The organism is Nocardia sp. NPDC019395, assembly GCF_040632335.1.
GTDB lineage: Bacteria > Actinomycetota > Actinomycetes > Mycobacteriales > Mycobacteriaceae > Nocardia.
Genome location: NZ_JBEYBT010000001.1, coordinates 230,687 through 346,029, shown reverse-complemented (window position 1 = coordinate 346,029; position 115,343 = coordinate 230,687). Strand labels below are relative to the sequence as shown.

102 protein-coding genes, 2 pseudogenes and 1 riboswitch (2 of these 105 running past the window's edge) are annotated in these 115,343 nt (G+C 67.1%); of the genes and pseudogenes, 33 read left to right on the top strand and 71 right to left on the bottom strand.

The genetic code is table 11. The annotated features are described in order from the left end of the window. The 6 genes from ABZ827_RS01595 to ABZ827_RS01570 form a co-directional block, all read left to right on the top strand. A protein-coding gene (locus tag ABZ827_RS01595; RefSeq protein WP_357231243.1) for a glycogen debranching N-terminal domain-containing protein crosses the window boundary here: on the top strand, nt 1-1,819 show its 3' portion. 293 nt of this gene lie to the left of the window's left edge; the window shows 1,819 of its 2,112 coding nt (coding positions 294-2,112); its start codon lies beyond the left edge, outside the window; the stop codon is at nt 1,817-1,819. A gap of 119 nt (nt 1,820-1,938) precedes the next feature. Further along, complete coding sequence (locus ABZ827_RS01590; RefSeq protein WP_357231240.1) at nt 1,939-2,691, top strand: L,D-transpeptidase; 753 nt, start codon at nt 1,939-1,941, stop codon at nt 2,689-2,691. A gap of 92 nt (nt 2,692-2,783) precedes the next feature. Continuing rightward, complete coding sequence (locus tag ABZ827_RS01585) at nt 2,784-3,806, top strand: hypothetical protein (protein ID WP_357231237.1); 1,023 nt, start codon at nt 2,784-2,786, stop codon at nt 3,804-3,806. Between the two features lie 69 nt (nt 3,807-3,875). Further along, nucleotides 3,876-4,868 carry a hypothetical protein gene (locus ABZ827_RS01580; RefSeq protein WP_357231235.1) on the top strand — a complete coding sequence of 331 codons (993 nt, stop codon included), beginning with the start codon at nt 3,876-3,878 and terminating at the stop codon, nt 4,866-4,868. Between the two features lie 71 nt (nt 4,869-4,939). After that, complete coding sequence (locus ABZ827_RS01575) at nt 4,940-5,851, top strand: ABC transporter ATP-binding protein (RefSeq protein ID WP_357231232.1); 912 nt, start codon at nt 4,940-4,942, stop codon at nt 5,849-5,851. Then, entirely contained in the window at nt 5,848-7,458 is a 1,611-nt protein-coding gene (locus tag ABZ827_RS01570) for an ABC transporter permease (RefSeq protein ID WP_357231229.1), read from the top strand. Before ABZ827_RS01575 ends, ABZ827_RS01570 begins: the two co-directional genes overlap by 4 nt. Nucleotides 7,459-7,475: 17 nt before the next feature. Here the strand turns inward: ABZ827_RS01570 and ABZ827_RS01565 are convergent, their stop codons facing one another. The 12 genes from ABZ827_RS01565 to ABZ827_RS01510 all read right to left on the bottom strand — a co-directional run bounded on the left by ABZ827_RS01565 (nt 7,476) and on the right by ABZ827_RS01510 (nt 19,314). Continuing rightward, entirely contained in the window at nt 7,476-8,747 is a 1,272-nt protein-coding gene (locus ABZ827_RS01565; RefSeq protein WP_357231226.1) for a cytochrome P450, read from the bottom strand. 261 nt (nt 8,748-9,008) lie between these two features. Next, on the bottom strand, nt 9,009-9,632 hold the full coding sequence (locus ABZ827_RS01560; protein ID WP_357231223.1) for an ATP/GTP-binding protein: 624 nt from the start codon (nt 9,630-9,632) through the stop codon (nt 9,009-9,011). Then, nucleotides 9,607-9,954, bottom strand: a complete 348-nt coding sequence (locus tag ABZ827_RS01555; RefSeq protein ID WP_357231220.1) for a DUF742 domain-containing protein — start codon at nt 9,952-9,954, stop codon at nt 9,607-9,609. Before ABZ827_RS01555 ends, ABZ827_RS01560 begins: the two co-directional genes overlap by 26 nt. Further along, entirely contained in the window at nt 9,951-10,385 is a 435-nt protein-coding gene (locus ABZ827_RS01550; RefSeq protein ID WP_062973903.1) for a roadblock/LC7 domain-containing protein, read from the bottom strand. The genes ABZ827_RS01555 and ABZ827_RS01550 overlap by 4 nt, the downstream gene beginning before the upstream one ends. Next, entirely contained in the window at nt 10,385-11,959 is a 1,575-nt protein-coding gene (locus ABZ827_RS01545; RefSeq protein WP_357231216.1) for a sensor histidine kinase, read from the bottom strand. Before ABZ827_RS01545 ends, ABZ827_RS01550 begins: the two co-directional genes overlap by 1 nt. A gap of 825 nt (nt 11,960-12,784) precedes the next feature. Then, a complete protein-coding gene (locus ABZ827_RS01540) occupies nt 12,785-13,168 on the bottom strand; it encodes a metal-sulfur cluster assembly factor (protein WP_357231213.1) in 384 nt (127 codons plus the stop codon). Beyond that, nucleotides 13,165-13,671, bottom strand: a complete 507-nt coding sequence (gene sufU, locus ABZ827_RS01535; protein ID WP_357231210.1) for a Fe-S cluster assembly sulfur transfer protein SufU — start codon at nt 13,669-13,671, stop codon at nt 13,165-13,167. Before sufU ends, ABZ827_RS01540 begins: the two co-directional genes overlap by 4 nt. Nucleotides 13,672-13,674: 3 nt before the next feature. Beyond that, the gene (locus ABZ827_RS01530; RefSeq protein ID WP_357231207.1) at nt 13,675-14,928 is read right to left on the bottom strand and encodes a cysteine desulfurase; all 1,254 of its coding nucleotides are present in this window, start codon (nt 14,926-14,928) and stop codon (nt 13,675-13,677) included. Nucleotide 14,929: 1 nt separating this feature from the next. Then, nucleotides 14,930-15,700 (bottom strand): Fe-S cluster assembly ATPase SufC, encoded by a 771-nt coding sequence (sufC, locus tag ABZ827_RS01525; RefSeq protein ID WP_357231204.1) that lies wholly within the window; start codon nt 15,698-15,700, stop codon nt 14,930-14,932. Nucleotides 15,701-15,737: 37 nt separating this feature from the next. Next, a complete protein-coding gene (sufD, locus tag ABZ827_RS01520) occupies nt 15,738-16,901 on the bottom strand; it encodes a Fe-S cluster assembly protein SufD (protein ID WP_357234363.1) in 1,164 nt (387 codons plus the stop codon). Between the two features lie 50 nt (nt 16,902-16,951). Continuing rightward, nucleotides 16,952-18,388 carry a Fe-S cluster assembly protein SufB gene (gene sufB / locus ABZ827_RS01515; RefSeq protein WP_357231201.1) on the bottom strand — a complete coding sequence of 479 codons (1,437 nt, stop codon included), beginning with the start codon at nt 18,386-18,388 and terminating at the stop codon, nt 16,952-16,954. Beyond that, complete coding sequence (locus tag ABZ827_RS01510) at nt 18,385-19,314, bottom strand: metalloregulator ArsR/SmtB family transcription factor (protein WP_357231198.1); 930 nt, start codon at nt 19,312-19,314, stop codon at nt 18,385-18,387. Before ABZ827_RS01510 ends, sufB begins: the two co-directional genes overlap by 4 nt. Before the next feature lie 448 nt (nt 19,315-19,762). Here ABZ827_RS01510 and mptB point away from each other — a divergent pair, with 448 nt between their 5' ends. The 4 genes from mptB (at nt 19,763) to ABZ827_RS01490 (ending at nt 24,297) form a co-directional block, all read left to right on the top strand. Beyond that, nucleotides 19,763-21,421, top strand: coding sequence for a polyprenol phosphomannose-dependent alpha 1,6 mannosyltransferase MptB (mptB, locus tag ABZ827_RS01505; RefSeq protein ID WP_357234360.1), 1,659 nt, complete (start codon nt 19,763-19,765; stop codon nt 21,419-21,421). Next, nucleotides 21,418-22,350, top strand: coding sequence for an ABC transporter ATP-binding protein (locus ABZ827_RS01500; RefSeq protein WP_357231195.1), 933 nt, complete (start codon nt 21,418-21,420; stop codon nt 22,348-22,350). The genes mptB and ABZ827_RS01500 overlap by 4 nt, the downstream gene beginning before the upstream one ends. A gap of 55 nt (nt 22,351-22,405) precedes the next feature. After that, complete coding sequence (locus ABZ827_RS01495) at nt 22,406-23,197, top strand: ABC transporter permease (RefSeq protein WP_357231192.1); 792 nt, start codon at nt 22,406-22,408, stop codon at nt 23,195-23,197. A gap of 125 nt (nt 23,198-23,322) precedes the next feature. Next, nucleotides 23,323-24,297 (top strand): heme A synthase, encoded by a 975-nt coding sequence (locus ABZ827_RS01490; RefSeq protein ID WP_357231189.1) that lies wholly within the window; start codon nt 23,323-23,325, stop codon nt 24,295-24,297. Between the two features lie 158 nt (nt 24,298-24,455). Here the strand turns inward: ABZ827_RS01490 and ABZ827_RS01485 are convergent, their stop codons facing one another. Beyond that, the gene (locus tag ABZ827_RS01485) at nt 24,456-25,709 is read right to left on the bottom strand and encodes a helix-turn-helix domain-containing protein (RefSeq protein ID WP_357231186.1); all 1,254 of its coding nucleotides are present in this window, start codon (nt 25,707-25,709) and stop codon (nt 24,456-24,458) included. Nucleotides 25,710-25,864: 155 nt separating this feature from the next. After that, complete coding sequence (locus ABZ827_RS01480; RefSeq protein ID WP_357231183.1) at nt 25,865-26,215, bottom strand: hypothetical protein; 351 nt, start codon at nt 26,213-26,215, stop codon at nt 25,865-25,867. 126 nt (nt 26,216-26,341) lie between these two features. On the opposite strand from ABZ827_RS01480, the gene ABZ827_RS01475 reads away from it, so the two are divergent. Beyond that, on the top strand, nt 26,342-27,307 hold the full coding sequence (locus ABZ827_RS01475; protein ID WP_357231180.1) for a quinone oxidoreductase: 966 nt from the start codon (nt 26,342-26,344) through the stop codon (nt 27,305-27,307). Between the two features lie 21 nt (nt 27,308-27,328). On the opposite strand, the gene ABZ827_RS01470 is transcribed toward ABZ827_RS01475, so the two are convergent. After that, nucleotides 27,329-27,931: a TetR/AcrR family transcriptional regulator gene (locus ABZ827_RS01470; RefSeq protein ID WP_357231177.1), complete on the bottom strand. Its 603-nt coding sequence runs from the start codon at nt 27,929-27,931 to the stop codon at nt 27,329-27,331. Nucleotides 27,932-28,031: 100 nt separating this feature from the next. Here ABZ827_RS01470 and ABZ827_RS01465 point away from each other — a divergent pair, with 100 nt between their 5' ends. Continuing rightward, on the top strand, nt 28,032-29,459 hold the full coding sequence (locus ABZ827_RS01465; protein WP_357231174.1) for an FAD-dependent monooxygenase: 1,428 nt from the start codon (nt 28,032-28,034) through the stop codon (nt 29,457-29,459). A gap of 116 nt (nt 29,460-29,575) precedes the next feature. On the opposite strand, the gene ABZ827_RS01460 is transcribed toward ABZ827_RS01465, so the two are convergent. Beyond that, nucleotides 29,576-30,565: a heme o synthase gene (locus ABZ827_RS01460; RefSeq protein ID WP_357231171.1), complete on the bottom strand. Its 990-nt coding sequence runs from the start codon at nt 30,563-30,565 to the stop codon at nt 29,576-29,578. 415 nt (nt 30,566-30,980) lie between these two features. On the opposite strand from ABZ827_RS01460, the gene tkt reads away from it, so the two are divergent. The 6 genes from tkt (at nt 30,981) to ABZ827_RS01430 (ending at nt 39,914) form a co-directional block, all read left to right on the top strand. Next, nucleotides 30,981-33,122 carry a transketolase gene (gene tkt / locus ABZ827_RS01455; protein ID WP_357231167.1) on the top strand — a complete coding sequence of 714 codons (2,142 nt, stop codon included), beginning with the start codon at nt 30,981-30,983 and terminating at the stop codon, nt 33,120-33,122. Nucleotides 33,123-33,128: 6 nt separating this feature from the next. Next, nucleotides 33,129-34,262 (top strand): transaldolase, encoded by a 1,134-nt coding sequence (gene tal, locus ABZ827_RS01450; RefSeq protein WP_357231164.1) that lies wholly within the window; start codon nt 33,129-33,131, stop codon nt 34,260-34,262. Nucleotides 34,263-34,294: 32 nt separating this feature from the next. After that, on the top strand, nt 34,295-35,842 hold the full coding sequence (gene zwf, locus ABZ827_RS01445; protein WP_357231161.1) for a glucose-6-phosphate dehydrogenase: 1,548 nt from the start codon (nt 34,295-34,297) through the stop codon (nt 35,840-35,842). Then, nucleotides 35,839-36,756, top strand: a complete 918-nt coding sequence (opcA, locus tag ABZ827_RS01440) for a glucose-6-phosphate dehydrogenase assembly protein OpcA (RefSeq protein WP_357231158.1) — start codon at nt 35,839-35,841, stop codon at nt 36,754-36,756. Before zwf ends, opcA begins: the two co-directional genes overlap by 4 nt. Next, nucleotides 36,740-37,498 carry a 6-phosphogluconolactonase gene (gene pgl / locus ABZ827_RS01435; RefSeq protein ID WP_357231155.1) on the top strand — a complete coding sequence of 253 codons (759 nt, stop codon included), beginning with the start codon at nt 36,740-36,742 and terminating at the stop codon, nt 37,496-37,498. Before opcA ends, pgl begins: the two co-directional genes overlap by 17 nt. A gap of 187 nt (nt 37,499-37,685) precedes the next feature. Then, nucleotides 37,686-39,914: a transketolase C-terminal domain-containing protein gene (locus ABZ827_RS01430; protein WP_357234358.1), complete on the top strand. Its 2,229-nt coding sequence runs from the start codon at nt 37,686-37,688 to the stop codon at nt 39,912-39,914. Here the strand turns inward: ABZ827_RS01430 and ABZ827_RS01425 are convergent. The 3 genes from ABZ827_RS01425 to ABZ827_RS01415 all read right to left on the bottom strand — a co-directional run bounded on the left by ABZ827_RS01425 (nt 39,892) and on the right by ABZ827_RS01415 (nt 41,598). Then, a complete protein-coding gene (locus ABZ827_RS01425) occupies nt 39,892-40,116 on the bottom strand; it encodes a hypothetical protein (RefSeq protein WP_357231152.1) in 225 nt (74 codons plus the stop codon). The two genes, ABZ827_RS01430 and ABZ827_RS01425, sit on opposite strands and share 23 nt — an antisense overlap. Before the next feature lie 101 nt (nt 40,117-40,217). Further along, complete coding sequence (locus ABZ827_RS01420; protein ID WP_357231150.1) at nt 40,218-40,652, bottom strand: carboxymuconolactone decarboxylase family protein; 435 nt, start codon at nt 40,650-40,652, stop codon at nt 40,218-40,220. 43 nt (nt 40,653-40,695) lie between these two features. Next, nucleotides 40,696-41,598, bottom strand: coding sequence for an MBL fold metallo-hydrolase (locus ABZ827_RS01415; protein ID WP_357231147.1), 903 nt, complete (start codon nt 41,596-41,598; stop codon nt 40,696-40,698). On the opposite strand from ABZ827_RS01415, the gene ABZ827_RS01410 reads away from it, so the two are divergent. Continuing rightward, nucleotides 41,536-42,705 carry a LysR family transcriptional regulator gene (locus ABZ827_RS01410; RefSeq protein ID WP_357231144.1) on the top strand — a complete coding sequence of 390 codons (1,170 nt, stop codon included), beginning with the start codon at nt 41,536-41,538 and terminating at the stop codon, nt 42,703-42,705. The two genes, ABZ827_RS01415 and ABZ827_RS01410, sit on opposite strands and share 63 nt — an antisense overlap. On the opposite strand, the pseudogene ABZ827_RS01405 reads toward ABZ827_RS01410, so the two are convergent. Together ABZ827_RS01405 and ABZ827_RS01400 are read right to left on the bottom strand one after the other, a co-directional pair. Further along, nucleotides 42,619-42,813, bottom strand: a pseudogene (locus ABZ827_RS01405) (hypothetical protein); the annotation flags it as partial. The gene ABZ827_RS01410 and the pseudogene ABZ827_RS01405 overlap by 87 nt on opposite strands. 41 nt (nt 42,814-42,854) lie before the next feature. Next, a complete protein-coding gene (locus tag ABZ827_RS01400) occupies nt 42,855-44,912 on the bottom strand; it encodes a glycosyltransferase family 39 protein (protein ID WP_357231142.1) in 2,058 nt (685 codons plus the stop codon). 367 nt (nt 44,913-45,279) lie between these two features. On the opposite strand from ABZ827_RS01400, the gene ABZ827_RS01395 reads away from it, so the two are divergent. Continuing rightward, on the top strand, nt 45,280-45,528 hold the full coding sequence (locus ABZ827_RS01395) for a hypothetical protein (RefSeq protein WP_357231139.1): 249 nt from the start codon (nt 45,280-45,282) through the stop codon (nt 45,526-45,528). A gap of 323 nt (nt 45,529-45,851) precedes the next feature. Here ABZ827_RS01395 and ABZ827_RS01390 read toward each other — a convergent pair whose 3' ends face one another. Together ABZ827_RS01390 and ABZ827_RS01385 are read right to left on the bottom strand one after the other, a co-directional pair. Next, a complete protein-coding gene (locus ABZ827_RS01390; RefSeq protein WP_357231136.1) occupies nt 45,852-46,526 on the bottom strand; it encodes an HAD-IA family hydrolase in 675 nt (224 codons plus the stop codon). Between the two features lie 79 nt (nt 46,527-46,605). Continuing rightward, nucleotides 46,606-47,214, bottom strand: a complete 609-nt coding sequence (locus ABZ827_RS01385; protein ID WP_357231133.1) for a TetR family transcriptional regulator — start codon at nt 47,212-47,214, stop codon at nt 46,606-46,608. Nucleotides 47,215-47,273: 59 nt separating this feature from the next. On the opposite strand from ABZ827_RS01385, the gene ABZ827_RS01380 reads away from it, so the two are divergent. Further along, nucleotides 47,274-48,107: a class I SAM-dependent methyltransferase gene (locus tag ABZ827_RS01380; protein WP_357231130.1), complete on the top strand. Its 834-nt coding sequence runs from the start codon at nt 47,274-47,276 to the stop codon at nt 48,105-48,107. Between the two features lie 119 nt (nt 48,108-48,226). Here the strand turns inward: ABZ827_RS01380 and ABZ827_RS01375 are convergent, their stop codons facing one another. Continuing rightward, nucleotides 48,227-49,192, bottom strand: a complete 966-nt coding sequence (locus tag ABZ827_RS01375; protein WP_357231127.1) for an alpha/beta hydrolase — start codon at nt 49,190-49,192, stop codon at nt 48,227-48,229. A 54-nt stretch (nt 49,193-49,246) separates the two neighbouring features. Between ABZ827_RS01375 and ABZ827_RS01370 the strand changes: the two genes are divergently transcribed. Then, nucleotides 49,247-50,095, top strand: a complete 849-nt coding sequence (locus tag ABZ827_RS01370; RefSeq protein WP_357231124.1) for an SDR family NAD(P)-dependent oxidoreductase — start codon at nt 49,247-49,249, stop codon at nt 50,093-50,095. A gap of 3 nt (nt 50,096-50,098) precedes the next feature. On the opposite strand, the gene secG is transcribed toward ABZ827_RS01370, so the two are convergent. From secG to ABZ827_RS01355, 3 genes and pseudogenes are all read right to left on the bottom strand, one after another. Next, nucleotides 50,099-50,332: a preprotein translocase subunit SecG gene (gene secG / locus ABZ827_RS01365; RefSeq protein WP_357231121.1), complete on the bottom strand. Its 234-nt coding sequence runs from the start codon at nt 50,330-50,332 to the stop codon at nt 50,099-50,101. 14 nt (nt 50,333-50,346) lie between these two features. Beyond that, on the bottom strand, nt 50,347-51,954 hold the full coding sequence (locus ABZ827_RS01360; protein ID WP_357231118.1) for an MFS transporter: 1,608 nt from the start codon (nt 51,952-51,954) through the stop codon (nt 50,347-50,349). A gap of 46 nt (nt 51,955-52,000) precedes the next feature. Further along, nucleotides 52,001-53,349, bottom strand: a pseudogene (locus ABZ827_RS01355) (MFS transporter). Between the two features lie 151 nt (nt 53,350-53,500). Between ABZ827_RS01355 and ABZ827_RS01350 the strand changes: the two are divergent. Beyond that, entirely contained in the window at nt 53,501-54,298 is a 798-nt protein-coding gene (locus tag ABZ827_RS01350) for an META domain-containing protein (protein ID WP_357231115.1), read from the top strand. Between the two features lie 63 nt (nt 54,299-54,361). On the opposite strand, the gene ABZ827_RS01345 is transcribed toward ABZ827_RS01350, so the two are convergent. Continuing rightward, nucleotides 54,362-54,655, bottom strand: coding sequence for a hypothetical protein (locus tag ABZ827_RS01345; protein WP_357231112.1), 294 nt, complete (start codon nt 54,653-54,655; stop codon nt 54,362-54,364). 140 nt (nt 54,656-54,795) lie between these two features. Beyond that, nucleotides 54,796-55,389, bottom strand: coding sequence for a TetR/AcrR family transcriptional regulator (locus ABZ827_RS01340; RefSeq protein WP_357231109.1), 594 nt, complete (start codon nt 55,387-55,389; stop codon nt 54,796-54,798). Between the two features lie 286 nt (nt 55,390-55,675). Here ABZ827_RS01340 and ABZ827_RS01335 point away from each other — a divergent pair, with 286 nt between their 5' ends. Then, nucleotides 55,676-57,304, top strand: a complete 1,629-nt coding sequence (locus ABZ827_RS01335; RefSeq protein ID WP_357231106.1) for an MFS transporter — start codon at nt 55,676-55,678, stop codon at nt 57,302-57,304. On the opposite strand, the gene tpiA is transcribed toward ABZ827_RS01335, so the two are convergent. From tpiA to uvrC, 7 genes are all read right to left on the bottom strand, one after another. Next, nucleotides 57,246-58,031: a triose-phosphate isomerase gene (gene tpiA, locus ABZ827_RS01330; RefSeq protein ID WP_357231103.1), complete on the bottom strand. Its 786-nt coding sequence runs from the start codon at nt 58,029-58,031 to the stop codon at nt 57,246-57,248. The two genes, ABZ827_RS01335 and tpiA, sit on opposite strands and share 59 nt — an antisense overlap. Next, nucleotides 58,032-59,255, bottom strand: a complete 1,224-nt coding sequence (locus ABZ827_RS01325; RefSeq protein ID WP_357231100.1) for a phosphoglycerate kinase — start codon at nt 59,253-59,255, stop codon at nt 58,032-58,034. It abuts the gene before it with no gap. Between the two features lie 7 nt (nt 59,256-59,262). After that, on the bottom strand, nt 59,263-60,282 hold the full coding sequence (gene gap, locus ABZ827_RS01320) for a type I glyceraldehyde-3-phosphate dehydrogenase (protein ID WP_357231097.1): 1,020 nt from the start codon (nt 60,280-60,282) through the stop codon (nt 59,263-59,265). Between the two features lie 964 nt (nt 60,283-61,246). Beyond that, nucleotides 61,247-62,224, bottom strand: a complete 978-nt coding sequence (whiA, locus tag ABZ827_RS01315) for a DNA-binding protein WhiA (protein WP_174375588.1) — start codon at nt 62,222-62,224, stop codon at nt 61,247-61,249. Next, nucleotides 62,221-63,279 carry a uridine diphosphate-N-acetylglucosamine-binding protein YvcK gene (yvcK, locus tag ABZ827_RS01310; RefSeq protein WP_357231094.1) on the bottom strand — a complete coding sequence of 353 codons (1,059 nt, stop codon included), beginning with the start codon at nt 63,277-63,279 and terminating at the stop codon, nt 62,221-62,223. The genes whiA and yvcK overlap by 4 nt, the downstream gene beginning before the upstream one ends. Continuing rightward, on the bottom strand, nt 63,276-64,154 hold the full coding sequence (gene rapZ, locus ABZ827_RS01305) for an RNase adapter RapZ (protein ID WP_357234355.1): 879 nt from the start codon (nt 64,152-64,154) through the stop codon (nt 63,276-63,278). The genes yvcK and rapZ overlap by 4 nt, the downstream gene beginning before the upstream one ends. A gap of 231 nt (nt 64,155-64,385) precedes the next feature. Further along, nucleotides 64,386-66,428 (bottom strand): excinuclease ABC subunit UvrC, encoded by a 2,043-nt coding sequence (gene uvrC, locus ABZ827_RS01300; protein ID WP_357231091.1) that lies wholly within the window; start codon nt 66,426-66,428, stop codon nt 64,386-64,388. 173 nt (nt 66,429-66,601) lie between these two features. Here uvrC and ABZ827_RS01295 point away from each other — a divergent pair, with 173 nt between their 5' ends. Both ABZ827_RS01295 and ABZ827_RS01290 read left to right on the top strand, forming a co-directional pair. After that, nucleotides 66,602-68,554: a gamma-glutamyltransferase family protein gene (locus ABZ827_RS01295; RefSeq protein WP_357231088.1), complete on the top strand. Its 1,953-nt coding sequence runs from the start codon at nt 66,602-66,604 to the stop codon at nt 68,552-68,554. Nucleotides 68,555-68,658: 104 nt separating this feature from the next. Then, a riboswitch (guanidine-III (ykkC-III) riboswitch) is annotated at nt 68,659-68,727 on the top strand. A gap of 9 nt (nt 68,728-68,736) precedes the next feature. Next, a complete protein-coding gene (locus ABZ827_RS01290; RefSeq protein WP_357231085.1) occupies nt 68,737-69,057 on the top strand; it encodes a multidrug efflux SMR transporter in 321 nt (106 codons plus the stop codon). Nucleotides 69,058-69,076: 19 nt separating this feature from the next. Here ABZ827_RS01290 and ABZ827_RS01285 read toward each other — a convergent pair whose 3' ends face one another. From ABZ827_RS01285 to ABZ827_RS01270, 4 genes are all read right to left on the bottom strand, one after another. After that, complete coding sequence (locus tag ABZ827_RS01285; protein ID WP_357231082.1) at nt 69,077-69,571, bottom strand: PH domain-containing protein; 495 nt, start codon at nt 69,569-69,571, stop codon at nt 69,077-69,079. Nucleotides 69,572-69,589: 18 nt separating this feature from the next. Then, nucleotides 69,590-70,069: a 6,7-dimethyl-8-ribityllumazine synthase gene (gene ribH, locus ABZ827_RS01280; protein ID WP_357231080.1), complete on the bottom strand. Its 480-nt coding sequence runs from the start codon at nt 70,067-70,069 to the stop codon at nt 69,590-69,592. Nucleotides 70,070-70,097: 28 nt separating this feature from the next. Continuing rightward, nucleotides 70,098-71,342 carry a bifunctional 3,4-dihydroxy-2-butanone-4-phosphate synthase/GTP cyclohydrolase II gene (locus ABZ827_RS01275; protein WP_357231077.1) on the bottom strand — a complete coding sequence of 415 codons (1,245 nt, stop codon included), beginning with the start codon at nt 71,340-71,342 and terminating at the stop codon, nt 70,098-70,100. Between the two features lie 77 nt (nt 71,343-71,419). Beyond that, nucleotides 71,420-72,040 (bottom strand): riboflavin synthase, encoded by a 621-nt coding sequence (locus tag ABZ827_RS01270; protein WP_357231074.1) that lies wholly within the window; start codon nt 72,038-72,040, stop codon nt 71,420-71,422. 863 nt (nt 72,041-72,903) lie between these two features. Between ABZ827_RS01270 and ABZ827_RS01265 the strand changes: the two genes are divergently transcribed. After that, nucleotides 72,904-73,365 carry a hypothetical protein gene (locus tag ABZ827_RS01265; RefSeq protein ID WP_357231071.1) on the top strand — a complete coding sequence of 154 codons (462 nt, stop codon included), beginning with the start codon at nt 72,904-72,906 and terminating at the stop codon, nt 73,363-73,365. Here the strand turns inward: ABZ827_RS01265 and ABZ827_RS01260 are convergent. The 7 genes from ABZ827_RS01260 to rpe form a co-directional block, all read right to left on the bottom strand. After that, nucleotides 73,359-74,450 carry an MsnO8 family LLM class oxidoreductase gene (locus tag ABZ827_RS01260; RefSeq protein WP_357231068.1) on the bottom strand — a complete coding sequence of 364 codons (1,092 nt, stop codon included), beginning with the start codon at nt 74,448-74,450 and terminating at the stop codon, nt 73,359-73,361. The two genes, ABZ827_RS01265 and ABZ827_RS01260, sit on opposite strands and share 7 nt — an antisense overlap. A 93-nt stretch (nt 74,451-74,543) precedes the next feature. Beyond that, the gene (locus tag ABZ827_RS01255) at nt 74,544-76,364 is read right to left on the bottom strand and encodes an ABC transporter ATP-binding protein (RefSeq protein ID WP_357231065.1); all 1,821 of its coding nucleotides are present in this window, start codon (nt 76,362-76,364) and stop codon (nt 74,544-74,546) included. Continuing rightward, nucleotides 76,361-79,567 (bottom strand): lantibiotic dehydratase, encoded by a 3,207-nt coding sequence (locus ABZ827_RS01250; protein ID WP_357231062.1) that lies wholly within the window; start codon nt 79,565-79,567, stop codon nt 76,361-76,363. The genes ABZ827_RS01255 and ABZ827_RS01250 overlap by 4 nt, the downstream gene beginning before the upstream one ends. Nucleotides 79,568-79,620: 53 nt before the next feature. Continuing rightward, the gene (locus tag ABZ827_RS01245; protein WP_357231059.1) at nt 79,621-81,018 is read right to left on the bottom strand and encodes a lanthionine synthetase C family protein; all 1,398 of its coding nucleotides are present in this window, start codon (nt 81,016-81,018) and stop codon (nt 79,621-79,623) included. Between the two features lie 627 nt (nt 81,019-81,645). After that, on the bottom strand, nt 81,646-81,918 hold the full coding sequence (locus tag ABZ827_RS01240; RefSeq protein WP_357231056.1) for a hypothetical protein: 273 nt from the start codon (nt 81,916-81,918) through the stop codon (nt 81,646-81,648). 223 nt (nt 81,919-82,141) lie between these two features. After that, a complete protein-coding gene (lepB, locus tag ABZ827_RS01235) occupies nt 82,142-82,933 on the bottom strand; it encodes a signal peptidase I (protein WP_357231053.1) in 792 nt (263 codons plus the stop codon). Nucleotides 82,934-83,070: 137 nt separating this feature from the next. Next, nucleotides 83,071-83,742, bottom strand: coding sequence for a ribulose-phosphate 3-epimerase (rpe, locus tag ABZ827_RS01230; RefSeq protein WP_357234352.1), 672 nt, complete (start codon nt 83,740-83,742; stop codon nt 83,071-83,073). Nucleotides 83,743-83,849: 107 nt separating this feature from the next. Between rpe and ABZ827_RS01225 the strand changes: the two genes are divergently transcribed. From ABZ827_RS01225 to ABZ827_RS01215, 3 genes are all read left to right on the top strand, one after another. Next, nucleotides 83,850-84,272 carry an anti-sigma factor gene (locus tag ABZ827_RS01225; protein ID WP_357231050.1) on the top strand — a complete coding sequence of 141 codons (423 nt, stop codon included), beginning with the start codon at nt 83,850-83,852 and terminating at the stop codon, nt 84,270-84,272. Further along, nucleotides 84,269-85,186 (top strand): SigB/SigF/SigG family RNA polymerase sigma factor, encoded by a 918-nt coding sequence (locus tag ABZ827_RS01220; protein WP_357231047.1) that lies wholly within the window; start codon nt 84,269-84,271, stop codon nt 85,184-85,186. Before ABZ827_RS01225 ends, ABZ827_RS01220 begins: the two co-directional genes overlap by 4 nt. Before the next feature lie 236 nt (nt 85,187-85,422). Then, nucleotides 85,423-87,585, top strand: a complete 2,163-nt coding sequence (locus ABZ827_RS01215; protein ID WP_357231043.1) for a molybdopterin oxidoreductase family protein — start codon at nt 85,423-85,425, stop codon at nt 87,583-87,585. 17 nt (nt 87,586-87,602) lie between these two features. Here ABZ827_RS01215 and ABZ827_RS01210 read toward each other — a convergent pair whose 3' ends face one another. From ABZ827_RS01210 to ABZ827_RS01115, 20 genes are all read right to left on the bottom strand, one after another. After that, entirely contained in the window at nt 87,603-87,956 is a 354-nt protein-coding gene (locus ABZ827_RS01210; protein ID WP_357231040.1) for an MmcQ/YjbR family DNA-binding protein, read from the bottom strand. Nucleotides 87,957-88,022: 66 nt separating this feature from the next. Beyond that, nucleotides 88,023-89,357 (bottom strand): RsmB/NOP family class I SAM-dependent RNA methyltransferase, encoded by a 1,335-nt coding sequence (locus tag ABZ827_RS01205; RefSeq protein WP_357231037.1) that lies wholly within the window; start codon nt 89,355-89,357, stop codon nt 88,023-88,025. A 698-nt stretch (nt 89,358-90,055) separates the two neighbouring features. Beyond that, a complete protein-coding gene (gene fmt, locus ABZ827_RS01200) occupies nt 90,056-90,976 on the bottom strand; it encodes a methionyl-tRNA formyltransferase (RefSeq protein WP_357231034.1) in 921 nt (306 codons plus the stop codon). Next, nucleotides 90,976-91,518: a peptide deformylase gene (gene def, locus ABZ827_RS01195; RefSeq protein WP_357231031.1), complete on the bottom strand. Its 543-nt coding sequence runs from the start codon at nt 91,516-91,518 to the stop codon at nt 90,976-90,978. Before def ends, fmt begins: the two co-directional genes overlap by 1 nt. Nucleotides 91,519-91,720: 202 nt before the next feature. Continuing rightward, nucleotides 91,721-92,548, bottom strand: a complete 828-nt coding sequence (locus tag ABZ827_RS01190) for an alpha/beta fold hydrolase (RefSeq protein WP_357234349.1) — start codon at nt 92,546-92,548, stop codon at nt 91,721-91,723. A 260-nt stretch (nt 92,549-92,808) separates the two neighbouring features. Then, nucleotides 92,809-93,468 carry a PadR family transcriptional regulator gene (locus ABZ827_RS01185; protein ID WP_357231028.1) on the bottom strand — a complete coding sequence of 220 codons (660 nt, stop codon included), beginning with the start codon at nt 93,466-93,468 and terminating at the stop codon, nt 92,809-92,811. A 707-nt stretch (nt 93,469-94,175) separates the two neighbouring features. Further along, nucleotides 94,176-96,377, bottom strand: a complete 2,202-nt coding sequence (locus ABZ827_RS01180) for a primosomal protein N' (protein WP_357234346.1) — start codon at nt 96,375-96,377, stop codon at nt 94,176-94,178. Between the two features lie 154 nt (nt 96,378-96,531). Then, nucleotides 96,532-97,743 carry a methionine adenosyltransferase gene (gene metK / locus ABZ827_RS01175; RefSeq protein WP_357231025.1) on the bottom strand — a complete coding sequence of 404 codons (1,212 nt, stop codon included), beginning with the start codon at nt 97,741-97,743 and terminating at the stop codon, nt 96,532-96,534. Between the two features lie 313 nt (nt 97,744-98,056). Next, nucleotides 98,057-99,310 carry a bifunctional phosphopantothenoylcysteine decarboxylase/phosphopantothenate--cysteine ligase CoaBC gene (gene coaBC, locus ABZ827_RS01170; protein WP_357231022.1) on the bottom strand — a complete coding sequence of 418 codons (1,254 nt, stop codon included), beginning with the start codon at nt 99,308-99,310 and terminating at the stop codon, nt 98,057-98,059. 42 nt (nt 99,311-99,352) lie between these two features. Further along, the gene (rpoZ, locus tag ABZ827_RS01165) at nt 99,353-99,631 is read right to left on the bottom strand and encodes a DNA-directed RNA polymerase subunit omega (RefSeq protein WP_068037227.1); all 279 of its coding nucleotides are present in this window, start codon (nt 99,629-99,631) and stop codon (nt 99,353-99,355) included. Between the two features lie 60 nt (nt 99,632-99,691). Next, a complete protein-coding gene (gene gmk / locus ABZ827_RS01160; RefSeq protein WP_357231018.1) occupies nt 99,692-100,264 on the bottom strand; it encodes a guanylate kinase in 573 nt (190 codons plus the stop codon). A gap of 21 nt (nt 100,265-100,285) precedes the next feature. Further along, nucleotides 100,286-100,606, bottom strand: coding sequence for an integration host factor, actinobacterial type (mihF, locus tag ABZ827_RS01155; protein ID WP_357231015.1), 321 nt, complete (start codon nt 100,604-100,606; stop codon nt 100,286-100,288). Between the two features lie 581 nt (nt 100,607-101,187). Then, on the bottom strand, nt 101,188-102,009 hold the full coding sequence (gene pyrF, locus ABZ827_RS01150) for an orotidine-5'-phosphate decarboxylase (protein WP_357231012.1): 822 nt from the start codon (nt 102,007-102,009) through the stop codon (nt 101,188-101,190). A gap of 49 nt (nt 102,010-102,058) precedes the next feature. Then, on the bottom strand, nt 102,059-105,415 hold the full coding sequence (gene carB, locus ABZ827_RS01145; protein WP_357231009.1) for a carbamoyl-phosphate synthase large subunit: 3,357 nt from the start codon (nt 105,413-105,415) through the stop codon (nt 102,059-102,061). Continuing rightward, a complete protein-coding gene (gene carA, locus ABZ827_RS01140; RefSeq protein ID WP_357231006.1) occupies nt 105,415-106,536 on the bottom strand; it encodes a glutamine-hydrolyzing carbamoyl-phosphate synthase small subunit in 1,122 nt (373 codons plus the stop codon). Before carA ends, carB begins: the two co-directional genes overlap by 1 nt. Continuing rightward, nucleotides 106,533-107,030, bottom strand: a complete 498-nt coding sequence (locus ABZ827_RS01135; RefSeq protein ID WP_357231003.1) for a transporter — start codon at nt 107,028-107,030, stop codon at nt 106,533-106,535. The genes carA and ABZ827_RS01135 overlap by 4 nt, the downstream gene beginning before the upstream one ends. Continuing rightward, the gene (locus ABZ827_RS01130) at nt 107,030-108,361 is read right to left on the bottom strand and encodes a dihydroorotase (protein ID WP_357231000.1); all 1,332 of its coding nucleotides are present in this window, start codon (nt 108,359-108,361) and stop codon (nt 107,030-107,032) included. The genes ABZ827_RS01135 and ABZ827_RS01130 overlap by 1 nt, the downstream gene beginning before the upstream one ends. Beyond that, nucleotides 108,358-109,314 carry an aspartate carbamoyltransferase catalytic subunit gene (locus ABZ827_RS01125; RefSeq protein ID WP_357230998.1) on the bottom strand — a complete coding sequence of 319 codons (957 nt, stop codon included), beginning with the start codon at nt 109,312-109,314 and terminating at the stop codon, nt 108,358-108,360. Before ABZ827_RS01125 ends, ABZ827_RS01130 begins: the two co-directional genes overlap by 4 nt. Next, nucleotides 109,311-109,955 carry a bifunctional pyr operon transcriptional regulator/uracil phosphoribosyltransferase PyrR gene (gene pyrR, locus ABZ827_RS01120; RefSeq protein ID WP_357230995.1) on the bottom strand — a complete coding sequence of 215 codons (645 nt, stop codon included), beginning with the start codon at nt 109,953-109,955 and terminating at the stop codon, nt 109,311-109,313. Before pyrR ends, ABZ827_RS01125 begins: the two co-directional genes overlap by 4 nt. Nucleotides 109,956-110,134: 179 nt before the next feature. Then, a complete protein-coding gene (locus ABZ827_RS01115; RefSeq protein ID WP_357230992.1) occupies nt 110,135-110,980 on the bottom strand; it encodes an SAM-dependent methyltransferase in 846 nt (281 codons plus the stop codon). Nucleotides 110,981-111,034: 54 nt separating this feature from the next. On the opposite strand from ABZ827_RS01115, the gene ABZ827_RS01110 reads away from it, so the two are divergent. Next, complete coding sequence (locus ABZ827_RS01110) at nt 111,035-111,631, top strand: helix-turn-helix domain-containing protein (protein ID WP_357230989.1); 597 nt, start codon at nt 111,035-111,037, stop codon at nt 111,629-111,631. 83 nt (nt 111,632-111,714) lie between these two features. Beyond that, on the top strand, nt 111,715-112,341 hold the full coding sequence (locus ABZ827_RS01105; RefSeq protein ID WP_357230986.1) for an alpha-ketoglutarate-dependent dioxygenase AlkB: 627 nt from the start codon (nt 111,715-111,717) through the stop codon (nt 112,339-112,341). A gap of 55 nt (nt 112,342-112,396) precedes the next feature. Here the strand turns inward: ABZ827_RS01105 and ABZ827_RS01100 are convergent, their stop codons facing one another. After that, nucleotides 112,397-112,966: a helix-turn-helix domain-containing protein gene (locus tag ABZ827_RS01100; protein WP_357230983.1), complete on the bottom strand. Its 570-nt coding sequence runs from the start codon at nt 112,964-112,966 to the stop codon at nt 112,397-112,399. An 85-nt stretch (nt 112,967-113,051) separates the two neighbouring features. Between ABZ827_RS01100 and ABZ827_RS01095 the strand changes: the two genes are divergently transcribed. Next, nucleotides 113,052-114,023 carry a zinc-binding dehydrogenase gene (locus tag ABZ827_RS01095; RefSeq protein WP_357230979.1) on the top strand — a complete coding sequence of 324 codons (972 nt, stop codon included), beginning with the start codon at nt 113,052-113,054 and terminating at the stop codon, nt 114,021-114,023. Between the two features lie 29 nt (nt 114,024-114,052). Here ABZ827_RS01095 and ABZ827_RS01090 read toward each other — a convergent pair whose 3' ends face one another. The 3 genes from ABZ827_RS01090 to nusB all read right to left on the bottom strand — a co-directional run. After that, nucleotides 114,053-114,586 carry a DUF4334 domain-containing protein gene (locus tag ABZ827_RS01090; RefSeq protein WP_357230977.1) on the bottom strand — a complete coding sequence of 178 codons (534 nt, stop codon included), beginning with the start codon at nt 114,584-114,586 and terminating at the stop codon, nt 114,053-114,055. Between the two features lie 115 nt (nt 114,587-114,701). Beyond that, complete coding sequence (locus ABZ827_RS01085) at nt 114,702-114,959, bottom strand: YciI family protein (protein WP_357230974.1); 258 nt, start codon at nt 114,957-114,959, stop codon at nt 114,702-114,704. Nucleotide 114,960: 1 nt separating this feature from the next. Then, nucleotides 114,961-115,343 carry the 3' portion of a transcription antitermination factor NusB gene (gene nusB / locus ABZ827_RS01080; RefSeq protein ID WP_357230971.1) on the bottom strand. The gene runs 133 nt beyond the window's last position, so 383 of the gene's 516 nt are visible here — the last part of the coding sequence; the start codon falls outside the window, past its right edge; its stop codon occupies nt 114,961-114,963.

The following is a 115,343-nucleotide window of genomic DNA, read 5'->3' as shown; positions in this document are numbered from 1 at the left end:
GCTCGTGGTGCGCCGGCGGCTCATCGGCAACGGCCTCAAGGAGGCCATCTCCGTGCACAACCTCGGCCACGAGGACACGGCGATGACCATAACCTTGTTCGTCGACTCCGATTTCGCGGATCTCTTCGCGGTCAAGGAGGGCCGCAATCACGGCGGCGGTGCCGAGCACAACGCCAGCGACGGTGATCTGCACCTGACCGACCACAACGAACCCGGTCGTGGCCTGACCATCAGCGCGACGGCCGGGGCGGTCATGCTGCCCGGCACCATCACCTGGCAGGTGGTGGTGCCGGCCCGGGGCCGGTGGGATACCGAGATCCTGGCCCAGCCGGTGATATCGCACCGCAGGGTGCAGATGGCTTTCGGTGACGACGAGGACAGCCCGATCAGCCGGCTCAAGGCGTGGCGGGCCACCGCCACCGATCTGACGGCCACCGATCCGGCGTTGTCGGAGGTCCTGCAGCGCACCGAGAGTGATCTGGGCGCCCTGCGTATCGACGGCAGTACCGACGGCGCCCCGGCCTACGTCGCCGCGGGCGCGCCCTGGTTCATGGCTCTTTTCGGCCGGGACAGCCTGATCACCTCGTGGATGGCACTCCCGCTGGATTCGGCCCTGGCCGTCGGCACGCTGCGGCGGCTGGCGGATCTGCAGGGGACGAAGGTCAATCCGATCACCGAGGAGGAGCCGGGCCGCATCATGCACGAAATGCGGCACGGCCCGGCCAGCGGACAGGTACTCGGCGGCACCGTGTACTACGGGTCGGTCGACGCGACCCCCTTGTTCGTCATGCTGCTGGCCGAATGCTGGCGCTGGGGCGCCGGTGACGCCGTGGTGCGGGAACTGCTCCCGGCCGCCGACGCGGCCCTCGCCTGGATCGACGAATACGGCGACGCCGACGGAGACGGTTTCGTCGAATACCGCCGGAAAACCGATCGCGGCCTGAGCAACCAGGGCTGGAAGGACAGCTTCGACTCCATCAACGACGCGACCGGGCATCTGGCGGAACCGTCCATCGCCCTCTGCGAGGTGCAGGGGTATGTGTACGCGGCCCGGCTGGCCCGCGCCCAGCTCGCCGAGCACTTCGGCGATACCGGTACCGCCACCCGCCTGCGCGAACAGGCCGAGAACCTCAAGGACCGGTTCGACGAGGCCTTCTGGGTCGCCAAGAACGGCTGGTACGCGATCGCCTTGGACGGCCAGAAGAACCAGGTCGACGCATTGACCAGTAATGCCGCGCAATGCCTGTGGACCGGCATCGTCTCCGACGAACGCGCCGCCGAACTCGTCGAGCGGCTCGCCGATGTAGCCATGGACAGCGGTTTCGGGTTGCGTACGCTGGCGTCCTCCATGGGCGCCTTCAACCCGATGAGCTATCACAACGGATCCGTATGGCCGCACGACACCGCCATCGCCGTGGCCGGACTGTTGCGATATCGCCATATCCCGGGCGCGAGCGAACTGGCCGAACGGCTCACCACCGGACTGCTCGACGCGGCCGGTGAGTTCGGCGGGCGGCTACCCGAGCTGTTCTGCGGGTTCGCCCGAACCGAGTTCCGGTCACCGGTCCCCTACCCGACCTCCTGCTCCCCCCAGGCCTGGGCCAGCGCCGCACCGCTGCTGCTGGTGCGCTCGTTCCTCGGCCTGTCGCCCTGCGCGCCGCATCGGACCCTGCGGGTGACACCGCAGCTCCCGCGGGAATGGGGCAAAGTGGGCCTGACCGATCTACGGCTGGGCCCGGCGACGGTCAGTATTCACGCCGAGGGGACAACGATGCATGTCCACGGGTTGCCCGATGATTGGAAACTTGTCACCGAATAGCAATCGCCCGGTGTGTCAACATCGCAAACGGGTGCCAGGACGGTATCCTGGCTGGTTCAGTTGATCATGGCCCCTTAGGATGGACGTCTGTCCACCAGTCCTCCGTAAGGGGTGGAACCATGAATATTGTTGTCCGGCACGTTTTTCTGGCACTCGCGATCGCACTGTCGGTGATCGTCGTCCCAGCCGGGGCGAACGCCATGACCGGCGACGTACCCAGCCCCGCACCCACTGCCTCGGTCGTTCCGGCCGACGGCGCCGTCGTGGGGATCGCCCATCCAGTTACCGTCCGGTTCCCGGACGCGGTCGCCGATCGCGCCCGGGCCGAGAAAACGCTGTCGGTCACCGCCGGTGCACCGCTGCCCGGTACCTACGCCTGGCGCGGTGACCGGGAACTGACCTGGACCCCCAGCGGATACCTGCCGGCGAATACGACGTTCACCGTGAATTTCGGTGATCAGCGCACCCAGTTCCAGACGAACGGCGGTTTGATCGCCGACGCGAACATGTCCACGCACACCTTCACCGTCAGCATCGGCGGCCAGGTGGTACGGACCATGCCTGCCTCCATGGGTAAACCCGGCTACGAGACCCCGACCGGGGTATATCCGGTCCTGGAGAAGGCCCGCAACATCATCTTCGATTCGCGCACGATCGGGATTCCGCTGGATTCGCCGGAGGGTTATCTGATCGACGGCGAATGGGCCGAACGCCTCACCTGGGGCGGTGTCTACGTCCATTCCGCGCCCTGGTCGGTGGATCAACAGGGGAATTCCAATGTCAGCCACGGCTGTATCAATCTGGCTCCCGCCGACGCCTCCTGGTACTACGAGAACGTCGGAATCGGCGATCCTGTGAATGTTCACTGGTGAGTTGTCGCGGCCCCTGGGCTGCGCGGCACCCGGTGCATCCACTAGAACAGTGGAAGCATCGCGCGCAGTGAATCGCCGAAGGGGGCCGCGCCATGGATCGACCACCGCCGGGGCACGGCGCCGGTGAGGAGTACTTCTCCACCCATCCCGGTCGTGCCGCCGGCCATCCGGGCGGCGCCGGCTACCCGAACCGGTCCGACTTCTCCGGATTCGAGGACCCGGACCCGCGACCCGGGCACGGGGACCCGGCCGATCCCGGCCCCGTGCCCGCGGGTCCCGCCGATCACCACTACGTCGGCGATTGGTCGGACTGGATGATGACCTCCGATGGGTATCCACCCAGACCCGGAGGCGAACCCGCGGATCCGGTGTCTCCTGAGCCCAGGCCGGGGTACCCGGCCACACCTGGCGACCACGTCCCCGCCGCCGGAAACGCGGAGTCGGCCGGCGATGGAATACCGGGTCCTGACGCCACGGGTCCGTCCTCCGCGCGGCAACGGCTGCGGGAGCGTCTGGCACCCCGCGAAGCGACCCCACCGGTACCGGCCCGACCCAGCGCCCCACCGGGACGAACCCGGCTGGTTCCGGTGCTGCTGGGTGCCGCCGCGGTCGCGGCGCTCGCCGCCGCCGCATACGTTCAGTTCGCGGTGGTCGGCGCCGACGAACCGGCCACCGCCACGCCCGCGGCGACCGAACCGGGTGTGTTCGGTACCCCGGGGGCCGGAGTACCGGCCTCCGACCCGAACTGCCCGGCCCAGCGGACCGGCAATACGGTGCAGGGCAACGGTCCCGGCGGTACCGGATCCGGGCCCGAGGCGATCTTCGGTTTCCAGCACGCGTACTACGTGGCGCGGTCCGGTGAGCAGGCCCGAACCCTGGTGGCTCCGGAGTCCGCGATACCGCCCGCCGCCGATATCCAGCACGGTATCGACAGCATCCCGCCCGGAACCACGCACTGTATCCAGATCACCCCGGGTGCGTTCGTCGGCCAGTACACAGTGGCCATCACCGAATACCGGCCCGGGTCCGCTCCCCTCGGCTACAACCCGCAACTGGTCACGACGATGCGAATCGGTGACCGAACCTTGATCACCGGTATCGGCCCGATGCCCTGAGTACCACGATTCGGTCCGGATCCCGCCCACCAGCTGGTTAGCGGCGCCGACGGCGGGCAGACTCGGAAGATGGACGCTATCGGCACGGCTCGGGTCCCCGATCATCCGACGGTGCAGGCTGCCCTTTCGCTCGCCCGCCGGGCGCCCTCGGTGCACAACACACAACCGTGGCGGATGTCCTTCGACGGCCACCGGCTGCAGTTGTACGGCGATACCTACCGGCGGCTGTCGTCGGCGGATCCGCAGGGCCGCCAGTTGATCATCAGCTGCGGCGCCCTGCTCGATCACATCCGCACCGCTTTCGCGGCCGCGGGCTGGGCCACCGAGGTGACCCGCCTGCCCGATACCGCGTCCGACCATCTCGCCGAGATCGAGTTCGCGCCGGCGCGCGATGTCTCCGACAGGATCCGGGCCCATGCGGCGGCTATCGATCGCCGCTATACCGACCGGTTGCCGATGTTGCCGCCTCGCGACTGGGAACGCGTGGAACCCGCACTGCGCGCGGTGGCCACAGCGCACGAGGTCACCGTGGACGTGTTGGAGGCGTCCGCCCGGCTACGACTGGCCGCCGCCTCCGCGCAGTCGGCGGCGCTGCGGGAATACGATCCGCAATATCTGAACGAACTGCACTGGTGGGCCGGGAACGACTCCCCCGCCGACGGCGTGCCGATCTCGGCACTCGTCTCGGCCGCGGAGCTCGCCCAGGTGGGAGTGGGCCGGGCCTTCCCGACGGCACCGCCGTCGCTGCGGCGCGGCGAACTCACCGATGCGTCCCGATTGCTGGTGATCGGTTCGGCCGCGGACAGCCCCGGCCACTGGCTCCGATCCGGTGAAGCCCTCTCCTCGCTACTGCTCGAATGCACTGCGGCGGGTCTGACCACGTGCCCCCTGACCCATATCACCGAGGTTCCGGTGAGCCGTCGCGCGATCGCGGCGCTGCTACCGAAACACGCCGTACCGCAGGTGGTCGTCCGCGTCGGCACCGCGCCCACCACCGCCGCTGCGCCCCCGACACCACGCCGCCCGGTCGGCGATTTCCTCGATCTGCACCGCGCCGGCTGACCGTCCGGCACGTACCGCAACCCTGCCGGGAAAGCCCGCGAATACCAGCGGATTCGGAATAGGCTGCTGTCATGACTGCCGCGATCGATATCACCGGTCTGGTGAAGACATTCGGCCGCACCCGGGCCTTGGACGGTCTCGACCTGCGGGTCTCCCCCGGTGAGGTGCACGGCTTCCTCGGCCCCAACGGGGCCGGGAAATCCACCACCATCCGCGTTCTGCTGGGGCTTTTACGCGCCGACGGCGGATCGGTCCGGCTACTCGGCGGTGACCCGTGGTCGCAGACCGCTGAACTCCACCGCCGGCTGGCCTACGTACCGGGCGATGTGAACCTGTGGCCCAACCTCACCGGCGGCGAGGTGATCGATCTGCTCGGCCGGTTACGCGGCGGCCTGGACGAGAGCAGGCGCGCCGATCTACTGGAACGGTTCGATCTGGATCCGACGAAGAAGGGACGGACCTACTCCAAGGGCAACCGGCAGAAGGTCGCGCTGGTCGCGGCGCTGGCCTCCGATGTGGAACTGCTGTTGCTCGACGAACCCACCTCTGGTCTGGATCCGTTGATGGAGGCGGTGTTCCAGGAATGTGTGGAGGAGGTGCGCCGCGCCGGACGCACGGTTCTGCTGTCCAGCCATATCCTTGCCCAGGTCGAGGCTTTATGCGACCGGCTGACGATCATCCGGCACGGCCGGGCGGTCGAATCCGGCACCCTCGCCGACCTCCGCCACCTCACCCGCACCTCCGTCGATGTCGAAACTCAGCGCCCGGCAACCGGTTTGGACGAACTGCGAGGCGTACACGATCTGATCGCCGACGGTACACGGGTCCGCTTCCAGGTGGACACCGTCGATCTGGGCGCGGCCATGGAACATCTCACGCCGTTCGGAATCCGCACCCTGACAAGCCAGCCGCCGACATTGGAAGAACTGTTCCTCCGGCATTACGGGGACGAACTCGCGGCGGCGGGGGTACCGGAATCATGACGGTGCGAAGCGCGTCCCGATATGCGGGGACCTTCACCGGGACCGGTGTCCTCACCCGGTTCGCGTTGCGCCGCGAACGTTGGCCCATGGTGGCCTGGATCGTAGGCGATACGCTGATCTACTGGTCGCAGGCGGTCGCACTCGACGCCGCCTATCCGGACCAGGCCGAACTGGACGCGCTGGCCGACAGTATGTCCGGTAACGCCGCCATGATCGCCATGGCCGGGCCGCCGCGGGTACTGGACACGGTGGAAGGTCAGGTCGCGTTCCAGTCCAGCGCGTTCGGCATGCTGGTAGCGGGGCTGATGAGTATGTTCCTCATCGGCCGGCACACCCGATCCAACGAGGAGTCCGGCCGGGACGAACTCATCCGGTCCGGGGTCGTAGGCCGCTACGCACCGGCCAGTGCCGCATCGATCCTGACTGTGGCCGCGAATATCGTCCTGGGGGCGGCGATCGCGCTCAGCTTGATCAGCTACGGACTACCGGTACCGGGGTCGATCGCGCTGGGTGCCGGAGCGACCTGCGCCGGACTGGTGTTCGGTGCGGTCGCATTGCTGGCTGCCCAGCTCAGTGCGAGCACCCGCACCGCTTACGCGATCACCGGTGCGGTCCTCGCGGTCTCCTACTTGTTACGGGCTGTCGGTGACGTCGGCAACGGGGTACTGTCCTGGTTCTCGCCGCTGGGCTGGGGCCAGGCGATGCGGCCCTACGACGGCGAGATCTGGTGGCCCGCCGCCCTGTCGGTCGCCGTGGCGGCCGGAACAGGGGTGGCCGCGGCACGGGTGCTGGACCGGCGCGATTTCGGTGCCGGACTGATCCCGCCGAAGCCGGGTCCGCCCCGGGCAACCGAATCCCTGCACGGAATTCTCGGCCTGGCCTGGCGGCTGCAACGGGGTGCCTTCATCGGCTGGTCGCTCGGCATGTTCTTCGCCGGCCTGGCCTTCGGCACGATCGGCGACGACGTCGACGATCTGCTGGGCGAGATAGACCTGAACCAGATCCTCGGCCAGGACATGGGCAGTATGGTCGACGCCTTCTACGCGATGGCCGTGGCAATTCTGGCGATCATCGGTTCGGCGTACACGATCTCGTCCGGCCTGCGCCCACGGTCGGAGGAAGCGGCGGGACAGGCCGAACCACTGCTGTCCACAGAACTCTCCCGGCTGCGCTGGCTTGCCGGCCATGCGGTGATCATGCTGGCCGGATCCGTGGTTGTGGTCGCGCTGAGCGGTTTCGGGATGGGTCTCACCTACGGTCTGCTGGCCGGCGACCTCTCTCGTGCGGTGACGCTGACGGGGGCCGCACTGGTATATCTGCCGGCCGTTTGGGTGCTCGGTGGGATCACGCTGTTCCTCTTCGGTTTCGCGCCGAGAGCTACCGCCGCGGCCTGGTTGGCCATGGCTTATTGCGTTGTGGTGCTGATGTTCGGCGCGACGTTGAAGTTCCCCGGCTGGTTGATGAGCCTTTCCCCGTTCGACAACATTCCGCTGGTACCGGCCCAGTCGTTCGACGCCGTTCCGGTACTGATCACCCTGGCGGTAGCGTTGCTGCTCAGCGCGGCAGGAGCATTCGGCTTCCGCCGCCGCGACCTCGAAACCAACTGAGCACCACGCCGGCCGACTCAGCTACCACCACCCGATACGATCGGCGCACTCGCGGGAAATACCACCGGTAGCGAGACCAGCGCCCGATGGAACGGGCCGGGACGCCAGCACAGTTCCGCGCGGGGTACCGCGAGCCGCATTTCCGGGATCGCGTCCAGCAACTGGTCGATGGCGTCCTGTACGACCAGCAGTGCCACCGAGCGGGCGGGACAGCTGTGCGGGCCGACACTGAACGCCAGATGCGAGCGGTTCTGGGCCAGGGTCCCGGTATTGACCGCGGGATCGTTGTTGCAGGCGCTCATACTGATCATCACGGGCTGGTGGGCCGGCAGCCAGATACCGTCGATCAGCATGGGCTGACGCGGATAGCTGATGCAGTAGTTCGCCAGCGGCGGATCGTTGAACAGCACCTCGTCCAGCGCATCGTGCGTGGACAGGCTGCCGTCGAGGACATTCGCCGCGAACCGCTCATCGGTGAGCATCAGCAGCAGCGTATTGGTGATCAGATTCTGCGGCGGTTCGGTTCCCGCGCCGTACAGCAGCGCCAGCTGCTGCCTGACCTCTTCATCGCTGAGATGAACCCCGTGCTGCACCAGCCGGCTGGTGATGTCATCGCCCGGATGCACTCGTTTGAGCCGGGCCAGTTCGAGCAGCGCGTCGGCCTGAGCCGCGTTGCCCGCGGCCGCGTCCACGGTGTCGAACATGGCTGCCAGCCCCTGCGCCGCCCGATGCCCCAGTTCGGGTGGGCAGCCGAGCATCGCGTTGAGTGTGGCGAAGATGAGCGGGGATGCGTACTGGCCGACTACATCACAGTAGCCGTCCCGGCAGAACGAGTTGATCAGCGAGACCGAGATCTTCTCGATGATGGAGTGCATTTCGTGCATATCGACCCCACCGATGGCGGCCACCGCGGCCGATCGATAACGCGTGCGATCCTGCCCCACAGTGCGCAGCGGATTCGGCCGGTACTCCATCATCGGAAGCACCGGACAGTCCGACGGGATATCACGCTGCCATACCCGCGGATCGGCGGGAAAATGCTCCGGGTCGTGCAAGATCCGGACCGCGGTGTGATACCCGATCACCAGGGTGGCGGGTATCCCCGGGGAGAGCTCCACCGGGGCGAGCGAGCCGAAGCGGCTACGCATCTCCCGGTAGACCTTGTGCGGATCGGCCGCGTACTCCTCCGTGTACAACGGAATTCGCGGACCGCTGGTATCCACGGGCGAACCGTGGGTCAGCGGAACGCTGTCGAGGTCGAAGTACTGATCAGATTTCGCTGTGGTCAAGACTTCACACTCCGAGGTTCGTACGAATCAGCGAATAGTGCGGTTTCGCAGACCTATCCGCCGACCTGTACATCCCGTTCAGCGACGTCCGCGACGAGCCATCAGCAATGCAGTTGTAGATATCCGATCTGTGTACGCTACCGGTCTCAGGACAGATACGCAGGTGATTCCCGATGACCGCTGGAAACGAAGCGCACCACAGGTTTCAGCTCGCCACGTCCACGGCCGGCCGCATATCCGGTAACCGCCGGAACCGCGTGGTCAAAGACGAGCCTCCAATCGGTGGAACAGGTACTCGACGAGCGTGATCAGCGCCTGCAGGCAGGTGCGCCGATCCCGCGCGTCGAGTGCCACAAGTGGAGTGTCCTCGGTCAGATCGAGAGCCTCCCGGATCTCCGACAGCGGAAACCGGTTCGCGCCCTCGAATTCGTTGACCCCGACCGCATAGGGTACGTTGCGCTCCTCGAGGACCGCGAGTACCTCATCGGCTTTCTCGATCCGCCGGGTGTCGACCAGCACCAGCGCGCCGAGCGCGCCCTTGGCCAGTTCCTCCCAGAGCGGGATGAAGCGCTGCTGTCCCGGAGTACCGAACAGGTACAGGGCCAGTTCGGGGTTGAGGGTGATACGCCCGAAATCCATCGCGACGGTGGTCTGGGTTTTCGATCCCAGCCCACCCAGATCATCGATCCCCACGCTGGCCTCGGTGATGGTCTCCTCGGTGCGCAGCGGTTTGATCTCCGAAATACTGCTCACGAAGGTGGTCTTGCCGACGCCGAAATTACCGGCTACCAGCAATTTCACCGATCGGGTCACCGTCTCCGGTACATAGTCGACCGCACGACCGTAATCCGCGGACCGATCAGGCCGGGAGAGCACGGAGCCCATTGAGTACCTCCTCGAGCAGGGCGATCTCCGGCATGATCTCCGCCGGGGTCGGGATATTCATGTGTCCACTGTCCAGCAGGTCGGAGACGACGATCGTCACGACCGAGGGCGGGAGGTCGAGATATGCGGCGACCTCCGCAATCGACAGGGCACCACGCGAGCACACGTCGACCACTCGGCGCGCGTCCGGAGTCGCGCCCGGCGCCGGGTCCGATACGGCGACAACAAGAGTCACCAGGCCCAGATCACGGGTCGGGCGCGAGCGCCCGCCGGTCCGCACATAGGCACGGACCAGGTCTGGATCACGCCGCGACCGGCTCATTGCAGATCGCCGCCGTGTGCGCCTCTGCGGGGTTCACTGCCGAGCTCGTGGCCCACGCGGCCGGCCAGCTCGTTCATCCGGTGCGCGATGAGCCCCACATCGATATCGGTCATGGTGGCCACCCCCAGCAGCGCACCCTCGCCCGCGGCGGTGATCATGATCATGCCCTGGTCGTATTCGGTCATGTTCTGCCGCACATCGTTTCCGCTGCTACCGCAGAACTCCCCTAGCGCCTTGCCGAGCGAGCGCAGGCCCGACGCGGCGGCCGCGAACCGTTCGGCATCGTCTTTGGCGATACCGGCCGAATGCGCGATACGCAACCCGTCCTCGGAGAGCAGGACGGCGAATCGGACGCCGGGAACCTCGAGATCGTCCAGTAACCAGCCCAGTTTGTTGGTGCTGTCGGATACCACTGTCCTCGGTGAACCCATCAGGATGTCATCCCTTCGGTGTTTTCGGATGCGGCGGCTCGGCCGCTCTTGGAACCGCTCTGCCAGGCGGCGGCGATATCGGGGCGAGGCTGCCCCGGTTCGGTCCTCGGTTGCCCGGACGACAGGCGATCGTTGATATCCGCGGGAACCGCCGCGGCACGGCGCCGGCGTCTGGGCAGACCACCGCTGGTGATGTCGTGAACGGTTGTGCGCTGCTCGTCGTCGGTCTGCCCGGTGGACTGTGCGGCCGGGGCCGCCCACTCGCCGGGAGCCGGCGATTCGGCCGTCGCGGGAACCGCGGCGTGCGCACCGGTTTCGGTAGCGGAATGCGCTCCCGGGACCGAATTGCCGACCAGGGCGTTTCCGGTGCTACCCGATACCGAGGAGGCTGGGCCGCCGGGTACCGCGGCGAGTTCCCGCGGGGCGGGACCACCGTTGGCGAGAGCGTCGTTGTCGTGGTTGGCCTTTGGAGCGACCAGCAGTGCCTCCGGAATGTAGACCATGGCGCGCATACCGCCGTAGGCGTTGGGACCGTCGATGTAGACGGTGAACCCGTAGCGGCGAGCGAGGGCGGCGATGCCGGGGAAACCGACCTTGGGGGCCGGGCCCAGCTGGTGGATATCGACCGAGCGTTCGTTGGCCAGCACCTGGCGGGCCTCTTCCATCTGCTCGGAGTTCATCCGCACACCGGCGTCGTCGACGATCACGGTGACCCCGTGATGACCTTCCTGGAAGGTGACGTCCACGAACGAAGTGGGCGGCGAATAGCGCAGCGCGTTATCGATGAGCGAGGCCAGCGTGTGCACCAGCGGTTCCACCGCACGACTGATGACGACACGGTCGAGCTGGGCGGGCCGGACCCGCAGATAGTCACGGACACGGCCGGTGGCGCCACCGATGACATCGGTCAGCGACTGGGCGGGCCACCGGCGGCCGGGCAGGCCACCACAGACGATCACATAGGACTGCGCCTGGCGGATCATCTGCTGCACGGTGTGGTCGATACGGATCAGGGTCTCGTAGACACGATCGTCGCGATGTTCACGCAGCGCGGCGCTCACCACCTGGCTGACGTCGGCACCGAGGCTCACCACCGAGGTACCGAACGAGCGCACGGCGGCGCTGGTCGCTTCACGCGAAAGCGTTTCCGCGCGTTCCCGGCCGGCGTCGGCCTCCGTGCGGACGGCCTCCTCGGCCGCGGTGATCGCGGTGCGTGTCTGTTCTTCGGTTTCGCGAGTGACGTTTTCGCGGGTCTCGTTCTGGACGGTGCGCAGATCTTCGGAGACTCGGTCGATGATCCAGCGCAGACATTGCGCGAAACGCGAATTCTCCAGCCCCGGCGGCACTTCCGGCCCGACGGCGGTCTGGTCGAACCGGCGCACGGACTCCGATAGTGCGGGCAGCGTGCTGGCGGCCAGATGCTCGAGCGCATCTTCACGCACGGCCAGCTCCCGCTGAACCACATCGAGTCGCTTCTGTTGTTCACGCACGGCCCGAACGGCGTACCACGCGACGCCGAGCACCAGTATGGTGGCGAGTATCCAGGGAAGCACCATGGCGGTATTCAGATTCATCAGCTTTCTCGTCGTTGACGGGGCTCGAGGTGCGCCACGCGGTGCCGTGACAGGCCACGGCGCTTCGTCTCGCCTTCCTCGCGACGCCGACCATGTTCGCCCCTGGCCGGATGAGGTCCGTGCCGGGCGCCGATGGATACGGTCGGTGACGTATCCCTTAGACACTTTCGGCTACTCGAAAGTAACTAAGGGACAAGTCATTCGGCCGTTCACTGACCATCGGAACGCATCCTCCGATGGCCCGGAACCCGACGACTCGCCCACAGTAGCAGCATTGTCGTGAACTCTCTCAATAACGGTCGAGAATCGATTGTCACCGATCCGTTATAGCTTCACGACCTCGCGGAATGCGGAAAGGTATTGCGCGGGTGAAGATCACGAAGGCGATTCGACCGGCGGCAACCGGGTGCACGGGACGTGCTCCAGCCCACATGAGACAACCGCCCCCTATCACCAGCTACGAAGTCCGGAACGAACCGATCGGTCGGCGATTGGCAACCGGCGTGGAAAATTGATATCGGAGCGGATACCCGAATACCTCGGCCGCCCAGTCGCTACCGGAGTCACCTGCGAGGCAAATCAATAACGTCGCTCGCGGAATCTGCCCGGGCCGAACAACTCGACTCCACGGAAATGCCCCTGTTCCGGTAGCACAAGGGCATTAACGGAAGGAAATGCGACCGTTTCACCGGGAGGCCGGTTCGGTCCGTACCATTCGACCGTTACCCCGCGCGAAGTCGAACCAATTCGGGTATAGACCTATTTCGGGCGGCAACCGATCGGTTGCCGCCCGAAATAGGTGCTTCTTCCGGTCTGCGCCGGTCCTTATACCGTGAACCCCAAGGCCCGTAACTGTTCCCGGCCGTCCTCGGTGATCTTGTCCGGACCCCACGGCGGCATCCAGACCCAGTTGATCTTCAGATCGTCGACCAGACCGCTGCGTACCAGCGCATTCCGGGACTGGTCCTCGATAACATCGGTGAGTGGGCAGGCAGCCGAGGTCAGGGTCATATCGAGTACTGCCGTGGTCTCCTCGACCCGCATCCCGTACACCAGGCCCAGATCCACGACATTGATACCGAGCTCGGGGTCGACCACATCGCGCATCGCCTCTTCGAGGTCGGCGAGCTGCGCGAGTTCCTCGGCCGACAACTCGACCTCGGCGGGCGCGGTATCCGCGCCGGATTCGGTGGCGGAAGTATCCGTCATGCTGTTTCCCCGTTCCGTAATCGATCGGTCTCCGGCGTAGCGGTGCCCCCGGCGACGGCGCTCGCCGCGCCGTCGATCCGGAGCACAGCGTCCTTGAACGCCATCCAGCCCAGCAGCGCGCATTTCACCCGGGCCGGGTACTTGGCGACACCCGCGAAGGCGATCCCGTCGCCGATCACATCCTCGTCGCCCTCGACGGTGCCCCGGCTGCCGATCATCTCGTTGAACGAGTCGACGACTCCCAGTGCCTCGGCGAGCGGCAAACCGATCACCTGATCTGTCAGTACCGAAACCGATGCCTGACTGATCGAGCAGCCCTGCCCGTCATAGGACACATCCGCGACATCGCCGGCGTCGCCGAGGTGGACACGCAGGGTCACCTCGTCACCGCAGGTCGGGTTCACATGGTGCACTTCGGCGCCGAACGGTTCCCGCAACCCGCGATTATGCGGATGCTTGTAATGGTCCAGGATCACTTCCTGGTACATCTGTTCCATGCGCATGTTCTAGACAACCCCGAAGAAGCTCTGGGCCTTCCGCACCGCGGCGACCAGTTTCTCCACCTCGTCCACGGTGTTGTACAACGCGAAGGAGGCGCGCGCGGTCGCCGCGATACCGAAGCGCCGGTGCAACGGCCAGGCACAGTGGTGGCCCACCCGGATGGCGACGCCCTCGTCGTCCAGGATCTGCCCCAGATCATGCGCGTGGATACCGTCGGCGAGGAAGGCCACCGCGCCCCCGCGATCGACATTCTCCGTGGGCCCGACGATCCGGATCCCCGGGACGGCGCCCAGACCTTCCAGCGCCGCCTCGACGAGAGTGTGCTCGTGCGCGGCCACCGCGTCCATCCCGACTTCCTGCAGGTACCGCACCGCGGCGCCGAGACCGATCACCTGCGAGGTCATCGGCACACCGGCCTCGAACCGCTGCGGCGGCGGTGCGTAGGTGGTCTGCTCCATGGTGACCGTCTCGATCATGGAACCACCGGTGATGAACGGCGGGGTTTCCGCGAGCAGAGCCCGTTTCCCGTACAGCACACCGACGCCCGACGGTCCGAGCATCTTGTGTCCGGAGAACGCCGCGAAGTCCACATCCAGGGCGTGGAGATCGACAGGCGCGTGCGGTACCGACTGGCAGGCGTCCAGCACCACCAGAGCGCCCACCGCCCGGGCCCGGCGCACAAGTTCGGCAACCGGCGCCACCGCACCGGTGACATTGGACTGGTGAGTGAAGGCCACGACCTTGGTCGCCGGCGAAAGCTCGAGCGAGTCCAGGTCGATCCTGCCGTCCTCGGTGACTCCGTACCAGCGCAGGGTGGCACCGGTCCGGCGGGCCAGTTCCTGCCACGGCACCAGGTTGGCGTGATGCTCGAGCTCGGTGATCACGATCTCGTCGCCCGGACCCACGTGGTACGGGAACCGGTCCTCGGCGAAGGAGTAGGTCACCAGGTTCAGCGATTCGGTCGCGTTCTTGGTGAACACGATCTCGTCGTCCGCCGCCCCGACGAAGCCGGCGATCTCGGCGCGGGCCGCCTCGTAGGCGTCGGTGGCTTCCTCCGACAACTGATGCGCGCCCCGGTGCACCGCCGAATTACTTTCGAGCAGGAATGCGCGTTCGGCGTCCAGTACCGCCAGCGGCCGCTGGGAGGTGGCCCCGGAATCCAGGTACACCAGCGGCTTCCCGTCCCGGACCGTACGGTTCAGGATCGGGAAGTCGGCCCTGATCCGGGCGACGTCGAAGGCGGGGAGGGTCGCTGTCATATCACGCTCCGGCGGTCGCGGGCTGAGTAAACTTCACGTAACCGTTGGCGTCGAGTTCTTCGGCCAGTTCGGCGCCGCCCTCGGCGACGATGCGCCCGCCCACGAAAACGTGCACGAACTGCGGCTGGATATAGCGCAGGATCCGGGTGTAGTGGGTGATCAGCAGAACACCGCCGTTTTCCCGCTCCTTGTAGCGGTTGACCCCCTCGGAGACGATGCGCAGGGCATCCACGTCCAGGCCGGAGTCGGTTTCGTCGAGGATGGCGATCTTCGGCGCGAGCAGGCCCAGCTGCAGGATCTCGTGCCGCTTCTTCTCACCACCGGAGAAGCCCTCGTTCACACTGCGATCGGCGAAGGCGGCGTCGATATCGAGTTCGTTCATCGACCCCTTCACCTCCTTGACCCAGTGCCGCAACTTGGGGGCCTCGCCGCGTACCGCGGTCGCGGCGGTCCGCAGGAAGTTGGACATGGACACGCCGGGAACCTCGACGGGGTACTGCATGGCCAGGAACAGGCCCGCGCGCGCCCGCTCGTCCACCGACATCTCCAGCACGTCCTCGCCGTCGAGCGTGATCGAGCCCGAGGTGACGGTGTACTTGGGATGGCCCGCGATGGCGTAGGACAGCGTCGACTTACCGGAGCCGTTCGGACCCATGATGGCGTGCGTCTCACCGGATTTCACGGTGAGGTTCACACCTTTGAGGATCTTGACGGTATCTCCGTCGGGGGTGTTGACCTCGGCGTGCAGGTCCTTGATTTCCAGAGTGGTCATGGGTTGCTGAATTCCTTCGGTGGCTGTGGGTAGTCGGTCAGACGCCGATCGCGGCGAGTTCGGCCTCGATGGCCGCCGCCAGCCGCTCGGCGACCTCGGGGACCGCGATCTTCTGGATGATCTCGTGGAAGAACCCGCGCACCACGAGACGGCGTGCGACATCCTCCGGAATACCGCGAGCCCGCAGGTAGAACAGCTGTTCATCGTCGAACCGGCCGGTGGCCGACGCATGGCCGGCGCCGACGATCTCGCCCGTCTCGATCTCCAGGTTCGGGACCGAATCGGCACGGGCGCCGTCGGTGAGCACGAGGTTGCGGTTGATCTCGAAGGTGTCGGTTCCCTCGGCGGCGGCCCGGATCAGCACATCGCCGACCCATACCGTGCGTGCGTCACCCTTGTGCGAATCGGGATCGCCCTGCAACGCGCCTTTGTACAGCACATTCGATTTGCAGTGCGGGACGGCGTGATCGACCAGCAGACGCTGTTCGAAATGCTGTCCGGCGTCGGCGAAATAGAGGCCGAGCAGTTCTGCGTCGCCGCCGGGCCCGGCATAGCGAACGTTGCCGGTGAGCCGCACCAGATCCCCGCCCAGGGTGACCGCGGTATGCCGCAGTACGGCATCACGTCCCAGGGTGGCGTGGTGCGCGGTGGCGTGCACAACATCGTCGGCCCAGTCCTGGACCGCGACGACGGTCAGCCGGGAACTGTCCCCGAGCACGAATTCGATGTTCTCGGCGTACGTTCCGCTGCCCCGCTGGTCGATGACAACGGTCACGACGGCGAATTCGGCCAGCCGCACCTGGAGATGACCGTAGGCGGTCTTTCCCTCGCCCGGACCGGTCACCCGCACGATGACGGGTTCGGCGACCTCGGTCTCCTTACCCACCGAGATGACCGTGGCCTGCTCGAATCCCGAATAGGCCTGGGCGGCGACCCGATCGGACGGCGTTCCGCCGGTACCCAGCCGCGCATCGTCGCGGCCCACGGTCTCCACGGTCACACCGGCGGCCTCGGTCACCTCGACCTGAGCCTGTCCGTCCCGGGTGGCCGTACCGTTGTGCAGACCGCGCAGCCGGCGCAGCGGAGTGAACCGCCACGCCTCGTCCTTGGTGGACGGGATCTCGAAAGCGTTCACGTCGAACGAGGTGAAGACCTCGCCCTTGTTGATCGCCGGCGTACGAGCCTCGGCGGCCTCGGCCAGATTCGAGGGCCCGGCGGCTGTTTTCGTCGGTGTGCTCGCAAGCTCGCTCACTAGCCGACCGCTCCTTCCATCTGCAGTTCGATCAGGCGGTTGAGTTCGAGCGCGTACTCCATCGGCAGTTCCTTGGCGATGGGCTCGATGAAACCGCGCACGACCATGGCCATCGCCTCGTCCTCGGTCATCCCGCGGCTCATGAGGTAGAACAGCTGATCCTCGGACACCTTCGACACTGTCGCCTCATGCCCCATCGTGACGTCGTCCTCGCGGATATCGACGTAGGGGTAGGTATCGGAGCGGCTGATCGTATCGACCAGCAGCGCATCACATTTCACCGTCGACTTCGAGCCGTGCGCGCCCTTGTTGATCTGCACCAGACCGCGGTAGGACGCACGGCCACCGCCGCGAGCCACCGACTTGGACACGATGCTCGACGAGGTGTACGGGGCCAGATGCACCATCTTGGAACCGGTGTCCTGGTGCTGTCCTTCGCCCGCGAACGCGACCGAGAGAACCTCGCCCTTCGCATGTTCACCGGTCATCCACACGGCCGGGTACTTCATCGTCACCTTGGAACCGATATTGCCGTCGATCCACTCCATGGTGGCGCCCGCCTCGGCCTTGGCCCGCTTGGTGACCAGGTTGTAGACGTTGTTGGACCAGTTCTGGATGGTGGTGTAGCGGCAGCGGCCGCCCTTCTTCACGATGATCTCGACCACGGCCGAATGCAGCGAATCGGATTTGTAGATCGGTGCGGTGCAGCCCTCGACGTAGTGCACATAGGCACCCTCGTCGACGATGATCAGGGTGCGCTCGAACTGGCCCATGTTCTCGGTGTTGATCCGGAAGTAGGCCTGCAGCGGAATATCGACGTGCACGCCCGGCGGAACGTAGATGAACGAGCCGCCCGACCACACCGCGGTGTTCAGCGCGGAGAACTTGTTGTCCCCGGCGGGGATGACCGAGCCGAAGTACTGGCGGAAGATCTCCGGGTGCTCTCGCAACGCCGTATCGGTGTCGAGGAAGATAACGCCCTGCTGTTCCAGATCCTCCCGGATCTGGTGGTAGACGACTTCGCTCTCGTACTGCGCGGCCACACCCGAGACCAAGCGCTGCTTCTCCGCCTCCGGGATACCCAGCTTGTCGTAGGTGTTCTTGATGTCCTCGGGCAGATCTTCCCAGCTCTCGGCCTGTTTCTCGGTCGAGCGCACGAAGTATTTGATGTTGTCGAAGTCGATCCCGTCGAGATTCGAACCCCAGTGCGGCATCGGCTTGCGATCGAAGATCCGCAGCGCCTTCAGACGGTTCTCCAGCATCCAGGACGGTTCGCTCTTCTTGTCCGAGATATCGCGAACGACCTCCTCGGACAGACCACGCTGCGCACTGGCACCCGCCACGTCCGAGTCGGCCCAGCCGTAGCCGTAGTTACCCAGTGAGGCGATGGCCTCCTCCTGGGTGAGCGATGGCACCTGTTCAGTGGTGGTCGTCATTCGGCGCTCCTTCCGGAGTCGTTCGTTGCGTCCGTTGCGGGCTGTGCAACGGCTGTTGGTGAAGCGTTGTGCTCCTGGCCGGCGGTCGCCGGGGTCGGCAGCACCGTGAGCGGTACGTGGGTGGTGCAGGCACAGTCACCGTTGGCGATGGTGGCCAGCCGTTGTACATGGGTTCCGAGTACTTCCCGGAACGCCTCGAGTTCGGCTTCGCACAGCTCGGGGAATTCCTCGGCCACATGCGAGACAGGGCAGTGATGCTGGCATATCTGTACGCCCGCGCCTACTTTGCGGGTACTCGCCGCGAAACCCGCGTCCGAGAGGGCCGTCGCGATCTCCTCGGCCTTGGCCGCCGTACCGGACCGGACAGCCGAGTCCGGCGCCTCGTCGCTGTCCGCGGGCAGCGACTCGATACCGTCGACCAGGCTGCGCGCCCGTTTGCGGGCGAATTCGGTAACCGCGGCTTCGCCACCGATCTCGCGCAATTGGCGGATGGCCGCACCGGCCAGATCGTCGTAGGTATGCCCGAGCATCCCGCGCCCGGCCGCCGTCAACTGGTACTGCTTGGCCGGCCGGCCGCGCCCCTTGTGCTGCCAGGGCGCCGAACGACCGGCCCGCGCCTGACCGGATTCGATCAGCGCGTCCAGATGCCGCCGCACGCCCGCGGGCGCCAGGCCCAGCGCATTGCCGATCGCGGTCGCGGTGATCGGCCCCTCCTCCAGGAGGAGCCGGACGATCGCGGCACGTGTGTGCCCCTCGGTGACAGGCACGCCGACGGACCCGGTACCGGCCCGGTGACCAGCCCTTTCCTCCGCATTCGGCAAACCCACAGTTTTCACAACATCAGTGTGGCGGAATTCGTTCCCGAAATCTAATAAGGGTGCCCTGACCAGGGGGTCCCGTACACCGCCGCATATCCGGCGGAACATCGGAAATCCCCTGCTCCACCGAGAAAGTCCCATCCATCCGGTCCAGCCGAAGTCGCACAGTGATCTGCTTCACTCCCCTGGTTCCGACCGTTCGCCGCCATCGATGTTTGCTGCGCGGCTGCACAGATCGGGGGGGCGGCCGCATACCGGGCCGAGTCAGCTGACCACGAGCCGGGCCGGATACTCGTCGCGACCGATACCGACCGGCAGAGTACCGGCGCCCGATCGATCGGACGCCGGTAGCTGGACGGTGCCCAGAACCGGATTCCGCCCGGTTCGGACGGCCCGCGGTACAGGAGCCGCGGGCCGGGACACGTCGACCCGGCACGCGATCTGCCACGGGCCGGAGGCCGCGGGCTACTCCGGCGAACTAGTGTCGTTGCCCGTGGCAGGACAGGCAGGCGCCCCGGGCGCATCGGCGGCGCTCGGACAGCGCGCGCTGAAACCGGTGCGGCGCGCCCTCGGACTGGACGTCCAAACCTCGGATCACACCATCGCGGCGCTGCACAGCGACGAATCGGAGGTCCCCGGGCTCGACCGCCGAGAACGCAGGCAACTGGACCGGATCCGGTTGATGGGCGCCACCGGCACCGTGCTGATGGCGATCAGCGCGCTGGGTATCGGTGCGCAGCCGGTACACCAGAACCCCACCTCCGGGATGCGGGTCCTGGGAATCTTCGCCCGGGCGCATACCGGGTCGCTGGCCATGTGCATGGTGGGCACGGTGACGGTCGTCCTTGCCTGGCTCCTGCTGGGCCGGTTCGCTGTCGGCGGTCTCGGCGGTTCGCCGCTGCACCGCCTCACCCGCCGCCAACTCGACCGCACGCTGCTGCTGTGGATCATCCCGCTGTGTGTCGCACCGCCGATGTTCAGCAACGATGTCTATTCGTATCTGGCGCAGAGCGAGATCGCTGCCCGCGGTATCGACCCCTACCTGGAGGGTCCCGTCGCGGGGCTGGGCATAGACAATGTGCTCACCAACAACGTGCCCAACATCTGGCGCGAAACCCCGGCCCCGTACGGACCGCTTTTCCTGTGGATAGGCCACGGGATCGCCCAGCTCACCGGCGAGAACATCCTGGCCGGTGTCTGGGTGCACCGGCTGCTCGCACTGGCCGGTGTCGCGCTGATCGTCTGGGCACTGCCGCGCCTGTCGGTGCGCTGCGGGGTGGCGCCGGTGAGCGCGCTGTGGCTGGGGGTGGCCAACCCGCTGGTGCTGTTCCACCTGATCGGCGGCGTCCACAACGATGCGCTGATGCTCGGCCTGATGCTGGCCGGGCTGGAATTCATGTTGCGAGCGATCCACGGTCTGCCCGGTGACGGTGGGCCACCGCCGCTGGACGGCCGCGGCTGGGCATTGCTGATCGGGGGTGCGGTCACCATCAGCCTGTCCTCGTCGGTCAAGGTCACCTCGATCATCGCGCTGGGGTTCGCGGGAATGGCCCTGGCACGGCGCTGGGGCCCGGGGTTCCGCCCGGTCCTCGCCGCCGCGGCGGTGCTCGGATTCATCGCGGCACTGACAACCCTGGCGATCAGCACCGCGAGCGGATTGGGTTTCGGCTGGCTGAACACGCTCAACACCGCGAACGCGGTACGCAGCTGGATGTCGTTGCCGACAGCACTGGGTATCGTCACCGGCTTCGGCGGCGTCCTGCTCGGCCTGGGCGATCACACCACGGCGCTGCTGAGCATCACCCGCCCCATCGCCGGGGTCGTCGCGGGATTCATCACGGTGCGGATGCTCATCGCCACCTGGACCGGACGGATGCACCCGGTGGGCGCGCTGGGCGTTTCGCTGGGCGCGATCGTCCTGCTGTTCCCGGTGGTCCAGCCCTGGTATCTGCTGTGGGCGATCGTCCCGCTGGCAGCCTGGGCCACCCGGCCGGTGTTCCGCGTTCCGGCCATAGGTATCTCCGCGGTGGTCAGCGTGATCCTGATGCCGCGCGGCGCCGACCTCGAGGTGTTCCAGATCGTGGGCTCGGCCGTCGCGACGGTGATCATCGCGGTACTGTTCATCGTGGTCACGCGAAACGCGTTGCCGTGGCGGGCGCTGCAGGGGGTGTCGGCCCCGTCACAGCCGGCCGGGGCATACGGTGTGACCTCGTGACCGCTACCCGTGTACCCGCCGTCCAGGTGGACCACGTCGCCAAACGCTACGGCGAAACTGTCGCGGTGGACGGTATCGGTTTCACCGTCGAACCGGCGCAGGTGTTCGCGCTGCTCGGGCCCAACGGAGCCGGTAAAACCACCACGGTGGAGATGTGCGAGGGTTTCGTGCGCCCGGACGCGGGCACTGTACGCGTCCTGGGACTCGATCCTCTCGCCGATTCCGAGCGGCTGCGACCACGGATCGGTGTGATGCTGCAGGGTGGCGGCGCGTATCCGGGGGCGCGCGCCGGCGAGATGCTCGACCTGGTCGCCTCGTATTCGGCGAATCCACTGGACCCCGATTGGCTGCTGGGTGTGCTGGGTCTGTCCGATAGTCGCCGCACCCCGTATCGCCGGTTGTCGGGAGGCCAGCAGCAGCGACTCTCGCTGGCCTGCGCCCTGGTCGGCCGGCCGGAGATCGTATTCCTCGACGAACCGACCGCGGGTATGGACGCGCAGGCCCGGATCATGGTGTGGGAGTTGATCGACGCGTTGCGCCGCGACGGGGTGAGTGTCCTGCTGACCACCCATCTGATGGACGAAGCCGAAGAACTGGCCGACCATCTGGTGATCATCGATCACGGGCGGATCGTCGCCTCCGGAACCCCCGCGGAAGTCACCGCGCACGGCGCGGCCGGTCAGCTGCGGTTCGCGGCGCCACCGCGCCTCGATCTGGATCTGTTGCAGCGGGCACTGCCGGAGGGGTTCGCCCCCACCGAGACCAGTCCGGGCTCCTATCTGGTCGAGGGTGAGATCAACCCGCAGGTACTGGCAACGGTGACGGCGTGGTGCGCCCGGGTGAACGTCCTCGCCACCGATATCCGCATCGATCAGCGCCGGCTGGAGGATGTTTTCCTGGAACTCACCGGACGGGATCTGCGCACATGATGCGAACCCTCCGCCTCCGCGAAGGGAATCAGTCAGGTCCGAAGGAGGCACCTCAGTGACCAAACCGGATCTCGCGGCCAACCGGTTCGAACCGGGCACGTTCGCCCCCCGCCCCCGGCCGGCGGCGCGTATCGCCATGCTGACGGCGCAGACCCGCCTCGATCTGGTGCTGCTGCTGCGCAACGGCGAACAGTTGCTGCTCACCATGTTCATTCCGATCACCCTGTTGATCGGGCTTGCTGTTCTGCCCTTCGGGGATATGGGTCCGGACAAGATCGACAAGATCGTGCCGGCGGTGATGATGGTGGCGGTGATGTCGACCGCGTTCACCGGGCAGGCGATCGCGATCGGGTTCGACCGCCGCTACGGCGCGCTCAAACGGCTCGGCGCGACGCCGCTGCCGCGCTGGGGAATCGTCGCGGGTAAGAGCGGTGCGGTGCTCCTGGTGGTGATCCTGCAGGCGGTCCTGCTCGGGTTGCTCGGGGTGGCGCTGGGCTGGCGGCCGACCCCGCTGGGACTCCTCCTCGGCGCTGTCCTGATCGCGCTGGGCACCGCTACCTTCGCGGCCATGGGCCTGCTGCTGGGCGGCACTCTCAAGGCCGAAGTAGTGCTGGCGCTCGCGAATATCCTCTGGTTCGTCATGCTCGGGATCGCCAGCGTGGTGTTCGCATCCGACGAACTACCCGCGGCCGTACACACGCTGGTACGGCTGGTGCCCTCGGGGGCACTGGCGGTCGCGCTGGAGCACGCGCTCAACGGCGGGGTCGACTGGCTGAGTATCGGGGCACTGATCGTCTGGGGCACCGGAGCCGGCCTGCTGGCCGCCCGCTGGTTCCGCTTCGAATAGCGGATTGGATATACGACGAAACCGGTCGCATCGGCCACAGACCAGTCCTGCGGCCCCAAGGGTCGCACGACAACTTGTAGTAGTCCGGCTGCGGCCGCTTCCGACCTGCCCGCTACCATCGTGACGTGCTCTATCGCGCATTCCTGCGACTCGTGGATCGGCTTCCCTTGCCGTCCCGGCGCGTCCAGCTGCTGATCGCCCTCCTGGTCCTCGGCTCCCAGGCCGGGATCGCGGTGACGGGTGCGATCGTCCGGGTCACCGCCTCCGGGCTCGGCTGCCCCACCTGGCCGCAGTGCTTCCCTGGCAGTTTCACCCCGGTCGGGGTTTCGGAGGTACCGGGAATCCATCAGGCGGTGGAGTTCGGCAACCGGACGCTGACCTTCGCGGTGACCCTCTGCGCCGCCCTCATCGTTCTCGCCGTCACCCGGGCCCGGCGGCGCCGCGAGGTGCTGATCTACGCCTGGCTGATGCCCGCGGGCACGGTCCTGCAGGCGATCCTCGGCGGTATCACCGTGCTGTCCGGACTGCTGTGGTGGACCGTCGCCCTGCATCTGCTTGCCTCGATGCTCATGGTGTGGGTGGCCGCCGTCATGTACGCGAAGGTTGCCGCACCCGACGACGGGGTGGATACCGTCCGGGCTCCGGCGCCGCTGCGCTGGCTCACCGCGCTCAGTGCCGTGGCACTGGCCGGAGTACTCGTCGCGGGCACACTGGTCACCGCGGCCGGACCGCACGCGGGTGATAAGAGCATCGACCGTCCGGTGGCCCGGCTCGAGGTGGAGATCGTCACTCTGGTGCATCTGCATTCGCAGCTGCTCGTCGGCTATCTGGCGCTGCTGATCGGCCTGGCGTTCGGCCTGTTCGCCACCGGTATCAGCAAACCGGTACGGGACCGCTTGTTCGTCCTGATCGGCCTGGTCCTCGCACAATCCCTGGTCGGGGTCGTCCAATACTTCACCGACGTACCCGCCGCATTGGTCGCGATCCATGTGGGCGGTGCGGCGCTGTGCACTGCCGCGACAGCGACGCTGTGGGCCGCCCTGCACACCCGGGAACCGCTGCCGGTCACGATCGCGGAGCCGAAAACCCAGCCGGCTTGACCCGCGCCGCACTCCCGGCAGCCCTGGTCTCCGGGGCGGTCAGCGTACGAGTGTGTCCCACAGCTGCCGGAAACGAGCTGCGCGCATCCGGCGGTGCGGGCAGCTGATCGAGCCGGCGAAGCGGCGTTCGGACCGGATACCGAAGGGCTGCGCGGCGGTCAGCCGATCGCTTCGACCCTCCCGTTCCGGGGTGGGCCGGTCTGATAGCTCCGGGCGACCAGGGCCGACGTGAGGTACCACAGCCCGGTCGGTATCGCCGGATCGAAGCCGGTGAGCAGCCGGACCCGTTTCAGCCGGTAGTCGAGCGTATTGGTGTGCATATGCATGAGCCGGGCCGTGCGCTGGCGGTTGAAGTTGTTGGCGATATGGCGGCGCAGGGTTTCCAGGAGTTCGGGATGTTCGTCCAGCGGATCGAGGATGGCGCTGAGATGTTCCCGGGCCGGACCCGGACGGGTGATCTGGAATTCCAGTGCGAGATCCGAGAACCGGTGCAGGCCACCGCCGTCGGTGATACGGGCCACGATATCCAGGAGTTCGTGGGCGCGATCGGTGGCATCGGGGATATCGGCGGTGGCCGCGGTGACCACGGTGGCGGTCACCGCGACCTGCGCGGCCTGCGACAGCCGGGCGATCAGCTCGTCGAGCGCTCCGTCCGGGAAAGTGTGCGCCGGCAACAGTATGGTGCCGCCGTCGATACTGAGCAGCGACAGCGCCCGTTCCCCGCAACTGCGGGCCAGTTCGGCCTGTACCCGGCGTAGTTTGCGCCGCGCGACGATCCGGCCGTCGACGCGTGGCGCGGATTCGTCCGGATGCGGCGGCAGCGCCAGCGCCAGGACCTGATAGGACTCCGCGATCTCGATCCCGCATTCCCGGGCCATGGTCGCGGCGCTGTGCCCACCGAGCAGCGCGGAGGTCAAGGTGTGGACGGCGGTGTGGTGTTCGGAGACCACGCCCCGGTATTCGCTCACATAGGCCAGGGCGACTTCCGAGGTGATCGTGTCCAGGATCTCCAGCATCCGGCGCGCGGTGGCGACCAGTGATGCCTGATCGGCCGGACCTGCGGTGGACATGATGTGATCGAAACCGAGTTTGAATCCCTCGTGGATGGCGTGATTGATGGTGTCGATCGGAATACCCTCGCGTGCCCATTCGGCCGCGGCCTCGCGCACCTGCTGGATCTCCTGCGGGAGCTCGCGGCCGTCCAGGCGGCTGAGGGTGAGTTCCAGGCACAGGCGGGTCACCGCGGTGACATCGCCCTGCAGCGCGTCACCGGGCAGTGTTCCGCACGGCGCCACGTTCTCGACGAAATGTCCGACCATCTGACGTGAGAGGGACGAAACATCGCGTAGATGGTTCGAAATCGGACGGCCGGACACCGTAAGTCGGGAACGGGTCGGACTACTGACCGTCATATCGGCTCCTTCTACCCCCGGGCTGACGCTCGAAGCCCTAACCGTAGCGCGAAGCGGTTACTCGCCAGTAGGTTTTGTTCGGGAAACTGTTGGCGCTACCTGAAACCCGGGCCCGCGTCCTGTGAGCACCCACAGGTCACACACCCGGAAACAGCTCAGTTCTCGTTACGAGCCCGGGGAAAACGGGTCTGCCCCGCGACCCAGCCCGCCATCTTCGCCCAGTGCCCGGTACGCGGGGTGGTCTTGGCCACCAGTTCCCGCCCCCAGCCTTCTGCGGCGGTCAACCCGTCCACCGCATCGACCACGGCCCGCGCGGTGGCGAGATCGGCCACCATCCGGTCACCCAGTACACCGTCGGCCCCGACCAGCGTGATCCGGACACCCCGGCGCCCCACCGGCTGCAATACGGCCTCGGCCGAACCGCCGTGCGCGGCGACGAACTTGCGCACCGATCCGACGGACTCCTTCGGCGCGCGGACGGTGACGGTAGCGGTTTCTGCACTCATGCCCCGGAGTTTACCGGCGAGTAGGACCGCCTCACCGGGACCACCCGCCCGCCCGGCGGCAGCCGTCGGCGGCGAAACCACCGAACCCGTGTACCACCCACCCGGGTGCCCGTGTAGAACTGGACCATGCGCGCCATCCAGGTAGACCGGCACGGTGGTCCGGAGGTACTGGCTCTCGCCGAGGTTGCCGACCCGCGACCCGGATCGAACCAACTATCGGTCGAGGTCGACGCCATCGGTGTCAATTTCATCGACACCTACTTCCGCACCGGCACCTATCCGCGGCCGGTGCCCTACATCCCGGGCTCCGAGGGCACCGGCGTGGTGTCCGAAATCGGTTCGGAGGTCACCGAATTCGCCGTCGGCGACCGCGTGGCCTGGGCCGCCGGCCCGAACAGTTACGCACCGCGCACCGTGGTCGACGAGGCGGTCGCGGTGGCCGTACCCGAGGGGATCGATCCGCCGGTCGCCGCCTCGTCGCTGTTGCAGGGGATAACGGCCCACTATCTGATCGAATCGGTCTACCGGCCGGAACCGGGTGAGACAGTCCTGGTGCACGCGGGCGCGGGCGGAGTCGGCCTGCTGCTCACTCAGTTGGCCGCCGCTCGCGATATCCGGGTGATCAGCACAGTCTCCTCGGACGAGAAAGAGACCCTGTCCCGCGGCGCCGGGGCCTGGGAAGTACTGCGCTACGGTGACGATCTCGCCGACCGGGTGCGCGAACTGACCGGCGGGACCGGGGTGGCCGCGGCCTACGACGGTGTGGGCGCGGCGACCTTCGACGCCAGCCTCGCCAGCCTGCGTGTCCGCGGGATGCTGGCTTTGTTCGGCGCGGCCAGCGGCCCCGTCCCACCCGTCGATCTGCAACGGTTGAATGCCGCGGGATCGGTGTTCGTCACCCGCCCCAATATCGCCCACTACACGCGCGATCGCGCCGAACTGGATTGGCGTGCGGGCGATATCTTCGAGGCGGTCGCCGACGGTTCCCTCACGGTTCGGATCGGCGCCACCTATCCGCTCGCCGATGCCGCACAGGCCCATCGCGATCTGGAGAGCCGCAAGACGACCGGGTCGATCGTCCTGCTGCCGTGAAGCCTGCGGCCGGGCACGATTTCAGTAATCGCGCCCGGTCAGCCCCCGATAGACGAAACGCGTCAATCCCTCGACGGCCTCGGCGTCGGATAGTTCCACCGTGCCCTCCTCGACCGCGGTGAAAAGCGCCTGAGCGAGGAGGAAGATCATCGCCAGGCTCGCGTCGGCGGTACTTGGCAGGCGCATACCGTTCGCCACCAGCCCGTCCAGATGGTCGGCGATATCGAGGCGCTGCTCGGTGCCGAATCGTGCCAACTCGTGGCCGAACTCCTCGTTGACCAGGGCGGCCTGATTCATCGCCCGCAGGACGACGGCATGATCCCGGGCGAAGTGCCAGTACGCCGCGATGTGGTAGCGCACCGCGTCCGGATCGCTGAAATCCGGATTGTGCCCGGCTTGTCCGGCCTGTTCGTCGCCCGCCGCACCGAGGTCGGTCAGCAGCGCCCGCAACAAGTCCTCTTTGCCCGCGAAGTGGTTGTAGAACGATCCCGCCGCCCGCCCCGCGGCGGCCGTGATGTCGGTGATCTTGGTATTCAGATAGCCGCGCTCCGCGAAAACCTGCCGCGCGGCTGTCTTGAGCGCCTGTTCGGTTTCTTCCGCACGCTCACGACGACTCGATCCCACACCACACCTCCTTGACACCGCAACCTATCAAGCCGAATAATGAATCTACATTCAGTGAATCAATATTCAGTCGAGCGTTTCCGCTCGGTCAGGAGTTTCCGTGTCCTCTCCCGTCCTCATCGCCGGAGCCGGCCCCGCCGGGCTCACCCTCGCCATCGATCTGGCCCGCCGGAACATCGATGTGCGCATCATCGATCGGGCCACCGAGTTCGCCGTCGGTTCGCGCGGCGACGGTATCCAGCCCCGCACCCTCGAGGTGTTCGACGATCTCGGAGTTCTCACCGCGGTGCACGCCGCCGGGGCACCACCGGCAGTGATCAGGGCCTACATCGGTGGACAGATGGCCGGTGAACACCGGATGGGGGAAACCGCCGAGCCGAGCCCGACCGTGCCCTATCCGAATCCGTGGTTCCTGGGCCAGGCACAGACCGAGGCGATCCTGCGCGAGCGGCTGGCCGGGCTCGGAGTCCGGGTCGAGCTGGGCACCGCGCTGGAATCGCTCGATCAGGACACCGACGGAGTCACCGCGCGGCTTTCGGGTCCACACGGGGCCGAGACAGTCCGCACGCCGTATCTCGTCGGCGCCGACGGCGGATCCAGCACGGTCCGCAAAGCCCTCGGAATCGCTTTCACGGGTACGACCGACGATTCGTTCCGGATGCTGCTCGGCGATATCCGCGCCGATGAACTGGACCACGCCTTCGGCTATTGGTTCGCCACCGCCGAGAACCCCATGGACGGGCTCGCTCTCTCCCCACTGCCGGGCGGTAGTCACTTCCAGTTCGCGGCGCCGCTACCGGGCGATACCGAAGCTACGCTCGCGAGCCTGCAGAGCCATCTGAACCGCCTGGCCGGCGATATGAAGATCACCCTGTCCGATCTCACCTGGGCCACCGTGTGGCGGCCCAACATCCGGCTGGCCGAACGTTTCCGCGTGGGACGTGCTCTGCTGATCGGCGATGCCGCCCATGTGCACCCGCCGACCGGCGGTCAGGGGATGAACACCGGTATCCAGGATGCCTACAACCTGGGTTGGAAGCTCGCGGCAGCACTGGCCGGGGACGATCGGCCGCTCGCCGGCTACGAACCGGAACGACGGGCCGTGGCGGCGCGGGTGCTCGGTATCAGTACCGAACTGCTCGGCAAACTGACCGACGGCGCCGAGGACGCGATGAAACGCGGAGAGGAGACCAGGCAGCTCGATATCACCTACCGCGATCCCGGCGACACCCGCCGCATCGCGCCCGGTGACCGCGCGCCGGACGCCCCGCTGAAAGATGCCGAAGGCCGGCCGGTGCGCCTGTTCGACCTCTTCCGGGGCCCGCACGCGACGCTGTTGTGTTTCGGGGCCGCGGATGATCTGCCCCCGGTTCCGGATACCCGGGTCGTCACGGTGGTCCGCCCGGGAGCACCGGTTTCCCAGGGAGCCTTTATCGATGTAGACGGCCATGCCCACACCGCGTACGACGCTATCGACGGAACCCGCATCCTGGTGCGGCCGGACGGTTACCTCGGCACAGCTCCCTGAGCCCGCGCCCGATATCCTCCGCACCCGCGGAGGGTCCGGCCCACCGTCACGGATCGGCCGGTCGAAGCGCGCAGGAGTGCGTGAGCCACACCCGGGTGGCCGGTCGCCGGGTGCCGTCAGCCGAAGAAAACGTCCCCGAGGGTGGTCCAGCCGAGGACCGAATCCACGGCCAGACCGCAGAACACCACGGCGAGATAGTTATTGGACTGCAGGAACAGGCGCAGCGGCTTCACCGATTCACCGCGCCGCACACCTGCATAGAGCTGATGTGCCATGAGCAGGAACCAGGCCCCCGCGACCAGCGCGACCGCCGCGTAGATCACCCCGGTAGCCGGGACCAGCGCCAGGGTGGTCAGCACCGTCAGCCAGGTGTAGACGACGATCTGCTTGGTCACCGCCTGTTCGGTGGCGACGACCGGCAGCATCGGTACCCCGGCCGCGCGGTAGTCCTCCTTGTACCGCATCGCCAGCGCCCAGGTATGCGGCGGTGTCCAGAAGAAGATCACGCCGAACAGGGCCAGCGCCGGCCAGCCGATATCGCCCGTCACCGCGGACCATCCGACGAGCGCCGGCATACATCCCGCGGCGCCGCCCCAGACGACGTTCTGGGAGGTGCGCCGTTTCAGGCCGAGGGTATAGACGAAAACGTAGAACAGGATGGTGGCGACCACGAGCAGGCCGCTGAGCAGGTTGGCCTGCCACCACAACCAGGCGAACGACCCGAGCCCCAGGGCAACGCCGAACACGAACGCATGCGAGGTGGGGACGGCGTCGCGGGCCAGCGGGCGTTTGGCGGTCCGCTTCATCACCTTGTCGATATCGGCGTCGGCCACACAGTTCAGCGTGTTCGCGCTCGCCGCGCCCATCCAGCCACCGAACAGGGTGGCCAGGATGAGCCGGATATCGACTTCCCCGCGATCGGCGAGCAGCATGGTGGGAATGGTCGCCACCAGCAGCAGTTCGATCACGCGGGGTTTGGTCAGCGCGATATAGGCCAGCGGACGGCGGGCGACCCGGGCGAGCTTCTCGCTGCCGAGGACGCGGTCCGCGGGTGCCGGCGCGGAATCGTGGGCGCCGCCGACCCCCGTGTCATGACCGATCCGCACTGTCTCTCCTCGCACACTGTCGACGGACGCAGCCGGACACCGGTCGCCCGCAGCCGTACCGGCCGGAGCGGAGCCGGAGGCCGCTGCGCATCGCATCCGGTTCGCGGGCGAGCAGCGCGCGGCTGCGACGCGGCTACTACTACAGACGATGGTAGACCCACGGCCGGTATGCCCTGCCGCTCGCCCCTGCGACCCCACCCGTACCGCGGGTCGCACCGGCCCCGGGCATTGCCTCGCGACCCCCGCGCCGGCACCGCGCGGAACCGACGCGTCCGGGTTGTCCGGGGGCCGTGCGCGGGGGCGGCCCGGCGCATCTAGGGTAGGGGGTGTATGCGGCGCCGTAGTCACCGCGCCGGTTCGCCACCACCCGCCCGCCCCTTTTCGATGCCTCGAAAATGTCAGGAGAAACACGGTCGTGTCAGTGACAGACGACATCCGCGCCCTCACCCAGCCGAACCTCCCCGCCGACTGGACGGATCTGGACACAAAGGCCGTCGATACGGTCCGCGTTCTAGCCGCCGACGCCGTCCAAGCCGCGGGCAACGGCCACCCGGGCACCGCGATGAGCCTGGCACCGCTGGCGTACACGCTGTTCCAGCGCACCATGCGGCACGACCCCGCCGATCCGGAATGGGTCGGTCGCGACCGGTTCGTGCTGTCCTGCGGACACTCCAGCCTGACCCTCTACATCCAGCTGTACCTGGCCGGTTTCGGTCTCGAACTCGATGATCTGCGCAACCTGCGCAAATGGGGTTCGCTGACCCCGGGGCACCCGGAGTACCGGCACACCAAGGGCGTCGAGATCACCACCGGCCCGCTGGGCCAGGGCCTGGCCTCCGCGGTGGGTATGGCGATGGCGGCGCGCCGCGAACGCGGCCTGTTCGATCCGGAAGCCGAGACCGGGACGAGCCCGTTCGACCATCACATCTACGTGATCGCCTCCGACGGCGATATGGAGGAAGGCGTCACCTCAGAGGCCTCCTCGATCGCCGGCACCCAGCAGCTGGGAAATCTGGTGGTGATCTACGACGACAACAAGATCTCCATCGAGGACGACACCACCATCGCCTTCACCGAGGACGTGGCGGCCCGCTACGCGGCCTACGGCTGGCATGTGCAGGTGGTGGAGGGCGGCGAGGATGTCGTCGCGATCGAGGCCGCGCTGGCGGCGGCCAAGGCCGAGACCGGTAAACCGTCGCTGGTCCTGCTGCGCACCATCATCGGCTATCCCGCGCCCGGCAAGATGAACACCGGAGCCGCACACGGCGCGGCCCTGGGCGCGGACGAAGTGGCCGGTACCAAGCGCGCCCTCGGATTCGATCCCGATCAGAGCTTCCAGGTCGACGACGATGTCATCGCGCATGCCCGCAAGGCCGCCGAGCGGGGCGCCCGGGCCCATGCCGAGTGGACCATCGAATTCGACGCCTGGGCGCAGCGTGTTCCCGCCGGCAAGGCCCTGTTCGACCGGCTGTTCAACGGTCAGCTCCCCGACGGCTGGGCCGACGGCCTGCCCACCTGGGAGCCGGATGCCAAAGGCCTGGCCACCCGGAAGGCTTCGGCCAAAGTACTCGGTGCCGTCGGTCCGGTGCTGCCGGAACTGTGGGGCGGTTCGGCCGATCTGGCCGAGTCCAACAACACCACCATCCCCGAATCGCTCAGCTTCGGCCCGGAAGAGATCTCGACCGGGATGTGGAAGGCCAATCCGTACGGCCGCACCCTGCACTTCGGCGTCCGTGAGCACGCGATGGGGTCGATCCTCAACGGCATCGCGCTGCACGGCCCCACCCGCCCCTACGGCGGCACCTTCCTGGTGTTCAGCGATTACATGCGGCCGGCGGTCCGGCTGGCCGCGCTCATGCGGGTCCCGGTGACCTACGTCTGGACCCACGATTCGATCGGTCTCGGCGAGGACGGCCCCACCCACCAGCCGATCGAGCATCTGGCCGCGCTGCGCGCCATCCCCGGCCTGTCGGTGGTGCGTCCCGGCGACGCCAACGAAACCGCCTACGCCTGGCGCACGGTGATCGAGAAGCACAGCGGTAAGCACAATTCGCCGTTCGTCTCCAGCGATGCCGTGGGCACCGGCGGCCCGGCCGCGCTCGCGCTGACCCGCCAGGACCTGCCGATCCAGGAGGGCACCAGCCTCGAGGGTGTCGCCAAGGGCGGTTACATCCTGGCCGAGGCCTCCACCGGCATACCGCAGGTGATTCTCATCGGCACGGGCTCCGAGCTCCAGCTCGCCGTGGCCGCGCGCACTACCCTGGAGGAGCAGGGCATCGGAACCCGGGTGGTCTCGATGCCGTGTGTGGAGTGGTTCGACGCGCAGGACAAGGCCTATCGCGACGAGGTGCTGCCCCCGGCAGTCGCCGCCCGGGTCGTGGTCGAAGCCGGAATCGCCATGCCGTGGTACCGGTTCACCGGCGACGCGGGCGAGATCGTGTCGATCGAGCATTTCGGCGCCTCGGCCGATTACAAGACCCTGTTCCGCGAGTTCGGCTTCACGCCGGAGGCTGTTGTGGCCGCGGCGCAGCGCACGCTCGACAACGTGAAGGGATAAGGGTTCATGGCACAGAACGAGAACGTCGCCGCCCTGGCCGCGGCCGGGGTTTCGGTGTGGCTGGATGATCTGTCACGCGACCGGATCAACTCCGGTAATCTCGCCGAGCTGATCGCCACCCGCGGGGTCGTCGGAGTCACCACCAACCCGACCATCTTCCAGGGCGCCCTCAGCAAGGGTCACGCCTACGACGAGCAGGTCCGCGAGCTGGCTGCCCGGGGCGCCGATACCGAAGCCGCGATCCGCACCATCACCACAGACGATGTCCGCGCGGCCTGCGATGTGCTGGCCCCGGTTTTCGAGCAGACCGGCGGTGTGGACGGACGGGTCTCCATCGAGGTCGACCCGCGGCTGGCATTCGACGCCGACAAGACCGTGGCGCAAGCGGTCGAGCTGTGGAAAATCGTCGACCGGCCCAACCTGTTCATCAAGATCCCGGCCACCGAGGCGGGCCTGCCCGCCATCACCGCGGTGATCGAGGAAGGTATCAGCGTCAACGTGACCCTGATCTTCTCGGTGGAGCGGTACCGCTCGGTGATGGGTGCCTACCTCGACGGGTTGCGCAAGGCCCGGGTCGCCGGACACGATCTGGCCAAGATCCATTCGGTGGCCTCGTTCTTCGTCTCCCGGGTGGACAGCGAGATCGATAAGCGGCTCGAGGCGATCGGCACTCCCGAGGCCCTGGCGCTGCGCGGTAAGGCGGGCGTGGCCAACGCCCGGCTGGCCTATGCCGAGTACGAGGATGTTTTCGGGGCCGGCGGCGGCCACGCCTCGACCTACAGTCATCTGGCGTCCGCCGGCGCGAACCGGCAGCGTCCGCTGTGGGCCTCGACCGGGGTGAAGAATCCCGACTACCCCGACACCCTCTACGTCACCGAACTCGTCGCACCGAATACGGTGAACACCCTCCCGGAGAAGACCCTCGAAGCCGTCGCCGACCACGGCGAGGTCCGCGGGGACGCCGTCTCGGGCACCGCCGCCGAGGCGGGACAGGTGTTCGAGCAATTGCGCGCGGCCGGTATCGATCTCGACGATGTCTTCGCCGTACTCGAACGCGAGGGCGTGGAGAAGTTCGAGAAGTCGTGGGAGGAACTGCTGGAGGCCACTACCGCCGAGCTCCAGTCAGCAGGAGGTAACTGACCCCGATGGCCGGCGCTCCGGAGAGCACACGAATGGCATCCGGCACCCCGTGGCGTAATCCGCTGCGGGACAGCCGCGACAAACGGATCCCCCGCATCGCGGGCCCGTGCAGCATGGTGATCTTCGGAGTCACCGGAGATCTCTCCCGGCGAAAGCTCATGCCGGCTATCTACGACCTGGCGAACCGGGGGCTGCTGCCCCCGGGTTTCGCCCTGGTCGGTTTCGCCCGGCGGGAAATGTCGGATCAGGACTTCGGCGAGATCGTGCACGAGGCCGTCCGGGCACATGCCCGGACCCCTTTCCGCCAGGAGGTCTGGGACCATCTGGCGGAAGGATTCCGGTTCGTCCAGGGCACATTCGAGGACGACGAAGCCTTCGCCCATCTCGCCGACACCCTGGCCCGGCTCGATACCGAACGCGGCACCGGTGGTAATCACGCCTTCTATCTGTCGATCCCGCCGAATACGTTCCCCGTCGTACTCGACCAGTTGCATCGGCACCGGCTCACTCGCCAGGATCCGGCCGAGGGGCCGGCGCCGTGGCGCCGGGTGGTGATCGAGAAACCGTTCGGCCACGATCTGGACAGCGCGCGCGAGCTCAACGCTCTGGTCAACCGGGTGTTCCCGGAGGAGACCGTATTCCGGATCGACCACTATCTCGGCAAGGAGACGGTGCAGAACATCCTGGCGCTGCGCTTCGCCAACCAGCTGTTCGACCCGATCTGGAACGCCAATTACGTCGACCACGTGCAGATCACCATGGCCGAGGATATCGGCCTGGGCGGGCGCGCCGGGTACTACGACGGTATCGGCGCCGCCCGCGACGTGATCCAGAACCATCTGCTGCAACTGCTCGCGCTCACCGCGATGGAGGAGCCGATCAGCTTCGAACCCCGGCAGCTGCAGATGGAGAAGATCAAGGTCCTCTCCGCCACCAAACTGGTGGAGCCCCTGGACGAGACCACCGCCCGCGGCCAGTACGCGGCGGGCTGGCAGGGCGGCCAGGAAGTGGTGGGTCTGCTGGACGAAGAAGGTTTCGATCCGCAGTCGCGGACCGAAACCTACGCCGCCCTGACTCTGGAGGTGGACACCCGGCGCTGGGCGGGCGTTCCCTTCTACCTGCGGACCGGTAAACGGCTGGGCCGGCGGGTCACCGAGATCGCCGTGGTGTTCAAACGCGCGCCCCACCTCCCCTTCGACCAGACCATGACCGAAGAACTCGGCGAGAACGCGCTGGTCATCCGGGTGCAGCCGGATGAGGGGATCACCATGCGGTTCGGGTCGAAGGTACCCGGATCGTCCATGGAAGTCCGTGACGTGAATATGGATTTCAGCTACGGCGAATCGTTCACCGAATCCTCGCCCGAAGCCTACGAACGACTCATCCTCGACGTTCTGCTCGGCGAACCCTCACTTTTCCCGGTCAATGCGGAGGTCGAATTGTCCTGGCGCATCCTGGATCCCGTACTGGCCCGGTGGGCCACGGACGGTAAACCCGAACAGTACGAAGCCGGGACCTGGGGCCCGGATTCGGCTGCCGAGATGCTGGCCCGCACCGGCCGGGAATGGCGGCGGCCGTGATCATCGATATCCCCGGCACCACCACCGCCGCCGTCACCAAACGTCTCGTGCAGCTGCGCGAGAGCAACGGTGTGATCACCATGGGCCGGGTGCTGACACTGGTGGTGTGCACCCTGGACAGTTCGGAGGCCGAGCAGGCCATCGACGCCGCGAACGACGCCAGCCGCGAACACCCCTGCCGGGTGGTGGTTCTCGCGCGCGGCGACCGGTCGGCCGACACCCGCCTGGACGCACAGATCCGGGTCGGCGGCGACGCCGGCGCGGCCGAGGTGATCGTGCTGCGGTTACAGGGTCAACTGGTGAATCACGAGAGCAGTGTGGTGATTCCGTTCCTGCTACCTGATACCCCGGTGGTCGCGTGGTGGCCGCGTGGCGCCCCGGAATTCCCGTCGAAGGATTCGGTGGGCCGCCTCGCGGCACGGCGCATCACCGATGCGACCTTCGCCCCCGACCCGCAGGCAACCATCAAGAAACGCCGCAACTCCTACGCCCCCGGTGATTCCGATCTGGCGTGGAGCCGGATCACCTACTGGCGGGCCCTGCTCGCCGCCGCCATGGACGGGCCCCCGTACGAACCGGTGGAATCGGTGACCGTCTCCGGTCTGCGCGAAGAACCGGCACTGGATATTCTCGCCGGCTGGCTCGCCGGGCGGCTCGGCTGCCCGGTCCACCGCAAGATCGGGGATCTGCGGGTGGAGCTGCACCGGCCGTCGGTAACGATCACCATCGCCCGCCCGCAGACCGGGGTCACCGCGACATTGACCCGCACCGGCGACCCCGACCAGCGCATCGCGCTGGCCCGCCGGGAAACACGTGACTGCCTGGCCGAGGAATTGCGTCGCCTGGACGCGGACGAGATCTACGCCGAAGCCCTGGCCGGAATCGAAAGGGTGAACTATGACCACCAGCAGTGACGCGACATTCCCCGCCGCCACCGTAGAAGTCCACCCCGACAGCGATGCCCTGACCACGGCCGCCGCCCGCCGTTTCGTCGACGTCCTGGTGGCAGCGCAGGCCGAACGCGGTTCGGCCTCGGTGGTGGTGACCGGCGGCGGTACCGGTATCGCGCTCCTCGAGAAGGTGCGCGACAACTCGGGTGATCTGGACTGGTCGAAGCTCGATGTTTTCTGGGGTGACGAACGTTTCGTCCCGGCGGGTGATCCCGAACGCAACGAACTGCAGGCACACCGGGCGCTGCTCGATCACGTCCCGGTGGACCCGGCCCGCATCCACACCGTCGCCACCTCGGACGGCGAGTATCCCGATCCGGTCGAGGCGGCCGCCGAGTACGCCACCGCCGTGCGCGCCCATATGACCACATACGGCGGTTTCGATCTGCATCTGCTCGGGATGGGCCCCGACGGCCATATCAATTCCCTGTTCCCCGGTCACGCCGATTCGATCGGTGAACAGCACGAACCGGCCGTCGCGGTCACCGATTCCCCGAAACCGCCCCCGGTGCGGGTGACCCTCACCTATCCCGCGATCCGGCGGTCCCGGCATGTGGTCCTGGTGGTCTCCGGTGCGGGTAAAGCCGAACCTGCGGCTGCCGCGCTGGGCGGCGCCGATCCGCTCGAGATCCCGGCCGCCGGTGCGCGCGGCGCGGAATCCACCACCTGGCTATTGGATCAGGACGCCGCCGCCCGCCTGCACTGAGCGGTTCGGTCTCCGGAGGGCTGTGTACGGGCCATCGAGCTCACAGCGCGGCCGCGACTTGCCGTTCCCGTACTCCCTATCCCCCGGCATCCGCGTTTAGGCTGGTGACGGTGATGGTCCGGTGAATATCGACGAGGCCGAACGGCGGTTTCGTACCGAGATCGCCGCGCTGCGCCCGGACGCGGAGATCGCGCCCGAACGGAAGCTCGCACCCGGGATCACCGGCGCGGTCTGCCTCGAATTGTTCTTTGCGCAGGTGCTGAGCAGGCACGCCGATCTGGCCGCACGGCGGCTGGGCGCGAACGGGCAGGGTTTCTACAGCATCGGATCGGCAGGTCACGAGGGCAATGCCGCGCTCGCCGTCGCGAGCCGGGTCAGCGATCCCCTACTACCGCACTACCGTTCCGGTGCGCTGTTCCTCGAACGGGCACGCCGGGCAGGGAACACGGATCCCGTGCGGGAGCTCCTGCTCGGAGTGGTCGCGGCCGCCGCGGATCCCATCTCCGGGGGCCGGCACAAGGTTTTCGGCAGCGCCGCGGCGAATATCATCCCGCAGACCTCGACCATCGCCTCACAAATGCCCCGGGCGGTGGGGCTGGCCTTCGCGATCGACCGCGCGGCCCGGCTCGACCTGGACTGCCCGTGGCCGCCGGATGCGGTGGTGCTGTGTGGTTTCGGGGATGCCTCCGCCAACCATTCCACGGCCGCGGGTGCGATCAATACCGCGGTGCACACCGCCCATCTCGGCGTCGCCGTGCCGGTGCTGTTCGTCTGTGAGGACAACGGAATCGGGATCAGCGTTCCCACCCCGCCGGATTGGATCGAGTACTCCTACGGTCACCGGCCGGGCCTGCGCTATTTCACCGCGGACGGCTGTGATCTCCTCGACGCCGTCACCACGGCATCCGCCGCTGTGGCGTGGGTACGCGAGCACCGGCGCCCGGCATTCCTGCGGCTGCGCACGGTGCGGTTGTTCGGGCACGCCGGTTCCGATATGGAATCCGCCTATCGCGATCCCGCCGCGGTCGCGGCGGATCTGGCCCGCGACCCGGTCACCGCCACCGCGCGCCGGCTGGTCACCGCTGGTATCTGCTCGCCCCAGGAAATCCTCGGTCATTACGACCGGCTCGGCGCGCAGGTGGCCGTCACGGCCGAGGAGGTGTGCCGGGAACCGAAACTCGGTTCGGCGGCCGCGGTGATCGCTCCCCTGGCACGGGCCCGACCGGCGTCGGTGCGCGATGACGTCGTCCGGGCGGATCGCTCGCCACAACCGGCCACCGGTGAGGACGATCGTTACCGGAACAGCGACACGGCTCCGTCGCCCGACCGGAACACGATGGCTCAGGCGATCAACCACACCCTCGCCGCATTACTCGCCCGCGACCCCGACATTCTCGTATTCGGCGAGGATGTCGCGCGCAAAGGCGGCGTCTACGGGGTGACGAAGGGACTGTACAAGCGGTTCGGCGCACGCCGCGTATTCGATACCCTGCTCGACGAGCAGAGCATCCTCGGCACGGCGCTCGGCGCCGGGCTCGCCGGTTTCGTCCCGATCCCGGAGATCCAGTACCTGGCCTACGTGCACAACGCACTGGACCAGCTACGCGGCGAAGCGGCGACACTGTCGTTCTTCTCGGCGGGCCGCTTCCGCAATCCGATGGTCGTACGGATCGCCGCCTATGGCTACCAGCGCGGTTTCGGCGGGCATTTCCACAACGACAATTCCGTTGCCGCGCTGCGCGATATCCCCGGTATCGTCGTGGCCTCGCCGTCCCGCCCCGACGACGCGGCGGCCGTGCTCCGCACCTGCGTTTCGGCAGCCCGCGTCGACGGGCGGGTCTGCGTCCTCCTCGAACCCATCGCGCTCTATCACACCCGCGACCTGCACGAACCCGGCGACGACCGGTGGGCGGCAACGATCACCGATACCCATGTGCCCATCGGACGGGCCCGCGTGTACGGCGACGGCACCGATCTGACGATCGTCGCCTTCGCCAACTCCGTCCCCATGAGCCTGCGCGTAGCCGACCGGCTGGCACGGCACGGGATCAACGCCCGGGTCCTCGACCTCCGCTGGCTGTCCCCGCTGCCCCGTGAGGATCTGCTTCGGCACGCGGAAGCCACCGGCCGCGTCCTGGTCGCCGACGAAACCCGGCGTAGCGGCGGAGTCAGCGAATCGGTCTGCGCGGCGCTGGTGGACGCCGGATTCACCGGGACCCAGGCCCGGGTGACCAGTGCGGACAGCTTCATCCCCCTCGGCCCGGCCGCTGCCCGGGTGCTGCTGAGCGAAGCCGATATCGAAGCGGCCGCCCACCGTGTATGCGCCGGCACCGGGCGGGGTGAGTTCAATTCGGGCAGTGTGAGCAACCCCGGCCCCGGATCGACCGTTTCCGCTAGATATCGATACCCGGATTGATCGCCGCGAGATAACCCTCGCCCTGCCGTGCGATGGCGAATATCCCGGACTCGTCGAATATGAAATCGTCCGAGTTCTGGCTGTTCTCCTCCCATCCGGGATGGTCGGTGTACGGCGCGGTGGCGTAGACGGCCTTCTTGGTCTCGTCGTCGAAGTAGAGCTGCGTGGTCAGCACCGTCTTCTTGTCGATATGCACCTTCACATGGATATACGTGTCCGCGACACCTTGTTCTGATCGACGTATGCCACCAACTATGGGCCGTGATCCCGACCTCCCCTGTGGAGTCGGCCGTCGTAGACATTTCAGGCCTGTTCGTCCTCGACGAGAAGGCCGGACTCGGCAGAACTCTCCACCGACTCCATCACGGCTGACGCATACGGGTAGCCGATGTAGTTGGCCAGGAGCGTCATCAACGCCGTGAGCTCATCGTGACCGATCCCGTGGTTGCCAGCCAGTCGCAGGTGGGTGGTGAGGCGGTCGCCGGATACCCCTTGGGCGGCCAAGGCCGCGACGATGGCGATACTCCGGTCCCTGGCCGTCAACCCGGGGTGGGCCCATGCGGGCCCACCCGCGGCGGCGAAGGCTTCCTCAGCGAACACCGATCCCACTCGGGCGGACATGGCCGCGGGCACGTCTTGTTCGGGTAGCTCGAAGATCCGGGAGTACACCTCGATGCCGCGTATGCGTCTGATCTCGGTGGAATTCTCGGCGGCCCAGCCGGTTCCGATCGCGTTCATCATGGTCCTCCGTTTGGTTGCTCGCCCCCGCCGCACTGGTCGATCACGCGAGGTGTTGCGTGTGTTCGGCGCACAGGCAACCGACGCCGCGCTCGATCCACTCCCGCATCGTCCAGTCCGGATGCCGCTCGATCATCAGCGCGCGAACCTCGTGGACTATGGCTTCTTCACTCATGGCCGAGTCCCGGCGGCGCCAGGTCTCATCTCGCAATTCGCGCAGGTAGTCGCGCACATCCGTGAGCAGCTGGGTATCGCCGATCGTGCCATGTCCTGGCACGACCACACGCGGAGCCTCGGCGGCGAGCTGCTCGATCACCTTGATCCAGCGCAAGCCGGAGACGTCGGTGTCGTAGGGCGGAAACCACGGGAAGATCGCAAACTGGCCGGCCTCGGCGAGGTCGCCGGTGAACAGCACGTCGGCGTCCGGGACGGCTACGACCTGGTCGCCCTTGCTGTGCGCGCGGCCGGTCGGGCGCAATTCGACGATCCGGCCTCCGAGATCCAGCTGGTACGTGCCGTCGTACACTTCGTCCGGTGCGGTGAGCGCGACACCCTCGAGCTGCCGGGCCACTGGCTCTCCGAGCTGTTCGAACATCGCCAGGTAGCTCTCGCCCTTTTGTGCAAGGTCCTCGGCTTGAGCCTTGTTGACCAGATAGGTCGCCTCGCCGGCGAACACCTGCGCGCCGAACGCGTGCTCGGGATGGAAGTGCGTGGTAGTCAGGTAGATCCTGCGGCCCTCAGCCTGCTCGGCGGCGAAAGCCAGCACCTTTTCGGCATTGCGCGGGCCCATGCCGGTCTCGACGACCAGCACCGAGTGCGTGCCGCCGATCACGCCGATGTTGGGCACGAGGTCAACGCGATGGTTCGGAATCACGAGCAGGTCGTGGCCGAGCTCGCGCACGTCCTTGATCTCGACGACCGGGTCCGGATTGGTGTACTCAGGCATGGTCAACTCCAGTGCTGGGTGGGTGCCGCGGCGCCCGGGCGGGGCGGTCTGATGCGGCTGAACCGATCAATTCCAGTCCAGCATCGGTTGATCACGCCTGTCCAAGACCCGTTGAACAAGGTTGATACCGTGCAGGTATCGTCGACGGTGATGGACCTGCGCCTTCTCCGCTACTTCGTAACCGTCGCCGAGGAACTCCACTTCCGGCGCGCGGCCGAACGCCTGCAGATGAGCCAGCCGCCGCTCAGCCGCGCGATCAAGACGTTGGAGGCCGACTTCGGCACCGTTCTACTGCGCCGCTCAGCGAGCGGGGTATCGCTGACCGCGGCGGGCGAGGTCCTTTACCGCGAGGCGCGCTCCCTGCTGGAGCAGGCAGGTCAGATCCCGGCCCGGGTCGCGGCCGCCGCCGGGGATGTCACGTTATCGGTCGGCACGCTCTCCGACACCGCCGAACAGGCCGGGCCTCGCCTGGTGGCCGCCTTCCGCGAGCGCCACCCCGCTGTCCACGTCCGCGTGCGTGAGACAGACCTCGGCGACCCCACCGCTGGGCTACGCGCGGGCCGGGTCGATGTCGTGCTCACGCGAACGCCGTTCGAGGACGCAGGAATCAGTACCCATGTGCTGCGTTACGATCCGGTCGGCGTGGTCTTGCGTGCCGACGATCCACTGGCCGGGCGCGACATCCTGCGCGTGCGCGATCTCGACGACCGTCCGTGGTTTCGGCTTCCCGAGGGCACCGACCCCGTCTGGCGAGCATTCTGGAACGCCACAACGCGTGGAGCACCGCATCGCGAAGGCCCGGAGGTGCGCACCATCCAGGAGTGCCTGCAGGCGGTGTTGTGGAACGGCACAATCGGATTGTCTCCCCTCGGCCACGCGATGCCCGATGGATTGGTCGCCGTCCCGCTCGCCGATTTGCCGCCGAGCCCGTTGGTCGTCGCCTGGAACAGCACGAACAGGGACCCGCTGATCCACTCGTTCATCCGCGTCGCCGCCGCCATATATCGGCCGAGCCTCGAGTCAGGTCAGGCGCCCGCCGGCAGTCGGGCTGCGTGTACTTGCGCGGAGCCATCGGGGACACCGACGCATACATCGGTCGCCCCATAGGCTCGTGGTAATTCTGATGCCCGTCGTGTACGTCTGGTCCGGCAGGAAAAGGCCCGAATAACGCACGCTGACCAGCTGAATGGCGAAACCCAGGCGGTTGCTGTCGCGGCGGCGCGCACGCCCAGCACTTCAGCGACCAGCACCTCACGTCACTGGACCCCCTGTGCCAGGTCGTACACGGTGACACCGTCGACCTCGGTGGCGCTGAAGTTCTCCGCCACCCATTGGCTGATCTTCGACGCCTCCGACTCCTCGGACGATCCCGGTCCGCCGCCGTGCCCGCCGGGAATGAAGTAGTGGATCGCACCGTCGGCTACATACTGCTGGAACTGCTCCAGAGTCGGGGACGGGTCGCCGCCACCGAAGCCACCGATAGATATCACCGGCGTATCCGACGCCAGCTGGTAGTCCGCGGCATTCATCGAACTGATCGTGGCCGCTGTCCACCGGAACGAACTCCCGTTCTGTTCGAGCAGTTCCGCGACGGCTTCGCTGTGCCCACCGGCTCCGGGACCGTCACCTTGTCCGGGCGCACCCGCGGCCCCGCGACCGTCCGGCTGTCCGTCGGGAGGGGCTCCCGCACCGGGACCCTGTGTTCCCTGACCGCCGGCCGCCGAAGCACCGCCGGGACCCCCATCACCCGAGGACGCGCCGTCCGGACCGGCAGTACCGGTGGGCGCACCTCCCGCGGGTCCGTCGCCGGCAGGGCGTCCACCACCGTCCCCGGCACCGGGCGGTCCACCCAAACCGCCCGGCCCACCCGCGCCGGTGCTCGGCCCGGCCAGCACGATCGAACCCACATGCGGTGTAGCCAAGGTGTCGACGGTATAGGCGACCGGTCCGGCCAGGCCGGTGAACAGCACCGTCAGAACCGATATCACCGTGAGCTTCCGGGACAGCGGGAACACGACGACGACTGTGGCCACAGTTCCGGCAGCGAGCACGACCCAGCGCAGCCACGGTACGAAATCATCGGTCCGGCCGAGAAATACCCACGCTGAGACCGCGGTCAGCGCGACGCTCAGCGCCAGGACGAGACGAACCCATAACCGGTCCCGTTCGCGCCATACCGCGACCCCGCCCGCACCGGCCACCGCGGCGACCGCCGGCGCCAGTGCGACGGTGTAGTACTGGTGGAAGGTGCCGCTCATCAGGCTGAACACCAACCCCGTAATGAGCCCCCATCCCCCGAACAGCAATAACATCGCACGCTGCCGGTCGGTCCGGGCAGCTTTGCCGCGCAATACAATTGCCGCGATCAGCAGGATCAGTGCCGCCGGGATCAACCAGGCGATCTGGCCGCCGATCGACGCACCGAACAGACGGGTGATACCCGCGTCACTGCCGAATCCACCGCCCGGCCCACCGCCGGAGGAGCTGAGCCGGTCGAGCCCGTTGTATCCGAGGGTCAGTTCGATAATCGAATTGTTCTCCGAGCCACCGAAATACGGCCGGGAATCCGCGGGCCACAACTGGGCTATCAGAATCCACCACCCCGCCGCGGCCACCATCGCGACCCCGGCGGCGAGCAACTGCGCGAGGCGTTTGCCGAATTTCGGCGGCCCTGCGAACAGGTACACCAGCGCCAGTGCGGGCAGTACCAGCATCACTTGTAACTGTTTGGCGAGGAATCCGAACCCGACGAAGGCCCCGCACAGCACCAGCCAGCGCCAGCGGCCGTCCTCGACTGCCCGGGCCATCGCCCAGACGGCGGCGATCATCAACAGCACCAGCAGCGCGTCGGGGTTGTTGAACCGGAACATCAACGCGGCGACCGGGGTCACGGCCAGCACCAGACCCGAGACCAGTCCTGCCGTCGCACCGAACGACCGCCGGACGGTGGCCCACAACAGGGCCACCGATGCGACACCCATCAGCACCTGCGGTGCCAGCATGCTCCAGCTGCCGAAACCGAACAGCCGCGCCGACAGTTCCATCGGCCACAGCGAGGCCGGCGTTTTGTCCACTGTGATGGCATTGGACCAATCGGAGGAGCCGAAGAAGAACGCCTCCCATGATTTCGCGCCCGACTGGACGGCGGCGGCGTAGAACGAGTTCGCGAACCCGTTGGCGGACAGGTTCCAGAAATAGGCCGCGGCGGTACCCACCAGCAGCACCGCGAGCCCGATCTTCTCCCACGGAATTCTTCGACCCGGTGGTGTGGCCGGTGGGACCGGCGCCGGGCGGAGCGTCATCAATGTGGTCATCGCATCCTCCCCGGGGCCGGGCGGCTCCCGCGGCCCGCCGCGTCGCGAACCGGTGCGGGCACCACGCCCGGGACGTCGGCGTAGTTCCTCGAAATCTCGGTCATGACGACCACGATCGACCGCCATCCTCCCCCTCCCCTGGGCCCCCGCTGGGAGAACCCTGGGAATCGGTGGCCGTATTCGCACCGAGTGGACCATGCGCGTCGAATTTCTACCCCTGACCTGGCACGACCACATTTGCCAGCCGATTCGCAGGTCGCCGGCAGGTCACCTCGAGCCACGCGGAACACGATGGCCACATCGGACCGGGTACGGCCCGTCCGACGGCCTGAACGTCAGGCCGCACGCAGAGGAGGAATATCTCGCAATGCAGATGATGAAGTCGAAGCTCGCGAAGGCGGCCGTGGTCGGCGGTGTCGGACTGGGAATGGCCGGCCTCGGCGCGGGCGTGGCGAGCGCACAGCCCGGCCCGGACCGGCCGGTTCCCGACCAGCAGCACAACCCCGGCCCGCGGCAGGACCAGGGCCCCCGGCACGACAACCCGGGCCCGCAGCAGCAGCATCCGGGCGGCCACGGCTTCTGGTTCTTCGACCACTGGGTGCCGATGCCCTGGTGACGCGATCGGGGTCATGATCCGCGGTCTGCGCCGACGCACTGTCACGACCTCGGGCTGCGTGGTGGGGTTCCGGGTATCGGAGCCTCACCACGCTCGCGTTCTCGACCTGCGTGTGACCGGCAGCACTCGGTGGAATAGCACCGGTGGTCTCCCGGTTGTAGCCATTGCCGGCGCCGGGACAGCCCCGGGCCCCACCCCTTCGTCGCTACGAGCGACCGCTCGCCGAGAGGCGCTTGTCGGGCGTCGGTTTTCGTCGCCGTGTCGCCGCCACGGTGTCGGGCGACCAGATGCCGCCGGGTGTTCCACCCGGCGGCATTTCGTCGTCAGCTCCCGGTGATCCCGTGATCGTCCAGCGCGTCGAGGAGTGCGCGCGACCGCTGCTCGACGGGCAATGGATCGACGAGCGCGACGGTACAACCGAGTTCGGCGGCGGCGCCGTCGGCTACCGCGCTGTCCCCGACCATCAGTACCTCGGGCGGCGCGACGCCGAGACGATCGCAGGCGCGCGTGAACAGTCGCGGGTCCGGTTTCACGGCGCCCTCGACATAGGAGAGGACGAAATCGTCCACGTACTCGGATATCCCCCAGCGGTCGAATACCGGGCGGATATCCCAGGCGATATTGCTGATGACGGCCGTCGGAATTCCGGCCTTCGCCACCGCTGCCAACGAGGCCGCCGTATCCGGGTACGGAGACCAGGATTCGGCCGAAAGCAGCTGGTCATAGAGGAAATCCGGATTACCCACCCCGGACCCGCGCAGCACAGCCGCATACACCTCGCGGTGCATGCGGGGATCGAGATCGCGGCGTTCCCATTCCGCGCCCAGATGTTCCGGCAGCCCACCGGGTCGTCCCACCGGAGCGGTCATCCGGCGCAATACCTCCGCCTGCACATTCCCGTCGAGTGGGTAACCGGTCGAACCCACCAATCCGTCCAGCACGGGTTCGAATCGGAACAGAGTGCCGGAGAAGTCGAAGAGAACACCGCGGATCGCCATGCGCCCCAGGTTACGGAGCACGATGTCCCCGTAGATCCGGTGGTAGCTCGACCCCTACGGACTCAGCGGCAGGTACCGTTCACAGCAGCCGCCGCTGGACGACATCGGCCGTGATCGTGTTCACCAGTGCGCCGACGGCCTCGGCATCCGGCCTGTCCGGACGACCCGCGAAAAGCAGATGTCCGCCGCCGATCAGCGATAACGCGAGTGAGTCGACATCGGCGTCGGCCGCGATACGGCCCATTTCGCATTCGTCGGCGAGATATGCGGCGAGCATGGCACCCGCCTCGGCGAGCACCGGAATACCGGCAGCGGACGTCGCCTCACGCAGCCGGGTCCGCAGTTCGTCGCGGAAGATGACGAGTCCGACGATCGCCACCGCCACCGGATCGAACAGGTCGAGCAGAGCTTCGGTGAGGTTTCCGGTAACGGTGCCGGTTCCGGCGGACCGGTGCAGCGATACGGCCTGGCCCTCGATTCGGGCGATACGATCCAGCACGAGATCGAGCAGGAACGCGTCGAAATCGGCGAAGTACCGGTGCAGTACCCCCTTCGCCACCCCCGCTTCGGCGGTGACGGCACGGCTGGTCAGCGCGCCGGCTCCGTCTCGCACCAGGATGCGCTCGGCCGCGTCGAACAACTGTTGACGCGCGTCACGGATATGGACACCGGTCGGCACCGTATTCATCCTCCACAGGTCAGGCGCCCACCGTTGTCTAGTGGGCGCGTGCCCACTAGTGTGGGCACATGCCCACTGTATCGCCCGAGTCTTCGCCCTCACCCGCCCCGGAGCCGTACCGGCACCGCGAGGTCGCCGAATCGTTCGGCGTCGATCCACAGCGCTACGACCGGGCGCGCCCCCGCTATCCCGAAGCCCTTATCACGCGAATAATCGCCACCTGCCCCGGCGACGAGATACTCGATATCGGCTGTGGGACCGGTATCGAAGCCCGGCAGTTCCAGGAAGCCGGCTGCACGGTGCTCGGCGTCGACCCCGACGAACGGATGGCCGAATTCGCTCGCCGGACCGGGGTCGAGGTGGAAATCGGCACCTTCGAAACCTGGGACCCCGCCGGCCGCACCTTCGACGCGGTGGTCTCCGGGCAGGCCTGGCACTGGGTGGACCCGGTCGCAGGCGCCGCCAAGGCCGTCCAGGTCTTGCGCCCCGGCGGCCGGCTCGCCGTGTTCGGACATGCTTTCGACGCACCGGCCGAGGTCACCGGCGCATTGGCCGCCGCCTACGAACGCGTGGCGCCCGACTCCCCGCTCGCGCGGGCCGCCGCGCAGTCGCGATCCGCCCTGGAGACGTATCAGGCGATGTTCGCCGCGGCCGCCGACGGGATGCGCCGCGCGGGCCGCTTCAGCGAACCGGAACAGTGGCGATTCGACTGGGAACAGTCCTATACCCGAGACCAGTGGCTGGACCATCTGGCCACCACCGGCGGACTCACTCGGCTCACGCAGGACCAGCTCGCGGTCGTACTCGACAGCGTCGGCGCAGCCATCGACGGGATCGGCGGCGGCTTCACCATGCTGTACACCACCCTCGCCGCCACCGCGACGCCTACGGGAAGCCGTTAGCCCGGACCCGATTCCCGGCTTCGACAACGGATCACACCCGCGAGCGTGCGGCCGGTGCATGCCGGGAGGGAAGGCAGCGCCGCCCGCACACATACCTCGACGCCGAGGCCTCCGCTATGTCACGGATGGAGTTCGGCGAGACTACCGAGCAGGAACTCGTTCACGGCGTCGGTGGCTTCCAGCTGCACCAGATGCCCGGCTTTCGGAACCCGCCGCACCGCACGCAGATCAGGCACCACGGCACGCATCGTGTCGAGCGGATCGCGGCCGCTGAACCCTTCCATATCCGGATCGTTCTCGCCGTAGACGAAATACACCGGAACGGCCGGTGCGGTATTCGCGTAATCGGCGGTGAGTTCCCAGTTGCGGTCGATGGCCCGGTACCAGTTCAGCCCGCCGGTGAATCCGGTGCGTTCGAAATCCCCGGCGAGGGTATCGAATTCCGCCGTGGACAGCCACGGCCACGGCAGCTCGGGCGCCTGCGGGAGGGCATCGATATATCGGGTGCCGGGCGGGTGCTGCCACACATCGAGATAGTGGAAGTCACCGCTGAGGGCGTAGTAGACGCGAGAGAGGAACTCGCGGGGCTGTTCGGCGAGATGCGCGTCGGCGACACCCGGTTCCTGAAAGTACTGCAGGTGCAGGAAGTGCCGCTCGGCCATTTTCGCCCAGTAGTACCCGGGTGGTTTCGGAGATCGAGGCGCGAACGGATTGTTCAGCACGACCAGGCCGCGCACCCGCTCCGGCGCCCGCAACCCCAGCTCCCAGAGCAGGGCGGCGCCGAAGTCGACACCCACGAATACCGCCTGATCGGCGTCGATATCGTCCAGCAGCGCCAGCAGATCGCCGGCAACGGCCTCGTTGGTGTACTCGTCGATCGTATCCGGCGCGTCGGTGCGGCCGGCGCCGCGCAGGTCGGGGGCGATCGCCCGATATCCTGCCGCGGACAATGCGGCCAGCTGGCGATGCCATACGTATCCGGTGTGCGGAAAACCGTGGCAGAAGATCACCGGGTGACCCCGGCCCTGTTCGGCGATGTGCATACGCACGCCCCCGGTGTCGACGAACCGGTGTGTCGGCGCCACGGAACCTCCCGAATACTAGAACGCGTTACAGTTTCACGGTAACGTCCCGGGACTGTGAGCGGAATACCACACCCCCTGAAGAACCGGATCGCACTGGTCACCGGCGCGAGCCGCGGTATCGGCAAAGGTATCGCGCTGGAACTCGGCGCGGCCGGCGCGACCGTCTACGTCACCGGCCGATCGCAGCAACCCGGCAAACTCCCGGGAACCGTGCGGGATACGGCCGCGCAGATCGATGAACTGGGCGGCACCGGTATACCGGTCGTCTGCGATCACGGCGACGACGACGCGACCGCAGCACTGTTCGAGCAGATCGGGAACGAGCAGGGCCACCTCGATGTCCTGGTCAACAACGTCTACAACTCCCCCGCCGCCGCCCGCTGGCTGGGCCGCAAATTCTGGGACGTACCACCGAAGGCCTGGGACGAGACGTTCCAGATCGGGGTGCGCTCACACTATGTGGCCAGCGTGTACGCGGCACCGCTGCTGCTGAAAAACGGTGGGCTCATCGTGAACGTGTCCTCGCCCGGCGCACAGCGCCAGATGCACAACGCCGTCTACGGTGTCGGGAAAGCCGCACTGGACCGGATGACCGCGGACCTCGCGCATGATCTGACGGATACCGATGTGACGGCCGTCTCGATCTGGCCGGGTCTGGTAGCCACCGAACTCCTGCAGCTCATTCCCGCCGATGACCAGGGCAAACGAGTGGTGACCCTACCCGGTGAGGGCAGCTTCGATCTGGACGAGGCCGAGACTCCGCGGTTCGCCGGCCGCGCGGTGGTGGCGCTGGCCGCCGACCCGGACCGGAAGAAACGCGCCGGGAAATCCTGGAAGGTAGCCGATCTGGCGGAGGATTACGGGTTCACCGATATCGACGGACGCGTGCCGCGGCACGACTGACCGTCAGGCGAACTTGATCTCGAGACCGATCCCCAGGATCGCGATGAACCAGATCAGCCCGGTGAAGATGGTGATGCGGTCGAGATTCTTCTCGGCGACGGTCGAGCCCGACAGGCTCGACTGCATCCCACCACCGAACAGGCTGGACAGACCTCCGCCCTTGGCGCGGTGCAGCAGCACCAGCAGCACCAGCAGCAGGCTGGTGATGATCAGGAGGATATCCAGGAACATCCGCATGCCGGACAGTGTATCTATGCGCGCGGATCCACCGAAACCAGGTGGGTGAGCGTCTCGTCGTGCGCGAACTCGGCGACCGCGCGTTCGCGCATCAGATCCTGCGCGGTGAGCCGCACCTTGTGCTGCTGCATATGCTCCGACCACGAACGCACCACAAAAGCTTCGACGTAACGGTCCTCGGCACCCACATCCCGGTACAGCCGCCATTCCATCGCCCCCGTGCGCTGCCGGGACCGGCCCACGAAACCCATCGCCGCGAGGAACTCCGGCACCTTCGGCTGTGGTACGTCGTAATCCTTCAGCACCAGAACCGGGCCGTCGTCCGGCTCGGGTTCGACCACGAGCTGGGGTTCGGGCCAGTACGCGTTCGGGGTCAGGTCGAAACCGGCGGCGAACTGCCGCATGGGCAGCCAAACGGTGCTGAGCGCGCACCCACCGAGCAACGCCGCCGCCGCCAACAGCGCGGTCACCGCACCGTAAGCGCCCGCGACCAGCCCCCACACCACCGACCCGACGGCCTGCCCGGCCATGAACACCAGCATGTACACCGACAGACCGCGAGCCCGCACCCAACCCGGTAACAGCAACTGCATGGTGGCGTTCATGGTGGAGAGGGTGAGCAGCCAGGCGGCCCCGGCGAAGACCAGCAGCAGGAGCACCAGCGCCTCGACGCGCAGCAGCGCCGTGCCACAGCAGGCCAGCCCGAACACGACCGCGGCGGTCGCGACCTGCTGGGTCGGGGTGAGCAGAGCCCGCACCCGCGCCAAACTCACCGCGCCCAGTACCGCGCCGACCCCGAGCGCCCCGAGCATCAGCCCGTAACCCGAAGAACCCAGCCCGAGCTGATCACGCGCGATCACCGGCAGCAATGACCACAGCGCACTCGCCGGGGCGACGAACAGGATCGTCCGCAGCAGGACCCGCCGGATCGCGGGCGCGGCCTTGATGAACCTGGTCCCGGCCTGCAGCGCGGCCAGCGGACGTTCGCTCGGCAGCTTCCGTTCGACCCGCGGTCGCCGCCAGAACAGCAGCGCGGCGACGATGGCACCGAACGAGAGGGCATTCAGTGCGAATACCAGCGCAGGCCCCGACAGCGCGACCAGCACGCCCGCGATGGCCGGCCCGACCGCACGGCCCATATTCATATTCATACTGCCGAGAGCGGCGGCCGAGGGGATCTGCTCCCGCGGCACCAGCTCGGGCTGAATGGCCTGCCAGGAGGGCGCGACGACGGCCTGCCCGCAGCCGAGGAGGAAGAGCAGGGTGAGCAACACCGCGGGTGTGGTGTGCCCCGTGGCCGTCGCGACCGCCAGCGTGATCGCCAGCAGCGCCATCGTGGACTGTGCACCCAGCAGTAACCGCCGGCGATCCAGCAGATCGGCCAGCACACCGGACGGGATGGACAAGATCATCACTGGGAGCGTGGTCGCGGTCTGCACGAACGACACCAGCGCGGCCGCGTTGGGTTCGTCGACCAGGACCCATTGAGCCCCCACCATCTGCATCCAGGTGCCGAGATTGGAGATGAGCTGCGCGATCCACAGCGCGCGATAGACCCGGGACCGCAACGGCGCCCACGTGGAAACAGGTTTCGGCGCGGCGGTGGTCACTCGGGCCAGCATAGCGCCGTGCTCCGGCCGGGCCGTCGGCGACCGGGACGCCGGGCGCTCACGCGGTGAGCCGGTCGTCCTCGCTGATGAACCGCGTGGCGATCACGCTAACCACCGCTGTCGCCACCAAATACCCGCAGGCCAGCCACGGTGTCGAACCTCCGACCGCGATCAACGCCGTAACGATCATCGGGGTCAGTCCCGAGGCGTAGATCCCGGAGAACTGGTAGACGAAAGACAAACCCGTGTACCGCACCTCGGGCGGATACAGTCCGGCGTACAAGGTGCCCTGCGCCCCGTAGAACAGCGCGTGCGCCACACCGAACACGGCGACGATCGCGACGGTGAACACCACGATGTTCCCGGTCTCGAAGAGCAGGAACACCGGGTACACCAGCACCCCGTACGCCGCTATCCCGGCGATATAGATGCGGCGCGGCCCGAAGCGGTCGGTGAGCCGGCCGGACACCGGGATCAGCGCGGCCATCACCACAGCCGCGAGGGTGACTGCCAGCAGCACCGGAACCTGTTCGAAGCCCAGCTGTCCGGTCGCGAAGCTGATCGCGAACACACCCCAGGTATTGAACGCCGCGCCCTCACCCCACCGCGACAGCAACCCGAGAACGGTGTTGCGCCGGGCGCGGCCGTTGCGGAACAACTCGACCACCGGCACTTTCGATATCCGGTTGAGCCGGTGACCTCGCGGAACGCCGGAGTTTCGTCGATCTTCAGCCGTACCACCAGCCCGATCAGTACCAGCACCACGCTGGCGCCGAACGCGATCCGCCACCCGTAGTTCAGAAAAGCGTCTTCGCTCAATACCGTTCGCAGCAGCGCGAACACCCCGGTGCCCAGGGCGAGCCCCAGCGCGAGCCCGACCTGCGGATAGCTGCCGAACAGTCCCACTTTCCGCCGCGGGCTGTGCTCGACCGCCAGCAGCACCGCACCGGCCCACTCCCCACCGAGCGCGAAACCCTGCAGTATGCGCAACACCAGCAACAGGATCGGTGCGGCGACACCGATCGCGGCGGCGGTGGGCAGTACGCCCATCAGGGCGGTGGACCCACCCATGATCGCCATCGTCAGGGCGAGCGTTCGTTTGCGGCCGATCCGATCGCCGATATGCCCGAATACGAGTCCGCCGACCGGACGCATAAGGAAACCGACGGCGAAAGTCGCGAACGCCAGCATGGTCCCGACGAATGCGCTGGTGTCCGGGTAGAACAGTTTGTCGAAAACGATGCCCGCCGCAGTGGAATAGAGGAAGAAGTCGTACCACTCGACGGTGGTCCCGATCAGGCTCGCCGCGACCGCCTTCCGGGTATCGCCGGCGTCGAGCCGGACGTCGGCTGCCTCGGCGGGGTCGTCCGTGCGGGCGGGCGCCGCCGCGGTTTCCAGCAACGACATGGTGTCCCTTCGATACGGTAACGACTCGACGGGTGAGGATATGGCGGGACGGGACCCGTCAGGAGGGTTGAAATCAGCGAGATTCGAGCCCACGCCCGGGACCGGATGTCGTCACCCCGGACACCGCCGCCCGCCGGGTAGCATCGCCGTCATGCCGGGACGAGCGCTCCGATTCGGTGCGGCACTATCGCTGATCCTGCTCGCGTCGACAGCGTGCGGGAACGACGGCGATTCCGCCGCACCGGAATCCGCGGCGACCCCGATGGGCACCACCTACCTCTCGACCGAGGTCACGGGTACACCGATTCCCGGCGGTGGGCCGCTCACCCTGAGTTTCGCCGACGGCCGGGTCACCGCCGACGCCGGCTGCAATACCCACAGCGGCGCGGTCGACCTACGCGACCACGTTCTGCACGTTTCCGGACTGGCGAGCACCCTCGCCGCCTGCCCCGGAGAACGCGGCGAATCCGACGCCTGGGTCGGCGAACTCCTGCGCGGCGATCCGACCTGGGAGCTCGATCGCGACCGGCTGACACTGATCGGCAAGAAATCGACAGTGGTGCTCACCGATAAGAAGGTCGTCCAGCCGGACCGGCCGATCCGCGGTACCGAATGGGTCGTCACCGGGCTGCTCACCCCGCAGGCCCGGGTGCAGTCCCGCACGATCGAGGAAGTCCGGCCCACGCTCACCATCAGCGAAGACGACCGTCTCACCGGATTCGCCGGCTGCAACCGGTTGACGGGCCGCGCCGTCGTCACCGGCACTCCCGCCGGCGCCGATATCGCCTTCACCGCGGCGACCACCCGGATGATGTGCGCACCCGAGGTCATGGAGGTGGAACAGGCGGTCCTCGCCGCCCTCGACGGCACCGCGCAGGCCACCGTCGACGCCGATACCCTCACCCTCCGCAACCCCAACGGCCACGGTCTGACATTGCGCGCCGAATAGCCGGTTGCCGGGGCGGTCGCGGTGAACTCGGCTCGCCCCAGCGGTCGATTCCACGACCGAGGTCTACCGGCTGAACACCACGCTCTCGAACGCCCCGGTCTCCGCGTCCATGGGCACTCCCTCACAGTTCGGGCCGGGGAAAGCCGCCACGCGCATATCGGTGTCGTTGGCGAGGGTCCCGCCGGCACCCGGTGTGTTGTAGCACCGGTCAGGGTCGAGATCGCTCAGCACGGACGGGCCCCCGATCTGCGATCGGTAGACGAACTCACCGGGATCCGCGTGGGCGCTGAGCGGAACGGTGAGAACCAGCGCCGCGCCGGCGGTGCAGCTGCCCAGGGTTTCGACGATATGTCGCACTAGCTCTTCCTCTCACTCGGAATTGCAGGCCACTCACGTCCAGCACCGCAGTATTCCGGATCGCCGGCCGGATCCCCGGTAGCCGGCCCAGCCCCCCGGTCGATGGGCCCGTCGCGGCACCCGCGATCACGGCCACGACCTCATTTCGCGGGCCGCGTAGCCGGGTGATCGGCCGGGGCAGGCCCGTCCAGCTGGTGGAGGGTGGGGATCAGAAAGCGTTTCAGCAGCTGAGCCTCTGTATCGGCATCGGTGGGCCATAACAGCAGCGATAGCACCGACCGGATGAACCAGATGCCGGTGAGCGGGTCGTCCGGGCGGGTGCCCAGCACCTCGGCAGCGATGCCGAGCAGCGCCGGCGATCCGGCGAACGTCAGCACCGAGCGCGGACCGTGCTGCGAGGCGAGGAATGCGGCCACGACCGGGTCGGAACGAACCTCGCGCAGCGCGACGGTGATCGCCGTGAAGACGCGGTCGGGTCCGGTGCGGTCACCCATCGCGAGCCGCACCACATCGGCGATGCGGTCCGCGGCGCGGGTGAGGACGGTTTCGCGCAGATGCGTCACACCACCGGTGTGACGGTAGACGGTAGCGCGGGAGCAGTGGGCGTGCCGGGCGACGGTATCGACGTCGAGGCTGTCGAATCCGTGCCGCACCATCAGGTCCGCGACCGCGGCATAGATGTGATCGGCAGCGGTGTCGTGGCGATCCGCGCCCAGTAACCAGTCTCGCGCCATTAGATCAGTATGCGACATTTCGATCCCTCGAGAGACCTAGATTGTGCAGCTCATGCCCGTGCACTGAGACACCCGGCGCCAGAATCGCTCCTCGATATGTTTCGACTTCGGTCGCACATCTTGTTCCGGGAGGTCCACAGCGACGACCGTGGAGGCGAGCACGACGTCGGCGGCCGGTTCCCGCGCCGCGCCGGGCCGTATCTCGCGACCCGGCGCACGGTCGCCTTCGCCTGCCGCACCGAAACCCGGACCTTGCGGCACACCGGACCGTGAACGGAGGGCATAGATGTCGATCACCGAGGTGATGGCCCCACCAGCACGCGGATGGTCGTGGGCGCAGCGGCAAACCCTGGCCGTGTCATGTATGGCCGTCACATTGGTGATCGCCTCGATGGCCGCCCTGTACACCTCACTGGCGCCGATCACCATCGCCACCGGCGCGAACCACACTCAAGCGACGTGGATCGTGGACGGATACACCCTCGCGCTGGCCTGCCTGGTGCTGCCCGCGGGCGCCCTGGGCGACCGCTACGGCCGGCGCCGGTTGCTGATCGGCGGACTCGTCGTCTTCGCGGCCGCATCGATGATCCCGCTGGCCACATCCGCCGTCGCCTGGCTGATCGCCGCCCGCGTACTCGCCGGGGTCGGTGCCGCGCTGGTCATGCCGTCGACCCTGTCCATGATCACCACCGCGTTTCCGCCTGGCCAATCGGGACGAGCGGTCGGCGTCTGGGCCGGGGCGGCGGGCTCCGGCGGCCTGCTCGGTCTCATCGGATCTGGGCTTCTACTGCAGTGGTGGTCGTGGCAGTCCATCTTCGTCGGCATGGCCGTCGCCGCGGTCGTACTCGCCGCCGCGGGGCTCACGCTGGCCGAATCCCGCAGCGTGACTCCGACCGGGCTCGACCCGCTCGGCGCGCTCACCGGGGTCACCGCGATCGCGCTACTGGTCTGGGCATTGATCGCGGTCGCCGACCGGGGATGGAGTGATCCGTTGATCCTGGCCGGCCTGACCGGCGCCGCGCTCGCGGCGGAGCTGTTCGTGGTGGTCGAACTCCGGGTCCGGTTTCCCATGCTGGATCTGCGGCTGTTCGCGCGACGAGGATTCGGCTGCGGCGCCGTATCGATCACCGTCCAGTTCCTGGTCACCTTCGGCCTGTTCCTGATCGTCGTGCAATATCTGCAGTTGATCCTGGGTTACAGCCCCCTGCGTGCCGCCGTCGCCGTTCTGCCCATGGGTGTCGCCGTGGTCGGACTGTCGTTGCTGTCGCCACTGCTCACCGCCCGCTACGGGCTCCGGCTGCCCACCGTCGCCGGATTGACTGTCCTCGCCGCCGGCCTTCTGCTCATGACCGGCCTGACACCCGGCTCCGGTTATCCCGGTGTGCTGCTCCCGCTGTCCATCGTGGGCATCGGAATCGGCTTCGCCGCGGCACCCGCCACCACCGCGATCATGAGCGACGCCGACGCCGATATGCACAGCGTCGCCGCGGCGGTCAACGATGCCGCCCGTGAGATCGGCGCGGCCATCGGCATCGCCGTCTCCGGCACCGTCCTGGCCACCGGCTACCGCACCAGCATCGCGCCGAGCCTCCCGCAACTGCCCGAAGCCGCCCGCGAACCGGTCGCGCATTCTCTCGGTGCCACCACCCAGCTCGCCGAACAGGCCGGCCCGGCCGCGCAACCGCTGCTCGATCTCGCTCGCACCGCCTTCCTCGACGGCATGCACAACACCGTCTTCACCCTCGCGGTCATCAGTCTCATCGCCGCTGCCGCCTTCGCTTTCTGGGCGCCGGGAAGCCCGGAAACGCCGAGGCCCGCCGGGTCGGTACCCGGCGGGCCTCGATTCGTTCAGCTGCTCAGGGCAGGGGTCCGCCCGCGGCGATCGCGGACAGCGTCGCGAATTCGTCGCCCTTGAGCGAAGCGCCACCGACCAGCGCGCCGTCGATATCGGTCTGCTTGGTCAGCTCACCGACATTCTTGGCGTTCACCGAACCGCCGTAGAGCACCCGCACGGTCTCGGCGACCTCTGGGCCGGCGAGCTGAACCAGCTCACCGCGAATGGCACCACAGACCTCCTGCGCGTCGGCCGGGGTGGCGACCTTTCCGGTGCCGATCGCCCACACAGGTTCGTAGGCGATGACGACCTTCGCGATCTCCTCGGACTTCAGCCCCTTCAGCGAACCCCGCAACTGCTCCAGGTTGTATTCGACGTGGGTGCCGGCCTCCCGGACGTTCAATCCCTCACCGATGCAGACGATCGGGGTGACCCCGTGCTTCAGCGCCTGCTTCGCCTTGGCGAGCACCGTCGCGTCGTCTTCGTTGTGGTACTGGCGGCGTTCGGAATGCCCCACCACCGCGAACGCACAACCGAGCTTGGCCAGCATGGACGCGCTGACCTCACCGGTGTAGGCGCCGGATTCGTGCACCGACACATCCTGCGCACCGTAGGTGATCCGCAGTTTGTCGCCCTCGATCAGCGTCTGCACGCTGCGGAGATCGACGAACGGCGGAATGACCGTCACATCGACCTTGTCGAAGTATTTGTCGGGCAGCGCGAACGCGATCTTCTGCACCAGGGCGATGGCCTCGAGATGGTTGAGGTTCATCTTCCAGTTGCCCGCGATCAGCGGTTTCCGGGCCATCTACGACTCCTCGGCGTCGTCGAGCACGCTGATACCGGGCAGCGTTTTACCTTCCAGGTACTCCAGGGAGGCGCCGCCACCGGTGGAGATATGCGAGAAATCGCCCTCCGGAATACCGAGCGCGCGCACGGCCGCGGCGGAATCACCGCCACCGACAACGGTGAACGCACCCTTACCGGTCGCCGCCGCGATGGCTTCGGCCACCCCGCGGGTTCCCGCGGCGAACTTGTCGAACTCGAACACACCCATCGGGCCGTTCCAGAACACCGTCCGCGCCTCGGTGAGCAGCGCGGCGAAACGCTGCACCGATTCGGGGCCGATATCCAGGCCCATCCAGCCGTCCGGAATCTCGTGGGCCGGTACGACCTTCGATTCGGCGGTGGCGGAGAAGGAATCGGCGACGACGATATCCCGCGGCAGATGGATCACATCGGCGTAGCGGTCCAGCAGGCCCTTGCAGGTGTCGATCATCTCCTCCTGCAGCAGCGAGGATCCGACCGGCAGGCCTTCGGCGGCGAGGAAGGTGAAGCACATCCCGCCACCGATGACCAGGGTGTCTACCTTGGGCGCCAGGGCCTCGATCACGGCCAGCTTGTCCGAAACCTTCGACCCACCGAGCACCACCGCGTACGGGCGATCGGTGGATTCGGTGAGTTTGGCCAGCACATCGGCCTCGGCCGCCACGAGCCCGCCGGCGTAATGCGGCAGCAGTTTCGCCACGTCGTAAACCGAGGCCTGCTTGCGGTGGACAACACCGAATCCGTCGGAGACGAACGCGCCGTCGTCGCCGACCAGTTCCACCAGGGCAGCCGCCAGCTTCGCCCGCTCCGCGTCGTCCTTGCTGGTTTCGCGCGGATCGAACCGGATGTTCTCGAGCAGCAGCACATCACCGTCGGTGAGCCCCTCGGACCGGGCGAGCGCGTCCTGCCCCACCACATCACCGGCGAGCTGCACATTGCGGCCCAGCTCGGCGGCCAGCCGGGTGGCCACCGGAGCCAGGGACAGCGCGGGGTCCGCGGCACCCTTCGGCCGGCCGAGATGCGCGGTGACGACCACCTTGGCGCCGGCTTCCACCAGCGTGCGGATGGTCGGCACCGAGGCGGTGATCCGGCCCGGATCGGTGATCTCGCCGTTGTCGAGGGGCACATTGAGGTCGGAGCGCACCAGTACGCCACGGCCCTCGACGCCCTCGGCGAGCAGATCGTCCAGAGTTTTGATGCTCACGCCGGACCTACAGGGACTTGCCGACGAGACCGATGAGATCGGCGAGGCGGTTGGAGTAGCCCCACTCGTTGTCGTACCAGGAGTACACCTTCACCTGGTCGTCGATCACCTTGGTCAGCGGTGCGTCGTAGATCGAGGAGTGCGGGTCGGTCACGATATCGCTGGAGACGATCGGATCGACGTTGTACTTCAGGATGCCCTTCAGCGGACCCTCCGCGGCCGCCTTGAACGCCGCGTTGATCTCGTCGACCGTCGCCTTCTTGGCCAGATCGGCGGTCAGGTCGGTGATCGAGCCGGTCGGCACCGGAACACGCAGCGAGTAACCGTCCAGCTTGCCGTTCAATTCGGGCAGGACCAGGCCGATGGCCTTGGCCGCACCGGTGCCGGTCGGCACGATGTTCAGCGCGGCGGCGCGGGCGCGGCGCAGATCCTTGTGCGGCCCGTCCTGCAGGTTCTGGTCCTGGGTGTAGGCGTGGATCGTGGTCATCAGACCCTTGACGATGCCGAACTCGTCGTGCAGCACCTTGGCCAGCGGTCCCAGGCAGTTGGTGGTGCAGGACGCGTTGGAGATGATGTTCTGGCTGCCGTCGTACTTGTCGTCGTTGACACCCATCACGATGGTGATGTCCTCGCCCTTGGCGGGCGCGGAGATGATGACCTTCTTCGCGCCGGCGGCCAGATGCCCCTTGGCCTTGGTGGCGTCGGTGAAGATACCGGTGGACTCGACCACGACGTCCACACCCAGATCACCCCACGGCAGCGCCGCCGGGCCCTCCTTGATGGCCAGCGCCTTGATCCGCTGGTCGCCGACCACGATGGTGTCCTCGCCGTCGAGCGACACATCCTGGGGCAACCGGCCCAGAACCGAGTCGTACTTCAGCAGCGTGGCGAGGGTCGCGTTGTCGGTGAGGTCGTTGACCGCGACGATCTCGATGTCGGTGGTGCCCAGCGCCTTCTGCGCCTCCACCGCCCGGAAGAAGTTACGTCCGATACGACCGAAGCCGTTGATACCTACCCGGACAGTCACGTTTCTCGCTCCTCAGCTGTCAAGCGGATAATTCCGATGCTCCACTCACACTAATGCCTTCAGGTCATCGCTCCGACACGCCCCTCAACCAGCCGTATGGTCACGCGATACGGCCCCCGAGCCCTCCGCGCCAGGCGCACCCGGCCCCGGAAGCCCCGGGACCGACACCCCCATCCGCAACCGGCGAGCCCCGGGCCCCAGCCTCCGCACGACCGACCGTGCACACCGAGCACAGTCAGTTCGGCGTGCCCTGAACCTTCAAGCACCTCTCCGAGCCCACCATCACCTCTCGGCACTCTTGTTGCCGGTGTTGGGCCGGGTGTCTCAGCGTGGCCCGAGCCCCCCGAGGAACCGACGAACTCCCCCCGCCCCGCCGTCGCCGCCAGGCGCGTCCCATTCCCCTCCCGCCGGTCGGTCCGCATGCGACCCGCCCCCGTTTCCCGCATACGGCCGGTCCGCCTTGGTGGTTCACCACACCAAAACACAGCCCACCCCACGGTGAGCCAACCTTGTCCGCAAGACCCGTGCTCCCCCTCCGAACCTCCCCTCCCGAACTCGCCGCCGCCCTCGGGCGCGTTTGTTCCCCTACCACCAGTCGGTCCGCATCCGTCCCCGCCCCCGTTTCCCGCATGCGACCGGTCCGCCTTGGTGGTTCGGGGCCCGTCTCGTTCTGGAGCGACCAGAGCGAAGGAGCGCAGCGACTGAGCGCCGGGAGTGAAGAACGAGACCAAGGGGGCCCCGAACCCCGCGACGCCGCAGGCGGCGCCAAAAACACAGAACCTTCACGAACAGGCCCCGCTTCCCACCTTCACAAACTCAGCCCGCCACTCGCCTCCGCAACCGGGCCCACCACTCACCTTCACGGACCCCTCACCCAAACCTCACGGACCAAGCCCCCGCCCCCGCACAGAACTCCTGATCTCGCCCAGCCACCCCAGCTCGACAACCGGAGCTCCCGCCCCACTCAAGCGTCGTCCAGCAACTCCGCCGTCACCGCCGATTCCGTATCCGGAACCCCCAGTTCCTTGGCCCGCCGGTCCGCCATCGACAGCAGCCGCCGGATCCGCCCCGCCACCGCGTCCTTCGTCATCGGCGGGTCCGCCAGTTGCCCGAGTTCTTCCAGCGAAGCCTGCCGGTGTTCCACCCGCAACTTCCCCGCCGCGGCCAAATGGTCCGGTACATCGTCGCCGAGGAGTTCCAGCGCCCGTTCGACCCGCGCCGCCGCCGCGACCGCGGCCCGCGCCGAGCGCCGTAGGTTCGCGTCGTCGAAATTCGCCAGCCGGTTCGCCGTCGCGCGCACCTCGCGCCGCATCCGGCGTTCCTCCCAGGTGAGCCTCGTGTCCTGGGCGCCCATCCGGGTGAGCAGCGCGCCGATCGCCTCGCCGTCACGGACCACGACCCGGTCCGTTCCGCGGACCTCGCGCGCCTTCGCCGAGATACCGAGCCGCCGCGCGGCGCCCACCAGAGCCAACGCCGCCTCCGGCCCCGGGCAGCTCACCTCGAGTGCTGAGGAGCGGCCGGGTTCGGTGAGCGATCCGTGGGCCAGGAAGGCGCCGCGCCATGCGGCTTCCGCGTCCGCCACACTGCCGCCGACCACCTGCGCCGGCAGCCCGCGCACCGGCCGGCCGCGGACATCCAGCAATCCGGTCTGGCGGGCCAGAGCCTCGCCCTCTTTCGCGACCCGGACCACGTACCGGGAAGATTTGCGCAGGCCGCCGGCGCTGAGCACATGCACATCCGACCCGTATCCGTAGAGTTCGAAGATCTCCCGCCGCAGCCGCCGGGCGATGGATCCCATATCGACTTCGGCTTCGACGATCACCCGCCCGCCGACGATATGCAGTCCGCCGGCGAAACGCAGCAGGGCGGACAGTTCGGCTTTGCGCGCACTCACCTGTGTTACGGCGAGCCGGCTCAGCTCGTCTTTCACTTCGGCTGTCATCGCCACGAGACGTGCTCCTTTCCACCCAACCCGGACCGCACATCCTGACCCATGTGCCGTCCCTCGACTCGAAGCCCCGGAATCTGTGGCCGGGGTTCGCGGATCAGTTGATCCAGTGCGGCGGCGAGCTTTCCGGCGTCGTGCCGGGCCGTTCCCGCGTCTGCGACATCGGAAAAGACTACTCGTGCCCGCAATTGCCCCGCAGCCCTGGCAACGTGTTCACGCTCGCGCCCTTCCGGCACGCATCCGGAATCGACCAGGACCTCGTCGACCGCGAAATCCGGTGCGTGCTGGGACAATACATGTAGATGCCGTTCGGCGGAGAAACCCGCCGTCTCGCCGGGCTGCGCGACGAGATTCAGAATCAGCACCTTACGCGCCCGGGTGTAGACCAGCGCGTCCCGCAGGCCGGGCACCAGCAGATGCGGGATGACACTCGTGAACCAGGATCCCGGTCCCAGGATCACCGCGTCCGCTCGTTCGATCGCCGCGACCGCTTCGGCGCAGGCGGGCGGATCCGCGGGCAACAGGCGCACGCGCCGCACCTTGCCGGGCGTCGTGGCCACTGCCACCTGACCACGGATACAGCGACTCACCCGCGGATCGGCTTCCAAACCCGATACGTCGGCTTCGATATCCAGCGGAATGGTCGACATGGGCAGCACCCGGCCACTGATGCCGAGTAGTTCACCGACCTTGTCGAGGGCGGCCACCGGGTCGCCCAGCACCTCGGTGAGACCGGCCAGCAGCAGATTGCCGACGGAATGCCCGGCCAGCGCACCGGTTCCGCCGAACCGGTGCTGCACGGTGCGGGTGAGGACACCGTCGGCGTCGGCGGCCAGGGCGGCCAGCGCCATCCGCAGATCCCCGGGCGGTGGAACTCCCAGTTCCCGGCGGAGCCGGCCGGAGGACCCGCCGTCGTCGGCGACGGTCACCACCGCGCTGATCCGCCGGCTGAACCGGCGGACCGCGGACAGTGTGGCGTACAGGCCGTGGCCCCCGCCGAGCGCCACGACACTGGGGCCCGGGGATTGCGCGGCGCCGGGAATGCTCATTCGCGCCCCAGATCCCGATGCAGCACCCGTACCGTGTCCACCGGCCCGTCCTCCGCATCGTTCTCGATCTTGTTGCCGGTGAGTTCACCGAGGGCCTCGGCGATCGCGACACTGCGATGTCTGCCGCCGGTACAGCCCACTGCGACGGTCATGTATCGCTTCCCCTCTTGGCGGTAACCCTGGGTGGTCAGCTCGATCAGGTGGTCACAGGTCCGCAGATAGTCATCGGCGCCCGGACGCGACAGCACATAGTCACTGACCACCGACTCCTGACCGGTGTGCTGCCGAAGTTCTGGTACCCAGTGCGGGTTGGGCAGGAAACGCACATCGAGCACCATGTCCGCGTCCAGCGGGACACCGTACTTGAATCCGAACGACTGCACGGTCAGCTGCAGTGCGGCGGGCGTGCCGCCCCCGTAGACCTCCTCGAGTTTGCGGTGCAACTGATGGATCGACAGCTCCGTGGTGTCGATGACCACATCGGCGGCGGATTTCACCGCACCGAGCCGCAGCCGCTCGGCCGCGATCCCCGCGGACAGGGTCCCGTCGGCGCTGTCGTTCTGTAGCGGATGGCGGCGGCGGGCGAAGCCGAAACGGCGGATCAGCACATCGTCGGAGGCTTCCAGGAACAGAATGCGGGTGGGCACGCCGCGGGCCCGTAACTCGTCGGTGACCGCGGCCAGATCGCCGGTGAAGAAACGGCTCCGCACATCCATGACGATCGCCAGCCGCCGGATAGGCGGATCCGCGGAGACCCCGAGTTCCACCATCCGCCCGATCAGTTCCGGCGGGAGGTTGTCCGTGACGTACCAGCCGAGGTCTTCCAGTACTCGCGCAGCGGTCCCCCGCCCGGCACCGGACAGGCCGGTCACCATCACAACCTCGACCGGGATGCCCGAGCCCGGCTCCCCACCCGGCACCACTTTCGTACTGTTGTTCGATTCGACGCGAGTCATGTACCACCCGGATCTGTGTTCGGGAATGCGTTGTCGGTCACCCAGCTGTAGCGCCCGGTCACCGCCGCGGTGCGCGACACGGGGCGCAGGAACAAACGTACGTGACCCGGGCCCGTTACCGCGCCGTTGCACCGAACGCCGCGCCGGACGCTATCGGCCGTGCAGTGCGGCCAGTACCGCCTCCGCGGTGGCCCGGCCGATACCGGGCACCTCGATGATCTCCTCGACAGTCGCTTCTTTCAGCCGCGCCACCGACCCGAAATGCGTCACCAGCGCGGTCCGCCGGGTGGCGCCGAGCCCGCGCACCGAATCGAGCGCCGAGGCCGTCATCCGGCGGGACCGTTTACTGCGATGGAATGTGATGGCGAAGCGGTGGGCTTCGTCACGCACCCGCTGCAGCAGGTAGAGGGCCTCGCTGGTACGCGGTAACACCACCGGGTCCGGTTCGCCCGGCACCCAGACCTCCTCGAGTCGTTTGGCCAGGCCGACGACGGCGACATCGGTGATACCGAGTTCATCGAGCACCTCGGCCGCGGCCGCCACCTGCGGCGCCCCGCCGTCCACGACGTACAGGTTCGGTGGGTAGGCGAATTTCCGGGGCCGTCCGGTCTTCGGGTCGATCCCGGGGCGCGAGGTGAGCTCCTCCTCCGGGTGTTCGGCCGCGGCGCCCGGCACGCCGAATTCCGGCATCGGCGCCGACCCGGCGAGATCGGCCTGTTCGGCGGCATCGCGCTCCCGGCGCAATCGCATGAACCGGCGCCTGGTGACCTCGGCGATACTGGCGACATCGTCGGAGCGGCCCTCCCCCGCGGCCTCCTTGATCGCATAGTGCCGGTAGTCGGATTTCTTGGGCAGCCCGTCCTCGAACACGACCAGCGACGCCACCACATCGGTGCCCTGCACATGGCTGATATCGACGCATTCGATACGCAGCGGAGCGGTATCGAGATCGAGCGCGTCCTGGATATCCTGCAATGCCACCGACCGCGAGGTCAGATCGCCGGCCCGGCGGAGTTTGTGCTGCGCGAGGGACTCCGCGGCATTCCGGGTGACCGTATCGGCGAGGGCCTTCTTGTCACCGCGCTGCGGCACCCGCAGCCGTACGGAACCACCCCGCAGCTGCGACAGCCAGCGTTGCACCTCCTCGGCATCGGCGGGTAGTTCCGGCACCAGAACCTCCCGCGGCACCACCGCGGCGGGCTGCTCCCCGGCGGTCTGCGCGGCCACCGCGGCCTGCTCGCCGTAGAACTGGGTGAGGAACTGTTCGACCAGGGCGGCGAGTTCACCGCCCTGTTCCGGGGTGTCCGCCGCGTCGCCGGATTTGTCCACCACCCAGCCACGCTGACCGCGGACCCGGCCGTCACGCACATGGAAAACCTGCACGGCAACCTCCAGGTCGTCACCGGCGAAGGCGATCACATCGGCGTCGGTACCGTCACCGAGGACCACGGCCTGCTTCTCCAGTGCCCGGCGCAGGGCCTGTACATCGTCGCGGAGCCGGGCCGCGGTCTCGAAATCGAGGTCCTCGGACGCGGCATGCATCCGGCGTTCCAATTCCTTGACCATCCGATCGGTACGCCCGGCCAGGAAGTCGCAGAAATCGTTGACGATGCGCCGGTGCTCATCCGCCGATACCCGGTCCACACAGGGCGCCGAACATTTGTCGATATAGCCGAGCAGGCAGGGGCGGCCGATCTGCCCGTGCCGTTTGAAAACCCCCGCCGAACAGGTGCGGGCCGGGAAGACCCGGAGCAGCAGATCGAGTGTTTCCCGGATCGCCCAGGCGTGCGCATAGGGCCCGAAATAGCGGACCCCTTTCTTACGCGCGCCTCGATAGACGAAAAGCCGCGGGTATTCCTCGTTCAGGGTGACCGCCAGCACCGGATAGGATTTGTCGTCCCGGTAGCGCACATTGAACCGGGGATCGAATTCCTTGATCCAGTTGTATTCCAGCTGCAGCGCTTCCACCTCGGTGGAGACCACGGTCCATTCCACACTCGCGGCGGTGGTGACCATCTGCCGCGTCCGCGGATGCAATGCGGTGATATCGGCGAAATACGAGTTGAGCCGGTTGCGCAGACTTTTCGCCTTGCCGACGTAGATGACCTGCCCGTAGGAATCCCGGAATTTGTAGACACCGGGTTCGAGCGGAATACTGCCCGGCTGCGGCCGGTACGTCGCGGGATCTGCCACGTGTCCAGCGTAGTAGTGGCCTCGGACAGGTTCCGCCGATGGGCGACCGGCGGTGCCCGGAGTCCCGCCGCCTCGGCGGCGTCGAACCACCGGCCGGGTCTACGGCTTCCGCACCCGGAATCGGTCCCGGTGGTTCGCCTCCATTGTCGCTGTGGGCGGCTACAGTGCGGAATATGCGCCCGATACAACGGATTCGGTACGCGCTGGCGGTTTCGGCGCTGCTCCTGGCAGGTTCACTCAGCGGATGCGGGGACGGTACCGGCTCCGCCGGGCCGTGCGTTCCTTCCCCGAACGGAACCCCCGTCACCGCCGCCCCGTCTTCCGGCACCGCGGCGCCCGGCACTCGGGATCTGGCGACCAACCCCGAGATCAACTCGGGCTACCGCTCCGATATGGCGGCCGTACGCACCACCGGTTACGCGGTGTCCACCGCCAACTCGCACGCCACCCGCGCCGCCTGTGAAGTGCTACGCGCGGGCGGTACCGCGGCGGACGCGTTGATCACCGCGCAGACTGTGCTCGGCCTCACCGAACCGCAGGCGTCCGGGCTCGGTGGCGGGGCGTTCCTGCTGTACTACAACGCGGAGGACGAGACTGTCGAGGCCTACGACGGCAGGGAGACCGCGCCGGCCGCCGCGACGGAGAACTATCTGCGCTGGATCAGCGATACCGATCGCAGTGAACCGCGCCCGGATACCCGCGCGAGCGGGCGGTCCATCGGCGTCCCGGGGGTCATGCGCATGCTCGGAACGCTCCATTCCGACCACGGCCACACCGAGTGGCGGGAGCTCTTCGACGCGGCCGTCGGGCTGGCGGATCAGGGTTTCGAGATCAGCCCCCGGCTGGCCGGCCAGATCGCCGAATCCGCGCCGGAACTGGCCCGGGATCCGGGCACTTCCGAGTATTTCCTGAATCCGGACGGTTCCCCGAAAGCGGCGGGCACGATGCTCACGAATCCAGCCCTGTCGAAAACCTTGAACACCCTCGCCACCGAGGGCGCCGACGCGTTGTACACCGGGCCCATTGCCCAGGACATCGTCGCCGCGACCGGTACGACCACCGGCGGCCGCACACCCGGCATGCTGACGGCCGCCGACCTGGCCGGCTATCGGGCGGAGAAGCGGACACCGCTGTGCACGGATTACCGGGAGCATGAGGTCTGTGGAATGCCCGGCCCCTCGTCCGGCGGTATCACGGTCGCGGCGACCCTCGGCATTCTGGAGAATTTCGATATCCCAGCCCTGCCGCCCGACCGGGTGGACGCCAACGGTGGCGTTCCGCGAGCCGAGGCCGCACATCTGATCGCGGAGGCCGAGCGGTTGGCCTATGCCGACCGGGACAAGTACGTCGCTGACCCGGATTATGTTCCGCTACCGGGTAATTCGCCGGATACGCTGGTCGATCCGCAGTACCTCCGGGAACGGGCCGGGCTCATCGACCCGGCCCGCAGTATGGGCACCGCACAGCCCGGCGATTTCGGGCCGTCCGCATTCGGCGCCGGGCCGCAACAGCCCGAGCACGGCACCAGTCATATCTCGGTGGTCGACTCCTACGGCAATGCCGCGGCCATGACCACGACCGTCGAATCCGCGTTCGGCTCGTTCCATATGGTCGACGGGTTCCTGCTGAACAATCAGCTCACCGATTTCGCCGCCGACCCGTTCGCTCCCGACGGCGCCCCCGTGGCCAACCGGGTCGAACCGGGGAAACGCCCGCGGAGTTCCATGAGCCCGACCCTCGTTTTCGAACGCGGTGACGGCTCCGGGCCGGGCGCGCTCACCCATGTGGTCGGGTCGCCCGGCGGGTCGGTGATCATCCAGTTCGTGGTGAAAACCCTCGTCGGCATGCTGGATTGGGGCCTGGATCCGCAGCAGGCCGTATCCGCGGTGTCGTTCGGAGCCGCGAACACCCCGCTGACCGGCGTCGGCGGCGAGCATCCGGCGATCGACGCCACCGCCGACGGCGCGCACGATCCGCTGGTCACCGGACTGCGGGAACGCGGTCATCAGGTATCGGTGGCCCCGCAGACCAGTGGACTCAGCGTGCTCGCCCGCGACGGTGATACCGGCTGGGTCGGCGGCGCCGACCCGCGGCGCGAAGGCGAAGTCCTGGGCGACACCCGCTGAAATGGCGCTTCGGCGCGGAGACGGGTCATTGCCCGCCGTTGTGACCTACCTCGCCGGAGGGCCCGAGAAAGTTGCCACCCGGTAGCCGGTGTGCGATTTTGGAGTCAGAGCCCGCGAGGCGGCGAGCTCCCGGACGAGAGGGTCGTACCCGGCGTGCGACAAGACGACCCACGGAGGTCGTCATGTCGTTCTCGTGGGCCGTTCTCGTCGTATCCGGGATGCTGGAGGCGGTCTGGGCCACCGCCCTGGGCAAGACCGAGGGTTTCAGCAAATGGCCGCCCACTGTCCTGTTCGCCGGTGCGCTGATCGCCAGTATGGCCGGACTCGCCTATGCCATGCGTGATCTACCGGTGGGCACCGCCTACTCGGTATGGGTGGGTATCGGGGCGGTGCTGACCGTTGTCTACGCCATGGCCACCGGGGAAGAACCGGTCACGGTTCTCAAAGTCGTCTTCCTGACGATGATCATCGCCGGAGTTGTCGGGCTGAAACTCGCCCACTGAGTTCCGTCGCGACGAGGAGTCAGGCGGACCCGGTGTACTTCGTGCCGAGCTCGCGGAGCCGGTCCAGGGCGGCCACGGCGCGTTCGCCGTCGTTCGACCGGATGGCGAGCATCGGTACGTAGTCGTCGTTCACCAGTTCCAGCCGGGCCCAGGCCTTACGGTCCGGGAAAGACACTCCCCGAATGTGCTTCCATTCGAATTCGTTGTCCCCGAGGATATTACGGATCACCACGCCCTGTTCACCGGCGCGTACCCGCGGCCTGGTGAGCAGTAGTACCGCCGCGGCGCCGAAGATACCGATGGCCGCCATCGCGAACTGATCCACCACCCGGAAATTCACCCCGGTGTAGTCGACCCGCAGGAACACCCCGAGCAGCAGGAACGCCACTACCAGGAAAACGGCCACGATCACCGAGGTGCGGCGCGCCTTGCGGGGCCGGACCTCGAACTCCCATCGGGCAGGCTCCGCCACCGCCGGTTCCGCCGCCGCGGGGCTCGCACCCCGCCGCAGCATCCGTCCCACCGGCATCGCTCAGCCCGCCGCGCGGAGCCCGCGCAAGGTCAGGGCGGCATCCAGCGCGGCCGCGGCCGCCTGTTCGCCTTTGTTCTCCACCGAATCGGGCAGTCCGGCCCGGTCCAGCGCCTGCTGCTCGTTGTTCGTGGTGAGCACACCGTTCGCGACCGGCGTGCTCTCGTCCAGGGACACCCGGGTCAGGCCGGCGGTCACCGCATCGCAGACGTAGTCGAAGTGCGGGGTGTCGCCGCGGATCACCACGCCGAGCGCGACCACCGCGTCGTGGGTGCGGGCCAGCTCCTGCGCCAGCACCGGTAACTCCATCGCACCGGCACAGCGCGCGACGGTGGTATGCCGCACTCCGGCGGCCGCGGCCACCCGCTCCGCATTGGCGACCAGGGTGTCGCAGATCTCGGTATGCCAGCGCGATGCGACGATCGCCAGGCGCAGACCCTGCGCATCGGCAAGCGCGAAATCCGGTACCCCGGTGCCGCTCATCGGTTTCCGCCTTTCGATCCGGCTACGGTCATTGCGCGGTCTCCCCCAGATCCAGATCGTCCAGGCCCACCAGGTCGTGGCCCATCCGATCACGTTTGGTGCGCAGATAGCGCAGGTTCTCGGCGTTGGCCCGGACGGGCATCGGCACCCGCTCGGTGATCCGTAGTCCGTAGCCGTCGAGCCCGACCCGCTTCGCCGGATTGTTGGTGAGCAGGCGCATCGACCGCAGCCCGAGATCGACCAGGATCTGGGCGCCGGTGCCGTAGTCGCGGGCATCGGCCGGCAGCCCGAGCTCGATATTGGCGTCGACCGTATCGTGCCCGGAATCCTGCAGCTGATAGGCCTGCAGTTTGTGCATCAGGCCGATGCCACGGCCCTCGTGCCCGCGCATGTACAGCACCACGCCCCGGCCCTCGGCGGCCACCATTTCCATGGCGGCGTCCAGCTGCGGGCCGCAATCGCAGCGCAGCGATCCGAAGACATCGCCGGTGAGGCATTCCGAATGCACTCGCACCAGGACGTCCTCGCCCTCGCCGAGATCGCCACGGACCAGCGCGACATGCTCGACGTCGTCGTAGATGCTCTGATAACCGACCGCGGTGAACTCACCGTGCACAGTGGGGATACGCGCCTGCGCCACCCGCACCACATGCTTCTCGTGCTTGCGCCGCCACGCGATCATCTCCGCGATCGAGATGAGTGCCAGCTCGTGCTCGTCGGCGAAAACCCGCAGTTCGTCGGTGCGGGCCATATGCCCGTCTTCCTTTTGACTGACGATCTCGCATATCACACCCGCCGGGCGCAGTCCGGCCATTCTGGCCAGGTCCACCGCCGCCTCGGTATGGCCGGGGCGGCGCAGCACCCCGCCGTCCTTGGCACGCAACGGCACCACATGACCCGGCCGGGTGAAATCGTTGGGTTTTGCATCGGCATCGGCGAGCAGCCGGACGGTGGTGGCGCGATCCGCACCGGAGATACCGGTGGTGACGCCCTCCTTGGCATCGACCGACACCGTATAGGCAGTGCCGTGTTTGTCCTGGTTCACCGCGTACATCGGCGGCAACCCCAGGCGGTCGCAGTCGTCGCCGGTCAGCGGTACGCAAATGTAGCCCGAGGTGTAGCGGATCATGAACGCCACGAGCTCCGGGGTTGCTTTCTCCGCGGCGAAGATGAGGTCGCCCTCGTTCTCCCGGTCCTCGTCGTCGACCACGACGACCGGTTTACCGGCCGCGATATCGGCGACGGCGCGCTCGATGCTGTCGAACCTGGTCACGTCTGCACTGCTCCATCTCGATAGGTCCTGATCACACTACTGGGTGTGTCCGGCGCGCCCGGGCGCGGCCGGAGGTGTCAGCCGCGTTGCTGGAGGCGCTCGACGTACTTCGCGATCACATCGACTTCGAGGTTGACAAGTGACCCGGGCGTGGCCGTGCCCAGGTCGGTGAGGCTCAGCGTGGTCGGGATGAGCGAGACCTCGAACCAGTCCCGGGCGCCGTCGGCGGCCGGGACGTCGGCGCGGCCGAGCCCGGATACGGTCAGCGAAATGCCGTTGACGGTGATGGAGCCCTTCTCCACCACGTACTTGGCGATCGCATCGGGCAGCGAGACCCGGACCACCTCCCAGTTCTCGCCGGGCGTCCGGGTGAGGACGGTCCCTGTACCGTCCACATGCCCCTGGACGATATGCCCGCCGAGGCGGCTGTTCACGGCCGCGGCGCGTTCGAGGTTGACCCGCGCGCCCGGACCGAGACCCCCGATACTCGACCGGCGCAGCGTTTCGCCCATCACATCGACAGTGAACACGTCGTCGACAACGTCGACGACGGTCAGGCACACCCCGTTGACCGCGATCGAATCGCCGTGTCCCGCATCGGAGGTGACCAGTTTGCCGCGGATCGTCAGCCGAGCCGCGTCGGTCAACTGTTCGCAGGCGACGATCTCACCCAGCTCCTCGACAATGCCTGTGAACATGCCTTCTCCCGTTCGCGTCGGTGTTCCGCCTACGGAACGGCGGGAGCGGTACCGAATATTCCCAGTTCGCCGTCCACGACCAGACTAGTGGGCGCCCGCGACGCACAGCCACGCCGTCACCCACCCGACGGAACACGGCCGGCACCGGCCGGCGCGCTCCATCGTCCCGAGTAGTTCACGATCCTGGTCGATCCGGAAATTTTCCGGTCGAGAGATGGTCGTCACTTTCCCGCGATAGCTCCGGATACCACTTCCGACCGGCCCATTTGTGGTCCAGACCAGTACCGGACGCGGCAACTCATTCCCGGCCGATACCGCATCGAAACCCGAAATGTTGCTCGATTTGCACGCTCACACCGACTGAAGCAATATTGTGAGGTGACCGGTTCGCCGACCTCGACCAACGAGCAGCGCAGCCGGATACAACGTTCCACCATGACGGCCACCGCCGCGGAAGACCGTGCGCCACAAGCCTTCACGAACAAACGGACCCGCCGACCGCGCTTCCTTCCTCGCGAACAGCCGGCAATGTCGCCGCACCGCCCCCCACTGCGTGCATCCCCGAGACACCAACAATTCACACCCCGATCTCCCCGGCGACCGCCATCGATGGTCGCAGCCCGCCCGAGTCCGGAGCGACCAGAGAAAGGGAACGCAGCACCGCCCCGGCAGGAGTGCAGACCCGGGACCACGAGGCCCCGCACTCCTCGTTCTGGTCGACCTTCACGGTCGGGGCCCGCCCCGCGTCTGCAGCGACAGAGCGAAGGAGCGCAGCGACTGAGCGCCGGAGTGAAGACGCGGGGTTAATAGGGCCCCGACCCCGCGCCGCCGGAGGCGGCGCCATAGATACAGAGGAACCCCCAATGACGACATTCACCGAGTCCCCCCTGGAGCGGCACTGCCGGCGGTATCGCGAGAAGGATCTGCTGCCCGCAGTCGTCGATCCCCTGTCGCAGCGCATTCTGCTGCATATCGGCGCCGCCTACGGTGCCGTGACCATGCCCACCGAACTCGGCGAGTGGGTCCTGCAACGATTACGAGTCGCCGGAATCGCCGGCCCCGTTTTCGCTCATCCCCGGGCCCGGCGCTGGACTTTCCTGACCGGCCCCACCCGGCACGACGAATACCCCGCCACCGCCGCGGCCGAACTGTTCCGCCGCTACACCACAGTTGCCGGTACCGGCAGCCAGATCGTGCTGCCTTCCGCCGAGGACGAGCTCAGCGGATACCGCCTCTGGGTGGCCGGGCCGGAAGCGCTCGGCACCCGGCCCCCGCAGAACACGGTGATCGACGCCGTATGCGAAACCGGGCGCCGTAGTCACTGACGGCGCGCGCGGCACCCGGACACACTCGCACCGGCATGCGACACGATGCCCTCACCGTCGGTCGCGGATTCGAATCCCGCCCGGCCCGCAAAGAGCCGGTTTCGCGGCTCGGGGGATCGGGTCAAGTCTGCCACCAGGTCCCGGACGAGCTCGTATGACCGCAGGCGCAGTGCATAGTCGGGACACTGTGTTGATACTGCCAGCAGATCGGGTCGGTACATATTCAGCAGCTCGGCCAACCTGGGCTCGATTTCGGCAGGAGTACCGACCAAGTTCTGCAGGTTGTCGTCCGCCGGAAGACCGGTCAGATTCCGCGCCTCGTCCCGATCCGGGATCACCCCCGCATTTTGCCGAGCCTCGTTCATCCAATGAAGCAGTGCTCTCTGATGGGCGGCCTCCTCGGGATCCTCGATACAAGTGATCAACATTCCCAGGCCCACTACCGGGTCTCGACCGCCCGGACCGGGATGATACGAATTTCGGTACTGCTCGATGAATTCCGGCTGAGGATGTTTATGGGCGAATTGAGCGAAAACAAAGGGAAGACCGTACTCCGCAGCCGCGGTTGCGCCACCCGCACTGCTGCCGTTGACGAATATTTGCGGCACCGAGCTTTTAGGAAACGACTCCAGTTCGGCCACCGAATCACGATCGGTATGAAAATAGCCGAGCAGCTCGGCAATTTTACCCCCGTAGCTCTGCACCGACACCGAAGCCAGGCGGCTGATGGCCGCGGGGGAACCTCCCGGACCGCGACCGATTCCGAGGTCGATCCGACCGGGATACATTCTCTCCAGCAAGTTGAAAGTGGTCGCCACCTTGAGCGGCGTATAGTGCGGTAGTAGTACCGCGGCGGTTCCTATGCGAATTCGGGACGTCTGTGCACCTATCGCGGAAACAAGAATTTCAGGAGATCCACAGCCACTGGTCCTGTCGTGATGTTCGGCGATCCAATAGCGGTCCCATCCCAGAGCTTCGCAGTCTCTCGCCAGGCGAACCGACTCCTGGACGGCTGCTATAGAGGTATCCTGCCCGGTCGAGTTCGTCCAATATATCGGATTCTGATCGAGAACAACGAGTTCCATCGCGATTACCATCACCTTCTATTCGCTCGCGGGCCACGGGTGAATATTCAGGATCCCGATGGCACTTCCCCGTACAACCCGCCATATCGATTATTACAAATCCGCCTGATCTACCCGGCCGTAACGGTTGCTGTACATCTTCGCGTACGCACCGCCATTTTGCACCAATTCTTCATGGCTACCGTCTTCCACGAGGCAGCCGTCGTCGAGGACGAGAATTCGGTCGGCACGTCGAATGGTCGAGAGCCGATGTGCGATGAGTATGAAAATCTGCCCGTCGCCGGGCCGGGTGATCGTATTCATGATCGCGTTTTCCGTCGGGGCATCGATAGAAGCCGTAGGTTCGTCCATCACCCGGATGGTGGCCGGTCGGATCAGACCGCGCGCGATGGCAAGACGCTGCCATTGCCCGCCGGACAACTCGATGCCGCCGGTGAACACCTTTCCCGCTTGGGTGTCGTAGCCGCGGGGTAGAGACTCGATGTATCCGCCCATCTCGACCTGCCCGGCGGCATGAGCAACAGAATCGACCGGGGCAGGGTTCCCGTCCTCGTCGATATGGCCGATCGAAATATTGTCACCGACGCTCAGTTGGTAATCGACATAGTCCTGGAACACGTACGATGTTCGCTTCCTGAGACTCGCCATATCGTATAAATGTAATGGAATTCCGTCCAGTAATATTACGCCCTCGGTCGGCTCGTACAACCGACCCATCAGTTTGCCCAGAGTGGACTTCCCTGCGCCGTTCAGCCCGACAATTGCGGTCGTTCGGCCCGGTTTCAGCGTGATATCGAGGTTGCGTAATGCGTAGCGGTCGGAACCTGGGTACCGGAAGGATACGCCGCGAAACTCGATACCTCGACTCAACTGCTCGGGCACCTCGAGAAGCCCGTCATCGATATCCGGCTCCGGGATTCCGAGAAAGTCTTCGACATTGCGCAGGTAAAGTTGATCGACATGTAATTGAGCACCGGCTGTGAACAACTGCTGGGTCGAGCTCTGTAGCACGGCGACCGCCTGGATAACTGCCATGAGGTCGGCAATCGGCGATCCTCCGCCAACCGTCAGAACTGCCGTCGAGTTCGCCGCGAATATCAGGGCGGCGGTCATTGTCATCAATGGTATCGACAAGCGCAGATTTCTATTCGCCAGACGAATGTCGGCATCGACGATCTCGGACTGGAGAGACCGGTGCCGTTGGCGCACGAGGGGCCCCAGAGAGAAGGTGATCACTTCTTTCATCGAATCGGGTTGCGATGCGAGATATTGCCAATAGTTGAGGCGCCGGCGCAGCTGGGACCGAGAGTGCTCCAGAGCATGGCCACGACGCCCCTGAACAATTTTTGCAACGACTGTAGGGAACGGAGCCAGAAGCGCCAGGAGAGCTACTCGGTAATCCATCGTCCACAGGACGGTCGTCACGGAACCGAACGTGATGACCTGGGTGACCATCTGCATCGACTGTGCCAGCATCTGGCCCGGACGGAAGTTGACTTCGCGAACCGCACGTTGCAGGGAATCCTGAACACCAGCGTCCTCGGCCTGGGCAAGAGCCAGACGTGCGGCACGGTCGATGATCTGCCGCGAGAGTGATGCGGACAATCTGCTGTGACATCGCTGGGTCGAGCGCTGCTGGAATGCCTGCAGGACCTGAGCCGCGAGCCCGGTCACCGCAAGGGCTGTCAAGGGTGCCAGGACACCTTCGAGCGAACGGCCGTTGCCGACACTGTCCACCACCGCGGTGACCAGGCGCGCCGTAATCGTCACCTGGGCAGCGGGCAGAATCCCGAGTACGCCCGCGATCACCAGCAGCTGAGCAACTCCGGACGGATCAGCACGCCATGCTCGGCCGAATACCCCGGCTACCGAGCGGCCGGTGGCAAACGATGCGTCTCGACGACCACGTTTCATGCGGAAGCTCGACTCTTCCCGATGGCCGCCTCGCGATCGAGCAGACGACGCCACATTCCGTAGGCGGCTCTCTCCCGGTCGCCGTGTATGCCCAACCGATTGCAATGCATATGGATCAAGGAGCGAACGATATCGTCCGGTTTTCCCCATAACCGGCCCTCCGAGTGGGCTGCGCTCATGAGGGTTCGGAACCTGGTACCGGGCTCGTGCCACAGATGAGAAACCGCGGTGAGGAGCGGAGCGGTGGGTCCACCGAGGTTGTGATGTGCCCACAGATCGCCGGCAACGGCCCGAAACTCCGCGCCTCCCGACCGGCTCGGTGTATTGGTCCACAGCAGTCTCCGGCGGTCGTCCGGCTCCGGCAGCAAACTTCTCGCCATGCGGTCCAAAGTCAAGGCAGCGACCGCTTCGCGTGGGAGAGCTCCATCGTCGGTATTCAAGAGGTATTCGATGATCGCCGTGACCGCGGAGCTGTCGACCCCGAAGAGGATCTCGGCTTCCGGCACGAGATCCGGACCCCCGTAACGTTCGATCTCGCGATGATAGGTCGCGAAGGAGAAATCGGTCGCAACCCCCTGCTCGACCAACTGATATCCCCACTGCGCGGCTTCTGCGAGCGCCGACCCGCGAACATCCGACCGCGACACCGGGAACCGAATTCTCAGATGCGGGGCCGGGTCACCGTAGCGGAGGAAGAATGGACGACCCGCGCCGTATTCGCTACACAGCCGCTGTGTCAATGACGGCAGATTCTCGGTCAGTATCCGGTCGTCGGCATCGGATTCGGTATACAGTTTCAGGAACAGCCATTCTCCACCGGGCGGCCGTAATCGTTCTTCAGTAGGTATCGCCCGTCGCCTGTTGCCTGTCTTCGGGGATTCCGGCAAAGGCTGGACATGGGACGTAACGACGGGTACGACCACCTCTGCTACGTATGCCGCATCGTGCTGATCCCGCAAGAACCCGCCGGTAGGGTCGGGTCCGATCTCGACCAACTGCACATATCCTCTGACATCGGCGACCCGCGCCGCGGTCAAGGCCCGACGCAATTCGAATAGTGACAGGCCGGAGGTCAAATCCAACAGTAGATGGTTATCCCCCTCCATGAGTCTGACCATGTTCGGGACCATCCAGGTGTCGGCCCATGCGTCGAGCGCTCGGGAGAATTCGGCTTCCGGGAGATCGGGATCCAGGTCCTCGGGCCGCAGATGCCACATGGCCCGCCGAACCACGACATTGCCTCTGCGCAGGCGTGGAAGAAACGTAGCCCCCGCTCCTATCGGCCCCCAATGGAAAGCGGATGTGTTGCGGAACCCAGCGTCGGATACCTCGATAAGGAATTGGCATACATTAGGGCTCGATAGGAGATTCAAATTGGTATATTGAGTGAAGATAATATCCTGGCCCAGACTCCGCGAACGAAGATACAGCCGACCGGAGCGAACACCTACGTGAATGTCCTCCAGAGACAGGCGCTGTGTATCGTGACTCGCAGATACATTCACCGATAATTCCAGCCGGCGCATCGGTGGACGTATCGAGATATTTGCCGCTCGCCCGCGGAGAGGAAGATAGGTCAATTCCGCGACAGCCGCTTCGCCGCAGCGCATCTCCTCATCGGCAGCCATAGCTTGTAGCTGTTCACGGATATCCCTGTCGAGGAGATCGTAGAACCGTGAGAAGGTGCGACCTCCCCGCATGATTCCCATTTCGGTGACCACTGCCGTCCACTGCTGGTCTTGTCCATCGCCGGCCCACAACTCCATGCAGACGTCGAGGGCCGGGGTAGCGGGGCGGTTGTCACCGGACAGGGTGCCGGCGTTGGCGAACTCGAGTAGCCACCGATCGTCCAGTTCTACTTCCGGTGACCGATCGGCGAGCGCGCGCGAGATCAATCGCAGCAGTAAGGATTCCCGTTCGACCGGACGATCCTGGTTGTTCTCCGGTTCCAGCACGTAGGTGCGCTGTGGATTCCGATAGCCGTTCGGGGGGCCGAGGCCCGTCTCTTCGGAAAGAGCTTCCAGAACCGGAACTTCGGCACCGGAACCGTAGCGATCACTGAAGGCTGTTGCCCAGTCCAGTAGCCGCTGGGGGTAACGACTGTCCGATCCGACGATCGCCAGTACGCCGGCGGCTTCCTCTGCCAGTGCCGCAACCTCCATCGGTAACACCGGTCCCGGCTCGGCATTCAGAAGCGAGTCGAACTGGAGGAGGGTTTGTTCGCCGGCCATCTCGGCGACAGTCTGCGTCTCGGTGGAGTGCAGTAGTGGTAGGACGTCGGATAGCCCGGACGTGTTGTTGGATATATCGATACGCGCCGAGAAGTCTTTCAACGACCGTCTTTGATCCTCCGTGAGTAAATCCATCGGAAGGTCGTCGAGGGGGCGATAGCCCTGATCTTGCACCAAACGGGGGCGGTGGGCACTGACAAGAAGATTGAGATCGATCAGTTCCCGCAACAGGTGATCAACTTTTTCCGCGGGTACCTGTGGATACAGATCCAGCAAGGTCTCCCGCAGGCGTACGAATGTGACCGGAACGCGTGCATCGGTCATCACGCGCCCGACCGCAGCGGTATGGCGAAGCGATATGCTTTTGTTCGTATGCGTTCCGTATGCATCGGCATGCGGAAGCCAAGCGCGGCCGCGGCCCACGTGCGCCAAGTCGTTGGTGCGGACCAGTAGATCGTCCGCAGCGGTATCCTCACCGACAGCACTGTGCAGCATATGCAATACAAGGCCCATATCGGCTCGGGCACGAGTCGACAGCAGAACTCCGTCCCGCGCGTCCCTGCGCAGCCTGACCGGTGATGACAATTCGTTGGTAAAACTTCCGGACACGACTCCGGCCATCAGCCCGAACGGCGTGGCCCTGCTGCTCATCCGGTTGACGTAGCGCAGCAGTCCGCGGGCGGCCCGGATGCGGTCCTTATCCGATAGCCCGAGCAGATTATCCATGGCGGCCGCGAGATCTGGGGATGACACGGCGACGGCCGCATGGACGAGGTCGTCGGACCAGATCTGCTGTACGGATTCCAGTAGCAGTTCCGGTTTTTCGCATCCGGCGGGGAATTGCGCTAGTACGCTGGTCGCCACATCGATCGGCAAGCTCGCCGACCGTAGGAGGAAAAACGGCCGGGCCGAATACCGGGGAGCTTTACGCAGCAGTTCGCTACCGGTGGACGGCGGAATCGATTTGAGCACGGAGATATCCTTGATCGGTTGAAAGAGAGTCGCGCTGCTCAGGAGTGCCGCGGCTACAGGAACAGCAGGGCGTCCCAGGCTGTGCGCTTCGGATCCAGAGGTGAAAGCAAACTGAGTAACACGCCCGCCGCCCCGGTGAGGAAACCGGGATCATCGATATATTCTCCATGCTGCGGCTCGTCAGCGAATATGAACGGGCGAGTGGGATCCGCGTGAGAAATGGCTACCTCCAGCTCTTCGTCTCGCATCCGGCTGAATTCTTCGATACCGGTCATGCGGTATGCGCGATGAGCGGAGGCGGCAATTCCGGCACGTCCATGGCACAGCGTGACCGAGAAAACATTTCTATCGTGAGAGTTTGTGTGCCGCACATTACGCAGGGCCGCTGTCGCCACTTCGGTTACCTGGGGCAGATCCGCTACCGCGGCGGCTGAAAACAATGCCGCCGTAACACCCGGTGCTCCATAACACCACGCTGTCCGCGCGGGCCTGGAGTGTGGATCGTATTCCAGGGTCCGGTCGCCCGGCCGCGCATTGAACGCAGTGGGCCATGCCGGTCCGGTAGCGGTCTCGCAGGTGTGCTCGGAAAGCCACAGCGCCAGCTCTCGCACTCGCTCCGCGACCGGCGTTCCTCCGATGCCGGCGCGGGCCGCCGTACAAAGAGCGGCAAGAATACCGGGCAGGCCGTGCGCAAGCCCGAGGTTGTACATGCCATGTGGCGATCGCTCGCCATACCAGCTGAAACCGATGGGATACCGGTCCGGGGTGATCAGCCAGCCCGGTCGCCCGTGCTCGTCGATATCCGTGATCTGCATCAGATAATCCGCCAGATGCTCGGCCGCGTTCGACATACTTTCCGGAGGGGAATCCATCATTGTCAGCAATCGGACCGTGGTGGCCAGCTGCCCCGCAGCTCCGGATATCAGGTCATAGGCGGTAAATGGAAGGCCGTCACCGGGCCGGCTCCTGGTGGTCTCCAGCAGTTTGGTGCCCAACTGGTCGGCCAATCGTCGCAGAGTAGGCAGGTAGCGCGGTTCCTGGCCCGCGAATTCCGCCAGCACAGCGGTGAATCCGCATAAGCCGTTGTGTAAACCGGGTTGGTGTATGGCGTGAACCACCGTGGTATCGGCTGCCTGCTTCAGGAGTGCTCGTGCGGATTCGGTCAGATCCGGTGCGTTCAGGACCTGCCCGGCGTAGAGCAATGCCAGAGCGCACCCGCTGTATCCACTGGCCAGACCGGCAGCCTCGTGCGGACGTGGTCGAGGTAAGGACAAATCCGGGTCGGCGAGTTGAGCCAGCCGATATGCCACCTGCTCTGCCGGTCGCGCAAAAATCGAATCCATCGCCATTGTCCACACTCTTCGATCGATTGAAATTGGTACTGCCAGAATTTTTGACCAGATGAGGATCGTATTTTTGTGTAGCGGGGGGTAGGAAGGGTCGTTTCTCACCCCCCGCCTGCGGCAAACCCTGGTCAGGCTATATCAGATTCAGCTCGACCGAATTGCCGCACCATCGATGCACTTGTCAGCAACAGCAATCGATAGTTCCCGAACTATTGCATGAACCGCCGCACGAGTAGCAGCTGGAACCGATACTGAGGACCCCTGACCTCAGCGCCGGATCAGCAATATCGCTGGCGTTCACTCGAATGTCCAGGTCGAAGTCGTTTGTTGGCATGATCCATTATTCCCTTCGAAGAGTTGAATTACGGTGCCTACGTCTGAATTGCAGGCATGCGGGACATCCCGCAGTCTTATCGGACAGGTTGGAACCACCTCCGTGCTGTGAAATAAACTGCACTTTTGTGCAGTTTCCCGCGCCGTGGAGTAAGGACTCCCGTGCGGCAGCTTATTCGGCCGGAATCAGGAATTATTTGAACTCATCGGCTCATATAATGCATAGTGTTTCGATGCTTTACCGGGGATTACCGGTACCGAATTTCGTCGTTACTCATGCCCACCCGACGACAAATGAGGCCTTCTGAGAATGCTGGAGGAATGCGGCGTCGCAGGGACGACGTCCCGTTCACAGCTGCGGTGCGAACCTTGCGGTTCGCAATCCGTCCAGCGCTCCGGCTACGGACCCGTAGTGAAACGCTGTAGCGACGGCAGCGCCGTCGATACGAATCCCTTATTGCGGGTATGCGGCATTGGATCGGCCGCATCGAGGAGCCGCGGCCGCCACAACCTCATAGCGAAGCCGTCGGCAGCTGCCGAGCCCGAGCCGAAGCCGGCGGGTAGACGGTCCCGAAGCAACACGGTCGAATCGTCGTTTGGCGGCGCCACTGTGGTGGCCGCATCATTCAGGCGCGCCGACAGGGCGCGCAACTGCTCTGGATCAACCAGCATGAATAAATCCTCCCCCGAGAACTGCGACCAACCGATGGCGAGTGATGTTCACTGCGAAGCGCCATGGTTGTTCACTGAAAGTGTTCGGCCCCAAGCTTATTCGATCGAACCGGCGTTGGCTCTATTTCTCTCGATCTGGACGATGTGAGTTGCGCCACTTGTCGATTGTCGTGCACGGGCGGACCGAACCGCCCGACTCTCACCTGCGCGCCGAGCGCACGGTTCATTCCCCACCGTGCGATCGGGGGTCTTGCGATCGAACCGGTCCGAGGCTGGTGGGTGGCCAGATTTTGAACGAGGTCTTACCCCGCACGTTGTCCACCGGCACCGTCCCCTGCAACGCGTCGTTGATATGCGCTCGCGAATCGCTGGATTCGGCCCGGTTGTCGCCCATGACCCACAGGTGGCCTTCCGGGACCGTGACCGGTCCGAAGATCCGGCCGGCCGGGAAGGGCGCGTTCGGGCCGTCGGTACGCCAGGGCTGGTTCGCCTTGATGTACGGCTCATCCAGCGGCTCGCCGTCGACCATCACGCGCCCCTGCTCATCGCAGCATTCCACGGTCTGACCGCCCACCGCGATCACTCGTTTTACCAGGTCGTTCTCGTCCGGCGGGACCAACCCGACGATGGACAGGAAGTTCTGGACCCCGCGGATCACGGCGTTGTCGGATCGGATCGACCGGTACCCCTCGTTCCAGGACTCCGCGCCGGCGAAGACGACCACGTCCCCGGGTTTCGGTTCGCCGGTGTAGTAGGAGATCTTCTGTACGTAGATCCGGTCCCCGATCAACAGGGTGTTCTCCATCGACTGCGACGGGATTTGATAGGGGCGGCCCACGAACGTGACCGTCACCGCCGCGATCAACCCCGCGATCAGGATCAGAATCGGCAATTCCTGCCAGAACGGCCGCTGCTTCTTCGTCTTCCCGGAGAACCGGCTCCCGTTCCCGGAACGCGGCTGCCCACCCTCATCGCCGGATTTCGGCGCCTGCACCGCCTCGCCTGTGTCTGCCACACTCGACACAGTAACTGTTGCGGGGCACCGGGATTGACGACACTACCGGCAGGCAGCTGCTCCAGGCTTGTGACCAGTGGCTCGATCATGGCCGGGACCACGGGGGTTTGCCGCGGACCTGCGAGCCGGTTGCATGGTCAGCGCACAGCGTGATGCGGTGACCATGCCGCAGCCGCCTGGCGGCGCAACGTCTCGACTGTCGCACCGGGGTCAGCGGTGTTGTACACAGCGGATCCGGCTACGAAACAGTCGATGCCGGCCTCCGCGGCCCGTTCGATGGTTTCGGCGTTGATTCCCCCGTCGATCTCGACCACCAGCCGCAACTCCCCCGCGTCGACCAGCCGCCGCACGACCTTCGCCTTCTCCAGCACCGCCGGTATGAACGACTGACCGCCGAACCCCGGCTCGACACTCATCACGAGCAGAGTGTCGAAATTCCGGAGGATCTCCAGATACGGCTCGATCGGAGTATTCGGCTTCACCGACAATCCGGCCTTGGCCCCCGCCGCCCGGATATCCCGCGCCACCGCCACCGGATCGTCGGTGGCCTCGGCATGGAAGGTCACGTTGTAGGCGCCCGCTTCGGCATAGGGGGGCGCCCACCGAGCCGGGTCCTCGATCATCAGATGGCAGTCCAGCGGGATATCGGTTGCCTTCAGCAAGCTCTCCACGACCGGTAGGCCCAGGGTCAGATTCGGTACGAAATGCGCGTCCATGACATCCACATGCAGCCAATCCGCACTCGCCACCGCTTCGGCCTCATCGGCCAGCCGCGCGAAATCCGCGGACAGAATGGACGGGGCGATCATCGGGACGGACGGGCGGGTGAACGTGGGCTCGGACGCAGTCACGCGCCGTAGTCTAATGGCCGCCACCGCCGCCCGAGGCGGCGCCATAGATGCAGTAGCCTGCCAGGGTGATCAATACTTCGGCGGAAGAGGGGATCCACGGCTCCCCTGTGGAGATTCGGGTGGCGGCTTCGGTGACGCAGTTGCCGATTGTGCGTGGTCTCGCCGAAACCCTGGTCCTGCTCAGCGATTTCACTCTCGACGAGGTCGCCGATATCCGTCTCGCGGTGGACGAGGCGTGTTCCACACTGATCGGTTTGGCCGCGCCCGATACGAGTCTGGATTGTGTGTTCACCATCGGTGACACCGATCTGCGGGTGCGGGTCGCCGGTATCGCGGGACGGGAGGGCCTGCCCGATTCGCATAGTTTCGGCTGGCATGTTCTGCGTACCCTCACCGATGCGGTGGACGCCCGGCAGGAGTCCTACGACCAGCAGGTTTCCGGATATCCGACAGCGGTCGAATTCCGTCGGGTCCGGGGGAAAGCGTGACCGAACAGGACAAGCCGCTCGAATCCCGCGATACCGCGAGCGACCCCGCCGACGGCCCCGGTCAGGAGCCCGCTACCGACCGCGACGGTGCGAACGGCGGCGATCCGGGTAGCGAGGCGGATGCCGGTGCCGAGGACGATCTCGAGGAGACTCCGCAGGTCAGCGGGTACGACGATGTTGCGGGGCTGTTCGTCCAGTTGGCGGCCGCGGAGCCGGAGTCGGCCCAGCATGCCACGCTCCGGAACGAGCTGATCGGTCGTTGTATCCCGCTGGCCGACCATATCGCCCGCAAGTTCAGTGGCCGTGGGGAACCGTTCGACGATCTGACCCAGGTCGCCCGGGTGGGCCTGGTACACGCGGTGGACCGTTTCGATGTGTCGCGCGGTTCGAATTTTCTGTCCTTCGCGGTGCCCACCATCATGGGCGAGGTGCGCCGGTATTTCCGGGACAACACCTGGGCGATGCGGGTGCCGCGCCGGGTGAAGGAGACCCATCTGCGGATCGGGGCGGCGGTGGATTCGCTCTCGCAATCGCTGGGCCGTTCGCCGACGGCCAAGGAGATCGCGGCCGAGCTCGATGTCGATCCGGACGAGGTGACCCAGGCGGTGATCGCCGGGAACGCCTACCAGCCGACGTCGATCGACGCGGCCTCGGTGGGTCGTGATACCGACGCGTCGCTGCTCGATACCCTCGGCGAGGAGGAAGCGCAGTTCGATCGGGTCGAGGAGTATGTGGCGATCCGGCCGCTGCTGGCCGGGCTGCCGGAGCGCGAGCGCCGGATCCTGACCATGCGGTTCTTCGAATCGATGACGCAGACGCAGATCGCCCAGCAGATGGGGATATCGCAGATGCATGTCTCGCGGATTCTCACGAAAACTCTCGCTCGGCTGCGGGACCAGTCGGCTCGGGAGTAAACGCCCTCGACCGGCATCACATCGCCCGGTTCGAGGCTTCCGGCTGTTGTGCCCACTTCGCCGGGCGGTCTACCCTCATCACTGAGAGTTTGAGTGGGAAATTATCTCAGCTAACCATTCCGCTGAGTCCCCTCTTCTCCACAGGCCAGAGCAACCGACGAGCCGGATCAGCCCGTAATCCGGCGCTCATGCGGGTCGCGCGTCGACGACGACGCGGCAGAAGGTGATGTGACGTTATGACCGCTGAAACCATCGCCCGGCAATGCACACTGTGCGAGGCCCACTGCGGCATTCTGGTGACCGTCGACGATTCGACGGTCACCAAGATCGAAGGGAACCCCGACGACGTGCTGTCGAAGGGATATATCTGCCCCAAGGCGACCGCCATGGCCGGGCTGCACGACGATCCGGACCGGTTGCGTACACCGGTACGGCGGGTGGGTGACCGGTTCGAACCGATCGGCTGGGACGAGGCGTTCCGGGAGGTGGGCACCCGGCTACGGCAGGTGCGGCGCGACCACGGCCCGCATGCGGTGGGTATGTATCTCGGCAATCCGGCGGCGCACAACTCGGCGATCATGTACGCCATGGCCCTGCGCGCCGGCCTGATGACCCGCAATTTCTTCACCGCGTCATCGATCGACCAGTTCCCCCAGGAATTCGTGGCCTGGCAGATGTACGGCTCGAATTTCCTGATGCCCATCGCCGATATCGATCGCACCGATCGGCTGGTGATCCTCGGCGCCAATCCGGCGGTATCCAACGGTTCGGTCACCACCATGCCCGGTGCCAAGAACCGGATCAAGGATGTGCGCGCCCGCGGCGGCAAGGTTGTGGTGATCGACCCGCGGCGCACCGAAACCGCACGCCTGGCCGACGAGCATGTGGCCGTGCTGCCGGGCGGTGATCCGTATCTGCTGCTGGCCGTGCTGCACGTACTGCTCACCGAGGACCTGTGCGACCGGACCGCCGTGCGCGCCCAGTGCGCCGGAACGGATACCTTGCGGGAGCTGGTATCCGGCTTCTCGCCCGAGGATGCCGCCCCTTACGCCGGAGTCGACGCCGAGACGATCCGGCGGCTGGCCCGGGACCACGCGGCGGCGGGATCGGCGGTGATGTACGCACGGATCGGGGTCTGTCAGACCGTCACCGGCACGATCACCCACTGGCTGGTCAACACCATCAACGCGATCACCGGCAACCTCGACCGCCCCGGTGGGCAGATGTACGCCACACCCGCGGTGGACCTGCTGCCACTCGCCCGCCGTATGCCGCCGTTCCACGGCGCGTGGACCGACCGCTCCGGAAAGTACAAATCGTTCCGGTTCGAATTACCGGTGGCCGCCCTGGCCTCCGAGATCCTCGACGAGGGCGCGGAACAGATCCGCGCCATGATCACCTATGCCGGTAACCCGGTGCTGTCCACGCCGCAGCGGGGTCGACTCGACAAGGCACTGAGTGCACTGGATTTCTATGTGGCCGTGGATATGTACATCACCGAAACCACCCGCCACGCGGACATCATTCTGCCGCCGGTATCACCGCTGGAACGCGAGGATCTCGACATCCTGCTGACGATGTTCAGCGTGCACAACAACGTTCGCTACAACGCCCGCGCTGTCGAACCACCCGAGGACGGCCTCGAGGACTGGGAGATCATGGCGCGGCTCACCACCGAAATCCTGCCGCTGCCGCTGCGCGCTGTGACCGGCCGGGCCCTCAACGCGGTATTCGCCCGGTTCAGCCCGCTGCGCGCGGCAGCACTCGGGATGGCAGCCGGCCCGCACGGCGTACTGCGACGCGGCCGCAAAGGTGTCACTCTGGCGAAGGTGCGCGCCGCCCGCGGCGGTATCGACCTGGGTCCGCTGCGACCCCGGCTGCGCTCCCTCATCGCCACCGGCGACCGTTTGGTGCAGCTGGCGCCGCGTTCGTTCGTCGCCGAGGCGCGCCGGCTGCTCGACGAGGCAGGCGCCGCCCGGGACGACGGCTTCGATCTCCGGCTGATCGGCCGCCGCCACCTGCGTAGCAATAATTCGTGGCTGCACAATGTGCCCTCGATGGTGAAGGGTCGTGACCGGTGCACCGCGTTGATGCACCCCCAGGACGCGACCGCACGCGGGGTCGCCGAGGGCGACCGGGTCACCGTCAGTTCACCGACCGGCTCCATCGCGGTACCCGTGGAGATCAGTGCCGATATCCGGCCCGGAACGATCGCGATCCCGCATGGGTGGGGCCATCAGGAGCCGGGAGTCGGGTGGACGGTCGCGGCCGCGCTACCGGGCGCGAACGTCAATCTGCTGCACGATCCGGAACAGGTCGACCGGATCTCCGGAAACGCCGCGGTGAACAGCACCTGGGTCAAGGTGGAGCCGGCCGGGAAAGCCGCTACCGCCGGCTGATCCACCGACCCGCGCGGTCACTGCGAACCGCGCAGCTCCCGCTCTCGGCGTAATTTCGCCGGGGCGACCAGCCACCACGCGGCGTCCAGGAGCTCACCTAACTGCTCGGCGTCGACACGGTCCAGGTCGATGAGTATGTAGGGGTAACCGTCGTAGTGCGGGGTGGTGTAGAAGGCCGGATCACCGGAGGCCAGCAGGGCCTGCTTCTCCACCATCTCGCAGCGCAGCGCGAGACCGCCTTCGGCCTCCGTGCGCAGCCGGGCGAAACTCTTGCCCGCGGCTTTCAGCGCCGGGGTCCGGTAGGAGGTCGATTCGGCGACTTCCGGCAGTTCGGTGGCGATGCGTACCACGTTCTCCCAGGTGAGGCTCATACCGACAGTCTGCCCCGGCCGTCGGCGACAGCCTTGGAAATTCGTCGCCGACGCAGCGGGTGGCCCTCACAGCGGTTTGCGGAGCGCGGCCACGAACATCGCGTCGGTGCCGTGCCGATGCGGCCACAACTGCGCGGTGGGACCGTGCCCGAGCCCGGTGACACCCGGCAGCAGCTCGCGGGCATCCAACTGTTCGGCGCCGGTGCGGCGCACCGCATCCGCCACCACGGCGACGGTTTCCGGCAGATGCGGGGAGCAGGTCGAGTAGACCACCACGCCGCCCGGCCGCACCAGGTCCCAGGCCGCGGCGACGAGTTCGCGCTGCAGGGCGACCAGGTCCGCGATATCGGCGGGGGTCCGCCGCCAGCGGGCCTCGGGGCGGCGGCGCAACGCGCCCAGCCCGGTGCACGGGGCATCGACCAGGATCCGGTCGTACCCGGCGGTCAGGCCACTGTCGCGACCATCGGCGATATGCACCTCGACCGGCAGCTCCCGAGTGGCCGAACGGACGAGTTCGGCGCGGTGCCCGGCCGGTTCCACGGCGTCCACCCGGTAGCCGTCGATCCCGGCGAGCGCGCCCAGCAACGCGGTTTTTCCGCCCGGGCCCGCGCACAGGTCCAGCCAGCGCCCGCCGTCGGCGCCGTGCAACCGCGCACGGGTCAGCGCGAGCGCGACGAGTTGACTGCCCTCGTCCTGGACCGCGGCCATCTCCTCACGGACCGGTTCCAGCGCCCCGGGATCGCCCCCGCCCTCGAGATACACCGCGTACGGGGACCAACGGCCCTCCTCGCCCCCCGTGACCAGAGCCAGTTCCTCGGCGGTGATATCGCCGGGGCGGGCCACCAGATGCACCACCGGGCGGGCGTCGTCGGCGGCGAGCAGGTCGCGCAGTTCGCCGGCGTCCGCGCCGAGGGCGTCGGCGAATGCCTGCGCGATCCATACCGGATGCGCGTATTCGAAGGCGAGGCGCCCGATCGGATCCCGCGGTGCGAGCCGCGCGACCCACTCGTCGCCTGTCCGTTCGGCGACGCGGCGCAGTACGGCGTTGACGAACCCGGCCCGGCCCGAACCGGTTTCGGCACGAGCCAACTCCACCGACGTATGCACCGCCGCATGGGGTTCGACCCGGGTTCGTAGCAACTGGTAAGTCCCCAGCCGCAGGATATCCAGTAGCGGACCGTCGATCTCCTCGATATCGCGACCGGCGCATTCGGCGATCACCGCGTCGAGGAAACCGAGTGTCCGGCAGGATCCGTAACCGAGTTCGGTAGCCAATGCGGCGTCCCGGCCCTGTACGGAATATTCGCGTAACAACGCCGGGAGCACCAGGTTGGCGTAGGCGTCGCGATCCCGGACCGCGCGCAAGGTTTCCAGCGCGACAGTGCGCGCCGGGTCCGCCACAGCGTTTCGCCGGCCACCCGGTTGCGCCGGCGCACCCCCGCGGCCGGACCGTGGACTGTTTCCCGACCGGCTGCCACCGCCTCCCGCTGTTTTCTCCGGGGGTATGCGCCGTGGACCGTCGGCGCGCCTGCCGGACCCTTGTCCGCCGCGCTGGTCCCGGCCGGCCCCAGCCGAACCGCTACGCTCCCCGGGCCGCGTGGGTGTGCCTCCCCCAGCCCGATCACGTGGACCTCCGCGTTCCTTGCCGCGCCGGGCGTCGCCCGGATCCCGGCGCCGCGGAGACCGATCCGGAGTCTCCTCGAAACCACGGCCGCTGTCGGGGCGTTTCCCGTAGTCACGGCCTTCCCGGCCCTTGCCGGATTTGCGCTGGTTCCCGCCGGCGTTCCGGGTATCCGGCCGAGCCCGGGCTCCCCGCTCCGGATCCCTGTCCGATCTCCGGTCGGGTCGTTGTCGTTCACCCGATCGCGAATCGGGCCGACGGCGCTGCTGTTCGCGACCGCCCGCAGGCTCTCCGGGCCGCGAATCGGCGCGGCTCCCACCGTTCCCGGACCCGGCGGCACGTCCTTCCCGCCGCGAATCCGCCGCACCCGATCGCTCGCCGCGGGAGCCGCCCGCTTCGGCATCACCCGGCTCCGCGCCGGTGGGGTCGGGCTTCGGGCGGCGGCGGAACCCACGCGGCTGCTCCCCCGCGGAGCCGGTCATTCGACCACCGTGCCGGGTTCCAGGCGGGCGCCCCGCGCCCAATCCAGTGCCGCCATCATCCGTTTCCCCTGGGGCTGCACCCGGTCCAGCCGGACCGCGGTAGTCGCGGTGCCGATATAGACACCGGTTTTGCGTACCTCGATCTGTCGTTCCGGCAGTACATCCTCGACCAGTTCCACGGGACCCAGTTTCAGCCGGTTTCCGGCCACCGATGTCCAGGCACCGGGCTGCGGGGTCACCGACCGGATCGCGCGACCGACCGCGAGCGCGGGTTGATCCCAGCGCACCTGCGCCGCGTCCACGGTAACTTTCGGCGCATACGAGACTCCATCGGTGGATTGCGGAATCGCTTGCAGCGTACCGTCTTCCACACCGTGCAAGGTCTGTTCCAGTAACGCGGCCCCACTGTCGGCCAGCCGCGCCAGCAGATCACCTGCTGTATCGCTGACGGCGATCCGCTCGGTGACCACCCCGTAGACCGGCCCGGTGTCCAAACCTGTTTCGATCCGGAACGTGGACGCCCCGGTGATCTCGTCCCCCGCCGCGATGGCGGCCTGAACCGGCGCCGCACCGCGCCAGGCGGGCAGTAACGAGAAATGCAGATTGATCCAGCCGTGCCGCGGAATATCGAGGACCTCGGCGGGCAGCAGCGCACCGTAGGCCACCACCGGGCAGCAATCCGGCGCCAAATCCTCCAGGGCTTCGACGAATTCGGGGTCGGCGGGTTTACGTGGGGTGAACACCGGGATCCCGTGTTCGTCGGCCACCTGCCCGACGGGTGAGCGATGTACCTTCCGGCCCCGGCCGGAAGCCGCGTCCGGCCGGGTCACCACAGCGATCACTTCGTGCCGGGAGTCGATCAGCCGCCGCAGCGACGGAACCGCCGGGTCCGGGGTGCCGGCGAAAACGATCCGCATCAGTGGTCCCGCTCGGCCAGCGCACGACTCGGCCGGATTGTGATACCCGCGGTGAACCAGTCGGATTCCCGGATGGTGCGCATGGCCTGTTTCCGGTCCGGCGGGTCGAGCCGGTCGATGAACAGGGTGCCGTCCAAGTGGTCGGTTTCGTGCTGCACACAGCGCGCCAGCAATCCCTCGGCTTCGAACTCGACCGGCGCTCCGTGCATATCCACCCCGGTCGCCCGCACGCGCATGGCCCGCCGGGTGTCGTGGTTGACCCCCGGGATGGAAAGGCAGCCCTCCGGCCCGATCTGTTCCTCGTCACCGAGCGCGGTCCAGACCGGGTTGATCAGATGCCCGCGCGCGTCACGGGTGTCGTACACGAACACCCGCAGTCCCACCCCGATCTGCGGAGCGGCCATCCCGACACCGCCGTCGTCGTACATGGTGTCGGTCAGATCGGTCACCAACTGCCGCAGTTCGGGGCCGAATTCGGTGACCTCGGTCGCGCGGGCTCGCAGGATCGGATCGCCGAACAGGCGGACGGACTGGACGGTCACAGTAGCTCCCGGGGAAATGAGACAGGCAGGGAAGATCCCATTCTAGGTTGCCGCACGCCGACCGCCGACACGCGCGGGGCCGTACTCCCTCGACCCCGGCCCGGACAGCTCACGCCGATACCCGCACACGCCGGCGCGCCGGAACACAGCACCTTCGCGAACTGCCCTGTTAGTCACCTTCACGGGCATACGCGCCGAGAACTCAGATATTGCCCCCGATGATCACCTCCGGGATCCCCGTCCCGAGCGGGACCGGCACACATCCGGCTTCCGGTGAGTAGCCCGGGTCCAGAGCCTCCAGCAGCAACCCCGCCACGAACGGGTCGTACACCAGGTGGAAATGTCCCGTGAGATCCTCCGGGCAGCGGTCCTGCAGGACGATGTTCTCCGCCCCCGCCCCGCGCAACGCGATACTGCTGAACGGCTGGATCATTTCGTCCACCCGGCTGCCGATCGTGACGTACCGGACCCCCGGGACCGTATCGCCGCCGGCATTGAGTTCGAGCATGAACGGGGAGCCCTGTGACTGCTGGACCGCGGCCACCGATATCACCTTTTCGGCCAGGGTCATCGCGCCGGGTATCTGCTGGGCCGCGGGGACCAGCCCGTACATGACACCGCCGTAGGTGGGTGAGGCGAGGCCGACCCAGGTGCCGACCGCCGGCGCGCCACCGAGCTTGTTGATGTAGTAGCGGGTCGCGTTCGCGCCCTGGGAGAAACCCACCATATCGACCTGGTCCGCCCCGGTCGCCGTACGCACCTCGTCGACGAATCCGGCGATCTGGTGGGCGCTGAGGACGATGTCCTCGGTTCCGAAGGTGGCCGCCCCCGGTTTACCGCCGTAGTTGACCGCGAAAACGCAGTACCCCTGGTCCACCAGGCGGGGCCCGATGGCCGACCAGTCGGTGTAGGCGCTGGCGTCCGTGCCGTGCGCCAGGATCACCGGACGAGGATGGGCCGCGTCCGGGACACATCCGAAATCGTTCACTCCCCACGGCACCGCACCCGGGTGGGCCTTTGTGTACAGCACCGCGCCGAGATGGTCGGCTTGGGGTGGTGCCCATTCCGTGGGCACCTCGGGCGGCAGGTATCCAGGAGGCTGGGCGGCGCTGCCGGTAGTTCCGAGCAGCACCGACCCAGCCAGTGCGACGGCCACGGTCACCGCGCGCCGGAAGGCCCGGCCGTGCTGTGCACCGCCCCGCCCGGCCGGCCATCGAAATCGTTTCACCACACAATCTTCCACCCTGTCGCCGTGGCGGAAAACCGGTGGGCGAGGTCTTGATCACCCCGTTACTTCCCGGGCTCCTCGTCTCCTGCGAGGATGCGGTACAAGGCTTTCCGTGCCTCGGTGAGTACCTCTTCCGCCTTGGCGGCCTGTTCCGGTGTACCGACAGACGCGACCTGCGCGACAGCACCCATGAGCGGCGGGATCAGCGCGCGGAGATCGCTGGTGTGCGCACCGGCACCCTCCTTGACCTCGGCCCATGGGTCCCCGAGTTCGTCCCGGTGCTCGGCGACGTGGGCGGTACCTGTCTCGGTCAGTTGCGCGCTCTTGCGACCGGCGACTTTCTCGATCGTGATCAGGCCCTCGTCTTCCAACTGGGACAGTGCCGGGTAGATGGACCCGGGACTCGGCCGCCAGAGATCCTCGCTGCGTTCCCGGATCTGCTGGATCAGTTCGTATCCGTGCATCGGCCGCTCGGTGAGCAGCAGCAGGATCGCCGCCCGCACATCGCCACGCCGGCCGCGACCGCCACGCCCGCGTCCACGCCCGAATCCTGGGCCGAACCCCGGCCCGAAGCCCGGTCCGCCGAATCCAGGGCCGAATCCGGGCCCGAATCCGGGCGGACCACCGTGCCGGAATCCGGCGCGACCGGGACCGAACTCGGGATCGAAGCGGTTCCGAAGACCCCTGCGACCCCTCCCTTTACGAAATTCTGCATTCTCCATGTTCTCCATCTCAGCCTCCAAAGCTTCTCGATCTGTTTGCATAGCATCGACGATATATCGACAATCTATCCAACGCAACCAACTCCCGAAAATTCCCACACCGAATCGCCCGCCGCCCCACCCTGGGGAAGGCCCACGCGAGAACCTTCCAGGCAAATTTCACAGCTGCCGACGAACCCCCGTCCCGAATCCGCAGCCCCCGACCCGACAAGTAGTGATCCGAAAACCCCCCGCACGGTGCCAGCGATGTTCACCAACACCCCATCGACCCCACTTTCGCCCCAACCGTGGTCGGCTCACCTTTGCGGGCGGGGCCCGCCCGGTTCTGGAGCGACCAGAGCGAAGGAGCGCAGCGACTGAGCGCCGGGAGTGAAGAACCGGGTTAACAGGGCCCCGCCCTCGAGCCGCGGAGCGGCTCCAAATAACACAGCCCGCCCCTTCACGGATCGTCTACGCCGAGAGCGCGGCTACCTTGACAGATGGTCCACGTAGCGAGCGTGGGTTACCTTCACGGATGATCTACGTCAAGAGCGGTGCCAACAGCGCCCCGCCCCGGCCCCCCGAAGGCGGCACCATAGATACAGCGCCCCGACCTCGAGGCGTGGAGCGCCTCCAAAAACACAGCTCGCCCCTTCACGGAAGGTCCACGAGAGCAGGGTTGACAACGCCCGCCCCCGCGACGCCGAAGGCGGCGCCATATACCCAGCTCAGCCGATATCGAGGGGATCTATCTGGACCCGCGCCGAGGTATCCGCCCGCCGACTGCTGCGCACCGCCTGCGCGGCAGTGAGCGCATCCACCAGCGCCGTGCCCTTCGCGCGAGGGACACGCAACAGAACCCGTTCCACCTCCGCCGCCCGTTCCTCGTCGTCCCGGGCACCCGAGGGTTTGCGTGCCGTAGCGGGCAACGGCACCGGCCCCAGTATCTCGGCCGCTTCCGGGAGTTCGGTCACCGCGAGCAGTTCGGTGATCGCGTCGGGCGTGCCGTCGACCGCCGCCATCCGCACCGCCGGCGGAAATCCGACCTCCGTCCGCTGAGCCAGTTCCGCCGCCGCGTGCCCCGCGGGATCCCACCGCAGCAACGCCTGCACCGTCGGCACCGCCGGGTCGGCCATCACCAGCACCCGGCCCCCGGGTTTCACCAGGGCGGCCGCCCCCAGCCAGCGGCGCAGCGTATCTTCGGCGGCCCGGAGGTCGGCACGGCCGAGCAGTGCCCATCCGTCCAGCAGCAGCCCCACGCCGTACCCCCCGGGCAGCAGCGGTTCGGCACCGACGGTGGCCACCACCACCTGCGGCCCCGGCTCGACCGTGTCCAGTACACCGCCGCCACTCGACCCGCGGATCGGCACTCCGGGAAATGCCCGGCCCAGTTCTTCGGCGGTCCGGGCCGCGCCGATGACCACGGCACGCAGTACCCGCCCACCGCACCCGGGGCACCGGAAGGCGGCCTCCGTCCGGCCGCACCACCGGCAGACCGGGCTGTGCGCCACCTGCCCGCCCGGCCCCGGCGGTTCGTCCGGTAGCGACAGGGGCCCGACACATTGCCTGCAGCGCGCGGGGGTCCGGCATTTCGTACACGCCAGGGCCGGTACGTAGCCGCGTCGCGGTACCTGGACCAGCACACCTTCCCCGGCAGCCAGCGTCTGCCGGGCCGCGGCGAACGCGGCACCGGGAATCCGGACGGCGCGGGCGATGGGGTCCCGTTCGAGCGCGGCATCGGAATCTCCCGGTGCACCGATCCGGGGCGAGGCCGCGCGTACCGTCGCCCGGTCGGCGAGCAGATCATGCGCCCAGCCGGACTCGACTACGGCTTGTATCTCCGCGGTCCGCGCGAAGCCGGCGGCCACGAATGCCGCACCGGTGTCATGTGCCCGGAGCATGGCGACCTCCCGGGCGTGCGGGTAGGGGGCGCGCGGCTCGGCGTAGGTGTCGTCGCCATCGTCCCAGATCGCGATGAGGCCCAGATCCGCCACAGGCGCGAAGACCGCAGCACGGGTACCGACCACCACCCGCGCGCTCCCGCGCAGCACCGCGAGCCAGCGCCGGTATCGGGCCGCCGGTCCCAGTCCGGCCGAGAGCCCGACCGCCGAATCGCCTATCAGCAATTCGCACGCCCGCAGTACCCGGTCCAGGTCGCGCTGGTCGGGAACCATCAGGATCGCGCTACGTCCCCCGGCGACCACAACGGCGGCCAGTTCGGCCAGCCGGTGTGCCCAGTCCTCGCCCGGCAGCGCCTGCCAGGCCGCGCGCGGACCCCGCTGGCCGGCGAGCGCGGTCAGGAAGGAATCGCCGTGCCGGTATCGCTGCCAAGCCCCCATATCCACGCCGGCCGGGACGGCACCCACGCCGGCAGCGACCGCACCGCCGCCGGGTCCCGACGCGGAGTCCTCCCGATTCTCGCCGGACGGCCGTCCCGGCGCCCCCACCGTCGGATCGTGCCCCGTATCCGTCTCCGGGCGAGTGAGGCCGGCCGGAGACGCCGAACCGCTACCCGGTTCCCCGGTGCCCGAAGCTGCCGGTTCGGGCCGGACCGCGCTGTCCGGCGACTCCTGGACGCCGTCACCCGTCCGGCTCTTACCGGCTCCACCGTTCTCCACTCGCGCATGCCGCGGCGGGATCGCCAACCGCAGCACATCGGCCCGGGTTCCCGCGCAACGCGCCGCTACGGTTCTGGCGAGACGCAGGATCTCCGGGGTGAGCACCTGCTCCGCGGATACCACCCGTTCCAGCCGTACCAATTTTCCCGGGTGCTCGGAATCGGTATGCCGCGACAGCAGATAGCCGTCGACCAGACGCCCGGCGAAACGCACTCTGACCCGGACACCGGGCCGGGCGATCTCATCCAGTTCCGGCGGCACCAGATAGTCGAAATCGCGGTCGAGATGTGCGGGTGTGAGCAAGGGCAGAATCCGCGCGACCGGGTGCGATATCGGAGTCGGATCGGCCGGTGCGGATTTCTTTACGCGACGCCCGCCCCGACGCGGCCCCGACTCGGCCGACACCCCCGGCGACTCGGTGTCCCCGGGGGTGTCGGCGGCAGGTCGTGGCACGCGGAACGCGCGCCTACAGTCCGGCGGCGGCGCGCAGTTTGTCCGCGCGGTCGGTGTGCTCCCAGGGCAGATCGATATCGGTGCGGCCGAAATGGCCGTAGGCCGCGGTCGGCGCGTAGATCGGACGCAGCAGATCCAGATCACGGATGATGGCGCCGGGACGCAGATCGAACACCTCGGTGATGGCGGCCGAGATCTTGGCCGGATCGGCCTTCTCGGTGCCGAAGGTCTCGACGAACAGGCCGACCGGGGCCGCCTTACCGATGGCGTAGGCGACCTGCACTTCGACCTTCTCGGCCAGGCCGGCGGCGACCACGTTCTTGGCGACCCAGCGCATCGCGTACGCGGCCGAACGGTCGACTTTGGAGGGATCCTTACCGGAGAACGCGCCACCACCGTGACGGGCCATCCCGCCGTAGGTGTCGACGATGATCTTGCGGCCGGTCAGGCCGGCATCGCCCATCGGGCCGCCGAGCACGAATTTCCCGGTCGGGTTGACCAGCAGCCGGACATCGGAGGTATCCAGATCGGGGACGGCGATATCGGCCAGCACCGCGTCGACGACCTTTTCCCGGATATCGGGGGCCAGCAGATTGTCCAGGTCGATATCGGCGGCATGCTGGGTGGATACGACCACGGTATCCAGCCGGACCGCGCGATCACCCTCGTATTCGATGGTGACCTGGGTTTTACCGTCCGGCCGCAGGTACGGCAGCACACCGGTCTTGCGGACTTCGGTGAGCTTGCGGGACAGCCGGTGCGCCAGTGCGATGGGCAGCGGCATGAGTTCGGGAGTGTCGGTATTGGCATAACCGAACATCAGCCCCTGGTCACCGGCGCCCTGCTGCTCGATTTCGTCGTCGGAGCCGCCCGTCCGCGCCTCGTGCGAGGTATCGACGCCCTGCGCGATATCGGGCGACTGGGCACCGATGGCGACATTGACACCGCAGGAGTTGCCGTCGAATCCCTTGGCGGAGGAGTCGTATCCGATTTCCAGGATCTTCTCCCGGACGATATGCGGAATATCGGCGTAGGCCTCCGTGGTGACCTCACCCGCGACATGCACCTGGCCGGTGGTCACGAGGGTTTCCACCGCGACCCGGCTGCGCGGATCCTGGGCCAGCAGCGCGTCGAGGATGGAATCGCTGATGGCGTCACAGATCTTGTCCGGATGACCCTCGGTCACGGACTCACTGGTGAATAGCCGGCTACCGGACGTGCGCACAGTTTCCCTCTTCTCAACGGTTACTCGTGTCCCGGATGGACCGTAGCGCACGGCTCCGATCGCGACCCTGGACCTCCAGACTATTAGAACGCGCGGCGGGATCGGTGCTCCGGACACCGCCTCGGACAGGTTTCCGAACGCCGCGATTCCGCCGGACCGTCCGGGCCACCGAAACGGCCGGGGCGCGGCCGGCCTGTCGCGGCGGCTCGCACAAACCAGTACGGGTGATCGGCGTGTACGGCAAGAGTTCGGATCGCGCGGATTCGAATTTCGGCGCAGTACTCATCTGTGCGCGAGCGAGGGCCCTGCGTGATTACGCTCCGCTGCCGCCTCGGGACCCGGCTCGCTCATCCAGAAGCGGGCCCAGCGCGTCCAGGACGCGGCTGGCCAGCAGTGCCTTGGAGCCGTGATCGAGGGCCTGCTCGCTCCCGTCGGCGCCGAGCAGCCAGCCGTCGTTGGTATCCACCTCGAACGCCTTCCCGTCGCCCACCGCGTTCACCACCAGCAGATCGCAACCTTTACGAGCCAGTTTGGCCCGGGCATGGGTGATCACATCACCGTCTTCGTCGCCGGTCTCGGCGGCGAACCCCACAATGGCGGTCCCGGCCAGCTGTCCCTCGCGCCGCGCCTGCACCAGACCCGCGAGGATATCCTCGGTTCTGGACAGGGCGATGCTGTCGGGTTCGTCCTTACCCTTTTTGATCTTGGCGGCGGCCACCGACGCGGGCCGGAAATCGGCGACGGCGGCGGCCATGATGACAGCGTCCGCACCCACGGAATGCTTCTCGACCGCGGTTTTGAGCTGTTCGGCGGTGGTGATGTGCACCAGGTCCACCGCCGCCGGGGGCGCCATCTCGATGGTGTTACCGGCGATCAGCGTGACCTGCGCGCCGCGCTGCGCGGCCACCCGGGCCAGTGCGTAGCCCTGTTTTCCGGAGCTGCGGTTACCCAGGAAACGCACCGGGTCCAGCGGCTCGCGGGTACCGCCCGCGGTGATCACGACCCGCTTACCGGCCAGATCGCGCGGTACCGCGTCGGCACGTTCGAGCAGCAGCGAGGCCAGACCGAAGATCTCCTCGGGCTCGGGCAGCCGGCCCGGACCGGTATCGGTGCCGGTGAGCCGGCCCGACGCGGGTTCCATCACCGTGGCACCCTGCGCACGCAACGCGGCCACATTCGCGACGGTCGCCGCGTGCTCCCACATCTCGGTATGCATGGCGGGCGCGAACAGCACCGGACATCGGGCCGTGAGCAGGGTGGCGGTCAGCAGATCGTCGGCGCGGCCGTGAGCGGCCCGCGCCATCAGGTCGGCGGTGGCGGGGGCGATGACGACCAGTTCGGCCTCCTGCCCCAACCGCACATGCGGGACCTCGGGCACATCGGCGAACACCCCGGTATGCACCGGGTGGCCGGACAACGCCTCGAAGGTCGCCTTCCCGACGAACTGCAATGCCGCCTCGGTGGGGACGACGCGGACGGTATGACCGGTCTCGGTGAACCGCCGCACCAGAGCGCACGCCTTGTACGCGGCGATACCGCCGCCCACCCCGACAACTACCCGCGCCATCGCGCGCCTCCTGCCCTATCGGCCGTTCACCCGGCTATCGGGTTATTCGCCTTCGGTGTGCTCGAGCAGATCGCTGTGGATCTCGCGCATCGCCACCGACAGCGGCTTCTCCTGCGGCAGCGGCTCGACCAGCGGGCCGACGTACTCGAGGATGCCGTCGCCCAGCTGGTTGTAGTAGTCGTTGATCTGACGGGCGCGTTTGGCGGCGTAGATCACCAGTGCGTACTTGGACGAGGTGCGGTCGAGCAGCTCGTCGATCGGCGGATTCGTGAGGCCGATCGGGGTGTCGTAGGCGGGCGCGGCGATATCAGTACTGCTCACTGAGGAAGCTCCTGCGGGGTCGGGGCTCGGATACGCGGCGACGTGCGGCCGCGTATCGGGCTACGAATTGGAATTCGTGCTGACGAACAACGATACCAACTGCGCACAGGCGCTGGTCACGGTGTCGTTCACGATCACGGTGTCGAACTCGTCACGCGCGGCCAATTCCACCCGCGCGGTCTCCAGCCGGCGTTCGATGACCTCCGGCGATTCGGTGCCACGGCTGCGCAGCCGGTCCACCAGCTCCTCCCAGCTGGGCGGCGCGAGGAACACCAGCACGGCCTCCGGCATCACCCGCCGGATCGACCGTGCTCCTTCGAGGTCGACCTCGATCAGTACCGACAGCCCCTCCGACAGAGCGGCCCGTACCGGCGCGGCCGGAGTACCCGACCGCTGCAGTCCGCCGTGGATCTCCGCCCATTCGAGCAGATCGCCGGACTCGATCATCGTGTCGAACTCGGCCCGGCTGACGAACCGGTAATCGCGGCCGTCGACCTCACCGGGACGTGGGTCCCGGGTTGTCGCCGACACGCTGAATACCAGTTCCGGCAGCCGTTCGCGGACACAGCGCACCACGGTGGACTTGCCCACGGCCGAGGGGCCGACCAGTACAACCAGCCGACCCTTCGTCATGTTCTCGATCACCGAGGGGTGTCAGGCGCCGAGATCGAATTTGGCGAGCAGCGCCTTGCGCTGCCGATCACCGAGACCACGTAGCCGACGCGTCGGCGCGATCTCGAGCTCAGTCATGATCTCCTCGGCCTTGACCTTGCCGACCTTGGGCAGGGCTTCGAGCAGTGCGCGCACCTTCATCTTGCCGATGATCTCATCGGTCTCGGCCTGGCCGAGGACCTCTTTCAAGTCGGTGCCGCCGCGCTTCAGGCGATCTTTGAGCTCCGCCCGAGCACGGCGAGCGGCAGCCGCCTTCTCCAGAGCAGCGGCGCGCTGCTCGTCAGTCAGCTGGGGAAGGGCCACGGTTCCTCCGTCTCATCATTTCTTGCTTCAACTCCCTGCCGATAACCCGGCAGTCTCAGCGACCGTACCCACGACGCCCCCGGATTGCGAACCCACCCCCCAGGTCAGGGCATGAATCGGACGCCGTAACGCCCCCTTGCCGGCGGGTACGCCCGCCGGCTTGCCCTCGTCCGCACGACCCGCGCCCGCACCACGAAACACCGCTCCAGCAGGGGGTTTTCGGCACACGAACGGATTTGCGGCGGGATAACCACGGGCCCGGCGGACCGTCCGGCTACCTCCCAACCGCCCTACCAGGAATTTTCTGTATTTTTTTGCGGCACCCGCGGCGTCACGGGATTTTGCCCCCTCGGCGTCACTGTTCGGGCCCCGAGACTCCCCTGCGGCGCACACCCTTCGCGGTGACGGCGCACAGTGAACCAGGAAGGTCCACTGTCGCCCCTTCCCGACCGAAACACCGGTGAGTCGGCCCACCAGGAATGCGCCACCATCTCCGTACCTTCGCGGATCGGCCCGCCCGCGCGGGCGCAACCCCACGGAACCACCGGGAGAGCCCGTTGTCCTCCGGCTCCCCGGATGGGTCAGGAGAGAAAGCCGAACTCCTCCTGGAAGGCCCCCAGACGGTCCCGGAGCGCCGTAACCGACGGCCCCGCTCGCAGGACATCACGCGAGACGTTCGGGACCGCAGCCGGCCACAGGGACTCGGGAAGCAGTGCACGGACCGCCGCCGCAGTACCCCCCTGGGCCCCGACACCCGGCAGCAGAATCGGCCCGTTCAAGGCCGTCAGGTCGGGGATCTCGGTGAGCGTCGCGCCGACCACGACCCCCACCGAACCCGGTTCCGGGTCGCCGTTACATCCGGCCGCCGCGTCGACCACCGTCTGTGCGAGCGTGCGCCCGTCCACATCCGCCCGCTGGACCTGTGCCGCTTCCGGGTTGGATGTGGCCGCCAGGACGAACACACCGCGCCCGTTGGCCCGGGCCAGGTCCAGGGCGGGCTGTAGCGCGCCGAACCCCAGGTAGGGCGATACCGTGACCGCGTCCGCGCCCAGCGGTCCGTCCGCGAGCCAGGTCCGGGCGTAGGCGTCCATGGTGGAGCCGATATCGCCGCGTTTGGCGTCGGCAAGGACCAGGGTCCCCGAGGCGCGCAGTACCTCGATGGTGCGTTCGAGGACCCCGATCCCCGCCGAACCGTAGGCCTCGAAGAAGGCGACCTGTGGTTTGACGATCGCCGCGACCCCGTCGAAGGCCTCCACACAGATTTCGGCGAAGGTTTCGAGGCCGTTCGCGTCGTCGGCGAGGTCCCAGGCGGCGAGGAGCGCCGGATGCGGGTCGATCCCGACGCAGATCGGTCCGCGGGCGCGCTGGGCGGCGGCGAGCCGCCGGCCGAAGGTACTCGTCATCGTCTCGTCCTCCGCCGATTCCGCCTCGCCACCCGCCGTAATTGTCCGGTCAGCCACGCAGCGCCGAATGCAGTTCCTGCAGGGAACGCACACCCAGCCCACCGGCGATACTCGCCTCGATGCCCTGGACCGCCGCCGCCGCGCCCTGCACCGTGGTGATGCAGGGGATGCTCACACCGACCGCCGCGCTGCGGATCTCGTAGCCGTCCACACGGGGGCCCGCATTTCCGTAGGGGGTGTTGAAGACCATATCGACCTCCCCGTCGCGGATCTGGTCCACGATGGACGGCTCGGGAGGTACGCTGCCATCCCCGGACGAAACCGGGTCGGAATGTTTGCGCACCTGTTCGCACGGGATCCCGTTGCGGCGCAGCATTTCCGCGGTTCCGGCGGTAGCCAGGATCCGGAAGCCGAGGTCGTGCAGGCGCTTCACCGGGAACACCATAGCGCGTTTGTCCCGGTTGGCGATGGAGACGAACACGGTGCCCTCGGTGGGCAGCGACCCGTAGGCCGCGGATTGGCTCTTGGCGAAGGCGGTTCCGAAATCGGCATCGATCCCCATCACCTCACCGGTGGATTTCATCTCCGGTGACAGCAGCGAATCCACTTGGCTGCCGTCGGGGCTGCGGAAGCGGTGGAACTGCAGTACCGCTTCCTTCACTGCCACCGGCGCGTCCAGCGGCACATGCCCGCCGTCGCCCTCGGGCAGCATGCCTTCCTTACGCAGTTCGGCGATGGTGGTGCCGAGCATGATCCGCGCCGCCGCCTTTGCCAGCGGGACCGCGGTGGCCTTGGAAACGAACGGGACCGTGCGGCTGGCGCGGGGGTTGGCCTCGAGGACGTAGAGGACATCATCCTTGAGTGCGTACTGCACGTTCAGCAGGCCGCGGACCCCGATCCCCTTGGCCAGCGCGATGGTGGAGCGCCGCACCGCCTCGATATCGCTGCGCCCCAGTGTGATCGGCGGCAGCGCACAGGCCGAGTCACCGGAGTGGATCCCGGCCTCCTCGATATGTTCCATGACCCCGCCGAGGAACACCTCGTCGCCGTCGCAGAGCGCGTCGACATCGATTTCGATGGCGTCTTCGAGGAAACGGTCCACCAGCACCGGATGTTCGGGGCTCAGTTCGGTGGCGCGGGAGATGTAGCCCTCGAGGGATTTCTCGTCGTAGACGATCTCCATCCCGCGGCCGCCGAGCACATAGGACGGCCGGACAAGTACCGGGTAGCCGATATCGGCGGCGATCTTGCGGGCCTGTTCGAAGGTGGTGGCGGTGCCGTATTTCGGCGCGGGCAGGCCCGCGGCGACCAGGACATCGCCGAATTCGCCGCGGTCCTCGGCCAGGTCGATGGCGGCGGCACTGGTGCCGACCACCGGGACCCCGGCATCGGTGAGCTTCTGCGCCAGACCCAGCGGCGTCTGCCCGCCGAGCTGGACGATCACCCCCGCGACGGTGCCGGATTCGGATTCCGCGTGGTAGACCTCGAGCACGTCCTCGAAGGTGAGCGGTTCGAAATACAGGCGGTCGGCGGTGTCGTAGTCGGTCGAGACCGTCTCCGGGTTGCAGTTGACCATCACCGTCTCGTAGCCGGCGGCCGACAGCGTCTGCGCGGCGTGCACGCAGGAGTAGTCGAATTCGATGCCCTGCCCGATACGGTTCGGCCCGGAACCGAGGATGATCACCTTCGCGCGATCGGGCTGCGGGGCTACCTCGGATTCGGCCGCGGGGTCGAGTTCGTAGGCCGAGTAGTGGTACGGGGTCTTGGCCTCGAATTCGGCGGCACAGGTATCCACCGTCTTGAACACGGGGCGCACCCCGAGCCGGTGCCGCAGCGCGCGTACTCCGGTCTCTCCCGCCAGTTCCGGCCGCAGCGCGGCGATCTGCCGGTCGGACAGCCCGTGGTATTTCGCCCGGCGCAGCAGCGGTTCGTCCAGCACCGCGCTTTCGAGAAGCTCACCGCGCAGCTCCACCAGTCCGGCGATCTCGGCGACGAACCACGGGTCGATCCCGGATGCCTCGGCGACGGCCTCGATACTCGCGCCGAACCGCAGGGCCCGTTCCACCTGGTAGATCCGGCCCTCGGTGGGCGTGCGCAGATCCTTCAGGATCGCGGCGATCGCGGTGTCCACATCAGCTTGTCCGGCCGATTCCGGCGCCCATGCTCCGTCGGCGGCGGTCCAGAAACCGGTGGCCTTGGTTTCCAGTGAGCGCAGCACCTTGCCGAGGGCTTCGGCGAAGTTGCGGCCCAGCGACATCGCCTCGCCCACCGATTTCATGGTGGTGGTGAGCGTGGGGTCGGCACCGGGAAACTTCTCGAACGCGAACCGCGGCGCTTTCACCACCACATAGTCGAGGGTGGGTTCGAAACAGGCCGGGGTTTCCTTGGTGATGTCGTTGACGATTTCGTCGAGCGTGTAGCCGATGGCCAGTTTGGCCGCGATCTTGGCGATCGGGAAACCGGTGGCCTTGGATGCCAGTGCCGAGGAACGCGAGACACGCGGATTCATCTCGATGACGATGAGCCGGCCGTCGCTGGGATCCACCGCGAACTGGATATTGCAGCCGCCGGTGTCCACGCCGACCTCGCGCAGGATCGCGATACCGAGATCACGCATCTTCTGGTACTCGCGGTCGGTGAGGGTCAGGGCGGGGGCGACGGTCATCGAATCGCCGGTGTGCACACCCATCGGGTCCACGTTCTCGATCGAGCAGACGATCACGACATTGTCGCGGCCGTCCCGCATCAGCTCGAGCTCGTATTCCTTCCAGCCCAGGATGGATTCCTCGATGAGGACGTTCGCGGTCGGCGAGGCGGCCAGGCCGCCACCGGCGATCCGGTCCAGATCCGCGTCGTCGTAGGCCATCCCGGAACCGAGCCCGCCCATGGTGAACGAGGGCCGCACGACAACCGGGAAACCGAGTTCGTCGACGGTGTCGCGGACTTCGTCCATGGTGTGGCAGACCCGCGAGCGGGCACTCTCCCCGCCGACGCTCGCCACGATATCCTTGAACTTCTGCCGGTCCTCACCGCGCTGGATAGCCTCGAAATCCGCGCCGATCAGCTCGACACCGTACTTCTCCAGCACACCGCGCTCGTGCAGGGCGACCGCGGTGTTCAGCGCGGTCTGCCCGCCCAGAGTGGCCAGCAGGGCGTCCGGTCGTTCCTTCTCGATGACCTTTTCGACGAATTCCGGGGTGATCGGTTCCACGTAGGTGGAATCGGCGAATTCCGGATCGGTCATGATGGTCGCCGGATTGGAGTTGACCAGCGAAACCCGCAGTCCCTCCGAGCGCAGCACCCGGCAGGCCTGGGTACCCGAATAATCGAATTCGCACGCCTGGCCGATGACGATCGGGCCCGATCCGATGACCAGAATATGTTCGAGATCGGTACGGCGAGGCATCAGGCTCCCTTCATCTGACCGGCGAACCGGTCGAACAAGTACGCGGCGTCATGGGGTCCGGCGGCCGCTTCCGGGTGGTACTGCACGGAGAAGGCGCGGCCGTCCACCAGCCGCACGCCCTCGACGGTGCCGTCGTTGGCGCAGACATGGCTGACCTCGGCTTTACCGAACGGGGTATCGAACTGTTCACCGCGCTCGCCCTCCAGCGCGAAACCGTGGTTCTGCGCGGTGATCGAGATGCGGCCCGTCTCGTGCTCGACAACCGGGATATTGATCCCCCGGTGCCCGAACTTCATCTTGTAGGTGCCCCGGCCGAGCGCGCGGCCCAGAATCTGGTTTCCGAAGCAGATACCGAACAGCGGCAGGCCCTTGTCGAGCAGGCCCTGGGTGAGCGCGACCGCGGTATCGGCGGTGGCCGGATCACCGGGGCCGTTTGACAGGAACGCACCGTCGGGTTTCAGTTCCAGGATCTTGTCCAGGCTCGCCGACGACGGAACAACATGCACCCGCATGCCACGCTCGGCGAACATGCGCGGGGTATTGGATTTGATACCGAGGTCCACCGCGACCACCGTGAACCGGGGCGTGCCCTCGGGTTCGACGGTGTAGATCTCCTCGGTGCTGACCTCACCGGCCAGATCGGCCCCGAGCATCGACGGCTGACCGGTCACCCGGGAGACCAGCTCCGCGGTCTCGGCGAGCGCGGGCCCGGAGAAGATACCGGCCTTCATCGAGCCGCGACTGCGCAGATGCCGCACCACCGCACGGGTATCGATCCCGGCGATCCCGACGATGTTCTGCTCTTCCAGCTGCCCCGGCAGGGTTCCGGTGGCGCGCCAGTTCGACGCGCGGCGCGCGGGGTCGCGTACGGCATAGCCCGCGACCCAGATCCGCTGGGATTCGTCGTCCTCGTCGTTCCAGCCCGTATTGCCGATCTGCGGGGCCGTCGCCACCACGATCTGCCGGTGGTAACTCGGATCGGTGAGCGTCTCCTGGTAACCGGTCATCGCGGTGCAGAACACCGCCTCGCCGAGGGTCTGCCCGACCGCGCCGTAGGCGGTCCCGCGGAACACCCGCCCGTCCTCGAGGACCAGGGCCGCGGCTGTTGTCGTACTCGTCATCGTTCGTCTTCTCCCGTCGTTGCCCGCGCCCAAGCCGGATACACCGTTTTGTCGTCGCCCCGGAAACCGGTATCGATCTCGGTCCCGGTCGGCAGCGTCCAGCGGATCACCAGGACGCCGCCTTCGGTCATGACCTTGCCCGCGTGCCCGCGTTCGGTCCGGATGGCGGTGATGGATTCCTCCGGTATCCAGATCGCGGAGGCGCCCTGGCGTGCCAGCAGGATCCCGTGTTCGTACCGAGTCAGCTCCGCGGTCGCCCGGTAGCCCAGGTCGCCGACGGCTATCCGGTCCTGCCAGCTCGGCGCCATCGTGCTGCCGAGGTAGAGGCCGGTGGTCGTTTCCAGCACCTCCGCACCGGTGTCATCCGGTACCGGTGGCAGCTCGCCGATCCGCTCCTCCTGCCGGGCCGCGCGGTTACGCCAGCCCCGGTACATCAGATAGACGGCCAGCGCCCACAGCAGCACGCAGAGGACGACCCAGAGTGTCCGTTCCATCAGCGGCCTCCTACCGGAGCGGGGGCTGCGGCCACACCGTCGCGGGCGGTGATCCGGCCGCGCAGGACCGTGGTGGTCACCCGGCCGGGCAAGGTCATCGACTGGTAGGGGGTGTTACTCGAAATGCTGGCGAGATGCTCGCCCTCGACGGTCCAGCTCGCGTCCGGGTCGACCAGGACCAGGTTGGCGGGTTCGCCGACCTCGATCGGCCGCCCGTGGTCGGCGAGCCCGACGATCTCGGCGGGACGTTCGCTCATCACGCGCGCCACCCCACGCCAGTCCAGCAGACCGGGCCGGACCATGGTCTCCACGACGATCGACAACGCGGTCTGCAGGCCGAGCATCCCGGGCCGGGCCGCCGCGAATTCGCAGCATTTGTCCTGTTCGGCGTGGGGTGCGTGATCGGTGGCGACACAGTCGACGACCCCGGCGGCCAGCGCCTGGCGCAACGCCTCGGTATCGGCTCCCTCGCGCAGCGGTGGGTTCACCTTGTTCACCGCGTCATAGGTTTCCAGGCGGGCATCGGTGAGCAGCAGATGATGTGGGGTGACCTCGGCGGTGATCGCGATCCCCTGGTCCTTGGCCCATTTCACCAGTTCCACCGTGCCCGCGGTCGAAGCGTGGCAGATATGGACTCGCGCCCCGGCGTCGCGGGCCAGCAGCGCGTCTCGCGCCACGATGGATTCCTCGGCGGCGCGCGGCCAGCCTGCCAGACCCAGCCGGGCGGCGGTCGGGCCCTCGTGCGCGACCGCGCCACGGGTGAGCCGGGGCTCCTCGGCATGCTGGGCGATCAGCACATCGAGTGACCGCGCGTACTCCAGCGCCCGCCGCATGATCAGCGGATCGTGCACACAGTGCCCGTCGTCGGAGAACATCCGCACCGCGCCGGCACCGGCGGCCATGGTTCCCATTTCGGCGAGCTGTTCGCCCGCGAGCCCCACGGTGACAGCACCCACCGGATACACATCCACGAGCCCGACTTCCCGGCCGCGCCGCCAGACATGATCGGTGATCACCTGGGTATCGGCGACCGGCGAAGTGTTGGCCATCGCGAACACGGCGGTGTACCCGCCGAGAGCCGCTGCGGCGGAACCGGATTCGATGGTCTCGGTGTCCTCACGGCCCGGTTCGCGCAAATGTGTGTGCAGATCGACGAAACCGGGCAGCAGTACCTGCCCCGCCGCCTCGACAACCTCGGCATCACCCGCGGGCAACCCGGTCCCGATCTCCCGGATCACTCCGCCGGAGATCAGTACATCGACCTGGTCGCCTTCACCGTAGAGACGCACTCCGGTGATGAGGACAGTGTCCGCACCCGTACTCACACTCACGCCGCGGCCTCCTGGACACCGACCAGCAGGCGGAACAGCACCGCCATGCGCATATGGACTCCGTTCGTCACCTGTTGCAGCACCGCGGCGCGCGGGGAATCCGCCACCGACGACGCGATCTCCATCCCACGCAGCATCGGACCGGGGTGCAGCACCACCGCGTGCTCGTCGAGCATTCCCATCCGTCGTTCGCTCAGGCCGTAGCGGACCGCGTACTCGCGTGCCGACGGGAAGAACCCGCCGTTCATCCGCTCCGCCTGCACCCGCAGCATGAGCACCGCATCGGCGCCGGGCAGTTCGGAATCCAGATCCACCGAGACCCGCACCGGCCAGTCCTCGACACCCACCGGCAGCAGGGTGCGCGGCGCCACCAGCACCACTTCCGCGCCGAGGGTGGACAGCAGGAACGCATTGGACCGGGCCACCCGGCTGTGCAGGATATCGCCGACGATCACGACCCGCCGCCCGGCGATATCGCCCAGCCGCTGCCGCAGCGTGAGGGCGTCGAGCAGGGCCTGGGTCGGATGCTCGTGCGTACCGTCACCGGCGTTGATCACTGCCGGCACCGCGCTGCCCGACCGCCGCGACCAGTCCTCGAACCAGTGGGTGATCTGATGCGCCGCACCGGAGGACGGGTGGCGCACGATGAGCGCGTCGGCGCCGGCCGCGTGCAGCGTCAGCGCGGTATCGCGCAGCGATTCCCCTTTGGCGACAGAGGAACTGCTCGCGCTCACATTGATCACATCGGCGCTCATCCATTTGCCGGCGACCTCGAACGAGACCCGGGTCCGGGTGGAGTTCTCGAAGAACACCGTCATCACCGTGCGACCGCGCAGAGTGGGCAGTTTGCGCACTTCACGGCCCAGTAGCGCCTGTTCGAAGCGTTCGGCTTCGTCGAGCAGTTCCGTGGCGGTGGCACGATCCAGATCGGTCACCGTCAGCAGATGTCTCACTGTCCCTCCCCCTGATGCAGGAAAACGCCGTCACGGCCGTCGTGTTCGGTCAGCAGCACCGATACATCCTCGGTCCGTGAGGTGGGTACGTTCTTGCCGACGAAATCGGCTCGGATCGGCAATTCGCGATGTCCCCGGTCGACCAGGACGGCCAGTTGGACGGCGCGCGGCCGGCCCAGATCACGGAGGGCGTCGAGCGCGGACCGGACGGTGCGCCCGGAGAAGAGCACATCGTCGACCAGTACGACCAGCGCGTCCTCGACCCCGCCCTCGGGTACCGAAGTCCGTTCCAGCGGCCGGTGCGGTTTGCTGCGCAGATCGTCGCGGTAGAGCGTGATATCGAGCGACCCGAGCGCGGGGCGCACACCGGAGAATTCCTCGACCTTGTCGGTGAGCCGCGCCGCGAGCGTGGTGCCCCGGGTCGGGATCCCGATCAGCACCACGCGGGGTGTCCCCGGGTCGCCGGAGTCGAGAGCGGTACGTTCGATGATCTGGTGCGCGATCCGCGCGACGGTCCGGCCGACATCGGAGGGGGACAACAGTTCCCGTCCCGCCGCCACCCATTCCGGCGTATGCCGCTCGGTGGGTGGCGTCGCCTCGGCAGCGCCGGATGTGGCGGCCCGTTCCTCGGGCACAGCCATGCCGACCTCCTTCCCCGCCTCGCCGGACGGTCCGTTAAAGGATGTCTTACGCTGAGCAGCCTATCAGCCGCGGAACGGTACTTTTCACCAGGTGAGGCCGCTGAACAAGGTGTGAGCGCGGCCACCCGCACACCCGGGTGACCGGCGGTGTGAGCACCGCTACCCGGCCCCGGTGGCCATCATTCGCGGACTGCGAGAACCTTTCCGGCCGCATGGTCGCCGCCGAGTGTCGCCGGCCGCCCGTACGCCGCGACGAGATCGTCCCAGGCACGAAACGTGGTTCGCCAGCCGTGGGTGGCGAACCACGTTTCCGCCTCCGGGCCGAGCCCGTTGACCGGCCGCCCGCTCGCGTTGTCGGCCATGACGAGTTCACGCAGCGCGCTGTACCGCGGCGCTGCCGCATCCACCTCGAACCGCCCGATACCGAACCGGCTCCCCGGCGCGGAAAGCCGGGTCACCGCCTCGGCCACCGCGTAGGCATCGGGTCTGGCGAGGTAGCCGAGCACGCCTTCGTCGATCCAGGCGGTGGGCAGATCGGTACGAAACCCCTGCGTGAGCAGGACCCGCTCCCAGTCACCGGCCAGATCCGCGGCCACCACCCGGCGCGTGCAGACCGGCCGCGCCCGGTGCGCGGCCAGGACCGGTTCCTTGAAGTCGAAGAGTTCGGGCAGATCCACCTCGAAGAACAGCGTGCCGGGCGGGAGCGGGAGCCGGAAGGCCCGCGTGTCCAGGCCCGCGCCGAGCAGGACGATCTGCGGACAGCCCGCGTCGACGGCCTCCTGGACCGAATCGTCGACGGCTTTCACCGCGAGGGTGCGGCCCTCGTAGAACTGATCGGCCAGCGTTTCCATCCGCGACCAGCGGTCGTCGTCGAACCCCGGGCGTGCGGCGGCGAGGAAGGCCTCGGCCAGCGGGTCCGTGTACAACCCGTCGGGCCGCCCGGTCTCGCGGACGCGGATGAGCGCGACCCCGAGCGCGGTCATCGCCACGCCGGCGGTCGGGATCGGTACGGCTGGTTCGGTCATCGGCGACGCTCCTCGGAAACTTACTTGCCGCCCGGCTAGTCAACCGCGCTGCGGATGAAGTTAGGCTCCGTCCGGCAGACCGTCAAGCACGAGGAGAATCCGTTGGGCGCTCGGCGCAGCGATACCCGCGACCGCATCCGCGCTGTCGCCATGGAGCTGTTCTCGGAACAGGGCTACGAGAAGACGTCACTGCGGCAGATCGCCGAAAAGCTGGATGTCACCAAAGCCGCGCTGTACTACCACTTCCGGACGAAGGAAGATATCGTCGCCAGCCTCTCCGACGATATGCGCCGCGGTATCGACGATTTGGTCACCTGGGCGGAATCCACCCCACCGGGTAGAGCACGCGCCGAGGCAATACTCGACCGCTATGGAGCCCTGCTGCACAGCACCGGCCGGGACATGGTGCGGTTCATGCACGAGAACCAGCCCGCCTTCCGCGAGCTCGGCTTCGGCGTCAGCTTGCGTTATCAATTCCGGCTGATCGCCGATCTGATGACCGAACCCGGCCATGCGCCGCTGGAGGTCTTCCACGCCCGGCAAGCCCTGCTCGCGATCAGCTGGAGTACGGCGATGATGGGCGATCTCCCCCTGTCGGACGACGAATGCTACCGAGCCGCGATCGCTATCGCCCACGACATCCTGGGGTGATTCGCCCGGGTTGCCGAACCACTACGGCGAGCCGAATCGAACTCTTATCGAACGTATGTTCGCCTATTCGATATGCTGTAGCCATGTCGACACCGCTGCAGGGATCACTGCTCGACGGCTTCGGCGCGATCGAGCTCGAGCCGCTGACGGATATCCGCCGGACACACCTCACCAAGGGAGCCTGGGTGGATCTGCGGCCGGGGTGGTTACGCGGCGCGGACGAACTCTTCGACCACCTGACCACCGCCGTTCCGTGGTACGGCGAACGACGGCCGATGTACGACCGCGTGGTCGACGTACCGCGACTGCTGTCCTTCTACGACGAGTCCGCGGCCCTACCCCATCCCGTTCTGGCGGAGGCGCGCACCGCGCTGACCCACCATTACCGCGAGGAACTCGGCGAACCGTTCCGCACCGCCGGCCTCTGCTACTACCGCGACGGCCGGGACAGCGTGGCATGGCACGGCGATACCCTCGGCCGCGGTGCCGTGCACGACACCATGGTCGCCATCCTCACGCTGGGCGCACCCCGGCCGCTGCTACTGCGCCCCCGCGCGGGCGGTCCCAGCCTGCGATTCCAACCGGGACACGGCGACCTACTCGTAATGGGCGGATCATGCCAGCGCACCTGGGAACACGCCGTGCCGAAATCCCGGCGGGCGACCGGACCGCGGATCAGTATCCAGTTCCGGCCCCGCGATGTGCGCTGAACGCCGTCAGGAAACCACGAACCCCGAGCTCGGACAACGGATTTTCCACCGGCGACTACGGGGTTCGCAGTACCGAGCGCACCAACTCCGCCACCGCCTCCAGCAGCCGATCCGGCGCACCGGAGCGGACGAGGTCCGGCACGGTCGGCCCGGAGAGACTGTCCATCAGCAACCGGCCGACAACCTCCGCGTCCAGATCGGGCCGCGCCGCGCCGAGCAATGCGGTGATGTGATCCCGCCAGAACCGGTGGAATTCCTCGGTGCGCGGATGCGGTGGGACCGTCCGGTAAACCGCCATCAAATCCATATTGCCGATCACCAGCCGGGCCAGTGCTTCGAGAAAAGCGATCAGCCGATCCCCGGCCGGCGCACCCGGCCCCAGCGGCGGAGGCCCCTCGGTGACGGCGACCCGCAGCGTGAGCGCGCTCTCGGCGACCAATTCGTGCAAGAGACCGGCGCGATTGCCGAACCGGTGGAAGATGGTGCCTTTCCCGACGCCGGCGGCGGCTGCGACACGGTCCATGGTGACGGCTTCCGCGCCGTGTTCGGACAGCAGCGCGGCTGTCGCGTCGAGGATCGCGCGCCGGTTGCGGGCAGCATCCGCACGTTCCTTCGCCGGGCCCATCGCACCACCTTCGTTGACAAGTTGACTGACGGTCCATATGTTGGGCAACAATAAATGGACCGTCAGTCAACTTATGGAGTTTCCGATGCGGGCAATCGTAATGACGGGTACCGGCGGCCCCGAGGTCCTGGTACCTCGCAAGGTCCCGCGACCCCACCCGGACGCGGGCGAAGTACTGATCCGTGCCGCGGCCATCCCCGTCCTCTACCCCGAAACCCAGCTGCGCTCCGGAGCGTTCCCGATCGCCGCGCCCCCGCCTGTGGTCTTCGGCTACCAAGCCGCCGGCGAGATCGTCGACGTGGGTGCCGGTGTCGCACGCGATCTCGTAGGCCGGCGCGTGGTCGCCGCCACCGCCGGTTTCGGTTCCTATGCCGAATTCTCCTGCGCGAGGGCGGAGAACGCGATACCCATACCCGACAGCGTTTCGACCGAGGACGCGGCCGCCGCCATGATGAGCGGTTCGGTCGCGCTGGCGCTGCTGGAGCGGGCGAACCTGACCGGATCCGAGACCGTCGTCGTCGAAGCCGGAGCCACGGGCGTGGGGAGCTATCTGATCCAGCTCGCCCGGGAATTCGGCGCGGCCTACGTGATCGCCACGGCCGGCGGCCCCGCCAAGATCGAGCATGCCCGAGCGCTGGGCGCCGATCAGGTGATCGACCATCGAGAGGACGGGTGGACCGGCGCACTCCGCGAAAGCGCTCCCGGCACCGTCGATATCGTCTTCGATTCTCTGGGCGGCGACTCGGCAGCGGCACTCCTGCCGGCGATGACCCCCGGATCGGGCCGGATGCTCAGTTACGGCTGGCTCACCGGTGCGCCGGCACAGGTATCGGCAGCCGACCTGATAGCGGGCGGCCTCACCCTCACTGCCTGCGCGGGTCCGGCCTGGCAGGAGCGCACGAACCGGGCTCGACCCGATATCCTCCCCCGGGTCCCCGGCCTGGCACCTCAGGCCGTGACCACCCTGCCCCTCGAGCAGGCGGCCCGTGCCCACGATCTCGTGGAGTCACGGGCTCTACTGGGCAAGGTGATCCTGCAGCCGACCGCCACGATGTGATCCGGCTGTTCGCGATTTGGGCGATCGGGTCAGCGCCGCAGTACGAAGAAGTAAGGGTCGGCCATCCCGCGCATATCCATCACGCCGAGCAGGGCATCGGGCCCGAGCCGGCGGAAATGGTCGATGATCGGCCGGTGGTCGTAAACCATCGCTGCGCTGACCACACCCCGGTACTCGATATCCCGCAAGCGTGCGGTCGGTTTGCGGGTGCGCAACAGCGGGGCGAGGGTGCGCAGATTGTTGCGCACCGGGCGCAGCCATTCCGGCTTGACTTTATCCGCCAGCGAAAGCGTGACCCGGCGGGGATCCACCGCGAAAACAGTGCCGCGCTCATCGGTGAACAACAACGGATGCACCTCTTCGGGAGCATCGAACTGTTTTCCGAACCAACCGGATTCGGTCAGAATACCGTCCATCGGATGGCCGGTCGGCAGTTCTTCACCACGCCAGCGGCCGGTGGTCACCTCGTCGACCCGGGCCGCGGGGAGCCCGTCGAAGATCTCCCACGCCTGCGCGGTGGTGCAGCCGCCCTCGGGCAGCACAGTTTCGGTGTTCTCGGTCATTTCCGCGCTCCTCGAACTCTGGTGGGATGTTGCGACGAACAGCCTATCGCTGTCTCATCCCCGGCAGTACCGGCGGCGGATACCGCTCGAGCATCATCGGGCACCGGTCCGGAAATCAGCCCGTGATCTCCCACTCGTGGACCGTCAATTCCGAGGATCCCGAGGTGTGCAGCGGATCGGTGAACACCACCGCCTCCGCCGCCGCGAGGGAATCGGCGAGCACGATGTAGGCGCCCCCGGTCCCGTCGGTGAACCGGCCGGTCTCCTGCAGCATGCCCCGCGCGCGCAGGCCGTCCAGGAACTGCCGGTGCGGTTCGCCGGCAGCCGGATCGTACTCGGCCCCGCGTAACGCGAGAACCAGGTATTTACGCACGTCAGCTATCCGGTTCCGGATGCTGGTCGTCCGTGCGGGATGCCGCCGCGGCCGCCCGGATCTGCGGTGCCACCTGCACCACCTGGCCCAGGACACCGTTGACGAAGCCGGGAGAATCGTCGGTGGACAACTCCTTGGCCAGTTCCACAGCCTCGTCCACGGCGACGATCGGCGGAACATCGGTGGCGTACAGCAGTTCCCATACCGCAACCCGGAGAATGGCGCGGTCTACGGCGGGCAATCTGGACAGGGTCCAATCCTGCAGATAGGACTCGATGGTGCCGTCGACCCGGTCCAGCTCCTCGGCGATACCGTCCACCAGGATCCGGGTGTAGGCATGCACCGGCGCGACCGCCTGATCCCGCGCGGCGAGCTCGATCCGCT

Bases quoted from the DNA above. Each gene is read 5' to 3' on its own strand.
- ABZ827_RS01480 (WP_357231183.1), bottom strand. From the start codon at position 26,215: ATGAGTGCAGAAACCGCTACCGTCACCGTCCGCGCGCCGAAGGAGTCC.
- pgl (WP_357231155.1), top strand. From the start codon at position 36,740: ATGACCACCAGCAGTGACGCGACATTCCCCGCCGCCACCGTAGAAGTC.
- sufU (WP_357231210.1), bottom strand. From the start codon at position 13,671: ATGCGCATGGAACAGATGTACCAGGAAGTGATCCTGGACCATTACAAG.
- ABZ827_RS01210 (WP_357231040.1), bottom strand. From the start codon at position 87,956: ATGAGCCTCACCTGGGAGAACGTGGTACGCATCGCCACCGAACTGCCG.
- ABZ827_RS01575 (WP_357231232.1), top strand. From the start codon at position 4,940: ATGACTGCCGCGATCGATATCACCGGTCTGGTGAAGACATTCGGCCGC.
- ABZ827_RS01385 (WP_357231133.1), bottom strand. From the start codon at position 47,214: ATGAATACGGTGCCGACCGGTGTCCATATCCGTGACGCGCGTCAACAG.
- ABZ827_RS01135 (WP_357231003.1), bottom strand. From the start codon at position 107,030: ATGGAACGGACACTCTGGGTCGTCCTCTGCGTGCTGCTGTGGGCGCTG.
- ABZ827_RS01560 (WP_357231223.1), bottom strand. From the start codon at position 9,632: ATGGGCTCCGTGCTCTCCCGGCCTGATCGGTCCGCGGATTACGGTCGT.
- carA (WP_357231006.1), bottom strand. From the start codon at position 106,536: ATGACGAGTACGACAACAGCCGCGGCCCTGGTCCTCGAGGACGGGCGG.
- ABZ827_RS01590 (WP_357231240.1), top strand. From the start codon at position 1,939: ATGAATATTGTTGTCCGGCACGTTTTTCTGGCACTCGCGATCGCACTG.
- ABZ827_RS01485 (WP_357231186.1), bottom strand. From the start codon at position 25,709: ATGACGGTCAGTAGTCCGACCCGTTCCCGACTTACGGTGTCCGGCCGT.
- ABZ827_RS01390 (WP_357231136.1), bottom strand. From the start codon at position 46,526: ATGGCGATCCGCGGTGTTCTCTTCGACTTCTCCGGCACTCTGTTCCGA.
- zwf (WP_357231161.1), top strand. From the start codon at position 34,295: ATGGCATCCGGCACCCCGTGGCGTAATCCGCTGCGGGACAGCCGCGAC.
- ABZ827_RS01255 (WP_357231065.1), bottom strand. From the start codon at position 76,364: ATGAAACGTGGTCGTCGAGACGCATCGTTTGCCACCGGCCGCTCGGTA.
- ABZ827_RS01295 (WP_357231088.1), top strand. From the start codon at position 66,602: ATGCGCCCGATACAACGGATTCGGTACGCGCTGGCGGTTTCGGCGCTG.
- rpe (WP_357234352.1), bottom strand. From the start codon at position 83,742: ATGATCGCCCCGTCCATTCTGTCCGCGGATTTCGCGCGGCTGGCCGAT.
- ABZ827_RS01420 (WP_357231150.1), bottom strand. From the start codon at position 40,652: ATGAACGCGATCGGAACCGGCTGGGCCGCCGAGAATTCCACCGAGATC.
- ABZ827_RS01100 (WP_357230983.1), bottom strand. From the start codon at position 112,966: ATGGGCCCGGCGAAGGAACGTGCGGATGCTGCCCGCAACCGGCGCGCG.
- ABZ827_RS01510 (WP_357231198.1), bottom strand. From the start codon at position 19,314: ATGTTCCGCCGGATATGCGGCGGTGTACGGGACCCCCTGGTCAGGGCA.
- ABZ827_RS01265 (WP_357231071.1), top strand. From the start codon at position 72,904: ATGACGACATTCACCGAGTCCCCCCTGGAGCGGCACTGCCGGCGGTAT.
- carB (WP_357231009.1), bottom strand. From the start codon at position 105,415: ATGCCTCGCCGTACCGATCTCGAACATATTCTGGTCATCGGATCGGGC.
- ABZ827_RS01415 (WP_357231147.1), bottom strand. From the start codon at position 41,598: ATGCCTGAGTACACCAATCCGGACCCGGTCGTCGAGATCAAGGACGTG.
- pyrR (WP_357230995.1), bottom strand. From the start codon at position 109,955: ATGGCTGTGCCCGAGGAACGGGCCGCCACATCCGGCGCTGCCGAGGCG.
- ABZ827_RS01530 (WP_357231207.1), bottom strand. From the start codon at position 14,928: ATGACAGCGACCCTCCCCGCCTTCGACGTCGCCCGGATCAGGGCCGAC.
- ABZ827_RS01260 (WP_357231068.1), bottom strand. From the start codon at position 74,450: ATGGAACTCGTTGTTCTCGATCAGAATCCGATATATTGGACGAACTCG.
- ABZ827_RS01360 (WP_357231118.1), bottom strand. From the start codon at position 51,954: ATGCTGGCCCGAGTGACCACCGCCGCGCCGAAACCTGTTTCCACGTGG.
- ABZ827_RS01115 (WP_357230992.1), bottom strand. From the start codon at position 110,980: ATGACCGAACCAGCCGTACCGATCCCGACCGCCGGCGTGGCGATGACC.
- ABZ827_RS01580 (WP_357231235.1), top strand. From the start codon at position 3,876: ATGGACGCTATCGGCACGGCTCGGGTCCCCGATCATCCGACGGTGCAG.
- ABZ827_RS01585 (WP_357231237.1), top strand. From the start codon at position 2,784: ATGGATCGACCACCGCCGGGGCACGGCGCCGGTGAGGAGTACTTCTCC.
- tal (WP_357231164.1), top strand. From the start codon at position 33,129: ATGGCACAGAACGAGAACGTCGCCGCCCTGGCCGCGGCCGGGGTTTCG.
- fmt (WP_357231034.1), bottom strand. From the start codon at position 90,976: ATGCGGATCGTTTTCGCCGGCACCCCGGACCCGGCGGTTCCGTCGCTG.
- ABZ827_RS01105 (WP_357230986.1), top strand. From the start codon at position 111,715: ATGTCGACACCGCTGCAGGGATCACTGCTCGACGGCTTCGGCGCGATC.
- ABZ827_RS01400 (WP_357231142.1), bottom strand. From the start codon at position 44,912: ATGACCACATTGATGACGCTCCGCCCGGCGCCGGTCCCACCGGCCACA.
- tpiA (WP_357231103.1), bottom strand. From the start codon at position 58,031: ATGGCCCGGAAACCGCTGATCGCGGGCAACTGGAAGATGAACCTCAAC.
- pyrF (WP_357231012.1), bottom strand. From the start codon at position 102,009: ATGACGAGTACCTTCGGCCGGCGGCTCGCCGCCGCCCAGCGCGCCCGC.
- ABZ827_RS01290 (WP_357231085.1), top strand. From the start codon at position 68,737: ATGTCGTTCTCGTGGGCCGTTCTCGTCGTATCCGGGATGCTGGAGGCG.
- ABZ827_RS01095 (WP_357230979.1), top strand. From the start codon at position 113,052: ATGCGGGCAATCGTAATGACGGGTACCGGCGGCCCCGAGGTCCTGGTA.
- ABZ827_RS01350 (WP_357231115.1), top strand. From the start codon at position 53,501: ATGCCGGGACGAGCGCTCCGATTCGGTGCGGCACTATCGCTGATCCTG.
- ABZ827_RS01335 (WP_357231106.1), top strand. From the start codon at position 55,676: ATGTCGATCACCGAGGTGATGGCCCCACCAGCACGCGGATGGTCGTGG.
- coaBC (WP_357231022.1), bottom strand. From the start codon at position 99,310: ATGGCGCGGGTAGTTGTCGGGGTGGGCGGCGGTATCGCCGCGTACAAG.
- ABZ827_RS01285 (WP_357231082.1), bottom strand. From the start codon at position 69,571: ATGCTGCGGCGGGGTGCGAGCCCCGCGGCGGCGGAACCGGCGGTGGCG.
- ABZ827_RS01380 (WP_357231130.1), top strand. From the start codon at position 47,274: ATGCCCACTGTATCGCCCGAGTCTTCGCCCTCACCCGCCCCGGAGCCG.
- ABZ827_RS01570 (WP_357231229.1), top strand. From the start codon at position 5,848: ATGACGGTGCGAAGCGCGTCCCGATATGCGGGGACCTTCACCGGGACC.
- ABZ827_RS01340 (WP_357231109.1), bottom strand. From the start codon at position 55,389: ATGGCGCGAGACTGGTTACTGGGCGCGGATCGCCACGACACCGCTGCC.
- ABZ827_RS01090 (WP_357230977.1), bottom strand. From the start codon at position 114,586: ATGACCGAGAACACCGAAACTGTGCTGCCCGAGGGCGGCTGCACCACC.
- ABZ827_RS01395 (WP_357231139.1), top strand. From the start codon at position 45,280: ATGCAGATGATGAAGTCGAAGCTCGCGAAGGCGGCCGTGGTCGGCGGT.
- ABZ827_RS01270 (WP_357231074.1), bottom strand. From the start codon at position 72,040: ATGTTCACAGGCATTGTCGAGGAGCTGGGTGAGATCGTCGCCTGCGAA.
- sufC (WP_357231204.1), bottom strand. From the start codon at position 15,700: ATGACCACTCTGGAAATCAAGGACCTGCACGCCGAGGTCAACACCCCC.
- ABZ827_RS01540 (WP_357231213.1), bottom strand. From the start codon at position 13,168: ATGACGGATACTTCCGCCACCGAATCCGGCGCGGATACCGCGCCCGCC.
- gmk (WP_357231018.1), bottom strand. From the start codon at position 100,264: ATGACGAAGGGTCGGCTGGTTGTACTGGTCGGCCCCTCGGCCGTGGGC.
- whiA (WP_174375588.1), bottom strand. From the start codon at position 62,224: ATGACAGCCGAAGTGAAAGACGAGCTGAGCCGGCTCGCCGTAACACAG.
- ABZ827_RS01545 (WP_357231216.1), bottom strand. From the start codon at position 11,959: ATGAATCTGAATACCGCCATGGTGCTTCCCTGGATACTCGCCACCATA.
- ABZ827_RS01240 (WP_357231056.1), bottom strand. From the start codon at position 81,918: ATGCTGGTTGATCCAGAGCAGTTGCGCGCCCTGTCGGCGCGCCTGAAT.
- ABZ827_RS01555 (WP_357231220.1), bottom strand. From the start codon at position 9,954: ATGAGCCGGTCGCGGCGTGATCCAGACCTGGTCCGTGCCTATGTGCGG.
- ABZ827_RS01215 (WP_357231043.1), top strand. From the start codon at position 85,423: ATGACCGCTGAAACCATCGCCCGGCAATGCACACTGTGCGAGGCCCAC.
- sufB (WP_357231201.1), bottom strand. From the start codon at position 18,388: ATGACGACCACCACTGAACAGGTGCCATCGCTCACCCAGGAGGAGGCC.
- yvcK (WP_357231094.1), bottom strand. From the start codon at position 63,279: ATGAGCATTCCCGGCGCCGCGCAATCCCCGGGCCCCAGTGTCGTGGCG.
- ABZ827_RS01110 (WP_357230989.1), top strand. From the start codon at position 111,035: ATGAAGTTAGGCTCCGTCCGGCAGACCGTCAAGCACGAGGAGAATCCG.
- ABZ827_RS01550 (WP_062973903.1), bottom strand. From the start codon at position 10,385: ATGGGTTCACCGAGGACAGTGGTATCCGACAGCACCAACAAACTGGGC.
- ribH (WP_357231080.1), bottom strand. From the start codon at position 70,069: ATGAGCGGCACCGGGGTACCGGATTTCGCGCTTGCCGATGCGCAGGGT.
- rapZ (WP_357234355.1), bottom strand. From the start codon at position 64,154: ATGGTGACCGGCCTGTCCGGTGCCGGGCGGGGGACCGCTGCGCGAGTA.
- ABZ827_RS01185 (WP_357231028.1), bottom strand. From the start codon at position 93,468: ATGGAGAATGCAGAATTTCGTAAAGGGAGGGGTCGCAGGGGTCTTCGG.
- ABZ827_RS01475 (WP_357231180.1), top strand. From the start codon at position 26,342: ATGCGCGCCATCCAGGTAGACCGGCACGGTGGTCCGGAGGTACTGGCT.
- secG (WP_357231121.1), bottom strand. From the start codon at position 50,332: ATGCGGATGTTCCTGGATATCCTCCTGATCATCACCAGCCTGCTGCTG.